Below are 110,878 nucleotides of genomic sequence, written 5' to 3'. Positions count from 1 at the left end.
TTCATATACACGCAATAGCCGTTCATCCTCGCGGATGGACGGCTTTTTCATGCCTGCATCGCATCCGCGCGCAAATTGCCCGCTAATTGCCTTCTTTCGCGCAGATGCACAATTTCAAGGCAGCACCTGCACAAATCTTGAACAATCCTTGCGCGATCGCGATGCAGAAAAACGGGCACAATCGTTAGTTGACCCGGCAAATCGTGCAATTCCGCTCTTTTCGCGCCCCCTTCCATGTCCTACCAAGAGCGCATTGGCCTTGGCACGAATCTTGATTGGATTCGCGCGCGAGGCATCTGGTCGCGGACAGCACCAAATTCGCCGTCCGAGAGCACATGCAAAAGGTCCGAATACGCGTGAAGAAGATCGAAGCCATCATCAAGCCGTTCAAGCTGGACGAGGTGAAGGAAGCCCTCCACGAAGTGGGCGTGTCGGGCATTACCGTCACCGAAGCCAAGGGGTTCGGCCGCCAGAAAGGCCACACCGAGCTTTACCGCGGCGCCGAATACGTCGTCGATTTCCTGCCCAAGGTGAAGCTTGAAGTCGTCGTTCCCGACGCTCTGGCCGACCGCGTGGTGGAAGCCATTGCCGACGCCGCCCAGACCGGGCGCATCGGCGACGGCAAGATCTTCGTCACCGCGATCGAGACCGCCGTGCGCATCCGCACCGGCGAACGGGACGACGACGCGCTCTAAGCCGCGCACCGTCCCGGTTCCGACCGGCATCCATCGCATCGCCCTTGCCCGGCTCCGGCCGCGCCACGACGATGAGATGGAGTGCCCGCGAGGAGATCGCCGGTCACACATTTCCGGTTGAAACCGGACCGGGTTCACGCTGGCAGGGGGCCGGCCGACCGGACAGCCAATACCCTCACGACTTCTCCGGGATCGGGGGAGCAACACTGGAGTACCAAGCCGATGGCAACTGCAAAGGACGTCCTGAAGAAGATCAAGGACGAGGAGATCGAGTGGGTCGATCTTCGCTTCACCGACCCCAAGGGCAAGTGGCAGCACCTGACCATGGTTTCGAGCGTCCTGGGTGAGGACGAGCTCGAAGACGGCCTGATGTTCGACGGTTCGTCGATCGAAGGCTGGAAGGCCATCAACGAGTCGGACATGATCCTCAAGCCCGACCTCGATGCCGTTTACACCGATCCGTTCTCGGCCACGCCGATGATGATCCTGTTCTGCGACATCGTTGAGCCTTCGACCGGCGAGCTTTACGCCCGTGACCCGCGTTCGACCGCCAAGCGCGCCGAATCGTTCGTCAAGTCGGCCGGTTTCGGCGACACCGTGTTCGTCGGCCCCGAGGCCGAGTTCTTCATGTTCGATGACGTGAAGTTCTACGACGGCTACGACGGCAACGGCTTCAAGATCGACGACATCGAGCTGCCGACCAACACCGCCAAGGAATACGAAGTCGGCAACCTGGGCCACCGCCCGCGTGCCAAGGGCGGCTACTTCCCGGTCGCGCCGGTCGATTCGGCTGTCGATATCCGCGCCGAAATGGTCTCGACCATGATCGAGATGGGTCTGCCCTGCGACAAGCACCACCACGAAGTGGCGGCTGCCCAGCACGAGCTCGGCCTGACCTTCGGCAAGCTCGTCACCACCGCTGACCGCATGCAGATCTACAAGTACGTCGTGCAGATGGTCGCGCAGGCCTATGGCAAGACGGCAACGTTCATGCCCAAGCCGATCATGAAGGACAACGGCTCGGGTATGCACACGCATATCTCGATCTGGAACGAGGGCGAGAACACCTTCGCAGGCAACGGCTATGCCGGTCTGTCGGAGACCTGCCTGTACTTCATCGGCGGTGTCATCAAGCACGCCAAGGCCCTGAACGCCTTCACCAACCCGACCACCAACAGCTACAAGCGCCTGGTTCCGGGTTACGAAGCACCGGTTCTGCTCGCCTACTCGGCGCGCAACCGTTCGGCCTCGTGCCGCATCCCCTACGGTGCGGGCACCAAGGCAAAGCGCGTGGAATTCCGCTTCCCCGACGCGATGGCCAACCCCTACCTGTGCTATGCCTCGCTGCTGATGGCCGGCCTCGACGGCATCAAGAACAAGATCCACCCCGGCGAAGCCATGGACAAGAACCTCTACGACCTGCCCCCGGCAGAACTCGCCGAAGTTCCGACCGTGTGCGGCTCACTGCGTGAAGCTCTCGAATCGCTTCAGGCCGACCACGCGTTCCTTCTCGAAGGCGGCGTGTTCACCGAGGACCAGATCGAAGCCTACCTCGAACTCAAGTGGCCCGAAGTGCTGCGCTGGGAAACCACGCCGTCGGCTGTCGAGTTCGACATGTACTACAGCGCCTGATCGCGCTTTTCCGCGCTCTTTCGAGCCCGGAAAGAAGAGATCACCGAGGGGGGCGTCCGGAGCGATCCGGGCGCCCTTTCCTTTTGTTTGCAAACACTCGGCACGAACGTCGAATCGGGATCTTCCGGCAAGCCTTGGTTCATCGCGGCAAGGCCATCGAACCTCTCGCCACAGCCGAAGAGCACCCGACGGGGAGGAACCTGACAGGACGCTTCCGCGTTTGCTCTGGCCAGAGGAGATGCCCGATGCGACCGACCGTTCCCGTCCCGGCCCTGCGGCCCGTGCTCATCGCACTCTCGGTCGGCGCCGCCACGACTTCGCTGGCCTTAAGCACCGTGGCTCCAGCCCAGTCGGGCACGCAAATTCAGGCTGCTCCCCACGATCAGAACGATGCGCCTGACGGAGCCCGCAATCCTGTCACCGCCGCGACAGCATCGGGGAAGCATCACCAGGAAGGCAGCCCCCGACAAGGCGGACAGACGGCTCCGGCAACGCGATCGCCCGGCTCCGGCATGACCGGTCCTGCACACCAGACCGCCCAGCCCGCTTCCTCGAAAGATCGTGATACCGGCACGGGATCGACTAACGCCGGGCGCGCCGGAAAGCCTGCCCCGGATCGCGACGATCAGGCACCGCCGCAAACCGCGCCGCAGCCTGCCACGCCTTCCGCAGTCGCAACCGTGCCGCATCCCGAGCCACACGGCAGCGCGCGCCATGAAGCGGCCCACGCCGAGCGCCGCGCCGCAGCCCGTCGCGCGCTGCGCCATGACCTCAAGCAGAGCCGCTTTCGCGACACCCATGGCAGTGCCTTTCAGGTGCCTACCAACGCCCGCGTCCGGGTCGTCACCAATCGCAAGGCGTTCGACTGGGGCGCGCTGGACCAGCGACAGACGTTGCAGGGATGCCCCCCGGCCCTGACCAAGGGGCCGAATTGCGCGCCTCCGGCCCCTTCAATTCTGCCCGCCTCGCTCGCCACCCCCGCACCGCCGAGCGCCTGGAGCCAGCCGGGCTGGTACTTGCGCGATTATGACCGCAACCAGACCTATACGTACTCGGGGGCTACCTGCTGCGCATGGGCACCGGAAACACCGTCGCCAGCTATGTGCCACTGCTGGGTGGGGCGCTCGCCGTCGGCGCGATCTGGCCTGCCGCTGTGCAAAGCGCTGCCTTGCCCGACTATTACAGCACCTATTTCGGTCTGGGAGCAGCGGACACCTATCGCTATTACGACGATACGCTTTACCGCGTTAACCCACAGGGCAATGCGATAACCGCAGTCGCCGCGCTGCTTACGGGAAATACCATTGCGGTCGGCAAGGTAATGCCTCCGGGCTACGACATCTACAACGTGCCCTATGGCTATCGCGACCAGTACGTCGATGGGCCGGACGCGCTCTACCGCTACAGCGACGGATATATCTACCAGCTCGACCCGAAAACCCGGATGGTGCGCGCCGCCATCGAAATGCTCGACTGACGGCCAGAGCAAGGACAGACCCCATGCGCATGACACTCCGCACCACCGCCTTTGTCTTGCTGCTGGCAGCAGGGCTCTCTGCCTGTTCCGGCAAGACGCCCAGAGCCGATGCCTCGACCAGTGCGGCAGAAGATCTGGCCGCCGTCGTCCCCGGCGACACCTCGCTTCCCGATGCGCTCGACAATGCCGCAGGCCTCCAGACGGTGGCCGAAGCGCTCAAGACCACCGGGCTTGGCGACATATTTGCAGGTAAGGCCAGCTATACCCTGCTCGCTCCCAGCGACGATGCCTTTGCGGCGGCGGGCGATGCCACCAAGGCGATCACCGGCTCGACCGACCAGTCCGCGCTCGCCGCGCTGCTCAAGGCGCACATCCTGCCCGGCTACGTGACCCGCCACGATATCGCCGCAGCGATCGAGGCCAGCGGCAGCAAGGCGGCTGCGACCATGACCGACATGGCAGGAACGACGCTCACCTTCACGAAAACCGGCGACGTGATCACCGTCACCGCGCCGGACGGCAGCACCGCCACCCTGTCCGGCGATGCCGTGGCGGGCAAGGAGAGCCTCGCCCTGCCTGTCGATGCCGTCCTGAAGAAGCTGTGATCCCGGTCCGGGCAGCACAGCAAGGTTTACAAGACGGTAACTGTCCTACAACCGGGACACCTGCGCAGGATTTCCTCGGCCACCCCTTTTGAGCCGGAGTCCTGCCCATGTCCGCCACTTTCGCGCCAGCCGTTGCCATTGGGGACGAATTCAAATCGCTGACCGCTTCCGTTCGCCCTGTCGGTGCGACCGGAATCGCGCTCGTCCGCAAATGGGAGGGCTGCGCACGCAAACGCAGCGACGGCAGGATCGAGGCGTATCCCGATCCCGGCACGGGCGGGGCGCCATGGACGATCGGCTGGGGCGCGACCGGGCGAGGCATCGTGCGCGGAACGGTATGGACGCAGGCGCAATGCGATGCGCGTCTGGAAAGCGATCTTCAGCGCTTCGCCAGGGACGTAAGCCGCGCGATCGGTTCAGCGCCCACCACCGCCAACCAGTTCGATGCCCTCGTCTCCTTCCATTACAACACGGGGCAGATCGCCAGCGCCACGCTCACCCGCAAGCACCGCGCAGGCGACCATGCAGGCGCACGGGCCGAATTCCTGCGCTGGATCAATGCAGGCGGCCGGGCGATGGAGGGATTGCGCCGTCGCCGCGCGGAAGAGGCGGCGCTTTACGCCCGGCCCGATAACACCTGAAGAAACAGCGCCTGAAAAATGCCGGGCGGCCTCGATCAGATGCCGACGCGCGGCATTCCGTCCTTGGCGCCATGCGAGACAGGCTCATCGCTGTCCTTACGCGGCGCCACCGCCCCCGCAATCAACCGGTCGTGCTCTTCGCAGCCGATCCGTTCCCAGCCGTTGCGACCAAGGCGCTCCATCGGGCGATAGCGGATCTTGTACTGCATCCGCCCCGAACCCTCGACCCAATAGCCGAGGTAGACGTAATCCAGTCCCATCTCGTGCGCGCGCTGGATATGGTCGAGGATGATGAAGTTGCCGAGGCTGCCGCGTGCCGGATGATCGGGCTCATAGAAGCTGTAGATCATCGAAAGCCCGTCGCACTGGCGATCGGTCAGGCAGGCGCCGATGAGGCGACCGGGGGAGATGCCGTCCGTGGACGGCTCACGATATTCGACGACATATGTCGTGACCGGCGTGTGCTCCACCATGTCGGCAAAGTCGACCTCGTCCATGTTCGCCATGCCGCCATCGGGATGGCGCGAGGCGAGATAGCGCTGGAGCAGTTCAAACTGCTCGCTGGTGGACCAGGGACGGCAGACAGTGACGATCAGGTCATCATGGCGCTTCATCGTGCGCTTCTGCGAAGCAGACGGCGCAAATTCACCCGTCACCACGCGCACGGAAACGCAGGCGTTACAGTCAAGGCACGAAGGGCGATAGGCGACGGTCTGGCTGCGACGAAAACCGATCCGGCCCAGCGCATCGTTGAGCGAATCCGCCTGCGGCCCCTTCAGTTCCGTGAACACCTTGCGCTCGCTCCGGCCCGGCAGATAGGGGCACGGCGCGGGGCTCGTCACGAAGAAGCGGGGAAATCGAACCGGAGCCGTCACGAGGCCTGCTGTCCTTTATTCGGGCTTTTGCCCTGCCAATGGGGTCTACGCCCTGCGCCTGAAAGCCAAATATGCCACACTGGCTCCGGCTTGAAAGAGCCTTAACCACAAATTCGGAGCCATCGGGTCCGAATTTGCCCCAGGATGGCACTCTGGCGTGCTCCCCTGTCCCGGTTCGGGGCGTTCGACCGGCCGCAAGGCACCGACAAACGTTAACAAACCGCCTGCGATACCTGCAAATCCGGCTACGTCAGAGCGAAACACTCACCCTTTGCAATGCACCAGGACGCAAAGTAGTTTCCGGTAAAGATCGTGCGGGCGCGCTCCGGTCTGCTCACGGCCGGTCTCAAGCCGGCTCAGAGCCTATGCGGACCGGGCGCGCGCCCGCCTCTCCCTACTCGGTTTCGACCAGCTTCACTTCGTAGCCTTCGCGGCGAAGGCTGCCGATCAGGGCGTGAAGCTGCGCGCTGTCCCGCGCCTCGCACTCGATCTCGGTGACGAGACCCTTGGCGGGCAGGTGCGTGAAGATGCGCTGGTGGAAGACTTCGATGATGTTGACGTTGTGCTCGTGGAAGACCTTGGCCACCTTGAACAGCGCGCCTGCGCGATCCTGAAGGCCGATCTTCAACCGTGCGAGACGGCCCGAGCGGGCCAGATCGCGCAGCAGCACGTTCGCCAGCAGGCGCGTGTCGATATTGCCGCCCGACAGCACGATGCCCACCTTGCGACCGGCGAACAGTTCCGGGTTGTCACGCACGGCAGCGAGGCCGACCGCGCCCGCGCCCTCGACCAGCGTCTTCTCGATCTGCAGCAGCAGCGCCAGCGAGCTTTCGATGCTGGCCTCGCTGACGAGCAGGAAATCGTCGAGCGATTCCTTGAGCACCTTCGAGGTGAAATGCCCCGGCTCCGCCACCGCGATGCCTTCCGCCAGCGTATCCCCGCCGACCGGCAGACGCGTGCCCTTGAGCAGGTTGAACATCGAGGGATAGAGCTGTGCCTCGACACCGATCAGGCGGATATCGGGGCGAATCTCCCGTGCAATCGTGCCCATGCCGGTGGCAAGGCCGCCACCGCCCACCGGCAGCACCAGCGTGTCGATCTCGGGCACATCCTCGAGCATTTCGAGCGCGACCGTGCCCTGCCCTGCGGCGACATGCGGATCGTCGAAGGGGTGCAGGAAAGTGAGGCCCAGTTCGGTTTCCAGCTTGCGGGCATGGGCATAGGCCTCGTCGAAAGTCTCGCCTTCGAGCACGACCTTGCCGCCCACGCTCTCGGTCTGCATCACCTTCACCATCGGCGTGGTGCGTGGCATGACGATCGTGACCGGCACGCCCAGTCGCGTGCCGTGATACGACAACCCTTGCGCGTGGTTACCTGCGGACGCGGCGATCACACCGCGCGCTTTGCGCGAATCCTCCAGCAACATCAGCGCGTTGAGCGCGCCGCGCTCCTTGTAGGCGGCGGTGAACTGCAGGTTCTCGAACTTGAGCCAGATGTCGGCGCCGGTAATCGCGCTCAGCGTCTTGCTGTGCATCGTCGGCGTGCGAACGACCTTGCCGCTAATTCGCCGAGCCGCTCCGCGAACGTCCTCTGCGGTCAGCAGCGCCCTTTCGGGGGCCGTAGCGATCTGTAGCTCTGGCTGTTCCATAGTGCAGGCGCGCCTACCGGAAAGCGGAACGGATGAAAAGCGAAGAGGGGGCGATGATGAAAGAAAAATGCGCAACTCAAGCGCGTGCGGAACATTTCCGAATCCGCCGCGAAGCTGATTTGCAATCGCGGCCAAAGCAGTAGAAGACGGATCGCATGAGCGAACGACGCAAGGTTTCCTTCCTTGGCCTGGGCGTGATGGGCAGTGCGATCGCGCGCCACATCGCCGAGGCCGGCCACGAACTGACGATCTACAACCGCTCGCCCGGCCGCATCGCCGCGTGGCAGGCGGCGAACCCGCAATTCGCGGTGCGCGTCGCAACAGACCCCGCCGATGCCGCGCGCGGCGCCGACGTCGTCATCACCTGCGTCGGCAATGACGACGATCTGGCCGAAGTGGTGCTTGGCCCCCACGGCGTGTTCCGGGCGATGGCGCCGGGCAGCGTGTTCATCGACCATACCACCGTCTCGGCCCGGATCGCCCGGCAGATCTCGGTCGAAGCGCGCGACCTGCACCTGCACTGCATCGATGCGCCGATGACCGGATCGCAGATCGGCGCCGAGCGCGGCACGCTCACGCTGATGTGCGGCGGCCGCAAGGATGCGGTGGAGCGCGCAAGGCCGGTGATGGAGGCCTATTCGGCCCGCATCGTCCATGTCGGCAAGGCAGGCGCGGGGCAGACCGCCAAGATGGCCTGCCAGATCTGCATCGCCGGAAACGTCGCGGCGCTGGCCGAAGCGGTACGCTTCGCGCAGGCCTCGCACCTCGACATGGAGAAGGTCTACGAAGCGATCTCGGGCGGCGCGGCGCAGTCCTGGCAGATGGACAACCGCTGGCACTCGATGAACGAGGACCGCTTCGACTTCGGCTTCGCCATCGACTGGATGCGCAAGGATCTGGGCCTCTCTATGGAAGAGGGGCGCAGCCTTGGCGTATCGATGCCGGTGGCCGCCCTGATCGATCAGTTCTATGCCGACATCCAGGCGATGGGCGGCGGGCGTCTGGATACCAGCGCCATCATCAAGCGATTGCCACGGAAAGGCTCCAAGTGACATCCAAGAGCGGCGCGCTGCGCGCCCTGTTCCTCGCCACCGCGCTCTGCGGTGTGCTGCCGACGACCGCGTTCGCCAAGAAGAAGGCGCCGGAGGTTCCCGCCACCGGAACGCTGATCGACAACGTGCAGGGCCTGACGCCCGACGGCCACGGCGGCATCGCCCGCTTCGAGGCTTTCCTGATCGGCGACGATGGCCGCGTGGTGCAGACCTTCCAGCACGGAGACAAGCTGCCCGATCGTGTGCGCTACAAGCTCGACGGCAAGCACCGCATCGTGGTGCCGGGCATGATCGACGCCGATGCCGACGTGATCGCCACCGGCATCGCGAAGATGACGCTCGACCTGACGCAGGCGCGCTCGCTGGAGGATGCCCTCTCGCGCGTGCAAGCGTGGGCCGCGGCGCACCCCGACCTGCCGTGGATACTCGGCCGCGGGTGGGACCAGAACGCCTGGGGCCTTGGCCATATGCCGAGCGCCAAGGACCTCGATGCCGTAACCGGCGGACGGCCTGCATGGCTGCTCAGCGCCGACGGACAGACCGGATGGGCGAACTCCGCCGCGCTCCGCGAAGGCGGCGTCTCTGCCGCCAGCACGGACCCTGTGGGTGGCCGGATCGAGCGGATCGCGGGCGGCAAGCAGCCGTCCGGCGTGCTCATGGCGACCGCCATGGCCCCAGTCGAAGCCAAAGTGCCGCGCCCGCGTCCGGAGGATATCGACTCCGCGCTGGGCCGCGCGCAACTGCTGTTCCTGGCACAGGGCGTGACCACGGTCTCGGCGATGGGCACTTCGATCGAGGACTGGCAGGCGATGCGCCGCGCCGCCGATGCCGGACGCCTGCGCCTGCGCGTGGTCGCCTATGCCGACAACGTGGCCGACATGGCGCTGATCGGCGGCCCCGGCCCTTCGCCGTGGCTCTATGACGACCGGCTCAAGATGAACGGCGTGGAACTGACGCTCGACGGTGGCCTCGGTTCGCACGGGGCGTGGCTGCTCAAGCCCTATGCCGACGATGCTGCGACCAGTGGGTTGCCGCAGATGAACGAGACGCAACTCGGCAACCTGATGAGCCGCGCGGCGATCGACAACTTCCAGGTCGCCGTGCGGGCCAATGGCGATGCCGCCGTGCGCACGGTACTCGATTCGATTCAGGAACTGTCGGATACCTACAAGGGCGACCGGCGCTGGCGGATCGAAGGGGCCGATGCCATCGATCCCCTCGACGTGACGCGGCTCGGCAAGGCCGGGGTCACCGTCGCCATGCAGCCGGGCGACATGGCGGACGAGCGCACCGTGGCCGAGGCCGCACTTGGCGCTCCGCGTCTGAACGAGGCTTTCGCGTGGAAGTCGGTGGCGACCGGCGGGGCGACGCTGGCGTTCGGCTCGGGCACGCCTGCGCGCATTCCGGCCCCCTTCGTCGGCATGGCCGTCGCCACCAGCCGCGCCGATGCCAGCGGTCAGCCGTTCGGCGGATGGCAGCCGCAGGAAGTGCTTGGCCGCGAGGCGGCGCTGACGGCCTATACCTCCGGTGGTGCCCATGCGCTGCTCGCCGATGACCGGCTGGGCCGGATCGCGCCGGGCTATCGCGCGGACTTCCTGTTCGTCGATCAGGACCCGACCGCCGCCACCCCGCAGCAGTTGCGCATCGCCAGGGTCGAGGAAACCTGGATCGGCGGTCAGATGGCGTGGAGCGCGGCGCAGGACAAGGCCGCACAGGACAAGGTCATGCCCGAGGACGCCAAGACCGTCATCGGTGAAGGCGACAAGGACAAACCCCGCTGATACGAAAAAGGGCCGGAAAATCCGGCCCTTTTTTATGTCGAATGGAAATGCCCGGTATCAGGCGGCGGGTGCCTCGGCCTCCGCAGCGGCAGCAGCCTCTTCCGCTGCCTTGGCCTTTGCCGCGCTGCGATCGGTGAACCACATCACGATCAGCGTGCCCTCGAACAGCATCAGCAGCGGCACCGCGAGCAGCAGCTGCGAGACGACATCGGGCGGCGTGGCCACCGCAGCGATGATAAAGATGCCGACGATGGCGTAGCGCCGCGCGCCCTTCAGCTGATCGCGGGTGATGATCCCCGCGCGGTTAAGCAGCATCAGCAGCACCGGCATCAGGAAGCTGATCCCGAAGGCGAGGATGAACTGCATCACCAGCGCCAGATAGTCACCCGTGCCCGGAAGCGCTTCGAGCTTGAGGCCACCGGTCTGCCCCTGGAAACCCAGGAAGAAGTGGAAGGCCGTGGGCATCACTACATAATAGGCCAGCGCGCCGCCCATCGTGAACAGCACCGGCGTTGCGATCAGGAACGGCAGGAAGGCCCGCTTTTCCTTGGCATAGAGCCCCGGCGCCACGAACGCCCAGATCTGGTTGGCGATCACCGGGAAGCTGACGAAGACCGCCGCGAACAGCGCCACCTTCACTTCGACGAAGAACGCCTCGTAGAGCTTGGTGTAGATCAGCTTGTCCTGCCCGGCCTCGACCAGCGGACGCACGAGGAAGCCGATCAGCTTGCCCGAGAAATAGAAGCACACCGCGAAGGCCACGGCGAAGGCCATGAACGCCCGCAGCAGACGCGTGCGCAGTTCGACCAGATGTTCGAGCAGCGGCGCCTGCGAATCGTCGATATCGGAGATGCGAAAGGCCACGTCAGCGATGCTCCTGCGAGGTATCGAGCGGGAGCTGCGGTTCGGGGGACGGCTTTGCCTCGGCGGCCTGCGTCGCTGGCGCTGCGGGCGCCGGATTTGCAGGCGTTGCGGTTTCCGGCGCCGTCGGTGCCGGAGCGGCAGCCGGGAGCGAAGGCGCCGGATCGGGCTCCGCGATCGGCGGCTGCATCGCCTCTGCGCTTTCGGCGCCGGTGCCGGTCAGCTGCGGGGCGGCCTTCATGATCGCCTCGTTCTGCTCACGCCACTTGCGCTCCATGTCCTCCAACTCCGCCTCGCGCACCATGGCATCGATGCCGGCGCGGAAGTGGTTGGAGACCTTGCGCATCTTGCCGATCCACCGGCCCGCGACGCGCAGCGCCACGGGCAGATCCTTGGGGCCGATCACCACGACCGCCACGATGACGATCAACAGTAATTCGGAGCCGCCGATGTCGAACATCGCCTGTTATCCGTTCGGTCTTGCGGTCAGTTCTGCTCGGTCTTGTTTTCGGTGGTGCCGACGTGAGGGGCAACTGGCGGCGCCACAGGCGCGACAGGCGGAACTTCCGTCGAGGTGATCTGCGCAGGCGGAGCCACCGGCGCGGGCGGCGGCGTTACCGTGCCCTTCTTCGATTCTTCCTCGTTCACGCCTTCCTTGAAGCTCTTGATGCCCTTCCCGAACTCACCCATGATTTCCGAGACGCGGCCGCGACCGAACAGCACGAGCACGATCACCAGAACGATCAGCCAGTGCCAGATCGACAAGCTACCCATAACCCTAACTCCAGTAATCGAATGCCCGATTCCGGGCCCACCTCGATTCATCTAGGCACTTTCCGGCCCCGATACCAGCCCGACTATTGCGCGGAAGGGCTCAGAGGCCCTCTTCGTCCCCAGTCGCGTGATCGTCCTGATCCTCATCGGCACCTTCACCGCCGCCACCAAGCGCCCGCTCGATCATGTCGTCGTCCACCGGATCGAGCAGGCCCGAGGCGCGCAGCTCGTCCACACCCGGAAGATCGCGCAGCGAGGCAAGGCCGAAGTGATCGAGAAATTCGGGCGTCGTTGCATAGATCACCGGACGCCCCGGCACTTCGCGCCGCCCTGCCGCACGGACCCAGCCCGCCTCCATCAGCACGTCGAGCGTGCCCTTGGCGGTCTGCACGCCGCGGATCTGCTCGATCTGCGCGCGGCTGACCGGCTCGTGATAGGCGACGATCGCGAGCACCTCGGTCGCTGCCCGGCTCAACCGGCGCGGCTCTTCCTTCTCGCGCCGCAGCAGGTGCGCGAGATCGGGCGCAGTCTCGAAATGCCAGCGCCTGCCGCGCTCGACCAGATGCACGCCGCGCGTCGCGTAATGGCGCTGCAGTTCGACCAGCGCCGGTCGCACCGCCGCGCCGCCAAGATGCGTGGAAATCTGCTCCACGCTCATCGGCGCTTCCGCCGCGAACAAGGTCGCCTCGACCGCCCGGATAAGCGCGTCGAGCGCCGGATCGCCCGCGCTCATGCCCGGCTCTCGCGCATGTTCTGGCTCTCTCTCGGCATCGCTTTCAACCGCAGCGGGCCGAACACCTGCTCCTGCACGATCTCGGCCCTTCCGGTGCGCGCCAGTTCCAGCGCGGCGACGAAGCTGGAGGCCAGTGCCGAGCGGCGCAACTGCGGGTTCGCCCAGGCGTCGTGCGCGGGCGGCAGGAAATCGCGCAGTTCCATCCAGTCGACCGCGACGCCCAGCATCGAGGATACCCGCTCGATCGCGGTGTCGAGGCTCATCACCATGCGTTCGCGCACCATGTGGACCACCGGCTGCGAGCGGACTTTGACATCACCGTAGGCCCGCACCAGATCGTACCATGAGGCCTGCCACAGCGCCTTGCGCTCCACCCGCAGCCCTTCGGGCGCGCCGCGCAGGAACACGTCGCGCCCCAGCCGGTCACGCCCCATCAGCCGCGCCGCCGCCTCCCGCATGGCGGCGAGGCGTTGCAGGCGCATTTGCAGGCGCAGCGCCAGTTCTTCGGGGCTGGGATCTTCCTGCTCCTCCCTGGGGAGCAGCATCGCGGACTTGAGGTAGGCGAGCCATGCCGCCATCACCAGATAGTCCGCCGCCAGTTCCAGCCGCAGCGCCTCCGCCTCCTCGACATAGGTCAGATAGGCATCGACCAGTTCGAGGATCGAGATCGTGCGCAGGTCCACCTTCTGGCGCCGCGCGAGATCGAGCAGCAGGTCGAGCGGACCTTCCCAGCCGTCGATCTCCAGATACAGCGCATCGCGCCGCTCGGCAGCTGCGCGCGCCTCGGCATGGTGTTCCTCGATCCCCCGTAGCGCCCCCTGCTCCATCGCGATCAGGCGGGTGCGGGAACGAGCGCAAGCAGTGCATCGCGCCGGGCAATGAGATCGGCATGCGCCGCACGGTCCGCTTCGGTGAACACGCGCGGCGTGACCGAAGCCATCGCCGCCGCCAGCCGTTCGCCAGCGCGGGGGGCAATATCGGGCAGAGCGCGCGCGATACCGGTCATGTCGTCCATCTTCGCCCAGCAGTTGAGCGCGATGTCGCAACCTGCCGCGACGGCCTGCGCGGCGAGGTCCGGCACGCTGCCCGACAGCGCCTGCATGTCGAGATCGTCGCTCATCAGCAGGCCGTCGAAGCCGATCCGCCCCCGGATGATCTCGACAATCACCCTGGGCGAGAGCGTGGCGGGCAGCGCATCGTCCCACGCGGTGTAGCGCACATGCGCGGTCATGCCGACGGGAGCGACGAAAGGCCCTGTGCTCAGCGTGCGGAACGGCTCGATGTCGCGTTCGAGTTCCTCGGCACTGGCGGTGACGGTGGGCAGTTCCTTGTGGCTGTCCGCCATCGCCCGCCCGTGGCCGGGGATATGCTTGACGCAGCCGACCACGCCCGCCAGCGCCAGCCCTTCGAGGATCGCGCGGCCCAGCGCGGTGACGCGCATCGGATCGTGGCCGAGCGACCGGTCGCCGACGATATCGTGCGCGCCGGGCTGGCGCAGGTCGAGCGGCGGATGGCAATCGAGCGTCACACCCACTTCGGCAAGATCCAGCCCCAGCGCCTCGGCATTGAGGCGCGCGGCCTCGATGGCACTGGCAGGCGCGATCTCGTAAAGCCGGTCGAACGCCTCGCCTGCCGGATAGGCTGGCCAGACCGGCGGCTTCATCCTTGCGACACGGCCACCTTCCTGATCGATCGAGATCAGCAGCCGGTCGCGGCCATGGATCGCGCGCAGCTCGTCGGTCAGCGCGCGAACCTGCTCGCGGCTCTCGATGTTGCGCCCGAACAGGATGTAGCCCGCCGGATCGGCATCGGCGAAGAAGGCGCGCTCATCAGCGCTCAGCGTCAGGCCGGAGAGGCCGAAAATTGCAGGAACCATGGCCGATCCGTCGCACGAACAGGGGGCCTCCCGCAAGATCGCGGGAGATGGATACCCTATGCCCTTGGGCTTTCCCGGCGCTTTTTCAGTTCTTGACCTGGCAGGGAATGTCCGCCTGCTGGAGCCCTTCGCACAGCGTGCGCGCGGCAGCGGCATTCTCCGTCACCGCCTGCAGGCGATAGACGGTGCCGATATCCGCCGTGCCCTGCACCACACGGTGCTGGAAAGCCGAAAGACCGTCGTAGCGCTTCTTGAGCACTGCCCAGCCCGCTTCCGCCGCCGCCGTATTGGCATAGGCGCCGACCTGCACGCCGACACCGGTCAGTGCAGGCGTCGCCGAGGCTGTCGGCGAAGGCGAAGCTGCCGCACCGGGCTTGGCGCCGACGCTGTCGAAGCCGGGCTGTGCGGGTGCGGCAGCATTGCCGCCATCGCCGTTCATCGCATCGATGCGCGCGGGGCGGCTCTGCCCTTCGGCGACCGCGAAGCTCGAATCGCCGGTGCCGTCGACCACCTGACCGCCCGGATCGTCGGGACGGACCTTGTAGGGCATCTTGGGCGCCTCGATCACGCCGCCGACCGCCACCAGTTCCTGATCGCCATGGCCGCGCGTCGCCCAGATCACCGCGCCGATGATGGCGATCACCGCCACCAGACCGAGACCGATCAGCACCAGTCCCTGCGCGCTCAGGCCGCCGCGCTCGTCATCCTCGTCCTCGTCGTCACCTTCGAGCCAGGGCAGACGCACTTCGGGCTCGCCCATGTCAAGGCGGCGCGCTTCCGAAGGCGCCTCCGAAAACCGGGGGTTCAGCCGTTCGGGCTCGTCGAAGGGTTCCGAAGCAAAGCCCTGCGCGCCGGACGGCGGCGCCTCGTGGAAGAACCCGTCTCCCGCGTTGCTGCCCGTCTCGTTGCGGCCCGCCTCGTCACGGCCATTGCCCTGCGCGCCGAACGCCTGATCCCCGAACGGATTCACCATTGCCCTTACATTTCCTCCACGGCCTCGACGCCGAGCAGGGCCAGACCGTTGCGGATCAGCTGCCCCATCTGTGCAGCCAGGAATAGCCGCGCTGCCGTCAGCTTACCATCCTGCACGTTAACGAAGCGCTTTTCGATCCGGTCGTTTCCGAGGTTCCAGTAGCCATGGAACGCGGCGGCCAGATCGCCGAGGAAGAAAGCGATCCGGTGCGCCTCGCGCGCCACGGCTGCCGCCTCGACGATGCGGGGGAACTGCGCGGCCAGCTTGACCAGCTCCAGCTCTTCGGCCCCCAGCAGTTCCAGATCGTCCGCAGACGGCGTGAAGTTGCCTTCGGCCAGACCCTTGCGCAGCGTCGAGTGGACGCGGGCATTGGCGTACTGCACGTAGAACACCGGGTTGTCCTTCGAGGCTTCGACCACCTTGGCGAAGTCGAAGTCCATCTGCGCCTCGGGCTTGCGGGTGAGCATGGTGAAGCGCACCACGTCCTTGCCCACTTCGTTCACCACGTCGGCCAGCGTGACGAAGTTGCCCGAACGCTTGGACATCTTCACCGGCTCGCCATCGCGCAGCAGTTGGACCATCTGGACCAGCTTCACCTCGAACGGGGTCTCCTCGCCGTTCTCGCCGGTCATCGCCGCAACGGCGGCCTTGATGCGCTTGACGGTGCCCGCGTGGTCCGCGCCCCAGATGTCGACGAGGGCGTCGGCGCTCTGCGCCTTCTGGAAGTGATAGGCGAGATCGGCGCCGAAGTAGGTCCAGGTGCCGTCCGACTTCTTGATCGGGCGATCCTGATCGTCCCCGAATGCGGTCGACTTGAACAGCGGCAGCTCCACCGCTTCCCAGTCGTCCAGCGTCTTGCCCTTGGGCGCTTCGAGCACGCCGTCGTAGACCAGACCCTTGGCGCGCAGCCACGCTTCGGCCTCGTCCGGCTTGCCCGAGGCCTGCAGTTCGGCCTCCGACGAGAACAGATCGTGGTGGATGCCGAGCAGGGCGAGGTCCTGCTTGATCATCACCAGCATCGCCGCGACCGCCTTTTCGCGGAACAGCACCAGCCACTCCGATTCGGGCGCCTTGGCGTACTTGTCGCCGAACTCGGCGGCGAGCTGTTCGCCCACCGGGATCAGGTATTCGCCCGGATAGAGCCCCTCGGGGATCGCGCCGACCTCTTCGCCAAGCGCCTCGCGATAACGGACATGCGCCGAGCGGGCGAGCACCTGCACCTGTGCGCCCGCATCGTTGACGTAGTATTCCTTGACCACCTTGTGGCCTGCGAACTCCAGCAGGCTGGCCAGCGCATCGCCGACCACCGCGCCGCGGCAGTGGCCCATGTGCATCGGGCCGGTGGGGTTGGCCGAGACGTATTCGACGTTCACCACCTTGCCGCCGCCCATCGTCGAGCGGCCGTAATCCGCACCCAGCGTGCCGATCGCGCGCAGTTCGGCGATCCAGGCGGCGGGCGAGAGGCGCAGGTTGATGAAGCCCGGCCCGGCGATCTCGGCCGAGGTGACATCCTCCAGCTTGGCGAGTTCGGCCACCAGCGCCTCGGCCACGTCGCGCGGCTTCATGCCCGCAGGCTTGGCCAGCACCATCGCGGCATTGGTGGACAGGTCGCCATGCGAGGGATCGCGCGGCGGCTCGACCGTGATCGCCCCTCGCTTGAGGCCGCCCGGCAGCGAACCGGCCGCTTCCAGCGCATCGAGCGCGGCGTTCAGGTGGCCTGCAAAGGCGGCGTACAAAGTTTCGGTCTTGCTCATGACGCGCGCGGATAGCGGGAAATCACGCTTTATGCGACCCGAAATGCAGGCAGCCGCTTCACCCAAGGTGACACTCTGGTTGACACAGTTGACACGGTCCAGAGGCAAAGTGTCACCTTGCCCCCGAGTGTCACCTTGCGGGGCCCGTGCATAGCGCTGCGCACGCCGCAGAGCCCCGAGGCGTTGCCCCTCGTCCCACGCCTCGGCAAATACCTCTCCCAGCCGCTCTCGCAGCCGATAGGCCGACTGGCGGCTCATCCCCACCAGCGCCGCACTCGCCGCGACCGAGTATCCGAAGGCCAGCGCGCGCAGGAACACGAGCGCCTTCTCCTTCGTCCAGCGGTATTCGCTGTTGGGCACGGGTTGCAGGCAGGAAAGGGCGAGCGGGGCGAGGAGAGCTGTCCATGCCCCCGAAAATACCGGAAGGTGCAGAGTGTAGGAAAACGGTTTGGAAGGCAGCTGTTCTGTGAACAGGCAGGCTATGTCAGCTTTTCGTTCTGCTCTTCCCCCCTGCCCTCTTCCCCCTGTCCAAGCCCGCGCTTTTCCGGTATCGGCGCGGCCATGCAGACACCTTCTTCTCCTGTTGCGAATCCGAAGACCTACCGGGTCAAGAGCTTCGGCTGCCAGATGAACGTCTATGACGGCGAGCGCATGGCCGAACTGCTGGCCGAGCAGGGCATCGCCCCTGCGCCGGAGGGCGAGGATGCCGATCTGGTGGTGCTCAACACCTGCCATATCCGCGAAAAGGCAGCGGAAAAGGTCTATTCAGACATCGGCCGCCTGAAGCGCGACGATGGCACCTCGCCGCTGATCGCGGTCGCGGGCTGCGTCGCGCAGGCCGAGGGCGAGGAGATCATGACCCGTGCGCCCGCCGTGAAGATGGTGGTCGGTCCGCAGGCCTATCACCGCCTGCCGCAGATGGTCGCCGAGGCCGTCGCCGGTCGCCGCGCCACCGATACCGACATGCCTGCCGAGACCAAGTTCGACGCGCTGCCGCGTCGCCGCAGGTCCGGTCCATCGGCGTTCCTGACGGTGCAGGAAGGCTGCGACAAGTTCTGCACCTATTGCGTGGTGCCCTATACCCGCGGCGCGGAAATCTCGCGCCCCTATGCGGCGCTGATCGACGAGGCCAAGCGGCTGGTCGAGGCCGGCGCGCGCGAGATCACGCTGCTGGGCCAGAACGTCAATGCGTGGAGCGGCGAAGACGCGAAGGGTCGCGCAGTAGGCCTCGATGGCCTTGCCCGCGAACTGGCGGCGATCCCGGAGCTGGCGCGTATCCGCTACACCACCAGCCACCCCAACGACATGACGCAGGGGCTGATCGACGCGCATAGCGAGATCGCCAAGCTGATGCCGTTCCTCCACCTGCCGGTGCAGGCGGGCAACGACCGCGTGCTCAAGGCCATGAACCGCAGCCACACGGTGGAAAGCTATCTGAAAATCCTCGACCGGGTGCGCGCCGTGCGCCCGGACATCGCGCTGTCGGGCGATTTCATCGTCGGCTTCCCCGGCGAGACCGAGGCCGAGTTCGCGGACACGCTCAAGCTGGTGGACGCGGTCGGCTATTCGCAGTGCTACAGCTTCAAGTATTCCCCGCGCGCCGGAACCCCTGCGGCGACGATGGGCGATCAGGTTCCCGCCGCCGTGATGGACGAGCGGCTCCAGCGGCTTCAGGCCGCGCTCAACCGCGATCAGGCCGCCTTCAACGCCGCGACCGTGGGCAAGACCTGCACCGTGCTGGTCGAGCGGCGCGGCAAGCTTCCCGGCCAGTGGCTGGGCAAGTCGCCGTGGTTGCAGTCTGTCCACTTCATCGGCGAGGCCGCGATCGGCGATCTGGTGACGGTGGAGATCGCCAGCGCCGGGCCGAACAGCCTGGCCGGTGTGCTCAAGGTTCCGGCGGACGCCTCCGCCGCATGACCGTGAAGACACCGCTGGTTCTCGTCCCCGGCCTTGCCTGCGATGCGACGCTGTGGGCCGCCCAGCGCGCAGGGCTTGCCGATGTGGCGGATGTCTCCATCGCCGATACGCTGAACGACGATTCGATCACACTGATGGCCGCGCGCCTGCTGGCCTCGGCGCCCGAGCGCTTCGCCATCGCCGGGCTGTCGATGGGCGGCTACGTGACGATGGAAGTGTGGCGGCAAGCGCCCGAACGCGTCAGCCACCTCGCGCTGATCGACACCAGCGCCCGCGCCGATACCGAGGGGGACACGCGCCTGCGCGAAGCGGCGATCGCCAGCGCCCGTACCAACGGCTATGCCGAGATGCTGCGAAACGGCCTGCGCCATTTCGTCGCGCGCGACTGCCCCGAGCCGATCTTCCAGAGCGTGTTGCAGATGGCCCAGCGCGTCGGCCTTGGCACGTACATGGCCCAGCAACAGGCGATCATGGATCGTATCGATTCGCGCGAGACGCTGACGACCGTCACGGTTCCCGCGCTGGTGGTGGTCGGCGACGAGGACCGCGTGACCCCGCCCGAACGCGCCCGCGAAATGGCAGGCGCGATCCCCGGCTGCGCCTATGTCGAGATTGCCGACTGCGGCCACATGGCGACGATGGAACGCCCCGAGGCGGTCAACGCCGCCCTGCGCGAATGGCTGGCGCGATAGGCAACGCGCTGCGGCCTTCACGCGGTCGAGCTTCAGGCCTTATCTAGCCCGGCCTTCTTTTCGTCATCCCCGCGAAGGCGGGGATCCAGTCACGCGCGTTTTTCGTGTATCGAACCGGCGTACTGGATTCCCGCCTTCGCGGGAATGACGAAGCTGGAGAATACGCCCTCAGTTCGCGCCCTCTGTCGCTCCGTCAACCGGCGCCGGAAGCGGCTGGAGTTCGGCCTGCGGGATCAGCACCTTGCCAAGGGTGTCGCTCGGCTCGGCAGGGGCGACGGTGGGATTGTCGGCATAGGCCTTGCCGTCGAACGGCACGCGCATCACGCCCGCATCGGCCCCGCCGCCCGACACGCTGACGGCCAGATCGCGCCAGCCGTTGGTCTTGCTGTCGAGCACGCCTACCGGCATCTGCACGACCGAAAGATCGCCGACCATGCGCCAGCTGTCGCCATCCGGTGTCAGCACGATCAGGTCGCAGCCCCCGCTGCCGCACAGCATCGAGCCGCCCGCATAGAGCAGCACTTCGTCCTTGCCGTCGCCATTGAGGTCCACCGTGGCCTTGGCATAGCGCAGCGAATCGATCTCGGAGCGCAGATCGCCTGCAAAATGCGCCTTCAGCCAGTCCTCGGGCGACTGGCGCGTCACCACGGCTTCGGTCGGCGCCGCGCTTTGCGTGGGCGCGGGCTGCGGCGCGCTCTTGTCCTTGCACGAGGCGAGAGCCAGCGCCGAGACGGCGGCGAGCGAGCAGGCGATGATGCGAAGCGTGTTCATGGCGCAAGGGATAGCGCCGCCGCCGCCTTGCCGCAACGGCGCGCGGTGCCCGTTTCGCCAGACCACTGAGCCCGTTCGTCGCATGCGAAAAAGGCCCCGGCGCGAACCGGGGCCTCCTTGCGTACGGGGGAACGTACTTGGGTGTCTGTATAAGGGCAGCTTACCAGAAGAAGCCGTTGTAGGCCTGGAGCACCACGCCGGTGCGGGTGTTCACCAGCACCACATCGTTGCCGTAGCGAATCCAGCGGGCACCGGCGCGCGGCGCGGGCAGGCGATAGCGGGCATAGTCGTTCACCCAGTAGCGCTGGCCGTAATAGGCAGGCGCGAAGCGGTGGCCAACGCCGACGCGAACATAGCGGTAGCCGCGCGGGCCTGCATAGGCCGGGCGATGATAGACGTCGCGGTGAGCCTGACGATAGTCGCGCCAGTCCTCGCGGCGCTCCTGACGGTCACGACGCAGTTCGCGGCGGTCCTGGCGGATCTCGCGATTGTCGTGACGGACTTCCGCACGCGACTGCGCCGAAGCGATCGTAGGGGCTGCCAGCGCGGGCAGCGCGACACTTGCAGCGGCAACGGCCATCAGGATCTTCTTCATGGTTGCTCTCCTTCTCTATTCCGGAGCCCCCTTGTTCGGGGACCACGCATTCATGTTTGCCCCCGCCAAGCTGAATTCGCATCGAACCGGCAGTGCAGCATGTGGCAAGAAATGTCGCAGCAGCGCTACAGTTGCGTAACAGGACGCCGAAACGACCGATTATCCCCCATGAAACGATTTTCTCCGCTATCGGCGCCCTTGCGCGGCGCGATGTGCGGAGCCATCTTCAAGACAGGACGAATGGCGTTTTCCATCTGTCCTTTGCGAGAGAACCCCGAAAGGAGCGCATGGCCCGAAAAGCAGCCCGTGCCGTAGACCCGGCGCAACTCCGTCCCGAAACCCACCGTCGTGCCCGAGCCGAACTGGATTTCGACGAACCCGTGCTGCTGGGGGCCTTGTTCGGCCAGTTCGACGCCAACCTCGTGCAGGTGGAAAACCGCCTCGGCGTCTACATTTCCGCGCGCGGCAACAAGATCATGATCGAAGGCCCCGACGATTCGGTGGCCCGCGCGCGTGAGACGCTGACCGGCATGTACCGCCGTCTCGAACAGGGGCAGGACCTCGATTCGGGCGCCATCGAATCGCTGATCGCGATGAGCACCGAGCCCACGCTGGAAGGCATCATCACCGGCGATGCCGGGGCCGGCGTGCCGCCGATCATGATCCGCACGCGCAAGAAGACGATCGTGCCGCGCTCGGCGACGCAGATCGACTATATGCGCCAGCTGACCAAGGCCGACGTGATCTTCGCGCTCGGCCCAGCAGGCACCGGCAAGACTTACGTTGCCGTCGCGCAGGCGGTCAGCCAGCTGATGACCGGTTCGGTCCAGCGCCTGATCCTCTCGCGCCCGGCGGTGGAAGCGGGTGAGAAGCTCGGCTTCCTGCCCGGCGACATGAAGGACAAGGTCGATCCCTACCTGCGCCCGCTCTACGATGCGCTGTACGACTGCATGCCGCCCGAGCAGGTGGAGCGTCGTCTGGCGAATGGCGAGATCGAGATCGCGCCGATCGCCTTCATGCGCGGCCGCACGCTGGCCGATGCCTTCGTCATTCTCGACGAGGCGCAGAACACCACGCGCGAGCAGATGAAGATGTTCCTCACCCGCTTCGGCCAGAACAGCCGCATGGTGGTGTGCGGAGACCCGCGTCAGGTCGACATCCCCGGCGGCGATCGCATGTCGGGCCTCGCCGATGCGGTGAACCGGCTGGAAGGCATCGAAGGCGTCGCCGTCACCCGCTTCACGGCAGCGGACGTGGTGCGCCACCCGATCGTCGGCCGCATCGTCGAGGCCTACGAAGGCCCGCTCGACGCCGCCGAAGCCGCCAAGGTGCATTGAGGGCAGGCTGCGCCTGTGCCTCTGGATCCCCGCCTTCGCGGGGATGACGAGAGATAGGTAAATCCGTTTCATCCTCGTCATCCCCGCGAAGGCGGGGATCCAGCTATTTTCTCTTTCCTTTCCGCTGCTGGTGGGCAGCGGACGAATTAAAACCCCGCCATCCCGCTTCCCTCGCTCCGCCCCACAGGCTAGGACGGACGTGATGAATCTCGAAATCGACATCGAAGAACCCTGGCCCGGCGATACCGACTGGCCGGACCTTGCCGAACGCGCCGCCGAGGCGCTGGCCCAAGTCGCCCCCGAACTCGACAACGTGCGGCTGATGGTCAGCCTGCTGTTCACCAGCGATGCCGAAGTGCAGGTGCTCAACCGCGAGTGGCGCGGCAAGGACAAGCCGACCAACGTCCTCTCGTTCCCGATGATGGAGCGCGACGACCTGCTCGATCTCGCCCCCGACGGCGCCCCCGACATGCTGGGCGACATCGCGCTGGCCTTCGAGACCTGCGCGCGCGAGGCGGCGGACAAGGGCATCGCGGTTGCCGATCACGCCAGCCACCTGATCGTCCACGGATTGCTGCACCTTGCCGGGCTCGACCACGAGATTTCCGAGGAGGATGCCATCGCGATGGAGGCCCTCGAAACAAAGGCGCTTGCCCTGCTCGACCTTCCCGACCCATATGGGGATCGCACCTAAAGGCTGGCGTTTTTCGCAATTGCCTGCAATGCATCGAAACTGACACTTCTACAGGGGATTTCCATCACCATGGCCGACAATGGCCGCACCACCGAGACCGGCTCGGGAGAACCGGACAGTAGCGGCACGCTCTGGCGTGTCTTCCGCAGGCTTTTCCAGTCCGATGCCGACCAGTCGCTGCGCGCCCGCCTCGAAGAGGTGATCGACGATCACGAGGGCGACGAGACTCCGGAAGTCGCAGGATCGGGCGATCTTTCGCCGATCGAGCGGCAGATGCTGCGCAACCTCCTGCACTTTTCCGAACACGATGCCGACGATGTGGCGATCCCGCGCGGCGAGATCATCGCCCTGCCCGCCTCGGCCAGTTGGGACGAAGTGATCGAGGCCTTTGCCGAGCACGGCCACAGCCGCATGCCGGTCTATGGCGAGACGCTCGACGAGATTCGCGGCATGATCCACATCAAGGACGTGTTCCCCATCCTCGCCCGCAAGGCGCCGCCGCCCGCCGACTGGACCGTGCTGATGCGCCAGCCGCTGTTCGTGCCGCAGGCGCGCGGCGCGCTCGACGTGCTGGCCGACATGCGCGCGCGCCGCACCCACCTGGCCGTGGTGATCGACGAATATTCGGGCACCGACGGCATCGTCACCTTCGAGGATCTGGTCGAGGAAATCGTCGGCGATATCGAGGACGAGCACGACGATGCCCCCGAAGACCTGCTGGTGCCGCTGGAAAACGGCATGTGGGAGGCCGATGCCCGCGTCGAACTCGAAGAAGTGGCGCAAAGAATAGACACCCGGCTCGCCGAAGTTGAGGAAGCAGTTGACACTTTGGGCGGACTGGCCTTTGTCCTCGCGGAGAAAGTCCCGGAGGTCGGCACGATCCTGGAGCATGACAGCGGTTGGCGTATCGAGGTGATCGACGGCAACGAGCGCCACGTCTCCCGGCTCAGGCTTCATCCGCCCGAGGACGATTTGGCGAGAGACCCCCAAACCTGAAACGTGCGCCCTTCACCGGGTGCCCAGCGGAAGAAAAGAACAGACCTTGCCCGTTCGTCGCCTCCCCCCCCTTCGCGCTCTTGAAGCATTCGTCCGTGTGGTCCGTCTGGGATCGGCCAAGGCGGCTGCCAACGAACTCGCGCTCAGCCCCTCCGCGCTTTCGCGCCGGGTCGCGGCGCTGGAGGACTTCACCGGCAAGCGGCTGTTCACACGCCAGCATCAGGCGATGAAGCTGACGGACGAAGGCATGGCGTTCTACAATGTCGTCGGCCCCAAGCTGGAAGAGCTGGCCGAAGCGGTGGAATCGCAGATCGATCGCGGTCAGGTGCTGCGCCTGCATCTGGGCGTGCCCGCGCTGTTCGGCGGCCAGCGCCTGTTCCCGCGCCTGCCCGAACTGCGCAAGCTGCACCCGCGCCTGCACATCGACATCGACACCGGATCGAACCTCGAAGGCCGCGTCGGCGATACGCTGGATGCCGCCGTGATCCTCTCGAAGGAGCCGGACCCAGCCTTCTACAAGGTGCAACTCGATCACAACAAGGTCTACGCCATCGTCTCGCGCGAGCTGGCCGAGGCGATCGGCCCGGTTCCCGATCGCGAGAAGCTGTCGAAGCAGACCTTCCTCATCCACAACGACCTGCCCGAAAGCCTCGATGCGTGGAAGACCGCCATCGGCATGAACAAGCTGGAGGCCGCCTCGGTCGACCGCTTCAATTCGGGTCAGCTGGTTCTGGAAGCGGCGGCGCAGGGCCTTGGCATCGCCATCATGCACGACGACCACTTCCGCCGCGCGCATGACGACCGGCTTGCCCGCCTCTACGATATCGAGGTCGACAGCCCCTATCGCTACTGGTTCATCTGCCGCCCCAAGGCGCTGGAAACCCGCCCCGTGCGCATCTTTCACGAGTGGCTGCTGAGCGCGGGCCTCTAAGAGCCCGTTTGAGAATGCGCCTGACGGCGCATCGCGGCACCGGCCCCCTTTTTGCTTTTTGGCGCCCCCACCCTGCCACCCGCAGGATACTACCGTTGGGTGGCAGGGTGGGGGCGTGGGCCGGTGCCGCCTCTGAAATCGCTCTTTCGCGATTTCTCAAATGGCCTCTAAGGCCACGATTTCAGGACTACAGTTCGGCGGCGGCATCCTGCATCGCAAGCACCTCCAGCGCCGAGGCCAGACCGCGCGCGGCGAGTTCGTCCAGCGCCGACGCGGTGTCTCGTCCCATCTGACGCGCGAGCGCCTTCACGGCGCGCGCATCTTCGGCAAAGGCCTGCTCGTCCAGCCATGCCGCATGCAGTTCCTGGCGCCGCACAAAGGCGCCGTTCCAGTCGATACCCATAACGCGATACTCCCGTTCCTGCACGACGGGAGAGAATCGCCCGCCGCCTCTGGAAAGGCGTTCTGGACGCGTCAGCGCAAAGCCGCGCCTAACGGGCGAGAGCGCGGATCGACGAGGGATGCAATCGTTTAAAATTTACCTTTGCCGTACCCGAACGAAAGTGGTGCGACCCGACTCGGCTCGTGCGGCAGGATCTCTTCTCATCCCCGACCGAACAGGCGCCGCAGGATTCCGGCGGGCTGGTCCATCGGCTGGATCGGGCCATAGGTATTGAGGCGCTGGTGCGCATCGCGGTGCGAACGAGGAAGCACCGACTCGTGCGGGCGGCTGCTGCGGAAAACGTAGGCAGACATAAGCAAGACTCCCTGTTGTCCATTCGTCTTTGGTAAAACTCCCATGGCCGCGAAAAGTGCCCGAGTTTCGGCATGGGCATAACAGCCCGCGCAAAATGCGGCATCCGGGCAACACCGGATCGCACCCGAAGCAGCGGGTAAAGGTGCCGGAAAAGAGCACCGAAAAAGAGGGCGGCAAATTCGGGGCATGACCGCCTGCACCGCCTTCCCATCGCCCCGGCGCATCTGGCATAGGCTGCCTCCGTGACCGAGCACGAGAACGACGACAACTGGCCAGACGCCACCTCCTGGTACGCCGAAGATGACGGCAGCGACCACGGCTGGGCGCCGGTGGCCGACTACGAAGACTTCGCCCCTGCCCCCATCCTCGAAGCCGGGCCGCCGCCCTCGCCCGAGGATGTCTCGCGCGCGCTGCACGAGACCTTCGGCTTCTCGGGCTTTCGCGGCGTGCAGGATCAGGTGGTTGGCCGCGTGCTCGAAGGCCGCTCGACACTGGCGGTGATGCCGACCGGCGCGGGCAAGTCGCTGACCTACCAGTTGCCCGCCGTGCTGCTGAACGGCACGTGCGTCGTCGTCTCGCCGCTGATCGCGCTGATGCACGACCAGTTGCGCTCGGCCCGTGCCAACGGCATCCGCGCCGCCGCGCTCACCAGCGCCGATACCGACCGCGATGCCACCATGCGCGCCTTTCGCGCGGGCGAACTGGACCTGCTCTACGTCGCCCCCGAACGCGCCAGCCAGCCGCATTTCCGCGAACTGCTGTCGCGCGCGCGCGTGGCGCTCTTCGCCATCGACGAGGCGCACTGCGTCTCCGAATGGGGCCACGATTTCCGGCCCGACTACCGCCTGCTCAAACCGCTGCTGGATGCCTTTCCGGACGTGCCGCGCCTCGCGCTGACCGCGACGGCGGACCGTCACACCCGCGCCGATATCCTGACGCAGCTGGGCATCGCCGAGGACGGGCTGATCGTCGCCGGGTTCGACCGACCGAACATCCGCTATGCGATCCGCCCGCGCGAGACCGTGCAGCGCCAGCTGAAGGCCGTGCTCGACGAGAACCCCGGCCCCGGCATCGTCTATGCCTCCACCCGCGCCCGTGTGGAGCAACTGGCCGAGGGGCTTGCCCGCGACACCGGCCGCCGGGTGCTGCCCTATCACGCGGGGCTTTCCCCCGAAGTGCGCGCCCGCAACCAGGCCGCCTTCGTGGCCTCGGAAGACATGGTGATGGTGGCGACCGTCGCTTTCGGCATGGGTATCGACAAGCCCGACGTGCGCTTCGTGGCGCATGCCGGCATCCCCAAGTCGATCGAGGGCTATTATCAGGAGACCGGTCGTGCCGGGCGCGACGGCGATCCCTCGGTGGCGATCATGCTGTGGGGCGCGGACGACTTTGCCCGCGCCCGCCAGCGCCTGTCCGAGATCGAGCCGCATCGCCTAGCCAGCGAGCGCCAGCGCCTCGATGCCCTCGCCGGACTGGTCGAGACCGCCGCCTGCCGCCGCGCCGTGCTGCTGCGCCACTTCGGCGAGGAACCGCCCGCCACCTGCGGCAACTGCGACAACTGCCTGACGCCCCCATCGGTCAACGATGTCACCGAACTCGCGCGCAAGCTGCTCTCGGCGGTCTATCGCACGGGGCAGAGCTTTGGCCTCGGCCATCTGGAGAAAGTCCTCGGCGGCGTCAGCGACGACCGCGTGCTCCAGCGCGGGCATGACCAGCTCTCGGTCTTCGGCATCCTGACCGAAGACGAGCGCCCGCTGCTCAAGCCGCTCGCTCGCGCTTTGCAGGCGCGCGGCAGTCTGGTGCCGACCGAGCACGGCGGCCTCGCGCTGGGTGGCGATTCACGCGATATCCTGAAAGGCGAGGCGAGCGTGATGATCGTCGTGCCGCCGCGCAGCGAACGCCGCAAGCGCGGCAGTCGCGGCGGCAACGATGGCCCCGATCCGTTCGGCGATCCGCTGTTCGAGGCGCTGCGCGAACTGCGCCGCTCGCTTGCCGCCGAAGCGGGCGTGCCGCCCTATCACATCTTCTCCAACGCCACCTTGCGCGAGATGACCGAGACGCGCCCTGCCAGCCGCAGCGATCTGGCTGCGATCGGCGGCGTCGGCGCCTACAAGCTCGATGCCTATGGCGAGGCGTTCCTGCAGGCTATTCGCGAGAACTGAGGGGCCGCGAGAACTGGCGAAGGCGGTCCGGCGCCGTCAGGCGGACAGCTTGCGCCCCTCGATCGACCGCCAGCCACAGAACCAGCCCGCCCCCATCAACGCCGCCAGCAGGTGCGCCACCGTCGTCACCGGCGGGAAGGTGACGGCGTAATAGACAAGGCCCAGCGCGCCGGCGCTCAACAATGCCAGACGCAAAGGCCTGCCACGGCCACCTGTACCGGCAAAGGCATGGCCATATAGGGCCGACCATACCAGCGAGACGCCCGCGGCATTCATCACCAGCCAGAGCGACACCTGCAACACGGCGATAACAACGGCAAGCGGCACCCAGCCCCCGCGTTGATCGACCGGCGATGCTTCCGGCACCGTGTGAAGGCCGACACCCGCCGCCACCAGCGCATAGTTGATGACGCAATGCTTCACGCTGCCGTCGTAAGTGGCGCCGAGCAGCAGCGCCGTCGTTACATTCGCCACTCCGGCCCCCACCACACCCGATATCATTCTGCCGACGGACGACACTTCATGCAACGCCGCTGTGCAAAGGCCTTGAACTTGTGCGGCCCCTCCCCAAATACCCCCATGGGTATTTTAAAAACCCGGTGAAACGACGAGTTCTCATCATGCATCATGACCGCACCCGCACCATCAACCGGCTGAAACGCATCGAGGGACAGGTGCGCGGGCTTCAGCAGATGCTGGTCGACCAGCGCTACTGCATCGACGTGCTGCACCAGTTGCAGGCGGTGAAGGCGGCGCTGGGCAAGGCCGAGAGCGAAATTCTGGGCGAACATGCCGCGCACTGCGTGGCCGAGGCGATCGCTTCGGGCGATCCGGCGGCGCAGACCGCCAAGTTCGCGGAACTCGTCGACCTGTTCGAGAAGGTGAAACGATGACCACTGCTGCCACTTCCCCCGCCTCAGCCGCGCCTTCGGGCAAGCCCGTCGCCCGGCTCTATCGCATGGTGTTCGACAAGCACGTCTGCCCCTGGGGTCTGCGGGCGAAGTACCTGCTCGAAAAACAGGGCTATGCGGTCGAGGACCACTGGCTGCGCAACCGCGACGAGGTGGACGCCTTCAAGCGCGAGCACGACGTGAAAACCACGCCGCAGACCTTCATCAACGGCGAGCGGATCGGCGGTCATGACGACCTGCGCCGGTTCCTGGGCAAACCGGTGCGCGATCCCAAGGCGACCAGCTACCGCCCGGTCCTCGCCATCTTCGCGATGGCCGCGCTGATGGCGCTGGCGACCAGTTGGGCGACTTCGGGTGCGCTGCTGACGATGCGCGCGGGCGAATGGTTCATCGCCTATTCCATGGCGATCCTCGCCACGCAGAAGCTGCAGGATATCGAGAGCTTCTCGACGATGTTCCTGGGCTATGATCTGCTCGCGCGACGCTGGGTGCCCTATGCGAAGATCTATCCCTTTGCCGAGGCGCTGGCGGCGGTGCTGATGATCTCGGGCGCGCTGACCTTCGTGGCCGCGCCCATCGCGCTGGTGATCGGCGGCATCGGCGCCGTTTCGGTGTTCTACGCCGTCTACATCCAGAAGCGCGAGCTGAAGTGCGCCTGCGTCGGCGGCAGTTCGAACGTGCCGCTGGGCTTCGTTTCGCTCACCGAGAACGTGATGATGGTGGCGATGGCCCTCTGGATGCTGCTGAAGTGATGGATGCTGCTGAAGTGAGGGAATACGTCGCCCCGAAAAAGGCAAAGGCGGCGTTCAGCACTGTAACGCCGCCCTCCCTTTCGTCATCCCCGCCTGCGCGGGAATGACGAAGAATAGAATCTGTATCGTAACTGCCTGATCAGAGCGGGTTATCCAGCTTGATCACCGCCTCGTCGCTGGCGCGCTGGGTAGTGTGGAGCTGGCGCGGCGCCTTGAAGCTGTCGAGCACCGGCTTGTCGCGACCGTAGAGGTCGTCGAACTGCGTCAGCGTGCCGTCGATGTTGCGGGCATAGGTGAAGTAGACAAGGTACACCGGGAAGGTGCGCGTCATGTTCACCTTGGTGTACTTGCCCGAGCGCGAGATCTCCGCCGCCTTTTCCGGGTCCATCTGGGCCCCGAGGATCGCCATCGTCATACCCAGCTCCACCGCGCGCTCGGTACGCACGCAGCCGTGGCTGAACGCGCGGACCTTGGCGTTGAAGTAGGACTTGGCGGGCGTGTCGTGGAGATAGATCGCGTGCGGGTTGGGCATGTCGATCTTCATCATGCCCAGCGCGTTGTTCGGGCCGGGCTGCTGCACCACCCACGCCGGACCGGTGCCGTTCTGGACCAGCTTGTAGCCGTTGTTCTTCGCCCAGTTCGGATTGGCGGCAACCTTGGCGGCGAGCCCTTCACCCTTCGAGATCGACTGCGGCACTGTCCACGTCGGGTTGAACACCACGTCCGTCACCGTCTCGGCCAGCTGCGGCGTCGCGGTGCGTCCCGGCTTGCCCACCACCGTCTTGTAGGTGCGGATGATGTTGTTCTTCACCGTCAGGCGCAGCTGGAACTCGGGGATGTTGGTGATGAGGTAAACGTCACCCAGATCGCGCTTGAGCCAGCGCCAGCGATCCATGTTCGCCTGAATCAGCGCGCGCTTGGCGACCTGCGCCTTGGGCGTGGCGGCCAGCGCGTCCTTGAGGATCTGGTAGTCGGGGATCGTCGGCGCCAGTTCGCTCACCACCCCGGCGATGTCATGGCTGGACAGCGCCTGCGCCATCACCTGTTCGGTCGGCGTGGTGTCCTGATCAGGATCGACCGCGAACCACTGCACGCGATCGGTCATCGGCGTGCGCCCGTCGCGCAGATCCTCGATCAGCCAGCCGAAGGTGCGGCTCGCCTGCTGGTCGAGCGCGTCGCCCGCCCCGCCCATGATCGCGGTGTTGAGCGCATCGGGCTGGTAATCCGCCGGGATCAGGCCTTCCGAACCGATCCCGCGGATCAGCTTGAGCAGCGCCTTGGCGTCCGCCACCGTCCACGACATCACCGGCTCGACCACGGGCACGATCTGACCATTGGCGCTTTCCGGGGTGCCCGGTGCCGGAAGCGGCTGGACCACGGGCTTCGAGGTCTCGATCGGAGCAGGCGTCGCCACCGCAGCCGGAGCGGCCTTCGCGCTGCCCGACTTCGCCTTGGGCGTGGCGGTCGCGGTCGGCTCGGGCGATGACATCTGCTGGGGCAGGAGGTCCGCCGGCTGGCGCTGAGTCGCGGCCTCGGCCACCAGCGGCTGTGCCACGAGACCGGTCACGGTCAGCGCGGGAATCACCTTGCGGGCCAGAACAGACCCCGCCATCAGCGAACCGCACCGCACTGCCCGAACAAAATTTGCCATTATCGAAGAAACCTGCCCAAATGTTATGGGGTCAAAATGCCCCGGACGGCGGTGCGTTCCCGCCCCCGCCAGATACGCTCCGCCAAGAGCCTTGGCGCACGGTAAAAAGACGCCGTTGCGGCCGACTTAGCCCCGTTTGCCCGTGATCTTCAAGCATTCGTCCTGACCTTGCGATGAATCGCTTGCAGCGGGCTCGGGAATCGCTTGCAGCCGCCGCCTCTCCCCGACAATGCGCAACGGCGATGACTGCCTCTGCCCCCCGCCTCCATGCCCCGCAGCCGCACACTCTGGCGGCGGTTCTGGCCGTGATCGCCGGTATCGCGACGTTCAGCGGCATGGACGCCGCGATCAAGAGCGCCTCGCTGGCGGTGGGTGTCTACAGCGCGCTTCTGGGCCGTAACATACTGGGAACATTGCTGACCCTGCCACTGTGGCTGGCCGCCGGACGCCCCATGCCCACGCTGGCCGTGCTGCTGCGCGTCCACGCCTTCCGCGCCCTTCTCACATCCGCGATGGCCGCGCTGTTCTTCTACGGCCTCGTCCGGCTGCCGATGGCCGAGGGCATGGCGATTTCATTTATCTCACCTATCCTTGCACTTTATTTTGCCGCTGCGATGCTGGGAGAGCGCATCCGCCCCCGTGCGATCTGGGCCTCGCTGCTCGGAATCCTCGGCGTGGTCGTGATCGCCTCGGGCCGTCTCGGCACCGGTCATGCCGATGTCGAGAGCCTGAAAGGCGTGATCGCAATACTTCTGTCTGCAACTTTTTACGCCGCCAATCTGGCGGTCCAGCGCAAGCAGGCGCTGGTGGCGGGGCCGGTGGAAGTCGCGCTGTTCCAGAACCTTGGCGTAACCCTGATTTTCCTTGTTTTCTCGCCATTTCTCTGGACCATGCCGCAGCCCGGAACATGGGCCGATATCCTCGCCGCAGCGGCTCTGGCAACCGCCGCGCTGATGCTTTTGTCATGGGGCTATGCCCGTGCCGAAGCGCAGGTTCTGGTGCCCATCGAATATACCGCTTTCCTCTGGGCCGCGCTGCTCGGCTGGCTGATGTTCGATGAGCGGGTGGACAGCCTCACGATCGCGGGAACCGTGCTGATCGTGCTGGGCTGCTGGGTGGGCACACGGGGCAAGCCGTCCCACGATGGGGTCGCGCCCGCTTCTGCACCCGACGCGCCCCCCTTGACCTGAGGCGCCGGAGCGCGCATCGGCGGGGCGACGAATCCGCCTGTCGCAGTGCAGCACGGAACCGGGGTTTCCGGTCTGTCGCGGCAGGCATAATCAAGAAGGGAAAAAAGCCCACCATGACCCAGGTCGGACAGGATACGCTCGGCACCCGCAGCACCATGACAGTCGGCGGCAAGCAGATCGCCTACTACTCCTTCAAGAAGGCTGCCGAAAAGATCGGCGACGTCTCGCGGCTTCCCTTCTCGATGAAGGTGCTGCTTGAGAACCTGCTCCGCTTCGAGGATGGCGGCTTCACCGTCGCAGTCGAGCACATTCAGGCCGTCGCCGACTGGCAGAAGAACCCCACCACCGGTGACGAGATCCAGTATCGCCCGGCCCGCGTTCTTCTGCAGGACTTCACCGGCGTTCCCTGCGTGGTCGACCTTGCCGCGATGCGCGACGGCATCAAGGCGCTCGGCGGCGACACCAGCAAGATCAACCCGCAGGTTCCCGTGAACCTGGTGATCGACCACTCGGTCATGGTCGACGAATTCGGACACCCCAAGGCGTTCGAAGAGAACATGGAGATCGAGTACCAGCGCAACATGGAGCGCTACGACTTCCTCAAGTGGGGCTCCAAGTCGCTCTCGAACTTCTACGCCGTTCCGCCGGGCACCGGCATCTGCCACCAGGTGAACCTGGAAAACATCGCCCAGACCGTGTGGACCGACAAGGACCAGAACGGTGAACTGGTCGCCTATCCCGACACCTGCGTCGGCACCGACAGCCACACCACCATGGTCAATGGCCTCGGCGTGCTGGGCTGGGGCGTCGGTGGCATCGAGGCGGAAGCCGCGATGCTCGGCCAGCCGGTCTCGATGCTGATCCCCGAAGTCGTCGGCTTCAAGTTCGTGGGCGAGCTGAAGGAAGGCGTCACCGCCACCGATCTCGTGCTCACCTGCACCGCCATGCTGCGCAAGCACGGCGTGGTCGGCCGCTTCGTCGAATACTTCGGTCCGGGCCTCGCCTCGCTGACCCTCGCCGACCGTGCGACGCTCGCCAACATGGCCCCGGAATACGGCGCCACCTGCGGCTTCTTCGGCATCGACGACAAGACCCTGGACTACCTGCGCCTCACCGGCCGCGAGGAAGACCAGATCGCGCTCGTCGAAGCCTATGCCAAGGAGCAGGGCTTCTGGATGGAGCCGGGCGCAGCCGACCCGATCTTCACCTCGACGCTGGAACTCGACCTGTCGACCGTCGTCCCCACCCTCGCAGGCCCCAAGCGCCCGCAGGACAAGGTGATCCTCACCGACGTCGACGACGTATTCAACAAGGACATGGCCGAGACCTACAAGCAGGCGCCCAAGACCGTGCAGGTCGAAGGCAAGGACTTCTCGATCACCGACGGTGACGTGATGATCGCGGCCATCACCAGCTGCACCAACACCTCGAACCCCTCGGTTCTGGTGGCAGCAGGCCTCGTCGCCAAGAAGGCCGACGAGCTGGGCCTCAAGCCCAAGCCCTGGGTCAAGACCTCGCTCGCACCGGGTTCGCAGGTCGTCACCGACTACCTGAACAAGGCCGGTCTGCAGTCGCACCTCGACAACATCGGCTTCAACCTCGTCGGTTACGGCTGCACCACCTGCATCGGCAACTCGGGTCCGCTCGCAGAGCCGATCAGCAAGGCGATCAACGAGAACGGTCTCGTCGCCTCGGCGGTCATCTCGGGCAACCGCAACTTCGAAGGCCGCGTCTCGCCGGACGTGCGCGCCAACTTCCTGGCCTCGCCGCCGCTGGTCGTCGCCTACGCGCTGAAGGGCACTGTGGTGGAAGACTTCACCACCACCCCGATCGGCGTGAGCAAGGACGGCGTGGACGTGTTCCTCAAGGACATCTGGCCGACCAACCTCGAAGTCAACGAGACGATGAACGCCTGCGTCGACCGCGCCATGTTCCAGGCCCGTTACGCCGACGTCTACAAGGGTGACGAGCACTGGCAGGCGATCAACGTCACCGGTTCGGAAACCTACTCGTGGAAGGCCGCGTCGACCTACGTCGCCAACCCGCCTTACTTCGAGGGCATGGAGATGACCCCGGCACCGGTTTCGGACATCATCGGCGCCAAGCCGCTGCTGATCCTGGCCGACTCGGTCACCACCGACCACATCTCGCCGGCCGGTTCGATCAAGGCCGACAGCCCGGCGGGCAAGTGGCTGATGGAGCGTCAGGTCGCCAAGGCGGACTTCAACTCCTACGGTTCGCGCCGTGGCCACCACGACGTCATGGTGCGCGGCACCTTCGCCAACATCCGCATCAAGAACGAGATGGTTCCCGGCACCGAGGGCGGCTTCTCGTCGTACAACGGCGAGACCATGGCCGTGTACGATGCCGCGATGAAGCACGCTGCCGACGGCACGCCGCTGGTCGTCGTGGCCGGCAAGGAATACGGCACCGGCTCGTCGCGTGACTGGGCCGCCAAGGGCACCAACCTGCTGGGCGTTCGCGTCGTCATCGTCGAGAGCTTCGAGCGCATCCACCGCTCAAACCTGGTCGGCATGGGCGTGCTCCCGCTCCAGTTCAAGGACGGCGACACCCGCCAGTCGCTTGGCCTGACCGGCGACGACGCGTTCACGATCAAGGGCGTTGCCAGCCTCAAGCCGCGCCAGGACGTGGAAGTCGAAGTCACCCGCAAGGACGGCTCGACCTTCACCTTCACCGCGCTGTGCCGCATCGATACCGCCAACGAAGTCGAGTACTTCATGAACGGCGGCATCCTGCAGTACGTGCTGCGCAAGCTGGCGGCCTGATCCGCTTCGAGCGCTAAGGCCTGAAACAGAAAAAGCCCCGTCCGGCACACGCCGGGCGGGGCTTTTTTGTGGGGAAGAGCAGGCTGGCGTCCCCTCCTTTTTCTCCCAAATACCCGCTCAGCCTGAGCCTGACGAAGGCCGCGCGCGACAGCCCCCTCCTTCGTCATCCCCGCGCAGGCGGGGATCCAGAGTGGACCACGGTCGGCCCGGTCGTAGCGGCTTATTACATGTAGTGCGCAACTGGATCCCGCCTACGCGGGGATGACGACACCCGGAAACACACACCCGCGACAAACGCGGCCCAGCCGCTATAGTGCGGCCCGATGCCCAAGCTGCCGTTCCTCTCCGCCCTGCTCCAGTCCGACAAGTCCGGGCCGCTCCACCGGCTGGCGCGCACGATGACCGACGATACCGCCCAGTTCGCCGATCCCGAGCGACTGGCCGAGGTCGGGCGCACGGTCATGGCGCGGCTGGAGAGCACGCCCGGCGTCGAGCGTGTCATATGTGCAGGCGCGGACCTGTTCACCCTGCCCGGCTTTGCCGACCCGGCGCTATGCCGCAAGCTGGTGCGCGCGATCGACAAGGAGGCGACGCCCTCCACCTTGTTCAAGGGGCCGAACCCTGACGGCTTCCGCACCAGCTTCACGCACTACTTCTCGATGCGCGACAAGCAGACGGCGGGGATCGAGGCGCGCATTTCCGAGCTGATGGGGATCGACGATGCCCATTCGGAGATGATCCAGGGCCAGCGCTATCAGGTGGGGCAGCAGTACAAGCCGCATCACGACTATTTCCATCAGGGGCAGGCCTACTGGCAGCAGGAGGCCCCGCGCGGCGGGCAGCGCAGCTGGACCGCGATGTTGTTCCTGAACACGCCCGAGGAAGGCGGCGAGACCGAATTCACGAAGCTGGGCGTCGCGATCCCGCCGGTGCCCGGCACGCTGGTGATCTGGAACAACATGGGACGCGACGGGAAGCCGAACGATCGCACCATCCACGCCGGAACCCCGGTGCTTCGCGGTGTGAAGCATGTCCTGACCAAATGGTATCGGCTCGACCGCTGGCGCGAGATCAACGCCGACAAGTATCGGTAAGCGCCCTCGCCTCACCGCGCGGCGAGGCGCGCAGCACGTTGGCACAAACAAAAGGCGGGGCCATGCGGTCCCGCCTTTTCGTGTATCAGGCCTGCTGCTTGCGCTTTGCGAACCGCCCGCGTGCGACCACCGCAGCGGCGGCCGCGCCGAACAGGATCAGCATCGGCGGCGCAGGCACGTCGTGCGGATCGTGCGGGTGATGCCCGTCATGCCCGCCCGACGACGAGCTCGACGAAGACGAGCTGGAACTGGACGAGGAAGACGACGACGAGCTGGACGAACTCGACGAGGAGCTGGAGCTGCTCGACGACGTGGTGCTCGAACTGAAATCGCCCGAGGTCGTCGAGACATTCCCCGAAGTCGTGGTCGAGCTGGTGATGTTGCCCGACGTGCTCGTGATGTTTCCCGAGGTGCTGGTGATGTTCCCCGAGGTCGTGCTCGTCACATTGCCCGACGTCGTCGACGTGGTGCTGCTGATGTTGCCCGAAGTCGTCGAGGTCGTGCTGGAAATATTGCCCGAGGTCGTGCTCGACACGTTGCCCGAGGTGCTCGACGTGCTGGTGACGTTCCCCGAAGTCGAGGACGTGCTGGTCACGTTGCCGGAGGTCGTGGTCGTCGTGGTCGTCGTCGTGGTGCCTTCTCCACCGCTCGAACTGGAGCTGGAACTGGAACCCGAGGTCGAGCTGGAGCCGGACGTCGATCCGGTGGTGGTCGAACTGATGATGACGTTACCGCCACCGCCGCCGCTGCTGCCACCGAAGAAACCGCCGAAGAAACCGCCTCCGAAGCCGCCGAAACCGCCACCGTTACCCACCACCACCGGCGCAGCGGTGCCGCCACCCGCGCTCACCGGGTTGGCAGGCGGGATATAGGGCGGGGGCAGCGGGATCATCGCCATCTGCGGTGCCGGCGGCTTGACGATCTCGCGCTCACGCTTGAGCGGCGGGCGCTTGGGGATCTGGCGCTGGGCGATACGCGGACGCGGCTTCTCGACCGCCGCCACCTTGGCCTGCTTGTGCTTGCTGTACTGCAGTTCCCCCGCGGACTGCGTTTCAGCGACATGCACTGCACCACCGCCGATGATCGCGCATCCGGCGGCACATGCAGACAGTTTGGCCAGAGCCATGCGTACCGACATGATCTTGCTTTCTTCTTCCCATGGCAAAGGCCTTCACGGACCCTTGCGCGAAACCCCTGCACGACGCCGCCAAGACGCCATGCCCTGCTTCTCTATGCCAGAGACAACGCAGGAAGGCGTTAACCGGGCAACGCTGTTTCGCCTAAATTTGCCCGATAGCGGGACGAATATTGGTTAACGAGCGATTTCGCCAGTGCCTTGTGCTGATTTGGGACGGAATTGCGTTCAGTTGCGTGCTCCAGTGAACGAAGTCGGCGGGTTTTCACCCACCCAGCCGGCACCGGACGTGATTCGCGAGGCGCGTAATTCGGGGGTTAGTCCTCGCCCTCGAACAATCCACCTTGTGGCCCCGCCATGCCGGGGGGGATCGGCGGCGTCATGCCCAGGTGGGTCCAGCCGCGATCGTTGAGGCAGCGCCCGCGCGCGGTGCGCGCCACCATGCCGAGCTGGATCAGGTAGGGCTCGATCACTTCCTCGATGGTGTCGCGCGGCTCGGAGAGGCCCGCCGCCAGCGTCTCGACACCCACCGGGCCGCCCTTGTAGATCTCCGCGATCATCCGAAGATAGCGGTGGTCCTGCGAATCGAGGCCGATCGAATCGATCTCCAGACGGGTCAGCGCATCATCGGCGATGGCGCGGGTAACGAGGTCGGAACCTGCCACATGCGCAAAGTCGCGCACCCGGCGCAGCAGGCGCCCGGCCACGCGCGGCGTACCGCGCGCGCGGCGTGCGATTTCGGTGGCGCCGCCCCGGTCGATGCCGATGCCGAGCAACCCTGCCCCGCGCGCGACAACCTTCTCCAGTTCCTCGACAGTATAGAACTGCAGGCGCACCGGAATGCCGAAACGGTCGCGCAGCGGTGTCTGCAACAGACCCTGCCGCGTCGTCGCGCCGACCAGCGTGAACGGCGGCAGATCGATCCGCACCGAGCGTGCCGACGGCCCCTCGCCGATGATGAGATCGAGCGCACGGTCTTCCATCGCCGGATAGAGCACTTCCTCGACCACCGGATTGAGGCGGTGGATCTCGTCGATGAACAGGACGTCGCCCTGCTCCAGATTGGTCAGCAGCGCAGCAAGGTCGCCCGCCTTGGCGATCACCGGGCCGGACGTTGCGCGAAAGCCCACGCCCAGTTCGCGCGCGATGATCTGCGCCAGCGTGGTCTTGCCAAGCCCCGGCGGGCCGAAGAACAGCGTGTGGTCCATCGCCTCGCGCCGCGACTTGGCGCTCTCGATAAAGACGCGCAGGTTGTCCTTGGCCGCGATCTGCCCGACGAACTCCTCGAGCGACTTGGGCCGCAGCGCCGCATCGGCATCCTCGGTCTGGCGATTGGGGAAAGGATGGGGTTATCGGTCATGGTCTGCCCAACTGCGCCGCGCGTTCGTCCATCGCGTGATGGAGAATGCGAACGATCAGTACAATGTCATCGCCGAAGCGATAGAATATCCGGTGCCGCCGATGAACAAGGCAGCGTATCTCTTCGCCCAGTTCAGGCCTTGGCGCCCCGGATTGCGGATGGCGTGCCAGCAAGTCGAATGCCTCCAGAAACCCGCGGGCATAAGCATCCGCCACATCGTCCCCGAACTGCCGGGCGCTGTATGCATCGACAGCAGCGAGATCGGAGCGTGCAGCGGTCGATAAACGAACCTCAACCACGCGTGCTTCGTCGCTCGGCGATGATCTGCTCGATCACGTCGCGAGGATTCTCCTCGATAACGCCGGAGGCCAGCCCTTGCGCGATCATGCCGCGCAGCCATTCCGTCTCGTCCTGGGCCGCGTCCTGATCGCGGCGCACCAGATCGCGGACGTAATCGCTGGCGTTGGCATAGCGCCCTTCGGCAACGCGGGTCTCGATCCACTGGCGCAAGGCGGGCGGCATGGTGACGTTGAGCTGGGACATGGCAGGAGTATAGGAATTCATAGCGACCTGTCCATAAATCCTAGAATCACGGCTCTCATCCCGCCGCCCGCTTCAGCGCCACGCGCACGAGGTCGTTCAGCCCGGCGTGCTCGCCCAGTTCCTCCACCGCCTTGCCGACGGCCATCGCCGCGACGTTGGGCTTGAAGCCGAGGTTCTGGAGCGCGGAGACGGCATCGGCGCTGGCCGAGCCCGCAGGCGCGGCGATGGCTGCCCCCGGCGCGCCCGGTGCCGTGGGCATGCCGCCCGCCTTGTCCTTCAATTCGTTGACGATGCGGCTGGCCAGCTTGGGGCCGACGCCATTGGCGCGCGCCACCATTGCCGCATCGCCGCCCGCGCAGGCGCGCTGCAATTCCTCGGTATTGAGCGCCGAAAGGATCGCCAGCGCCACCTTGGAGCCCACGCCCTGCACCGCCGTCAGCAGCCGGAACCAGTTGCGCTCGGCCGCCGAAGCGAAGCCGATCAGGCGCTGGTCGGTCTCCGAAACCTGCATTTCGGTATGGATCACCACCTTGTCGCCGCGAATGCCCAGATGGTCGAGCGTGCGGGCGGAACAATGGACGAGATAGCCCACACCGTGGACATCGATCACCGCCCAGTCGGGGCCGGTGTCGTCAAGGAGGCCGGTCAGCTTCGCGATCATGGTTTGTTCTATGGCAGGAAGCGTTTTGCGGGGCCAGCGGAAAAGAGCACCGTGCCGGGAGTTGCCATCCCGGCGCCTTGCGATCTGTCAAGGCTGCAGCGCTGGTTTAGCGGTGGCTGCCGAGCATATTGGCGTGGGTGATCGCCACGGCGAGCGCGTCGGAAGCGTCCTCGCCCGCCAGCTTCACGCCGGGAGCAGGACTTTCAGCATCGCCTGGATCTGCTTCTTGTCGGCGCCGCCGGTGCCGACCAGCGCCTTCTTGATGACCTTGGTGGAGTACTCGGCCACCGGCAGTCCGGCGCGCGCGATCGAGAGCATCGCCACGCCGCGCGCCTGCCCCAGCTTGAGCGTCGACTGCGGGTTCACGTTGACGAAGACCTCCTCCACCGCGCCCGCATCGGGACGATGGTGGAGGATCACGTCGGTCAGCGCGGCGTCGAGTTCGACCAGCCGGTCGGCCATGCAGGCCTTGGCATCGGTGCGGATCTGCCCGTTGGCAACATGGCTGAGGCGGCTGCCGCTCTTGGCGACAATGCCCCAGCCCGTGCAGGTCAGACCCGGATCAAGACCGATGATGATCATAAGATCAGATAACAGGAATTTGCCTCAGGCCGGAGCGAGAAGGGGGGCTTTCGAGAACCGGCGCGCAGCGTACCTTAGGGTACGTGAGCACCGGAAGCGCAGAAAGCCGCCTTTCGCAGCCCGTCCTGTGGCAAATTACCCCAAGGTTTCCATGACTTCGTCGGAGATGGCGTAGTTCCCCCAGACGGTCTGGACGTCATCGTCGTCTTCCAGCGTGTCGACCAGCTTCATCAGCGTTCCGACGGTATCGGCGTCGACATCGACGGTGATGTTCGGCTTCCATGCCAGCTTCACGCCCTCGGCTTCGCCGAGCGTCTTTTCCAGTTCGCGCGCGACTTCGTGGAGCGCATCGACCGAGACCCAGATCTGGTGGCTGCCGGGATTCTCGTCACCGTCGCCCATGTCGCTCTGCACGTCCTCGGCACCGGCCTCGATCGCGGCTTCGAGAACCTTGTCCTCGTCACCCACGCTGCCGGGGTACTCGATCAGGCCGAGACGCTCAAACCCGTGCGCAACCGCGCCCGAGGCGCCGAGGTTGCCGCCGTTCTTGGCAAAGGCGGTGCGCACGTTGGTGGCGGTGCGGTTGCGGTTGTCGGTCAGCGCCTCGACGATGATGGCGATACCGGCCGGGCCGTAGCCCTCGTAGCGCACTTCCTCGTAGTTCTCGGCATCGCCCTTCGAAGCCTTGTCGATCGCGCGCTGGATGTTGTCCTTGGGCATCGACTGCGCCTTGGCGGCGTTGACGGCGGCGCGCAGGCGCGGGTTCATGTCCGGATCGGGCATGCCCATCTTGGCGGCCACGGTGATTTCGCGGCTGAGCTTGGAGAACTGCGCCGAGCGCTTCTTGTCCTGCGCACCCTTGCGGTGCATGATGTTCTTGAATTTGGAATGGCCTGCCATTGGTCTGCCCATCATTCTGGCCCGGCCAGGAAAGACGGCGGGCGCTGTGTCCATGTAAAGTTGAGGGCGCCCTTACAACAGCCGAGCCCCGCAGGGCAACCTTCGCGCGAAACCGCTGGAGAACTGAGCCGCCGGAGCTTGTTTGAGAAATCGCGTTTGAGAAATCGCGAAAGAGCGATTTCAGAGGCGGCACCGTCAGGCGCTTCTCAGACAACCCCCTCTACAACAGGCGCTGCCACCAGCCGACGTCGTGCCACGCGCCCAGCTTCCAGCCGACTTCGCGATAGATGCCCAGCGGCGCGAATCCCATGCCCTCATGCAGGGCGATGCTGGCGGCATTGGGCAAGGCGATCCCGGCGAAGGCAGCGTGGCGCCCTTGCGCGGCCAGCATGGGCAGCAGCGCGCCGTAGAGCGCCCGCCCTACCCCCTGCCGCGCTGCCGCGGGATCGACATAGATTCCGACATCGCACGAAGAGGCATAGGCCGCCCGGTCGCGGTGCGGCGAGCCATAGGCATAGCCGAGCACCTGCCCGGCCCGCTCGGCGACCAGCCAGACGTGCGACGTGCCGTAGCGCGCGATTCGCCGCGCCATTTCCTCTGTGTCCGGCGCTTCCAGTTCGAAGCTGACGCAGGTGTCGGTGACGAAGGGCGCATAGATCGCCGCGCAGGCGGCAGCATCCTGCGGGATGGCGTTGCGGATCATCGGCGCGACAGGAGCGGACATAGTGCGAAATTCCCTTCCACCTGCGAAAAGACAACGAATTGGCAAGGCTGGCAAGGCTACGCCGCTTGCATGACCGAGACCGAGGCTGAACCCTGCCGCCCTTTCCTCTTCCCCTTGCGCGAACTCGCCGCGTTCCTGCGCCGTCCGCGCCTGCTGGCGCCCGAAGGGCTGCGCTCTGCTGCAGGCTGGCGCGCGTTCGTGCCGCTGCTGGCGCTGCATCTGATCGTGTTGCTGCTGGTGCTGCTGCCGCTGTCCATCGTGGCGCAGAAGGGCCTGGGGCTCGATGCACCCGATGCCTTCGACAAGATCTCCGCCGGCTGGCTGCTGCCGATCACCCTGCTGATCGCGCCGGTGATCGAGGAGATGCTGTTTCGCGGCTGGCAGACCGGGCGGCCCCGCGCGCTATGGCTGCTGCTGTGCGCCATCCTCGGCGGCGCAGCGCTTTACGGTTCGACGCACGGACTTGCTCCGCTGGCGGCGGCGGGCGTGCTGTTGCTGAGCGTGGTGGCCGGGCTTGTCGGCTGGCTGGTCCTGCGGCGCAAGTCGGCGCCGGTCGCAGGCTTCGCGGCGGCGTTTCCGGCGATCTACTGGATCGTCGCGCTGCTATTCGCAGGCGCGCACCTGATGAACTATGCAGCCCCGAAACCGCTGACTGCCGTGCTGGTGCTGCCGCAACTGTGGGCCGGGATCATGCTGGGCTTCACTCGCCAGCGACTGGGGCTTCCCGCCTCGATGCTCCAGCATATTCTCGCCAACGGATCGGTGATCCTGGTGGCGCAGATCATCGGCTGATGAATCAAAAAGGGCGGCCATGCAGGGCCGCCCTTCCTTCCCGTTCGTCCCGAAGACCTTACTCGATGCCGAGTGCGGCCTTGTAGGTGTCGAGAATCATTTCCATCTCGCGACGGTCGTCGGGCTTGAGCTTACGGATGCGCACGATCTGGCGCATGATCTTGACGTCGTAACCCACGGCCTTGGCCTCGTTGTAGACGTCGCGGATATCGTCCGAGATACCCTTCTTCTCTTCTTCAAGGCGCTCGACGCGCTCGATCAGCAGGCGCAGACGATCGTCGGTGTTTTCGGCCATCGGGTTTGGTGCTCCGGTCAAGGTTCTGTGAGAATCAGTTGGCCGGGCTGATAGCGCCCCTCGCGGATTCGGGCAAAGCCGTATCGGCGCCTTGATGGGGAAAACGGGGATGGGGGAAAACGGGAACGGTGTGGACGGAGCGCAACCCGATCGGCCGCGCTCCGCCGTCTTCTTACACCAGTTCAGCCAGTGCCGAGGCCTCGAAGCCCTTGAGCGTATCGGTCTGGCCGTCGCGCACCTTCGCCACCCACTGCGCGTCCGAGATCAGCGCGCGTCCCACCGCGATAAGGTCGAACTCGTCGCGCTCCATGCGCTCGACCAACTGATCGAGACCGGTCGCCTGCGAGCCTTCGCCGCCGAAGGCTGCCATGAAATCGCCCGAAAGGCCGACCGAGCCAACGCTGATCGTCGTCGCGCCGGTCAGCTTCTTGGCCCAGCCTGCGAAGTTCAGGCCCTGCTCGCCGTCGATCTCGGGGAACTCGGGCAGCCAGAAGCGGCGCTGCGAGCAGTGCAGCACATTCGCGCCCGCCTCGACCAGCGGCGTCAGCCAGGCTTCCATCTCGGCAGGCGTATTGGCGAGGCGCGCGGCATAGTCCTGCTGCTTCCACTGGCTGAGACGGATTATCAGCGGGAAGTCCGGACCGACGGCGGCGCGCACCGCCGCGATCACTTCAGCGGCAAAGCGCGAACGCTCGCCTATGGTCGCACCGCCATAGCGGTCCTCGCGCTGGTTGGTGCCGGCCCAGAAGAACTGGTCGATCAGATAGCCGTGCGCGCCATGCAGTTCGACCACGTCGAAGCCCACCTTTTTGGCATCCGCTGCGGCAGAGGCAAAGGCGGCGACGGCATCGGCAATGTCTTCCTCGCTCATCGCCACGCCGCGCGGCTGGTCGGGCGCGTTGAGGCCCGAGGGGCTTTCGACCGGGTTCTCGGGCTCCCAGCCGCTCATGCCCTTGGTGGCGCCGGTGTGCCAGATCTGCGGCCCCATGCGACCGCCTGCGCCGTGCACCGCCTCGATCACCTGCTTCCAGCCCGCCAGCGCGGCCTCGCCATGGATGAAGGGGATGCCTGGCTCGTTGCGCGACGAAGGCCGGTCGATCACCGTGCCTTCGGACAGGATCAGGCCGACACCGCCCTCGGCACGGCGGCGATAGTATTCTGCCTGCGCAGGCCCGACGATACCGTCTGCGGCCTGCGCGCGGGTCATCGGCGCCATGACGATGCGATTGGGCAGCTCCAGCGCGCCGAGCGAGAACGGGCGGAACAGGACGTCGGGGGAAGTCTGGGTCATGAGAGAGGCTTGGCTCCGTTGCCGGGAAAGCCTGTTAGGTATATCATGGATACCTGGGTTCAAGAACGCACCTTGAATAACCCAGGTATACCCAAGGAAACCGCACCCGTGTCCGTCGCTCTCAAACCCGATTGCATGCACTTTACCGTGGACTGCCCCAGCCGCCTGCTGTTCGACCAGATCAGCGACAAGTGGTCGATGATGGTGCTGACCGTACTCGACAGGGGACCGATGCGCTTCAACGCGATCCGTCGCCAGATCGAGGGGCTGACGCAGAAATCGCTGACGCTGTGCCTGCGCCGGATGGAGCGCAACGGGCTGCTCCATCGTCGGGTGATCGCCGGCTCGCCGGTCGCGGTGGAATACGAGATCACCGCGCTCGGCCGCTCGTTGCAGGGGCCGTTCAAGGCGCTCTATCGCTGGACCATGGAGAACATGGCCGAGGTAGACCAGGCCCGCGCCGCCTTCGACGAACGGGCGCTGGTGGAGGTGTGAAGGGAGCCGGGCCGTTGCGAGGCGATGGAAGCGTTAGCGGCTATGGGTGGGAAGCTGCCATAGCCCTCTCCCCTTCAGGGGAGAGGGTTGGGAGAGGGGAGCGCGCGGCATAAACCCCTCTCAACTACGGTTAGGCAGCCAGCTGCCAAACCTTCGTATCTCTCCCCTGAAGGGGAGAGAGAACATGTCCGCTAGGGGGCGAAACCCGCACGTCGTTATCTGCACGACCTTATGGCAAGATCCAGACTTCCCCACCCTCGTTTCGTCATCCCCGCGAAGGCGGGGATCCAGTCTGCGTATCCAAGTCCACGTTCGACGGGATCGAGAGATCGCAGCTGGATTCCCGCCTTCGCGGGAATGACGAAGTTTTAGTACGGCAGGCGCAGCCTTCGACTACCCCTGCCCTCCCCCTCACCCGTTCTTCTTCAGGCTCTCTTCCATCCGGGCGAGCTGCTCGGGCGTGGCGGGGTCTGGTGCTTCGTCTTCCACTCGTCCGCGCTCATGCCGTGGATCACTTCGCGCGCGGCGGCCTTGTCGCCTGCATAGCCGCCTTCGCGAATCCAGTCGGCCAGGCAATTGCGGCAGAACCCGGCGAGACCCATCAGGTCGATGTTCTGCGCATCGTGCCGGTGGCGCAGATGGCGCACCAGATGGCGGAAGGCGGCAGCGGCGGTCGCATCGTCGAGGGTATCGAGGGATCGGTCTGGTTTTCGGTCATATGGGGCGGTTCGTCCTTGGTTTGTCGGGCAGGCTTTGCCATATCGCGCGGGGACTACGCAAAGAGGAAAGAACCACCGTGGCCATTCAGACCTATCGCCGCTCGCCGCACCACCGGGGGATCACGCGCCAGCGCAAGGTAAAAATTCTCGCCACGCTCGGCCCTGCAAGCCGGGACAAGGCGACCATCGAGAAGCTGCTGCGCGCCGGTGCCGACGCCTTCCGCGTCAACATGAGCCATGGCGACCACGAGACCCACCGCGAGACGATCGCCAATATCCGCGCGGTCGAGAAGGACGTGGGCCGCCCGGTCGCCGTGCTGTGCGACCTGCAGGGCCCCAAGCTGCGCGTTGGCACGTTCAAGGACGGCAAGGCGTTCATCCGCCACTCCGCACACTTCACGCTCGACAACAATCCCGAGCCGGGCGACGATAACCGCGTCTGCCTGCCGCACCCTGAGCTGTTCGGCATCCTCCAGAAGGGCCAGCGCCTGCTGATCGACGACGGCAAGCTGCGCCTCGTCGTCATCCGCGCGGAACCGGACTCGATCCTGTGCAGCGCCGAAGTCGGCGGGCCGATCTCCGACCGCAAGGGCGTGAACATCCCCGACGCCATCGTGCCGGTGCCCGCGCTGACCGAGAAAGACCGCCGCGACCTTGCCTTCGCGGTGGAGCAGAAGGCCGACTGGATCGGCCTCTCCTTCGTGCAGCGCCCCGAGGACGTCGCCGAGGCGCGCAGCCTGATGGGCAGCCATGGCGCGCTGATGGCCAAGATCGAAAAGCCCGCCGCGGTCGGCAATCTCGATGCGATCATCGAGCTGTCGGACGGCATCATGGTGGCGCGCGGCGATCTGGGTGTCGAACTGCTGCCCGAGGAAGTGCCGCCGATCCAGAAGCACATCGTCGCCCGCACCCGCGCCAGCGGCAAGCCGGTGGTGGTGGCAACGCAGATGCTGGAATCGATGATCACCAGCCCCTCGCCCACCCGCGCCGAAGTCTCCGACGTCGCCAACGCGGTCTATGACGGTGCCGACGTGGTGATGCTCTCCGCAGAGACGGCAGCGGGCCAGTGGCCGGTCGAGGCGGTCACGATCATGGACCGCATCGCCGCCAAGGCAGAGGCCGACGAGACCTATCGCCAGCGCATTCACCTCACGCAAACGCCGCCCGACGCCACCACGGCAGACGCGCTGGCCGAAGCCTGCGCCAGCATCGCCGATGCCCTGCCGATCGAGGGCATCGTGGTGTTCACCGGCTCGGGCATCTCGGCCCGCCGCGTTGCGCGCGAGCGTCCCTCGGTGCCGATGCTGGTGCTCACCCCGTCGATGGACACCGCGCGCCGCGTCGCACTGCTGTGGGGCACGCATGCCGTCGCCACGCGCGATATCGGCAGCTTCGAGGAGATGATCGCCAAGGGCAAGCGCATGGCGCTGCGCCACGGCTTCGGCGCGGCGGGTACCAAGCTGGTGACGCTGGCCGGCGTGCCCTTCGGCGTGCCGGGGTCGACCAACCTGCTGCATGTGGTGACGCTGACCGGCAACGAGCTGGATACGGCGGAGTAATCCGGAAAAGCGGGAGCACTCAGGGCCGGGCGCTCCCGCTTTCCCTCACCCCATCGGCGTATCGTCGGCCTGTCGCCAGGGGCGCAGCGGGCTGTGCGGGAACAGCGCCGCCACGCCCAGCGCGATGCCGCCGCCCAGCATCGTCGCGATCAGGCGGTGGACGGCGTTGATCTCGGGCGTCGCGAGGCCGCCCAGCGAGACCAGCAGCACCGCGCTGGCGGTGATCGCGGTGGAGAGCCCCGCATAATGCGCCTTCTGCAGCGAGAATGCGCACCACGAGGCGATGGCCATGCCCGTCACCAGCACCCAGGTATCGTTGCGGCAGGCGATCGACAGCACCGAGGCGAGACCTGCACCCACGAACGTCCCGCCGAGCCGCTCCAGCCCGCGCGTGCGGGTCTCGTGCAGGCGGGGCTTGAGCACCAGCAGCGCGGTCATCGGCGCCCAGTAGCCGTTGACGAGGCCCAGCGCATCGCCTGCCAGCAGGCTCGCCACCACGCAGAGCGCGGCGCGCAGCATGTGCGCGCGGATCAGGCGCGGATCGGCGTCATGCTCGCCGGGGCCACCGGCATAGGCATGGGCCGCGCGCGGGAACAGCCACGCCAGCGCCATCACCATCGCCGCCTGGATGCCGCCGCCCACCAGCACCATCTCGGTACGGAACAGCGCATTGTGCAACGGCCCATGGAAGTGTCCGGCGATCAGGAAGACGATGGCGACCTGCAACGCCACCCACCACTGCTGGGTATCGCGCAGCGCCAGCCAGGCAACGATCACCGCCAGCAGCGCGGTCAGCGGAACATAGACCGGCGCGATGCCACCCAGCAGCGTGCCTGCGAAACTCGCTGCCATCATTCCCACGAGCGCGGCCAGCATCGCCGCCCAGCGTCGCCCGAACAGATCGTGCGCCGAACCGAAGCCGACGGAAAAGGCGGAACCCGCCGCCATCGCCCCGCCCACCGGATGGCCCAGCGCCACGCCGCCCAGAAAGATCAGCGGCAGCGCAGGCAGCGCCAGCAGCCCCTCGCGCCAGTGCATCGGCGCGAAATAGCGCTCTCCCAGCGCCGTCAGACGCGTGCGGAGACGGGATGCGAAGCCTCTGCCGCTCATCGCGAAGTCTGACAGTTGCCGCTCATCGCGGCCGGGCGGGATTGCCGACGACGGTCGTGCCCGGCGCCACGTCGCGCGTCACCACCGCGCCCGCGCCGACAACGGCATCGTCGCCGATGGTCACGCCGGGCAGCACGATGGCGCCCGCGCCGATCCACACGTTGCGCCCGATCACGACCGGACGCCCCCATTCGAGGCCGCTGGCGCGCTCCTCCGGGTCGCGCGGATGGTCGGCGGTGAGGATCTGCACGCCGCTGCCGATCTGCGTGCCCTCACCGATGGTGACGGCCACCACGTCAAGGATCACGCAGTTGAAGTTCAGGAACACGCCCGCGCCCAGCGCGATATTGAAGCCGTAATCGCAGTGGAACGGCGGGCGGATCGTCGCACCCTCGCCCACGCCGGCGAAGCGCTCGTGCAGCATCGCCGTGCGCTCGTCCGCATCGACGAGCCGGTTGTAGCGCATCATCCATTCGGCGGCGGCGCGCTGGTCGGCGACGATTTCCGGGCAGGAGGCGCGATAGGGCTCGCCCGCCAGCATCTTCTGCTTTTCGCTGCGCTCCGCCATCAGGCGCCCTCCGTCAGGTGCTATCCGCGCGCGCCGAACAGCGCGCTGCCCACGCGCACATGCGTCGCGCCCAGCATCACCGCGACCTCGAAATCGCTGCTCATGCCCATCGACAGCTGCGAGATGCCGTTGTCGGCCGCGATCTTGGCGAGCAGCGCGAAGAACGGCGCCGCCTCGATATCGGCGGGCGGCACGCACATCAGGCCCGACACCGGCACGTCTGCGGTACGCGCGGCAGCCAGCAGCGCGGGCACATCGGCAATCGCGCAGCCGCCCTTCTGCTCTTCGGCGCCGATGTTCACCTGCACGAAGCACGGCACCCGGCGCCCGGCCTTGTCCATCGCCTTGCCCAGCGCATCGACCAGCGAGGGCCGGTCGAGCGAATGGATACAATCGAACAGCGCGACCGCATCCTCGGCCTTGTTCGACTGGAGCTGGCCGACGAGGTGCAGCGCGATCCCCTCATGCGCCTCACGCAGCGCGGGCCATTTCGCCTGCGCTTCCTGCACGCGGTTCTCGCCGAACACGCGCTGGCCTTGTGCGATCAGCGGCGCGATCGCCTCGGCGGGGTGGGTCTTGGAAATCGCGATCAGCTCGACCGCGTCTTCCGGGCGACCGGCAATGCGGGCAGCCTGCGCGATGCGGGCGCGGATGTCTTCCAGAGCGGTGAGCGGGCGAGTGGCGGGCGTCGTCATGTCTTCTCGATCCATGGGCAGGTGCTATAGCGCCTGCGTGCCGAACCGCCACCCGCCTCTTGCCGCAAAGCCCTTCAAATGCCCCGCGATGTGGCTCATCAGCGACGCTCGCAACGATGCGCGGCTGGAGCGTGTGCTCGCCCGCCTGCCGCGCGGATCGGGCTTCGTGTTCCGCCATTACCACCTTTCACCCGCAGAACGGCTAGCGCGCTGGCGGGAACTGCAGCGCACGGCGCGGCGCTTCGGGCACTGCGCGGTATTCGCCGGAACCATGGCCGAAGCGCGCCGCTATCGCGCCGATGGCGCCTATGGTCCGCCCAAACGACTGGCGCGTGGAGATGCAGGCCTGCGCCTTATCACTGCGCATTCTCTGCGCGAGCTGGCCCAGGCCCGACGAGCGTGCGCCGATGCGGTGCTGCTCTCGCCGGTCTTCGCGACGAACTCCCACCCCGGCGCGCCCTCGCTCGGCCCTGTACGCTTTCGCCTGCTGGCCGCGCGCGCCGGACTGCCCGTAATCGCGCTGGGCGGCATGACAAAGCATCGCGCCGCTACGCTGGCCCCTCACGCATGGGCAGCCATCGACGGGCACTTATAATCAAGGCGCTGAGATGCTGACGCATCACGCCTTGGCAATGCTCAAGCGCCGCACGGGCTAAACCAAATCCCCCACCCACAGCGATGTTCACGGTCCATTCTTGACGCCGAGTCCCCCCGGCGGGCATAATCGGGGCAGATTTCGGAAGGTATTTTTGTAATGGCGACACGACCCATGGGCAGCGGCCGAAGGGCGACCAAGCCGGACTGGCGTGCCGTCCTGCGCCGGTCGCTGCGGCGCGCCACCGAGCTGAGCGGCGCGATCGCGCTGTTCGCGGTGATGGTCTACCTCGCGCTGGCGCTGGTGAGCTATCACCAGACCGACCCCTCCGCCTCCACCGCTGCCGCCAGCGGCACGGTGCAGAACTGGATGGGAACGCCCGGCGCCTGGATCGCCGAGCGCGCGCTGTTCTTCTTCGGGCCGGTTTCCGCGCTGTTCCTTCCGCTGCTCTACGTCTTTGCCCGCAAGCTGTGGCTGCTGGTCGAGGAAGACGATCAGGAAATCGAGCATAGCAACCAGCGCTGGTGGCGCCCGGTGCTGGTGCTCGCCATCGGCATCGCGCTGATCTGCACGGTGCTCTCGCTGCTGTTCACCCAGCCCGGCAGCACCCTGCCCGCCTCGTGGGGCGGCCTTGCGGGCCTGCTCGGCGCGCACGGGATCGACGCGCTGGCAGGCCTTGCCCCCGATGGCGTGGCGGGCTGGATCAAGCTGGTGCTCGCGCTCGCCTGCGCCTCGATCGGCGTGGCGCTGGTCGGCCGGGTCTTCGCGTTCGACTGGGCGCGCCTGCTGACGCTGCCCGGCAAGATCGGCCGCGTCACCGACGCGCTGCCCTCCGCTTCCGACCTGCCCTTCGCGCGCGGCGCCAAGGAAAGCGCCACCGACGACGAGGACGCCGCCCCGCGCGCCAAGGTCAAGGTCCGTCCCGAAGCGAATGCCGCCGCCGCGCCGGACAAGCCGCGCCGCGCGCCCGAGATCAGCGATCCCAAGGCCTCGCCCGCACCCGCGCAACTGGCGCTCGGCGCGCGCCAGAAGGACATGTTCGACAAGTACGAGCTGCCCAGCCTGGAACTGCTCGCCGATCCGCCGCCCAACTCGCAGCCCAAGATCGACAAGTCGAGCCTGGAGAGCAACGCGCGCCTGCTCGAAACCGTGCTGGACGACTTCAACGTGAAGGGCGAGATCACCGCCGTGCGCACCGGCCCGGTCGTCACCATGTACGAGCTGGAGCCCGCGCCCGGCATCAAGGCCAGCCGCGTGATCGGTCTCGCCGACGATATCGCCCGCAATATGAGCGCGATCTCGGCCCGCGTCTCCTCGATACCGGGGCGCACGGTGATGGGCATCGAACTGCCCAACGCCAATCGCCAGATGGTCTCGTTCAAGGAGATGGTCGCCTCCGAAGCCTTCGCCGCGCACAAGGGGCTGCTGCCGATCATCCTGGGCAAGGATATCGCGGGCGAGCCGATCGTGGCCGACCTTGCGACGATGCCCCACCTGCTCGTCGCCGGTACGACCGGTTCGGGCAAGTCGGTGGGCCTCAACGCGATCCTGCTCTCGCTGCTCTATCGCCTGACGCCCGCGCAGTGCCGCCTGATCCTCGTCGATCCCAAGGTGCTGGAACTCAAGAGCTACGACGACATTCCGCACCTGCTCTCCCCCGTCGTCACCGAGCCGCCCAAGGCGGTGCGCGCGCTGAAATGGGCAGTCGAGGAAATGGAGCGCCGCTATCGCCAGATGAGCGAGATCTCGGTGCGCAACCTCTCGGGCTTCAACGACAAGGTGCGCAAGGCCGCCGCCAAGGGCGAACCGCTGGGCCGCCGCGTCCAGACCGGCTTCGATCAGGAGACCGGCGAGCCGCTCTACGAAGAGAACCAGTTCGATTACGAAGTGCTGCCGCAGATCGTCCTGATCGTCGACGAGCTGGCCGACCTCATGGTCACGGTCGGCAAGGAAATCGAAGTGCTGATCCAGCGGCTTGCGCAAAAGAGCCGCGCGGCGGGCATCCACCTGATCATGGCGACGCAGCGCCCGTCGGTGGACGTCATCACCGGCGTCATCAAGGCCAACCTGCCGACGCGCATCTCGTTCGCCGTCACCAGCCGCATCGACAGCCGCACGATCCTGGGCGAACAGGGCGCCGAGCAGCTGCTGGGCAAGGGCGACATGCTCTACAAGCCCAGCTCCGACCCGGTGAAGCGCGTTCACGGCCCGTTCGTGTCGGACGAGGAGGTCGAACACGTCGCCGACTACTGGCGCACGCAGGGCAAGCCCGACTACATCGATGCCGTCACCGAAGAGCCCGAGGAAGGCAGCTTCGGCTTCGACGACCTCGACGCCACCGCCTCCGACCAGCCCGAGGAACGCAAGTACCGGCAGGTGTGCCATCTGGTGTTCGAGAACCAGAAAGTCTCGGTCTCGTGGCTCCAGCGCCAGATGGGCGTGGGCTACAACACCGCCGCCAAGTGGGTGGAGCGCATGGAGAACGACGGCTTCGTCGGCCCCGCCAACCACGTCGGGCGCCGCGATATCTATCGCGACGAGAACGGCAACCCCCTCTAGAGCCGAGCGACATTCAGCCCTGACGGCCTGCAAATGGCGCTTTTCCGAGCTTCCGGTGCTCACGTACAGAAAGTACGCTGCGCTCCGGGTCTCGAAAAATCACCCTTTTCGGCTCGTCATCATCTGAATGTCGATCAACCCTGACGGCCTGCAAACTTCTCCTTCCGCCTAGCGGTGGCGAGAGGGAGGGGCTTGCGGGCATCCCGGTGCCGCCGCATGAAGCCGGGCATGACCGAGACCGATGCCCTGACCGCCGAACGCGCCCGGCTGCGCCTGACCTGCCGCCACCTCGCCGGGGCCGGCCCTGTCCATCCTGCCGAGCATTTCGAGGCCATCGCGGGCTGGCTGCGCGAACACGGTCCGCATCATACCGACGCCGGTTTCGTACCCGGACTGGAACCCGACAACTACGGGACCGGCGCGCTGGTCGAGGACTTCGAGGCCGAGGTCGCCGCACTGTTCGGCCTGCCTGCCGCGCGGTTCATGCCTTCGGGCTGCATGGCCCAGCCGATCGCACTGCGCATCTGGAGCGACCGCGCGGGCAACAGCGTCACGGCCTTTCACCCCACCTCGCACCTCGAACTGCACGAGGAAGGCGGCTATCGCGAACTCCACGGCCTGCACGCCCACCTGCTGGGCGAAGCGCACCGCCCGACGACGCCTGCCGATCTGCTCTCGCTGATCGAACCCGGCGGCGCGGCGCACGCCACCGGCATCGCCAGCCTGCTGATCGAACTACCCGCGCGCGAGATCGGCGGCCAGCTGCCGACATGGGACGACCTGACGGCGCTCAGCCGGTTGTGCCGCGCGCGCGGCATCCGCCTCCACCTCGACGGCGCGCGGGTGTGGCAGGCCGCGCCCGCCTATGGCCGCAGCCTTGCCGAGATCGCCGCGCTGTTCGATTCGGTCTACGTCTCGTTCTACAAGGACGTCGGCGCGCTGGCGGGCGCCATGCTGCTTGGCCCGAAGGACTTCATCGACGAGGCGGCGGTGTGGCAGCGCCGACAGGGCGGCACGCTGCATTCGGCCATGGCGAACATCGTCTCGGCCCGGATGCGGCTTTCCGCCTGCCTCGAACGCATGCCGCGCCTGATCGAGCGTGCCCGCAAGGTTGCCGCGCTGTTCGCCGTCCACCCCCGCGCCCATGTGCTGCCCGACCCGCCGCACACGAGCATGTTCCACCTGCATCTGGACGGCGAGCGCGAGGGCCTGCTCGCCGCCCGCGACCGGGTGGCGCGCGAGACCGGCATCTGGCTGTTCCCGAACCTCAAACCCGTGCCCGGCGAACCGGCGCGATCCTCGGTCGAACTGTCGATGGGGCCTGCCAGTCTCGAACTGGACGATGACGAACTCGCCGGCGCCATCGCCCTGCTGTTTCGCGCCTGACCCCCTTCGCCATGGCGACGGTGGGCGCACCATGACAAAACGCCCCCCTACCCGCGCATGGGTTGGCCCGCGCGGCGTTCCCGCCTAGGGTACGCACAAAGGTCGCGCAGGCGGTGTCGCGACCCCCGGTTCCCTCGAAAGGCCCCGGCTCCCCCGAAAGGCGATGCGTGCACGATAGCGGACAAACCTTCCTTCTGGCCGAAGGCACGATGCTGCTGGGCACGGCCCTGCTGTTCGTCCTGCTGTTCCGCAAGCTGGGTCTGGGTGCGACGCTGGGCTATCTGCTCGCAGGCGCGATTCTGGGGCCTTATGCGCTGGGCCTCGTCGGCGATGCGCAAGGCAAGATGGGCATTGCCGAGCTGGGGATCACCCTGCTGCTGTTCATCGTCGGGCTGGAACTCGCACCCCGCCGCCTGTGGCAGATGCGGCACGAGATCTTCGGGCTTGGCCTGTTGCAGGTGGTGCTCTGCGGCCTTGCGATCACCGGCATCCTGCATTTCGTGGTCCACTTCAGCCTCGACGCCTCGCTCGCGCTGGGCCTGCCGCTGGCGCTGTCCTCGACCGCGCAGGTCCTGCCGATGCTCCAGAGCGCGGGCCGCCTGCACACCCCGATGGGCGAGCGCGCCTTTGCCGTGCTGCTGTTCCAGGACCTCTCGATCATCCCGATGATCACCTTCATCGCCGCGCTGAACCGCAACCCGGACCTGCCCGCAGGCCCTCCGGGCTGGCAGCTGGCGCTGACGACGGTCGCCGCGATCGTCGGCCTGATCGTTGCCGGGCGCTTCGTGATCCGCCCGCTGTTCCGCCTGATCGGCAATCTGGGCGAGCGCGAGATGTTCGTGTTCGCCGCGCTGTTCACCGTGATCGCCGCCGCCGCACTGATGCAGTACCTCGGCCTCTCGACCGCGCTGGGCGCCTTCATCGCCGGGGTGATGCTGGCCGACAGCCCCTATCGCCACGAACTGGAAGCCGATGTCGAGCCGTTCCGCTCGATCCTGCTGGGCCTGTTCTTCATGTCGGTGGGCATGATGCTGGACCTGTCCGCCATTGCCGAGCGACCGGTCTTCGTGATCGCCATGGCCGTGGCGCTGATTGCAGCGAAGGGCGGCATCATCACCGGTCTTGGCATGCTGTTCCGCATGCCCTGGCGGCAGGCGCTGGCCTTCGGCCTGCTGCTGAGCCAGGGCGGCGAGTTCGGTTTCGTGCTGTTCGCACAGGCGCAGGACGCGCGCCTTATCGCGCCAGAGGCCTCCAGCCTGTTCAGCGCCATCGTCACCCTCTCGATGGTGACGACGCCGTTCCTGATGATGGCCACGCGCCGCATCCGCGAGGCGCCGCAGGGCAAGGCCGAGACGCGGGAAGGCCCGAACGCCGACGGCGCCAGCGCGCTGGTCGTCGGCTATGGCCGCTTCGGGCAGACCGTTGGCCAGATCCTCAATGCCGCCGATATCGAGGTGACGCTGATCGACACCGACATCGAGATGATCGACATTGCCGGAAACTTTGGCGCCAAGGTCTATTTCGGCGATGGCCGCCGGATCGACCTGCTGCGGCAGGCAGGCGCGGCGGATGCCCAGTTGATCGCCTTCTGCATGGACGGCGACCAGCTGGACGAGGAATTCCTGCGCTCGGTCAACACCGCCTTCCCGCAAGCCGCGATCCACGTGCGCGCGTTCGACCGCCGCACCGTGCTGCGCCTGCACGAGGCACCCGTGACCTTCATGGTGCGCGAAGTCGTCGAATCCGCCGTGGTGCTCGCCCGCGAGGCGCTGGGAGAACTGGGGCTGTCGATGCAGGAGATCGAGCGCGCCGAGGCGATGTACCGCACCAACGACGAGGAACGCTTCGCCGCCCAGTTCGAGGCCGGTACCTTGCGCGTCGCGCAGGACCGGATCATCACCTCGCCTCAGCCAAGATAAGGGATCAGTCCGATGCGGGCGCGAAAGGCGCGGCGACCTCGGGCGGGATGCGGTGGAGCCTGCCGCTGGCGATCTCGATCAGCGCCCATGTCGTGCGCGCCGAGATGATCACCTTGCCCGCCGCGTTGCGGAAGGCGACGCAGCGGTCGAACCGCGCGCCCTGCGGCCCCTCGGGAATCCACGTCTCCCCGGTCACGCTCTCGCCCTCGCGGATATTGCCGCGATAGTCGATCTCGTGCCGGGTGACGACCCAGGCCCACACCGCCTGATGCTCGGGCGGTGCCACCGCTTCCCAGTGCGCGGTGGCCATCGCTTCCATCCACTGCACCCACACCGCGTTGTTGACGTGGCCCATCACATCGATGTGCTCCGCCTGTGCGGTGAAAGTCAGTGTGAAGCGATCGGCCACCATGCCCTGCTCAGCCTTCGATGCCCAGCTGCCACAGGATAAAGGCGAATTCCTCCGCCGTTTCCTTCAGGCTCTCGAAGCGACCGGACTTGCCGCCGTGGCCGGCGCCCATGTTGGTCTTGAGGATCAGCTCGTTGCCGTCAGTCTTCAGCTCACGCAGCTTCGCAACCCACTTGGCGGGCTCCCAGTAGGTCACGCGCGGGTCGTTGAGGCCTGCCGTCACCATCAGCGGCGGATAGCTCTGCGCTTTCACCTGATCATAGGGGGAGTAGCTCAGAATCAGGTCGAAGGCGGCCTCGTCCTCGATCGGGTTGCCCCATTCGGGCCACTCGCCCGGCGTCAGGGGCAGGCTTTCATCAAGCATCGTGTTGAGCACGTCGACGAACGGCACATGCGCGACGACCGCGCCCCACAGCTCGGGATCGGAATTGATCACCGCGCCCATCAGCTCGCCCCCCGCAGAACCGCCCGAGATGCTGATCTGGCCCGGCGCGGTGAAGCCCCGGTCGACCAGCCCCTTGGCCACGTCCACGAAGTCGTTGAAGGTGTTGGTCCGGCGCTCCAGCTTACCCGCCTTGTACCAAGCGCGGCCCATGTCGTCGCCGCCGCGGATATGCGCGATGGCATAGGCGAAGCCGCGATCGACGAGGCTGAGCCGCGTGGTCGAGAAGCCCGGATCGATGCTGATGCCGTAGGCGCCGTAGCCATAGAGGTGCAGCGGGCCGCCCCCGTTTTTGGCACCGTTCCCCTGCTCCGCACGGTCCTTGCGATACATGATCGAGACCGGAATCGCGGTGCCGTCGCGCGCGGTGATCTCCAGCCGCTCGGTGGCGTAGAGATCGGCGTCGTAGCCCGAGGGGATTTCCTGGACCTTGAGCGTCTCGAACGTGCCCGTCGCCACCTCGTAATCGAGGACGGAGCTGGGCATCACCATCGATTCGTAGGACAGCCGCAGCTTCTCGACATGCCATTCGGGATTGCTGCCAAGGCCTGCGGAATAGCTGGCATCGGCGAAGGCGATCGGCTCGATCCGGGCGGGATCGTCGTAGTACCGCACCTCGATCCGGTCGAGCCCGCGCTCGCGCCCCTCGATCACGTAGAAGTCGCGGAACACGTCGACGCCGGTGAGGTAGAAGTGGTCCGTCCCCTCGATCACCACCGTCCAGTTCGACGGATCGGCGAGCGGCGCGGTCGCCAGCGCGAAGTTCTCGTGCGTGTGGTTGGTGTGGATGAACAGCGTGTCGGTATGGACGTCGACATCGTATTCCACGCCCTTGACGCGTTCGCGCACAAGGATCTGCTCGCCCAGCGGATCGGCGGCGCGGACCAGACGCACTTCGCTGGTCTCGTGATCGCTCGTCCCGATCAGCAGCCATTCCTCGTTGGCCGACAGCGAGGCACCGACGCGGAAGCCTTCGTCATCCTCGTGGAACAGCTCGACATCCTTGTCGAGTGGCTCGCCCAGCCAGTGCAGGCGGGCGTTGTCGGTGCGCCACTGCTCGTTGGCGAGCGAATAGACGATGCCCTTGTCGCCTGCGACCCAGACCAGCCCCGAGAGCGTACCCGGAATCTCGTCCGCCAGAAGCTCGCCGGTTTCCAGGTTCTTGATCCGCGCGGTGAAGCGCTCGGAGCCGTTGTCGTCCACCGAATAGGCCAGCAGGCGCCCGTCGTTGCTGGTGGCGATGGCGCCGAGGCGGAAGTATTCCAGCCCCTCGGCCAGCGCCACTTCGTCGAGGATAAGCTCGTTCGCAGAGGCATCGTCGCCCGCCGAGACGGCACGGCGCCACCACTTCTTGTATTCAGCACCTTCCTCGAACTCGATCCAGTAGAGCCAGTCGCCATCCTTCTGCGGCACCGAGGTGTCGGCTTCCTTGATGCGCCCGCGCATTTCGGTGAACAGCGCATCGATCCGGCCCTGATGCGGCGCCATGCGGCTTTCGAACCAGCCGTTCTCCGCCTCCAGATGCGCCAGCACCTCGGCGTCCTTCACCTCGGGGTAGCCGGGATCGCGCAGCCAGGCGTAATCGTCGGCCACGGTGCGTCCGTGATGGGTGAAGGAGTGCGGTTTTTTCACCGCCGATGGAGGACCGGACAGGGTCTGGGTGGAATTGACCATCACCACCATCTATGTTGGCCGCATCACACCCGCAAGTCGGATACCAAAACCCATGCTGATGAATACCCACGAAGCCCGTCTCGATGCCCTGCGCAAGGAGCTGAAATCGCGCGGCCTCGACGGCTTCGTGATCCCGATTTCCGACGAGCACATGAGCGAATACGTCGGCGGCTATGCCCAGCGCCTTGCCTGGCTGACCGGCTTCGGCGGCTCGGCCGGAACCGCCGTGGTGCTGACCGACGCCGCGCTCTCCCCCGCCGCCGCGATGTTCGTGGACGGACGCTACACCCTGCAGGTGCGCGATCAGGTGGACGGGCGCTTCTATGCCTATGAAAGCGTACCGCAGACCAGCGCCGCCGAGTGGCTCAAGCAGCATGCCCCGCAAGGCGCGGTGATCGGCTACGACGCCTGGCTGCACGGATCGAAGTGGGTCGAGGCTGCCGATGCCGCGATTGCCGCAAAGGGCGGCAAGCTGATCGCTGTGGAGACCAACCCGATCGACACGGTGTGGGAAGACCAGCCGCTGCCCTCGCCCGCGCTCGCCTTCGTCCAGCCCGATGCGCTGGCGGGCGTATCGAGCGAGGCCAAGCGCGCCGCCGTCTCCGAATGGCTGGCCGAGCAGGGCCTCGACGCGACGGTCGTCACCGCACTCGATTCGATCGCCTGGCTGCTCAACATTCGCGGCGCCGACGTGGACCGTACCCCGGTGGCGCTGTCCTATGTGATCGCGCGCAAGGACGGCACGGCAGAGCTGTTCATCGCCGAAGAGAAGGTCACGCCCGAACTGCGCCAGCATCTGGGCAATGCGGTGAAGATCGCCAGCCGCGACCACTTCGTGGCCGGGCTCGATGCGCTGGCGGGCCTGCGCGTCGGCCTCGACCCGCAGAGCGCCGTCGCCGCGATCTTCGAGCGTCTGCACCAGTCGGGCGCGATCGTCGTCGAGGCGAACGATCCGTGCGTGCTGCCCAAGGCGATCAAGAACGCGGTCGAGCAGCAGGGCCACCGCGATGCGCAACATCGCGACGGCGCCGCCGTCTCGCGCTTCCTGCACTGGCTGAGCGTCGAGGCGCCCAAGGGCACGGTCACCGAAATGAGCGCGTCGGACCGCCTCCACGCCTTGCGCGAAGCCTGCGGTGACCTGCGTGACCTCTCGTTCGACACGATCTCGGGCGCGGGGCCGAACGCCGCGATCCCGCACTACCGGGTGAGCGACGAAAGCAGCCTGACGCTGGCACCGGGCAGCATCTATCTGGTCGATTCGGGAGGCCAGTACCCCGACGGCACCACCGATATCACCCGCACCGTCTGGGTCGACACGCCCACGGGCGCCGAGCCCACGGCCGAAATGAAGGACCGCTTCACCCGCGTCCTCAAGGGCCATATCGCCATCGCCACGGCGGTATTCCCCAAGGGCACGACCGGCGGCCAGCTTGACGTGCTGGCGCGCCATGCGCTGTGGTCGGCGGGGATCGACTATGCCCACGGCACCGGCCACGGCGTCGGCAGCTTCCTCGCGGTCCACGAAGGCCCGCAGCGTATCGCCAAGCCTGCCGGTGGACAGGCGGGCACGATGCAGGACTTGCGCCCCGGCATGATCATCTCGAACGAGCCGGGCTATTACAAGAGCGGCGAGTTCGGCATCCGCATCGAGAACCTCGTGCTCGTCGAACAGCGCGACATCGCCGGAATGGAAGGCGAATACTACGGCTTCGAGACACTGACCTTCGTGCCGATCGAGCGCCGTCTGGTCGATACCGCCCTGCTGACGCCTGCCGAAATCGCGTGGTGGAACGATTACCACGCACAGGTCCACGCGATCATCGCGCCGCAGCTCGAAGGCGAGGCGCTCGCCTGGCTCGACGCACAGTGCGCCGCGCTCTGAGGGGCTGACACCGATGGGCAACCGGGGCTTCCAAGACGATCATCCGTCCGCCGAAGCCCCGGCTGCGCCCCTGCTCTCCGAATTTCCCGTCCATCTCGACAGCAAGGGCGGCGCGGCCATGCTCGCGGCGCTTCACCGGCAGCGCGGGATGGTACGAGGACTATGCGACCAGCACCGCGAAGGACGGCGCAGGCGGGCGCCTCGTCTCGGTCCACGCCTTTGCCGAGGACTGGGCGATGTGGGAAATGCACCCCGACGGCGACGAACTGGTCGTCTGCCTCTCCGGCGCGTTCACCTTGTGGCAGGCGTCCCCCGAAGGCGGCCAGCGGCGGATCGAGCTGGAACCCGGCCAATACGCGATCAATCCCGCAGGCGTGTGGCACACCGCCAATACGCGTGGCCCGGCAGAGGCACTGTTCGTGACCTCGGGCCAGGGCACGCAGCATCGCCGGCGACACTGACGTCCAACTTCGCGGGACTTTGCTGCAAAATGAACGACCGTTCCCTCGTGTGACAAATCGCGACAATAAAGCGCTCTGCCGGGATACCTGCGCGACAGTCCCTCTTTAGACGGGACATCAGAAAGTCGCGCGGCGGTATTTCCCCCCACCCCCTCACCGGCCGCGCGGCTTTCCCGAAAACTTTAACGTTGGATTGGGACACGCGATGACTGGAATGCTCAAGTTCTCGCTCGGCCTCTCGGTCGCAGCACTTTCCCTTGGCGGTTTCGCCTATGCGCAGGCGCCCGATGGCCCGCCCCCCGGCGGCCCCGGCAGCGAACGACACGGCCCGATGATGGCCCCAATGATGGCAGACGAGACCCGCGCCGAAGCGCAGGCCCGCGCCGAGAAGCTGTTCGACCACCTCGACGTCAACCACGACGGCAAGCTCGACAAGGCCGATCGCGAACTGATGCGCCAGCAGATGCGCGAAAAGATGTTCGACCGCCTCGACACCAATCACGACGGCTCGATCTCCAAGGCCGAGTTCATGGCCGATCATGGCCCGCATGGCGACCATGGGCCGAAGGGCGGTCACGGCCCCGATGGCGGTGCGCAGGGCGACATGCCGCCTCCGCCTCCCGGTGGCCCCGATGGCGATGACGGCACGCCGCCGCCTCCCCCGCCGCCCGGCGCGCAGGACGGCCAGCCCGGCCCGGATCATCGCGACTGGCATGGGCGCAAGGGGCCGCCGCATGGTCATGGCCCGATGGGCATGGGTATGGAGCGCAAGGCCGATACCAATGGCGATGGTGCCGTCAGCAAGGCGGAATTCGTCACGGCCGCGCTCAAGCGCTTTGACATGCTCGACGCGAACCACGATGGCACTGTAACCAAGGCGGAACGTCAGGCGGCGTTCCAGAAAATGAGGATGGAGCGCAAGGACCGCCGCGACGGCGACCGGCCCGAAGCCCCCCAGCAGGCGCCCGGCCAGTAACCGGCAGGCGCGGAACAGGAGTGTGATGAACGATACCGCGCTGCCCCGACTGCTGCTTGTCGACGACGAGGCTGCCCTTCGCGAACCTCTGGCCGAGTACCTCTCGCGCCAGGGGTTCACGCTCGACCAGTGCTCGAACGCCGCAGAGGCCCGCTCGCGCCTGCGCGATACGTCCTACGAACTGGTGCTGCTCGACATCATGATGCCGGGCGAGGACGGCCTGTCCTTGTGCCGCCATCTGGTCGAGGCCAAGGACACCCCGTGATCTTCCTCACCGCGCGTGCCGAGGCGACCGACCGGATCGTCGGGCTGGAAATCGGCGCCGACGATTACGTGGTCAAGCCGTTCGAGCCACGCGAACTGGTCGCCCGCATCCGTTCGGTGCTGCGCCGCGCCTCGCGCGTGCCCGCGCCTGCGGTCGAGAACGAGGACCTGATGTTCGAGAACTGGCGCCTCGATCCGTTGAAGCGCCGCCTGACCGATCCCGACGGTGCCACCGTGGCGATCTCCTCGGTCGAGTTCCGGCTGCTGATGGCCTTCCTCGAACACCCGCGTCAGGTGCTCAACCGCGACCGCCTGCTCGACATGGTGCAGGGCCGCGAGGCGCACCTGTTCGACCGCGCGGTGGACAACCAGGTCAGCCGCCTGCGTCGCAAGATCGAGGTCGACAGCCGCAATCCGCAGATGATCCAGACCGTGTGGGGCGGCGGCTACATGCTCGCCGCAGATGTGCGCAAGGTGCCGCAGGCGCCCGAATGAAACGTGCCGCAGGCCCCGGAATGGACTGCGCCGCAGGCGCCCGCATGAACGGTGCCCGCATGAACACCGCCGGAGTGACGATCGCCCAATGACCGCCAGCACGACCCGCCGTTTCAGCCTGCCCCGCCCCCACAGCCTGATGGGGCAGATGCTGCTGGCCGTCGCCGCCGCGCTGCTGCTGGTGCAGGGCCTCGGCGCCGCGCTGGTCTATCGCGCCCAGCGCGACGGCTACGAGGCGGGCATGCTCAACGGGGCGACGTTCAACCTGCTCAACGAGACGCGCGGACCGGGGTCCTTCGGACACCACCGCAATCGCGACGGCGGTGATGGTGGTGACGGCGGCCCCGGTGGACCGCGCGGCCCGTTCAGCGGGCCACCGCCGCGCGGCTTCCGTCTGGAATACAGCACCAATTCCCCGCAGAAGCAGGGCGAAGCGCGCGACGCCCATGCCGAGGGCATCCTTCGCCAGATCCTCAAGAACCAGAACTTCCCGGCGAGCGAAATCGTCGTCCTGCACCGCACCGTGGCGGGCGATCCCTTCGCCGCGCAGAGCACGCGCCACCGGGCGGAGCGGCTGAATCTCTCCGCCGACATGGTGAAGAACATGCTCGCCGATCATCTGCTGGTTGTCGGCGTGAAACCGACCGGCAACGGCAGCTGGCTGGTCTCGCGAGTGCGCAGCCCTCAGGCCGCCAACATGCTGCTGGTGCCGATCATCTTGCAGACGCTGGTGATCTACATCGTGCTGGTCGGCGCGGTCGCGCTGATCCTGCGCCGCATCACCCGGCCGCTGGCGGCCCTCACGAAGCGGGTCGAGGCCTTCGCCGTCGCGCCCGAGGTCCAGCATCAGCTGGCGCCGACCGGCCCGGAAGACATGCGCCGCCTGATCGAGGCGCATAACGCCATGGAATCGCGCATTTCGGCCATGCTGGACGAAAAGGACGTGATGCTCGGCGCCATCGGCCATGACCTCAAGACACCGCTGACCGCGCTGCGCGTCCGCATCGAATCGGTCGAGGACGAGACCGAACGCGCCCGCATGGCGATGACCATCGAGGATATCGTCCACACGCTTGACGACATTCTCTCGCTCGCCCGCGTCGGTCGCCCCAGCGATCCGATCGAGCGCACCGAAGTCTCCTCGCTGGTGATCTCGGTGGTCGAGGAATACGAGGACATGGGCGAGCCGGTCGATCTGCTCGACACGCGCCGGATCGCCGCGCAAGTACGTCCGACATGGCTGCGCCGCGCGCTGCGCAACCTTATCAGCAATGCCCTGCGCTACGGCCAGACCGCGCGCGTCTCGCTGGAGCACGAACAGGGCCGCGCGGTGATCCTGATCGACGATGACGGCCCCGGCATTCCCGAGACGGACATCGGCTCGATGATGAACGCCTTCACGCGCGGCGACCCCTCGCGCAATTCGGCCACCGGCGGCGCGGGACTGGGCCTTGCCCTCGCCCGCGCCATTGCCGACCAGCACGGCGGCGCGCTCAGGCTGTCGAACCGCCGCGACGCGCAAGGCGCCATCGTCGGCCTGACGGCGCGGCTGGAAATCCCCTCGGATTAAAGACGCGGGCGGGAATAGAGCGGTTACGATCCGGCTATGCCGGTTCGACCGCTCTATCTTTTTGGGTTTGCCGCATTTTCCGAGCCATCAGGTGTTTCCACCTGATTAGAAAATGCTCTGCCCCCCCCCGCGCTCACGTCAGCGCATCAATCCGCCGATCAGGTTGCGTGCGAAGCGGCCAAGCCCCGGAAAGCCCACCGCGCGGCCCAGCGTATCGCCGATCGCGCCCGCCGCCGCGCTGGCGGCCGAGGCCTGGGGGCTGGCGCGGCTGGTCTTGCCCTGGATCGTCTGCGCCAGGATCGAGCCCGCGCTGGCCGCTGCAGCACCAGCCGCCGCCTTGGCGACCTTGCCGCCGATGCCGTCCCACAGACCGGGGCTGATGCGTTCGCGCTTGCCGACTTCCTCGCGCCCCTTGTCGGCCACTTCCGCGCCCGTCGCCGCGGCATCCGCCGCCTTGGCCGCCAGAACTTCCTCGGCGCTCTCGCGATTGACGCGGGTGTCGTACTTGCCCGCGAACGGGCTGACCGACTGGATCACCGCGCGCTCCTTGTCGCTCACCGGCCCCAGCCGCGAGCGCGGCGGCGCCACCAGCGTGCGCTGGACCACCGAAGGCGCGCCCTCGCCATCGAGCGTCGAGACCAGCGCCTCGCCCACTTTCAGCTCGGTGATCGCGGTCTCGACATCGAGTTGCGGGTTGATGCGGAAGGTCTCCGCCGCCGCCTTGATCGCCCGCTTGTCGCGCGGGTGAAGGCGCGCAGCGCGTGCTGGACGCGATTGCCGAGCTGGCCCGCCACATCCTCGGGCACGTCGATCGGGTTCTGCGTGACGAAATAGACGCCCACGCCCTTGGAGCGGATCAGGCGCACCACCTGCTCCACCTTGTCCTCCAGCGCCTTGGGCGCCTCGTCGAACAGCAGGTGGGCCTCGTCGAAGAAGAACACCAGCTTGGGCTTTTCGGGATCGCCCACTTCGGGCAGCGCCTCGAACAGTTCGGACAGCAGCCACAGCAGGAACGTGGCGTAGAGGCCGGGGCTACGCATCAGCTTGTCGGCGGCGAGGATATTGACGATGCCGCGCCCCTGCTCGTCGCAGCGGATGAAGTCGTTGATCTCCAGCGCGGGCTCGCCGAAGAACTGCGCCGCGCCCTGGCTTTCAAGCGAGAGCAGCTGGCGCTGGATCGTGCCGACGCTGGCCTTGGTGATGTTGCCGTACTTGGCGGAAAGTTCGGCGGCGTGCTCGGCGGAATAGGCCAGCATCGCCTGCAGGTCTTCCAGATCGAGCAGCAGCAGGCCCTGTTCGTCGGCAAAGCGGAAGACGATGTTGAGCACGCCCTCCTGCGTCTCGTTGAGGTTCATCAGGCGCGAGAGCAGCAGCGGCCCCATCTCCGAGATGGTGGTGCGCACCGGATGCCCCTGTTCGCCGTAGATGTCCCAGAACACTGCCGGATTGTCGCTGTAGGCATAGTCGGTAAGGCCGATCTCCTTGGCGCGCGCCTCCAGCGTGTCGGCATGCTTGAACTGCGGACTGCCCGCCATCGCAATGCCCGAAAGATCGCCCTTCACGTCGGCCAGGAACACCGGCACGCCTGCTGCGGAGAACTGCTCCGCGATGGTCTGGAGCGTGACGGTCTTGCCGGTGCCCGTGGCGCCGGCGACCATGCCGTGCCGGTTCGCGCGCGTAAGGTCGAGCACCTGCCGCTCGCCATTGCCGCCCAGTCCGATAAATATCTCGCTCATTGGCCTTGTCCCGTCTGCTTCATGCCCTAGCAGCGGGAGGATAGGGTGCCGTTGCGGCTGCGGCGAGCGGTATTTTGCAACCATGACAAGACAGCGCTAAGGCGCGCGCCTGCTACCGAGAACCCCGCGACCATGCCCGATCCCTTCCTCCTGCTCGACGATGCCCGCCCCGATGCGAACCGCACAGCGCGCCTCTATCGCGCGCCGGTGGACGTGGTGATCGCGCAGGAGGGGGCAGAGGTGCTGCCCGCCATCGCCCGGCTGGAAGCGCTCTCGGCGCAGGGCCTGCATGTGGCGGGGATGCTGTCCTACGAGGCCGGGCTGATGCTGGAGCCGCGCACCGTGCCGCTGCTCGAACAGCGCGCGGGCATGGCCCAGCCGCTGCTGTGGTTCGGCGCCTTCGAGACCTGCGAGACCATTGCCCCCCCGGACGTTCCCGCATGGCTCGCCGCGCACGCGGGCACGGGTCGGCCGTCCATCGGACCGCTGGAGCCGCAGATTTCCACCGGCGACTATGCCCGCGCCTTCGCCGCCATTCAGGAGGCGATCCACGCGGGCGACATCTATCAGGCGAACCTCACCTTCCCGCTGGCGGGCCCGTGGAATGGCGATCCGATCGCGCTCTATGCGGGGCTTCGCGCCAATGCCGAGGCGGGATACGGCGCGCTGCTGCACGATGGCAGCGACTACTGGCTCAGCTTCTCGCCCGAACTGTTCTTCGCGCTGTCCGGCGAGACCATCACCGTGCGGCCGATGAAGGGCACCCGTCCGCGCGGTCGCGACGAGGCCGAGGATGCAGCGCTCGCCGCCGAACTCAGCGCCAGCGCCAAGGATCGCTCGGAAAACCTGATGATCCTCGACCTTCTGCGCAACGACCTTTCGCGCGTGGCGCAGGCGGGCAGCGTCATCGCCGAGGCGCCCTTCGCCATCGAGAGCTACCCCACCGTCCACCAGATGGTCTCCACCGTGAACGCCACGATGCAAACTGGCCTTGGCGCCTTCGACGCCCTGCGCGCGCTGTTTCCCTGCGGATCGATCACCGGCGCGCCGAAAATCCGGGCGATGGAACTGATCGCGCAAACCGAATGCTTCGCGCGCGGCGCTTACTGCGGGACCATCGGTTTCGTAGAACCCTCTGGCGATGCAGCCTTCAATGTGGCAATCCGCACCCTCAGCCTGACCGGCAACCCGACAAGCGGGGGCCGGGCGGTGCTGGGAGTGGGCTCGGCGGTGGTCGCCGATTCGCAAGCGCTTCCCGAATGGCGGGAGTGTCTGGTCAAAGGGGGTTTCGTGCGAAAGTCGGCAGGGCCGGAGGCGCCCGCGCGCCTCGATCTGATCGAGACGATGCGGTTCACGCCTGATGAGGGCATCGCGCTGCTCGAAGGGCATATCGCCCGTATCGGTGCCAGCGCGCTGGCGCTGGGCTTCGCGTTCGATCGCCACGCCGTGCGCAATGCCATCCAGGCGCTGTGCTTCGAGGCGGACGCACCCTCGCGGCTGCGTCTGGTACTGGGCCGCACCGGGGCCTATGCGCTGGAACTGTCGGACTTACCCGAAACCTTGCCCGAACCGCTTATCTGCGGCGTGCTGCCGCTGCCGGTCGATACGGGCGACTGGCGCCTCGCCCACAAGACCAGCGACCGCGGCTTCTACACAGCAGGCCTTGCCGTGGCGCGCGAGGCCGGGGCGCACGAGGCGCTGTTCCTGCGCGACGACGGCCTGCTGACCGAAGGCACCTTCACCACTATCTTCGTCGAGCGCGACGGCGTTCTGCTGACCCCGCCCGCCACGCTGGGCCTGCTGCCAGGCGTGCTGCGCGCCTCGCTGCTGGCCTCGGGCCGCGCGGTGGAGGCAGAGCTGCGCCTCGACGACCTGACCGACGGCTTCTTCGTGGGCAACGCGCTGCGTGGCCTGCTCCCGGCAAGGCTTCTGGCATGATCCACGTCTCCCGCTCGCTTTCGCGCATCTCGCCCTCGCAGACCACGGCGATGACCGACCGCGCCTTTGCTCTGCGCGAACAGGGTGTCGATATCATCTCGCTCTCGGTGGGCGAGCCGGACTTCGCGACGCCTGCGCATGTGCTCGATGCCGCCAAGGCCGCGCTCGATACCGGGCAGACCAAGTACACCGCCGTGGGCGGCAGCGCGCAGGCGAAGAAGGCCGCCGCGCTGCATTTCCGGCGCGACCTCGGCATCGATGTGCCGACCTCGCAGATCACCGTCAGCGCCGGGGGCAAGCAGGCGATCTTCCATGCCCTGCTCGCCACGATCAGCGAGGGCGACGAAGTGATCGTCCCCTCGCCCTGGTGGGTCAGCTATCCCGAGATCGTGCGCTTTGCAGGGGGCAAGGTGGTCCCGCTCACCACCCACGCGAAGGACAACTTCCGCTTCACGCCCGCCGATCTCGAAGCGCAGATCGGCCCGAACACGCTGTGGCTGCTGCTCAACAGCCCCGGCAACCCGACCGGCGCCTATTACCCGGCGGACCTGCTGCTGGGCATCGGCGAGGTGCTGCGCCGACACCCGCGCGTGATGGTGATGAGCGACGATATCTACGCCCCGCTCGGCTATACCGGAGAAGCGCACGCGACGCTGGCGAACCTGTGCCCGGACCTTGCCGACCGCGTGCTGACGATCTCGGGCGTCTCGAAAAGCCACGCGATGACCGGCTTTCGCATCGGTGTTGCCGCCGGGCCGGAATGGCTGATCGCGGCGATGGAGAAGCTCCAGTCGCATTCCTCGGGCAACCCCTGCTCGATCAGCCAGGCCGCCGCCGTCGCCGCCTTCGAAGGCCCGCAGGACTTCCTGATCGGCTGGCGCGAGCGGTTCCGGGCGCGCCGCGATGCCGTGGTCGCCGCGATCAACGCGATCCCCGGCCTCTTCACCCCGACGCCGGACGGCGCGTTCTACTGCATGGTCGATGCCGCGCCGCTGATGGCGCGCTTCGGCGATGACACCGCGCTGGCGCTGCACCTGCTCGATCACGGCGTCGCCATCGTTCCCGCCTCTGCCTTTGGTGGACGCGACGGCTTCCGCATCAGTTTCGCGGCCGACGAGGCCGTGCTCGCCGAGGCGCTGCGACGGATCGCAGGCGCGCTTGCCGAGCCCCCCGCATAACGGACATCCTAGTATATGAAATTCGACATCCTCTTCGAAGACGGCGAAGCCCTCGTCATTGACAAGCCCGCCGGGCTGCCGCTCGACCGCCCTCGTGCCGGTGGCCCCGCGCTGGAAGACTACCTCGAACAGCTGACGCTCGGCTTCCAGCGCCTGCCCCAGCCGGTCCACCGGCTCGACCGCGACACCTCGGGCTGCCTGCTGCTGGCGCGCAATCCCAAGGCGCTGAAGCGCTTCTCCGCCGCCTTCGAGGAGCGGCAGGTTGAAAAGCGCTATCTCGGCATTGTCGATGGCGTGCCCGAGGAGGAGGAAGGCACCATCGCGCTGTCGCTCTCCAAGGTCAGCACCGAGAAGGACGGCTGGCGCATGATCCTGGCGCGCAAGGGCAAGCCCGCGATCACCCACTGGCGCCGCCTGGCCAGCCGCAACGGCGTGAGCCTGATCGAGTTCCGCCCGGAAACCGGCCGCACCCATCAGATCCGCGTCCATGCTGCCTCGGGCCTTGGCATGCCGCTGCTGGGCGATCCGGTCTACGGCTCGAAGAAGGGCGCGCCGCGCACGCTGCTCCACGCTGCGGGACTGACGATCGCACGCGGCGAAAAGCCGCCGATCGTCGCGGTCAGCCCGCTGCCCGCCGATTTCCTCGCGCTCGGCTTCAGCGAGGACTGAGGCACGCCGTGTCTACCAATGGCGCGTCCGCCGATGCCGTGGTCGAACGCGCGCAGGCTCTCGCGAGCGAGAGCTTCATCGCCTCGACCGGGCCTGGCGGCCAGAACGTCAACAAGGTGGCGACGGCAGTGCAACTGCGCGTCGACATCTATGCCCTGCGGCTGACCCAGCCGGTGTTCCAGCGCGTGAAGGAACTGGCGGGCAGTCGCATGACCTCGCGCGGCGAACTGGTGCTGACGGCGCGCCGCTTCCGCACGCAGGAAGCCAACCGCGCAGACGCCCGCGAACGGCTCGCCGAACTGCTGATCGAGGCACACAAGCTGCCCGAAAAGCGCGCGAAATCGCGGCTCAACCGGGTCGGCAAGACCGAGCGGCTCAAGGGCAAGAAACTGCGCAGTTCGGTCAAGGCCGGGCGCGGCCGAGTGCAGATGGATTAGAGCGGTCGATCCGGATGCGCCGGATCAACCGCTCTAAGTTTCTGGTTTGCCGCATTTTCCGAGACATCAGGTGATCCCACCTGATTAGAAAATGCTCTAATGGATCGGCGCGGCTGCGGGCATAGCCTCAGCTTGCGCGGAAGGCATATCCTGTGCCGCCGCAGTCGCTTCTTCCACCGGTGGCGGCTTTCGCGAATCGAGCATCGCGGCGGCATCGTCGAGCGCGCGGGCCTCGCCCATCGTCACCCCGCCCGGCCCCGGCGCATTGTCGGGCTTACTGCACCCGGCCAGCACCAGCACGCCTGCCAGCGCGACATATCCTGCTTTCACGCCTCGATGATCCTCGTTTCGGGATGGTGCCGGTCAAGATGACGGCGGATCATCTTGAGGTTACGGGTATTCGAGCGGAACAGGAAGTCGAACACGTCCCCCGCGAAGGGAATCGCGCCGATCGCAGTGTCGATGCCGACATTGCCGACCATGCGCGCCAGCTTCCAGCGCGACATGCCAAGGCTGCGCGCTTCCCAGACCAGATAGAGCCCGAGCAGCGCCGAGATCACGTCTCCCGCCACCGGTACGACGCCCACCACGGCATCGAGCCCGACGGCGCGGCGCAAGCCCGGAATGCGGATGCTGTTTTCGAGCAGGAACTCCATCGCCTCGATCCGCCGCCGGACGGAGGCCGGATCGCGCCCGGTCGGAAAATCGAACCGCATCCGACGCGCCGAACCGGAACCGGAAACCATGAACGTATCGCTCCCAACGCGAGCAGGCCCGAATGGCGCGGCTCGTCCTTTCGATTATTTGGGAAGCCAGGCCAGCGGCAACAAGGGGTGCCAGCCCCAGGCATTGGGGGCAAAGCCGTTGACGCTGCCGCGCACCAGCGACCAGCGGATCGGCGCCCCGAACGGGATATAGAGGTTGGCGCCGGTCAGTTCGCCTTCGGCCTGCGTCAGGAACGCCACGCGCTGGGCAGGATCGGTCGCCGCATCGGCCTGCTCCACCAGGGCGTCCGCCGCAGGGGCGCACAGACCTTGCGAGGCCTTGCACGAAAGCCGGTCGAGAAACCACTGCGCCTGCGGATAGCGCGCCACGGTATCGACCAGCACGAGGTCCGCGCCCTTCTCCTCCTGCGCCCGCTCCAGCGTGACACCGATAGTGGCAAGGTCGGCAGCGAGGCCGTCGAACAGCATGTCCGAGCCCTGCCCCGGAACGAGCCAGAGCGAGAGATGCGGGCCGTTGGCGGGCGGCGCGGAAGTCGGCGGTGTGGCTGGCGAAGATCCCGCTGGCGATTTGGGCGCGGCATGCGCCTTCGAGACCGGTGCCGAGACCGGCGGTGCCGCGGATTGCGCCGCCATCCACTGATGCACGCGCTGGCTGGCTATCGCGCGGCGCTCGTCGATGGTCTGCTGCTGCCAGCGCTCACCGACCGTGCCGGGATCGCCATCGAGGCCGGGCGCCACTACGCGACTGGTCGGCTGCCAGCCGCCGAACCCGAACACGCCCATCAGCTTGCCCCGGTCGATCGCCATGGCCAGCGCCTCACGGTTCTGCGGCGTCGCCAGAAAGCCCTTGTCGTCCATCACCTGCAAGCCGAGCAGCCCGATGACCGGATCGATCTGGATCGTGCCGCGCAGGATACCGACCGAGCGTGTCAGCGGGAAATCGGCCAGCCTGCCGCCCTGCACCAGATCGACCGCGCCTGCATTGAACCGTTCGACCGCCTCTGCCGCCGGCATCGCCACCAGATCGACCTTGCGGGCGCGGCTGGCCCAATCGTCCACTTCGGGCTGGCCCAGGCTGGAAGGGGCCAGCGGCGCCAGCACCGCCAGCCGCCCCTTGCGCACCGCCGTCATCGGGCCGCTGCCGCGATCCTCGTGAAACAGGCCAAGTTCGGGCTGGGCGAGCAGTTGCAGAAGATAGGGCGAGGGCGCGAGAGGCGGATCTCGATCACCCGGCTGGCCATGGCGCGCACCTCGTCGATCACCGCGAGATCGCGCCCCAGAGGCTTGTCGCGCTGCGAGCGAAGCGCTGCCTGCAACGCCGCGCGGCCCGAACGCGCCGTGATCGGATCACCGTTGCTCCAGTCGCCATCGCGCAGGCGGAAAATGTAGCTGAGCCCATCGTCGGTGACGATCCAGCGATCCGCCAGCGCGGGAACGACACGGCCCTGTTCGTCGAACGAGACCAGCCCTTCCGCTGTCGCTGCCAGCAGCAGGCGACGGGCGGGCGGCAGATCGTCGCCCTTCAGGAAAGGGTCTTCGCTCTGTCCGATGACAGCAACGCCCAGCGCCGAGCCATCGCTCTTGTGGCAGGCGCCCAGCATCAGCGTAGAAGCGGCGATCAGGCCAAGAAGGAGGAAGCGGGGCACGGACAGGGAAAGGGGCATGGCCATCAAGGGGTAGCCCATTTGCCGTGCGGTGCAATCGCGTGCCGCAAAAATCGTGATGCGGCCCGAAAAGACGCTAAAAGGCCAGCCCTCAGATTTTGCGCAGATTGGTGCTCTCGGGATTGTACTGCGCTTCGTAGTGCTGGACGAACCGCATTGTGCCCGGCTCTTCCGAAACGGAGGTGGTGGGCGCGCGGGCCAGCTTGGGATCGATCTCGGCCTCGAAGGCAATGCCGAAGCGGCTTTCCTGCACCCAGGCGACGGCACCCGATACCCAGCCGATATTGCGCAGCTTCACTTCGATCAGCGTTCCACGCAGCACATCGACCGCACCTTCGCCCATCATCCCGCCAGGCGAGAGATTGCGCACCCGTACACGGTGCTCGCCATCGCGCCCCTTCAGGCGAAGGTCCGCCATCAGGAACAGGCTGTCTCGCGCGATCTGTCTGTTATCGCCTTGCTGCATCGGGTCGTCCGCTGTCTTCGATCCTGCTTCCAATGGAAACCGCCGAGACGACCTCCACTATCGCATACGTGCATCTGCAAGAGCAGACACACGCATGTCCACTCCAAACTCTTTACGCCGGACCGACTAACGGAAACTTAATTCCGCTACCGGTCCAGCGCCAAGATCGGTTGCACCATACCACAGGATAAGGCCGCAGGTCAGTCGTCGCGTGAAACCTTCTCGCGACGTTCGTGCGCTTCCTGTGCCTCGACCGTCATGGTCGCGATCGGGCGGGCCTGAAGGCGGCCAATGCCGATCGGCTCCCCGGTCACTTCGCAATATCCGTATTCGCCTTCCTCGATCCGGCGGATGGCCGAATCGATCTTGGCGATCAGCTTGCGCTGACGGTCGCGGGTGCGCAGTTCGATACCCCAGTCGGTTTCGCTGGACGCGCGATCGTTGAGGTCGGGCTCCCGCAAGGGACCGTCCTGCAACTGCTGGAGCGTTCCGGCGGAAGCATCAAGGATGGAGCGCTTCCATGCCTGAAGCAGTCGCCGGAAATAATCCAGCTGTGCATCGGACATGTAAGGTTCGTCGTCGGCAGGAACATATCCTCCGCCGATATTCCGCTTCGCGGTGGCGAGGATGTCAATGTCGTCAGTCAGGGCCGTTGCCATTACTAGAGAATCTCCGCACAATTCCCCGTGGACCACCGGCGCCCTGCAGCCCCGGATTTTTCCAGTGGCTCCCCAGCAATCCGCAGTTCCGGGGCCTATAAGTCGCTGCTTTGCCCTGCACAAGCGCCTTAACGAAATGATCCACAAAAATGCCGGGTTTTCTGTCCGAATTGCATCCGTTCTGGATGCCTTGACAGTAAAACCGTTCAACCGACCTCGGGCACCACGCCGGACGCACAGCGTATCCGAGCCTTTGCCCAAATTCGCGTTAACCATTTATTGATCGGACCTGCGGCACCTTCCGGGGCGACAGATGCAAGGAAGGGTGCGGAGCCGACGCCACAGGTCGCAACGCACGAACAGGGGACGTTGCCACCATGGAATTCGCGATCATTAACCAGACTGACGCTTCACCGCTTGGCGCTCTCGCGGCTCAGGCCGAAAACCGCTTCATCGCCGACAGCCTCGCCGCAGCCGCCCTTGGCGATGCCGACGCCTGCTTCGATCTGGGCGTGACCTTCTCCACCGGCTCGCATGGGATGGCCTGCGATCTGGTCGAGGCGCACAAGTGGTTCAACCTCGCCGCGCTCTCGGGCCATGAGGACGCCGCCGGTTGCCGCGCCGAAGTTGCCGACGAGATGACCGCGCGCGAAATCGCCGAAGCCCAGCGCCGCGCCCGCGAATGGCTGCGCGCAACGTCGACACGCAAAGCCGCCTGAAATCTCAGTCGCGCCGGAACGGCGTATGCTCGCCAAGGCGTAGCTGGTCGCTGGCGACGCCTGCCCGCTCCTGCTCCAGATAGTCCGCGATCGCGCTGCGCAAGCCTGGATGGGCGATGTAATGCGCCGAGACCGTGCGGACAGGCTCGTAGCCGCGCGCCAGCTTGTGGCCCCCTTGCGCGCCGGCCTCGACGCGCGAGAGGCCGCGCGCGATGGCCGCGTCGATCGCCTGATAATAGCACAGCTCGAAGTGCAGGAACGGCTTGTCGATGCTGGCGCCCCAGTAGCGACCATAGAGCGCATCGGCGCCGATGAAGTTCAGCGCGCCCGCCACCGGCTCCCCGTCGATCCGGGCGAGCACCAGCAGGATGCGATCCGCCATCGTCTCGCCCAGCAGCGAGAATGCCGCGCGGGTCAGGTAGGGATGGCCCCACTTGCGCGCGCCGGTATCCTGATAGAATTCCCAGAACGCATCCCAGTGCTCCTCGCGCAGGTCCGCGCCGGAAAGGTGCTCGATTGTCACGCCTTCCTGCGCCTTCTCGCGCTCCTTGCGGATATCCTTGCGCTTGCGGGACGACAGCGCCCCCAGGAACCCGTCGAAGTCGGTGTAGCCCCGATTCTCCCAGTGGAACTGGATATCCTCGCGCAGCAGCCAGCCCGCCTGCTCGAACACCGGCACCTGATCGGGCTCGATGAAGGTCGCGTGCGCGGAGGAAAGCCCGTTCTGGTCGCACAGTGATTCGGCGGCGCGCAGCATCGGCAGCAGCAGGTCGTCGCGGCGAGACAGCACGCGCGGACCGGTGGCGGGCGTGAACGGCACCGCGATCTGGAGCTTGGGGTAATAGTGCCCGCCCGCGCGCTCCCAGGCATCGGCCCAGGCATGGTCGAACACGTATTCGCCCTGGCTGTGCTCCTTGAGATAGGCGGGCATGGCCGCGATGAGCGCGCCATCGGGCTCGGCAATCGTCAGCGGCACCGGAATCCAGCCGCTGCGCCCACCGACACTGCGCGAGGTCTCCATAGCGCTGAGGAAATCGTGCGAGACGAAGGGATTGCCGCCATCGGTCAGCGCGTCCCACTCCCCGGCAGGCAGCGCCGCGACCGAATCGTGGATCCGGGCGATGACGTCCGTCCCGCTCACGCCGTCACGCCGACCTCCTGCCGGCGGACGACCTCGCCCTCGAAAATATCAGTATCGGCATGGTCGAGCGCGCGATCGCGATGGTCCGGCGTGCGCACCGTCCAGGTGGCAAGCATCATGCCCCGGCGGCGCTGCGCGGCGGCAAAGCGGCTGGGCAGGTCGCGGATATCGTAGGCGAGGAAATCGGGGCGGGCATGCCACAGCGACAGACGGCGGCGGATCTTGCCCGCCAGCGCACGGTCATCGCCTTCCGAGACGATCAGCCCGCGCACGGTGTGCGACGAATGACGGCGGAACCATGCGCAAACGCGCGGATCGAAGCTCATCACCGCGTGCTCGCCGACATAGCCTTCCAGCACCCGACGCACGGCAAGGCAGATCGCCGCGACGCGCTGCTGCGGCCCCACCTTGACCTCGATCAGCACCGGGACACGGCCTGCCACTTCGGCCAGCACATCGCGCAAGGTCGGGATCGTCTCGGACGTCCCTGCCAGCGTCAGCGCGCCAAGCTGCTGCGCGGTACGGCGCGAGGCGCGACCGGAATCTCCGGTCAGACGCTCCAGCGTATCGTCATGAAATACCACCGCGCGCCCGTCGCTGGAGCGCTGGACATCGAGTTCGATGCCTACGCCCGCCGAGACGGCACGCGCGAAGGCGGCGCGGGAGTTCTCGGGAACCCCCGCGTCGTGCAGGCCGCGATGCGCGAAGTCCTGCGCCCCGATCCAGTCCACCCGCGAAGGCGGCGGGACCGGCGCAAGCCAGCGATCAAGCAGGGCGAACGGCAATGACGGCATCCACTTCGACAGCGGCGCCCAGCGGCAGCACCGGCACGCCCACGGCGCTGCGGGCGTGCTTGCCGGCATCGCCGAACACCGCGACCATCAGCTCCGAGGCGCCGTTGGCGACCTGCGGCTGCTGCGTGAAATCGCCGGCCGAGTTGATGAACACACCCAGCTTGACGACGCGCTCAACGCGATCGAGCGAGCCCAGAGCGGCCTTGAGCTGGGCCAGCAGCATCACACCGCAGGCCTGCGCGGCCTCGACACCCTGCTCCAGCGAGACATCCTCGCCCAGACGGCCGGTGACGAGCTTGCCCTCGACGAAGGGCAGCTGGCCCGAGACATGGGCAAGGCCGTTCGATTCGACCACCGCGACATAGGCGGCGACCGGCGCGGCGGCGACGGGAAGGGTCAGGCCGAGTTCGGCAAGGCGGGCGTCGATGTCACTCATGAGTCTGCAAAGTCCTTCTGGTCGTCGTTCAGCTTCGCGAGAAGCCAGGGTAACGCCTCAGCCCAGTCATCGATCCGGGCGTGGGCATGGCCTGCCTTGAAAGCGCAGGCGATGTGGGGGGCGAGCACCGGTTCGGCGCACAAGTGCAGCCGGGTGACATGGGGCGTCACTTCGGCGACCGAGCCATGATGCTGCGAAAGATCGTCGATGAAGATCGCGCGCTCGGGCTGGTATTCGTCGAGGATCGCCTTGAGCGCCGGGCCTTTCGGCCCCTGATTCGTGTAGATCGGCAGATCGAGCCCGAAGGCCGCCAACTGCGCCTTGCGCGAATTGCGGCGGAAATCGAGCAGGTTGGTCAGCACCACCACGTCGGCATGGCGCTGAAGCTCCGTGATCCCCTCGATCGCGCCCTTCACGGCGGTCTGGCGGGCCATCTCGGTATCGAAGAAGGCATTGAGCAGGCGCCAGACGTCTGCCGCCGGAACCGTGCCGCCGCCGTCGATCCACGTCATCGAATCGGTGAAGTCATTGTGCTTCATCCGGAACTCGACGCCCTGCGATTCGGCCAGCCAGTCGCGGAAATGCGCGACCATGTGCAGCAGCACCTCGTCGCAATCGGTGATGATCAGCGGACGGCTCATGCCCCCAATCTCCCGCGCGCGGCGGCCAGTTGCGCAGGCGGCACGCCCAGCGCCTCTGCCGCTGCCACCAGATCGGCTTCGTAGGCGCAGAGGAAATCGAGCACGGCCTCCAGCGTCGCCGGTTCGCCCAGCGATTCGCGCAGCGAATCAGGCGTCAGCCCGGTCATGCTCAGGAACCGCCCGGCCCGGTCGGCATCGCCCAGCACCCAGCCGAGCGCGTTGAGCGCCAGCGCCTGAGCGTCGGGGGCGGGTTGTGGCGGCTCTCGAAGAATTGTCAGCCTCGTTTCTCTGGCATAGAGCTGTGCGTACAACTCTAGATGGTGTCCGGGCGTCGAATGGCAAAGCGAATCCTCGTTGTCGAGGACAACGATCTCAACCGCAGGCTGTTTTGCGACGTTCTTCGCGCACAAGGCTTCGCCGTGGAGCCGGTGGCGGACGGGCTGGAGGCGCTGGACGCCGCCCGCCGCTTCGTACCCAACCTCGTCATCATGGACATCCAGCTGCCCAACGTCTCCGGGCTGGACCTGATCGAGGCAGCCAAGAAGGACCCGGTGCTGCGCACGATCCCCGTGCTCGCCGTCACCGCCTATGCGGGCAAGGGCGACGAGGAGCGCATCCGCGAGGCGGGCGCCGAGGGGTATCTGGCCAAGCCGATCTCGATCGGACCGTTCATGCAGGCCATCCGGGCGCTCCTGTGATGCACTCTATCCCATTCCCCCTTTTCCCTCTCAGCCCACCGGCGCTTGACTTTGCGACGCCACGCCGCTTTTGCGCCGCAATTCGCGGCCAGAGAGCCGACTAGACCCTTTCGGAGTTTTTGAGACCATGGACCGCGCAGAGACCTCAGAGCGCATTGCCGCGCTGATCGAGCCCTTCAACAAGAAGGGCGTCACCGTGACCGACGCGACCCGCTTCACCGACGATCTCGAATTCGACAGCCTGACCGTGATGGACTTCGTCGCCGCGATCGAGGACGAGTTCGACATCATCATCTCGATGAACCAGCAGGCCGAGATCGAGAACTACGGCCAGCTCGTCGACGCCGTGGTCAAGCTGCAGGGTTGAAGCTCTTTTTGGGAAATGCGCGGTTGCGCATTTCCAACGCGGCACCGGCCCTCGCCCCCACCCGACCTCCCGCAGGGTACTATCGTCGGGAGGTCGGGTGGGGGCGAGGGCCGGTGCCGCAAAATCCACCCTTGGTGGATTTTCAATACCCAGGAAAATACCGATGACCGAGACCACCGAGACCACTGAATCCAAGGACCTGTTCAGCAAGTTCGATCCGCTGATCCAGATGCGGACCGACCTGCTCTCCACCGGCGTCACCGATCCGTTCGGCCTCGTCATGGAGCGCGTCGTCTCCCCCACCGTCGCCATGTGCAACGGACGCGAGACGATCCTGCTGGGCACCTACAACTACATGGGCATGACGTTCGATGCGGACGTGATCGCCGCCGGCAAGGCCGCGCTCGACGATTTCGGCGCGGGCACCACCGGCAGCCGCGTGCTCAACGGCACTTATGCGGGCCACAAGGCGGTCGAGCAGGCGCTTTGCGAGTTCTACGCCATGGATCATGCCATGGTGTTCTCCACCGGCTACCAGGCGAACCTGGGCATCATCTCGACCATCGCGGGCAAGGGCGACTACATCGTCCTCGACATCGACAGCCACGCCTCGATCTGGGACGGCTGCAAGCTGGGCGATGCCGAGATCGTACCGTTCAAGCACAACGACATCGACGCCATGGAAAAGCGCCTCAAGCGCATTCCCGAAGGCGCGGGCAAGCTGGTGATCCTCGAAGGCGTCTATTCGATGCTGGGCGATATCGCCCCGCTCAAGGAGATGATCGCGGTCGCCAAGAAGTACGGCGCGATGGTGCTGGTGGACGAGGCCCACTCGATGGGCTTCATCGGCCCCAACGGGCGCGGCGTGGCCGAGGATCAGGGCTGCCTCGATGACGTCGATTTCGTGATCGGCACGTTCTCGAAGTCGGTCGGTACGGTCGGCGGCTTCTGCGTCTCGAACCACCCCAAGTTCGAGATCATGCGTCTGGTCTGCCGTCCTTACGTGTTCACCGCCAGCCTGCCGCCCAGCGTCGTCGCCACCGCCGCGACCTCGGTGCGCAAGCTGATGAACGCGGGCGACAAGCGCGCGCACCTGTGGGCGAACTCGAAGGTGCTGCACAAGGGCCTGACCGACGCGGGCTTCCAGCTCGGCACTACCGAGCCGCAGAGCGCGATCATCGCCGTCGTCATGCCCGATCTGGAGCGCGGCGCGATGATGTGGGAAGCGCTGCTGCACGAAGGTCTCTACGTGAACCTCGCGCGTCCCCCGGCGACCCCTGCGAACATGACGCTGCTGCGCTGCTCGCTGTGCGCCGAGCACTCGGCCGAGCAGGTGCAGACGATCATCGGCATGTTCACCCGCGCAGGCAAGGCCGTCGGCATCATCTGATCCGGCCTTCACGATGACGCAAAAACGCCGCCGCCTCCCCACCGGGACGCGGCGGCGTTTTCGTATGCCGTGCTGTCTGTCTGGAAAATGCCCGGATAGGCATTTTCGGTTCGGCACCGGCCCTCTCCCCCACCCTGCCACCCAACGGTAGTATCCTGCGGGTGGCAGGGTGGGGGAGAGGGCCGGTGCCGCAAAATTCGCGGCGCGCGAATTTTCAGCTCACATGCGCGTCCACCAGCGCGAGAAAGGCCTTCATCCAGCCGTCGAGGAAGCCTGCCGAGCCCTCGCCCACCGCGCCGCTGTCGTCGAGCAGGGTGTCGCTCCACTGCACGAAGGCCTCGGGCTGGTTCAGCGTGGGCATGTCGAGATAGGCCAGCACATTGCGCAAGTGCTGCTGCGCCAGCGCCGTCGCCACCTTCCCCGGCGAAGTGCCGATCACGCCTGCGACCTTGCCGCCCCACACGCTCTTTCCATAAGGACGCGACCCCTGATCAAGCGCGTTCTTAAGCACGCCGGGGATCGAGCGATTGTATTCCGGCGTCACGAAGATCACCGCATCGGCGCTCGCCACCGCCTGCTTGAACGCGGTCACTTCCGCTGCCGGGGCGCCATCGGCATCCTGATCGTAGAGCGGCAGCGTGCCGATATCGGGGAACACGAAATGATGCCCCGCCGCCGCGGGCAACTTCGTCAGCGCCTCGCCCAGCTGGCGGTTGAACGATCCGGCGCGCAGGCTGCCGACGATGATGGCGATACGATAGGCCATGCAGATCTCCCTGGAGGTTGCGAACGCCTCGAACGTTTCACAAAACAGCGCGGCGCGGTAGACCTGCCGCGCTTCACTTTCGCACGAAAGGCGTGACAGCTTGCGGACAATCGGCCTGATCGGCGGCATGAGCTGGGAAAGCTCGGCCGAATACTACCGCATCCTCAACGAAGGGATTCGCGACCGGCGCGGGCCGACGGCTTCTGCCAAGTGCCTGATGTGGTCGTTCGATTTCTCCGAGATCGAGGCCTTGCAGCACGCGGGCGACTGGGCCGCGCTGACCGAACGCATGATCGATGCGGCGCGGCGGCTGGAGAGCGGCGGCGCGGACGTGCTGCTGATCTGCACCAACACGATGCACCGCATGGCACCTGCGGTGGAAGCCGCCGTCGGCATCCCCCTGCTCCACATCGCCGATCCCACGGCAGAGCGGATCAAGGCGGCGGTCCTCAGGAAGGTCGGCCTGCTCGGCACTGCCTTCACGATGGAGCAGGGCTTCTACAAGGGCCGCCTGACCGAGCGCCACGGGCTCGACGTGCTGATCCCCGAGGCAACGGACCGCGAGACGGTCCACCGGGTGATCTACGAGGAACTGGTGGCGGGCAAGGTCCGCCCCGAATCGCGCGAGGCCTATCGCGCGGTGATCGCCCGGCTGGTCGCGGCAGGGGCCGAGGCGGTGATCCTGGGCTGCACCGAGATCATGCTGCTGGTCGAGCCGCAGGACAGCGCCGTGCCGATGTTCGACACGACCGCGCTGCACGCAGCAGCGGCGGTCGATTTCGCATTGGGGTAATTCTTCAGGCGGCGGGCATGTCCAGCGTGGCATGCGCGCACTTGGCATCGGCCTGCTTCGAGCCGCCGCCGAGCAGCGAGACCGCCAGGAAACCGACCAGCACTGCGGCGACGAACGCCACCGTCACCTTGCCCAGATGCTTGTCGATCACCGCCTTGATCGGCGCGCCGAACAGACGGAACAGCACGCCCACGATCATGAAGCTGATCGAGCGCGAAACAATGCTGGCGCCCAGGAACACCCACAGGTTCATGCCGATGAACCCGGCGGTGATGGTGATCAGCTTAAAGGGGATCGGCGTCGCGCCCTTCACGATGATGATCTCGGCGCCGTAGGTCCGCAGATAGCAGGCGGCGGTCGGGAAGCTCTGCTCCAGATGGAGCAGGTGCAGCAGCGCATGGCCGAACGCGGCATAGGCGAAGTGGCCGATGGCATAGCCCAGCAGCCCGCCCGTGACCGAGGCCAGCGTGGCGATCGCGGCATAGCGGATCGCCTTCTTCGGCTCGGCCAGACACATCAGGCCCAGCAGCGGATGCGGCGGCACCGGGAAGAAGCTCGCCTCCATGAACGCGAACAGCGCCAGCCACCACCCCGCGTGGCGGTGCGCCGCCTTGGCCATGGTCCAGTCGTAAAGGCGACGAAGCATTCGACGTATCATCCCGCAAGAAATCCCGGCGCCGTGCCTAGAGGGGAATGATCCGGCTAACAAGGGATCGCACCAAGCGAACCGTTTTGGTTATTTCAACTTGACATCAGACATTCATATTGGTACATAACAGAAACATTGCCGCTCACTCTGCCCGAATCGGGTCGCGGCCTCTTCCGAAACTCGCTCCCTTCGTTTCGTCCCCTTTTTCGCAATGCAGGATACCCCATGGAAAAGCCGAACCCGGCTTCGCCCGGTGGCGCCGCGCGTCGCCGCAAGACGAAGACCCCTGCCCCCAAGGTCGAGACCTCCACCGACGATGCTGCGGCGGCAGACAACGCCAAGCCTAACGCGCACTGGCGCGGCGTGTTTCTGGCCGCGCTGGCCGAAACCTCGAACGTCACGGCGGCGGCTGCTGCGGCGGCAGTCCCCCCCAGCCGCCCCTACAAGGTCCGCCGCGAGGAGCCCGAATTCGCCCGCCTGTGGTATGCCGCGTTGCTCGAAGGCTACGAGAACCTCGAAATGGAAGTGCTCCAGCGCCTGCGCTTCGGTGAGGGCAAGGACGATGCCGTGCGCTTCGACAACGCCGCCGCGCTGCGCCTGCTCGGCCTGCACCGCGAGACCGTAGCGCGCGAACGCGCCCTGCGCGAGGACGAGGATGTCGCCGCCGTGCGCGCCTCGATCGATGCCAAGCTGGAGCATCTGCGCCTGCAGGTGGAGGCCCGTCGCCTTGCCGCCGCGAACCCGGACGGAGATCCCGCAGATGGCTGAGGCAGACCCGCTCGACTGGATGGCCGGGGCCGAGGCGACCGAGATCGACGCGCTTGTCGCCTCGTTCTCGCGCGCCGAACAGCGCGCCTGGCGCTGGCACTGGAAGCTGTGGGCACGCCCCGCGCAACTGGCCCCGGCGGGCGACTGGCGGCTGTGGCTGATCATGGCCGGGCGCGGCTTCGGCAAGACCCGCAGCGGCGCCGAATGGGTCCGCCAGATCGCCGAGAGCGATCCTGCGGCGCGCATCGCCCTTGTCGGCGCGAGCCTTGGCGAAGTGCGCGCGGTGATGGTGGAAGGCGAGAGCGGGCTGCTGTCGGTCGGCCCGCGCGAACAGCGCCCGCTCTACGAATCCTCGCTGCGGCGGCTGACATGGCCGAGCGGCGCGCAAGCCATGCTCTATTCCGCCGCCGAGCCCGAATCGCTGCGCGGCCCCCAGCACAGCCACGCCTGGTGCGACGAGATCGCCAAGTGGGACAATGCCGCCGCCCGCGCCACCTCGGCCTGGGACAACCTGATGATGGGCCTGCGCCTTGGCGAACGCCCGCAGGTTCTGGCGACGACCACGCCGCGTGCCGTGCCGCTGCTGACCCGCCTGCTGGCGAGCGAGGACGGTGCCGAAGTCATCGTCACGCGCGGCACCACCTGGGACAACCGTGCCAATCTGCCGACGCGCTTTCTGGACGCGATGCGCCGCCTGTTCGGCACCAGCCAGCTCGGGCGGCAGGAACTGGAAGGCGAGATGCTGGCCGAGGCCGAAGGCGCGCTGTGGAGCCGCGCGCTGCTCGAACAGTGCCGTGAAGGCGCAGGCCCGGAATGCGTCCGGGTGATCGTCGGCGTCGATCCCCCTGCCTCGGCGGGGGGCGATGCCTGCGGGATCGTGGTGGTCGGCCTCGATGCCAGCGGCAGCGCGCATGTGCTGGCCGATGCCTCGGTGGAGAAGGCCAGCCCGGAACGCTGGGCGCGCGCCGCCGCCGGTGCGGCGCAGGCCTGGCAGGCCGATCGCGTCGTCGCAGAAGCCAACCAGGGCGGCGCGATGGTCGCCTCGGTCCTGCGCGCCGCCGATATTTCGCTGCCCCTGAAGCTGGTCCACGCCAGCCGCGGCAAAGTGGCCCGCGCCGAACCCGTCGCCGCGCTCTACGAGGCGGGCCGCGTGTTCCACGCCGGATACTTCCCCGCGCTGGAAGACGAAATGTGCGGGCTGATGGCCGGTGGCACCTATGAAGGCCCCACCCGCTCCCCCGACCGCGCCGACGCGCTGGTCTGGGCGCTCAGCGACCTGATGCTCGGCACTGCCGCCACCCCGCGCGTCCGTATGACCTGATCCTGCCCGCTTTGTCCCTTTTCCCCTTTTCACGAGGCACCGCCAGACATGAGCATCGACCTGATCGCCCGCGGCCTTGCCGCCCGCACCACCAGCAGCGCGGAAGCGGCGCGGACAAACGCCGTGACCGCCCTGGCCTCGGCAACCGCTGCGGCCGGTTCCGCCGTGACCGCAACCAATGCCGCCTCGGCCCTGACGGGTGCCGTCGCACAGATCTCCGCCACGGTCGGCTCGCTCATCCGCGCGAATCTGCTGTCGCTGGAGGCCGGAATCGCCGCACCCAAGGTGATGACGTTTTCGTCCACTGCCGGGCGCTGGCGCCTGACCGCATCGGGGTTCGCCATCTGCGCGGCCAACGAGGAACGCCTGTGCTATAACAGCTCGGGCCAGTTCCTCGGCGCGATGCTGCAACCTGCGGACACCTATCGCTCGGCACCGTGGCACGACACGGCTGCGCCGCATGCGGCCACCGATCCGGCTTATCTCGTCAAGTCGCAGGCCAGCGATACGATCGCTTATGCGGGCAGCCATACCGAGGCCGATATCTTCGGCACGACCGGCAAGGGCGCTGTATGGACGCAGGGCACTGTCAACAGCGGGCAGCTGTCCGCTCCAAATGCCGTCACCGGAACGGCAGCGTCGGTCGCCGACATCATCCGCACGCATGCCATCGTCGCCATCGCGCCCGGATCAGTAGGCGCAAATACAATAGCATTCGGCAGCAGAACGGCGGCCAGTGCTTTTGACGCAGCCACGTACTCGCACGACGCCGCAGGCGCGATCACCGGCTTCACCGAGGCATGGGGTACGCGGCGCTGCGGCTATTACGACCTCGGGATGCTCAATGGCAAACGCTGGACGTACCTTTGGGTTGATACCTATGTGAATGCCGCTGGGTCGCTGTATTATCCGGTGTTCTTGATGACCGGAACACTCGACACCGGCAGGAAAGTCCACATCTGCGAGATGATGGTGCAGCGCAATCCGACCTCGGCCCCCGCTGCCGTGCCGGTCTGCGCCGCCAACAAGACGTTTGCAGCGGACACCATCAACACCGGGATTATGCAGCAGGTCGGTTACATCATGCCGCATATCGCGGCGGCGCGTTCGCAGGCACCGGGCGGCCAGATCACCGCGCCCGCCATCACCATCGGCCTGCCCTACCTGCCGATCGAGAAGGATATCCGCGTCGTCCAGAGCACCGAGACGGCTGATCGCTCCGGCATCCTGCACAACGGCAACGAAGCGCTCTATTTCACCCCGTTCAAGACCCCGACGCTTCATGCACTGGTGCTTGGTCCGTCTCGCTTTCCGCATCCCATCGGCACGTACGGCACCGGCAAACTGGCGGTCAGCCAGCAAGTCCGTTCAGTGTTCCAGAAGCGGAAGGAATTTCTCCCGATCACCCAGCGCCTGACCAGCGTTCTGACCGGCAGCTACGACATGGATGGGATCATTGTCGCATCCCTCACCGATACGTCTCCCGGCCTCTGGCAACAGGTGGGCATCGGGGTGGCGGCATACCGGTCCATAGCTGTGCAGGCGAGCAACGACATCGCCATGACCAGATGCCTGTTTGCAGGCGCTCATCTGGGTAACAGCCGTTCGCGCAAATATCTCCAGAACGATCAGACGGACGAGAGGTGCGTGTGGGCCGGGCAACCTATCGTCACGGTATCCGCAGGCGGCCCGAGCAATGCCGGATCCTCCGTCAGCTTCGCGGGCTCTTTCGGAACGCGAATGGCACGCTTTTTGGCGCCCTTTGCAACTGTATCCTCGCAGGGGAACACCACCGGCAGCAAGATCAACCTCAACGTCAACGACGTGGGGTACGATCTCATCTGGTCGGATGGCATCAATGTTGGCTCTGGACTGTTCCTGAATGGCACGGGCCACCGCCGCTTCGGTGGCCGCTTCACCTGCTATCCCGCTCTCAACCTGTGGCAGAGCCGCAAGGAGTTCGAGGTAAATCGCTATGACGGCAACGGGTGGGTCGCCTTTTCGGCATCGGGCCTCACGGTCGACCAATTGCCGCACGGCCGGCCAGCAACGATGGTTGGCACCTACGATTTCACCGCAGGAACGCTCGACGCCAGCAAGATCAACGCCGACAAGCACCACATCGTGCGATACTGGGAACGCGGCGATACCTCGCTGTACGACAAGGCCGGATACCAGTGGCACGCGGCGCAGCAGGAGCATATCAACCAAGACGGATCGTGCTGGACCTCCTATCCGCTTCAGAACGAGGTCTACGTCGTGGAGGGCGATGGCATCGCCGTTCGCCTGTACTACGACTATGGCTACTGGCCCTCATCCGGCGCTGGATACGTCTCCACGCCTAATGCGCCTGCCGCTTCCAACACCGGAACACACGCCGACAACTTCCAGCCCAATGCGGGCGCGGTGTCGATGTATGGCTGGCGCGAGGAAGGCGTGTTCCTGTGCAACGAAGGTCAGGGACCGTTCCTGCAGGGGAGTTCCAGCGGCGCCGCTAATGGGGCGGACTTCGGCGATTGGGAAACCAGCAAGTCCCTGTTCGTTCTGGCCACGAATAACCCCCTGCGGTTGGAATACCCGAAATATGCCGGAGCGCAGCTCGCACTCCGGAACAGCCTGATCGTCCAGGGTGCGCAGTCCTTCCGCGACATCAATGGTAGCGGTGGATCATGCTTCGTCACCGCCCAGGGGGCCAATGCCGTGGCCGTGTTCGACAACGCCTGGATCGCCACCACTTCGGCAACCGGGCAGAACATCGCCAGCGGCGCCACGGCAACCGGCACGATCAACCGCCTTCCGGCATCGACCGTCAAGGGCGGGACGTTCACGCACGCAACAGACCCCCAGGCCCGTAATCTGGTGGCCCCTGCGTTCTGGGATCCTATCTCGGAATTGCCTTTGCTGAGCGATCCATGGCGCTTTCAGGTTTCTGCACACGCCGGACAGCTTGTCGGTGTGGATTTCAATGCCGTCATCGACACTGCACGAAACCGGCATCGCCCGTGGCTGGCGCTGATCGAGAGCGATCTGCTGACACCGTACTTTCGCCCCGCCGACTTCATCGCAACGGCGACAGTCGGCGGATCGACGGTGCCTGCCGCAACAGCCGTCGGCACGGTGATCGCGACGGGCATCAAGGCGACCGGCTTCGACGTGCTGCAGGGCGGCCACCGGCGCGGTTACTTCGCGCTCGATGCGGCGGGCAACCTGAGCGTCGCCAAGGCCCTGACCGGCCTGAACGATGTGTTCCTCCTGCGCACCGCACTGAACGAGACGATCCTCATCGATGTGACGGCCTGACCGGTACGACGGCCCGAACCGATCGCTCTCCTCCCACTGCTTCCGAAAGGAGTCCCATGCCTTTCCTTGACTCCATCCTCGCCGCCTTCAAGGGCGCGACAGAACGTCCTCCGCTGTCGCGTGCGCCCAGCATTCCTTGGTATGCCTGCGCCGAAGCGCCGGGGCGCCCGGCCTTCGACTATCGCACCGCGATCCATCACGCCTATCTCCATAACCCGGTCGCCCAGCGCGCGGTGCGCCTGGTGGCCGAAGGGCTTGGCGGCGCGCCGTTGCGGCAGGGCGATCCCGCGCTGACCGCACTCGTCACCGCCACCAGCGCGGGACAGGCGCTGCTCGAAACGCTGGCGGCGCACCTGCTGCTGCACGGCAATGCCTATGTGCAGGTGATGAAGGACGCGCGCGGGCGCCCGGTCGAGCTGTTCGCGCTGCGGCCCGAGCGGATCGCCATCGTCCCCGACGAGGACGGCTGGCCCAGCGCCTTCGCCTATACCGTGGGCGGGCAGCAGATCGCGATCCCGGCGCTGGACGAGGACGCCGCGCCCAACGTGATCCACATCCGCCACTTCCACCCGGCGGACGATCACTATGGCGCGGGATGCCTTGCCGCCGCCGATCAGGCAATCGCCACGCACAACGCTGCCGCAGAATGGAACCGCCAGCTGCTGGAGAACGCCGCGCGGCCCTCGGGCGCGCTGGTCTACCGCAACGAGGACGGCAACAGCCTGACCCCCGACCAGTTCGACCGGCTCAAGGCCGAACTGACCCACGCCTTCGCCGGTGCCGGGAATGCCGGGCGGCCGATGCTGCTGGAAGGCGGCCTCACCTGGCAGGCGATGGCGATGACGCCCGCAGACATGGACTTCGCGACGCTGAAGGCCGCCGCCGCGCGCGACATCGCGCTGGCTTTCGGCGTGCCGCCGATGCTGCTCGGCCTGCCCGGAGATTCGACCTATGCGAACTACCGCGAGGCCAACCGCGCGCTCTGGCGCCTGACGTTGCTGCCGATGGCCGCCAAGATCTTCGCCGCCCTTGGCGAGGGGCTGGCCCCGTGGTTCCCCGAAGCCGCGCTCGCCGTCGATCTCGACCGGGTGCCCGCGCTGGCGGAGGACCGCGAGAAGCTGTGGTCGCAGGTCAGCGATGCCGACTTCCTCGACCCATCCGAAAAGCGCGCGCTGCTGGGCCTGCCCGAACGCATCGAGCCAGATCGCATCGAGCCGCTTGAGACCCGCAGCAAGGAGAACATTTCATGAACAATGGTGAGATGCTGGCCGGGCTTCTGGCGCAGGCCCGTGCCTCCGGGTCCGACCTCGTGACCCTGCGCGCCATCGTCGAGGAAGCGAGCGAACTGGGTTCGCAGCGCATGCTTTCCCGCCTCGGCCTCGATGACGAGACCGCCATCGGCGATCTCTCCGAACTGCGCGAGTTGCTGCAGGCCTGGCGCGATGCGAAGGCCAGCGCGACGCAGGCGGTGGTCGGCTGGGCCGTGCGTGCGGTGCTGGCGCTGCTGCTGCTCGGCCTCGCCTATCGCTTCGGCGTGGCGGAGATCATCCGATGACCGCCGCTGCCTCCGGCCCCTTGCGCTTTGCGGGTTACGCCGCGCTGTTCGACCGCCGCGATGCCGGGCGCGACACCATTCGTCCCGGCGCTTTCGCCCGCACCATCGCCGAACACGAAGGACAGGCCCCGGTGCCGCTGTTCTGGCAGCACCGCCCGGACCTGCGCATCGGCTGGGTCGAGCGGCTGGCCGAAGACGCGCGCGGCCTGCGTGTGGTCGCCATGATCGACAACCCGGAAGGCGCGGCGGGCCTTGCGCTGCGGCGCGGGACAGTGAGCGGCCTGTCGTTCGGCTACCGCGCCCGCTCCAGCCGCCACAATGCCGAAGGGCGCGAACTGCTCGATCTGGAGCTGTTCGAGGTGAGCCTCGTCACCCACCCGATGCAGCACGGCGCACGGGTGCATCTGGTCTCCTGACCTCGCCGGTTGCTTCCACTGCCAACGCACAATCGATGCCCAACGCCGCCCAGTCGCGGCCAACCCGAAAGGTGAATGCCCCATGGAAATCACGCCCCCGGTCGAGGCCCTCGACTCCTCGTTCGACCTCGTCGCCCGCCAGGACGCCACCGATGCCGCAGTCACGGCGCTGCGCACCGATGTCGAGGACGTGAAGGCCCGGCTCGACCGCGTCAGCCGCGCCGCCGCCCGCCCGATGATCGAAGGCGCCGCCTCGGCCCCGCCCAGCCTCGAAGTCAAAGGCTTCGTCGAGGGCTATCTGCGCCGTGGCCGCGAGACCGAACTGAAGTCGATCTCCGGCGCTATCGCTGCCGATGGCGGCTATGCCGTGCCGCGCGAGATCGACGCGCTGATCGCCAGCCGCCTCAAGAACATCAGCCCGATCCGCTCCATCGCGCAAGTCGTGCAGACCGGCACGGCGGGCTATCGCAAGCTTATCACCACCGGCGGCACCGCATCCGGCTGGGTCAGCGAAGTCGCCACCCGCGCCGAGACCGCCACGCCCAGCTTCGCCGAAATCGCCCCGCCGACCGGTGAACTCTACGCCAATCCGGCGGCCAGCCAGGCGATGCTCGACGATGCCGGGTTCGATATTCAGTCGTGGCTGGCGGACGAGATCGCCATGGAGTTCGCCCGTGCCGAAGGCGGCGCCTTCATCAACGGCACCGGCATCAACCAGCCCAAGGGCTTCCTCGCCGCCGAAGCCACCAGCGAGGCAGACACAGTGCGCGCCTTCGGCAAGCTGCAATACCTCAAGTCCGGCGATGCGGCAGGCTTCGACACTTCGCCCGAACTGAAGCTGATCGACCTCGTCCACTCGCTCAAGGCCGGGCACCGGCAGGGCGCAAGCTGGGTGATGAACTCGGCAACGCTGGCGGTGGTGCGCAAGCTGAAGGCGGCGGACGGCTCGTTCCTGTGGCAGCCGGGCCTGATGGAAGGCCAGCCCAACCGCCTGCTGGGCTATCCGGTGGTCGAGGCCGAGGACATGCCCGATGTCGCGGCGGGCAGCTTCCCGGTCGCCTTCGGCAACTTCCGCGCGGGCTATCTGATCGCCGAACGCTCGGCCACCGCGATCCTGCGCGATCCCTTCACCAACAAGCCCTTCGTCCACTTCTACGCGACCAAGCGCATCGGCGGGCAGGTGCTCGATTCGGACGCGATCAAGCTGCTGCGCATCGCAGCCTGATCGGATCTGCTGATCCGCTGACGAGGTGACGCGGCGGCAGGATACCCCCTCCCTGTCCTGCCGCCGCCGGCCCGCGCCGCTGCCCCCTTAGGGTTAGCCCCCTTCCGGCGGCGCGGGCCTTTTCTTCCTGCCCATTCCCTTTCGCGCCTGATCGGAGACTTCGATGAACCGCGTCATCCTCTCGCCCGCGACGCTGCCGGGCACGGCGCTCGCCGAGCTTAAGCAATGGCTGGGCATCACCACCGCGCACGACGATGCCGTGCTGGGCGACCTGCTCGACGCCAGCCTCGATGTCTGCGAGGGCTTCACCGGCACGATGCCGCTGGAGGCCGGTTGCGAGGAACGCCTCCCCGCATGGTCCGGGCGCTGGCAGCGTCTGGCGACGCGGCCCGTGCAGGCGATCACCGCGATCGAGGCGATCGCCGCGGACGGCACCCGCACCGCGCTGTCTTCCGCCGCGTGGGAGGCAGACCTCGACACCGACGGCACCGGCTGCGTGCGCCTGCTGGCAAGCGCGAATGCGACGCAGCTGGCGGTCCGCTTCACCGCCGGGCTCACCGCCAGCTGGGACATGCTGCCCGATGGCCTGCGCCACGGCCTCATCCGCCTCGCCGCGCACCAGCACCGCGAGCGCGAGAACGGAGGCGCCGCGCCACTGCCGCCCGCCTCGGTGGCTGCGCTGTGGCGCCCCTGGAGGCGGATGCGGCTGGCATGAGCGGGTCTGCGCTTACCGCCAGAACCGATTTCGACGCGTTCGCCCGGCACCTCACCGACAAGGCCGCCGCGCTCGCCGAGGCTGCCGCGCAGACGCGGGCGCTGGAACGCGCAGGCGACGAAAGCCGCTGGCGCCGCGCCGACCTGCTCTGGCCCACCGCGCCACGCTGACCCTACCGACGAAAGGATACGCCATGGAAGTGCCCCTGCGCGCCGCCCTGCTCGACTGGCTGGCCGGCGATCCCACTCTGGCGGGCGAACTCAACGCCCTGACCGAGGAAGCGCCCGGCCGCACCAGCCTGCCGTGGATCGCCATTTCGGCCAGTTCCAGCGCTGACTGGAGCTGCAAGACCGCGAAAGGTCGCGAGGTGCGCGTCGCGCTCGAACTGCAGTGCCGGGGCGATGCCCCCGATGCCGCTGCCGATCTCGTCGCCGCGCTGGAAGAGCGGATCGAGAGCTTGCCGCGCCAGCAGGACGCCTTCTCGATCGCCTCCACCACCTTCCTGCGCGCCCGTGCCGAACAGCGTGGCGAAAGCCGCCGTGCGATCCTGCTCGAATACCGCTTCCGCCTGCTCGCCGCCTGATTTCGCCTGTTCAACTTTCCCCGCCATTTCGAGGAGACTTCCCATGACCGCCCAGAAAGGCAGCGCCTTCCTTCTCAAGATTTCCGACGGCGCCACCCCCGCCGCCTATCAGACCGTCGCAGGCCTGCGCACCACGCAGATGTCGGTGACGGGCGATGCGGTGGTCGTCACCAGCAAGGATTCGGGCGGCTGGCGCGAGCTGCTTTCGGGCGCGGGCGTGCGCGCCGTTTCGGTCAGCGCGGCGGGCATTTTCCTCGGCAGCACCGCCGAAGCCCGCGTGCGCGCCAATGCCATGGCGGGCACGCTCGACGATTACGAACTGAGCTTCGAGGACGGCGAGAAGCTGCGCGGACGCTTCCTTGTCCAGCGGCTCGACTATGCGGGCGATTTCAACGGCGAGCGCAACTACACGCTCCAGCTGGAAAGCTCGGGCGCGGTCGCCGCCGCGTGAGCCTTGAGGCCAATCTCCTGCGCGGTGAGACGGCGCTGGTGCTCGGCGGTGTGGCGCATCGCCTGCGTCCCAGCTTCACCGCGCTGGTCGCTGCCGAGGCCGAGCTTGGCCCGCTGCTGGCGCTGGTCGAGCGGGCGGGCGACGGCGATTTGCGCCTGACCGAGATGGCCGCGCTGTTCTGGCACTGCCTGACGGACCGCGCTGCCTTCAGCCGCGAAGCGTTCTGCGAAGCCGTGGCCGAAGGCGGACTGGCCGCCTGCATCGCGCCCTTGCGGGTGCTGCTCGGCCAGATCGTCAAGGGCACCGCGTGAGCCGGACCTTTACCGAGACCGCGCCCCGGCTCTGCGCGCTGGCCGCCCGCACGCTCGGCTGGCGCCCCGACGAGTTCTGGCGCGCCACGCCCGCCGAACTCGCCGACTGCCTCGGCCTGACCGCTGACGCTGCCGGAACTCCGGCCAGTACCGGGATCGACCGCGACACTCTCACCCAGATGATGGACAACGACCATGGCCGATGATGCCGACAGCCTGATTATCGACGTGCGCGCCTCCACCGACGGCTTCGCGCAGGACATCGCCGCCATGCGCAAGCAGATCGACGGCGACCTGACCGGCGGCTTCACCAGGGCGGGCTCCTCGCTGCAATCCAGCCTCGCCTCGGCGATCAAACAAGGCAGCCTCGGCTTCGACGACCTGAAGCGCGTGGCGGTGAACGCGCTGGGCGAGATCGCCGCCAGCGCCGCGCAAGGGCTGGTCGGTGGCAGCGCCGGTGTCGGCACATCGGCGGGCACCGGCAGCGCCAGCCTTGGCGGGCTCGTCACCTCGCTGCTCGGCCTGCCGGGCCGCGCGACCGGCGGCAATGTCGCGCCGGGCAGCGCCTATGTGGTGGGCGAGCGCGGGCCGGAACTGTTCGTGCCGACCTCCGCCGGACGCATCGACAGCGGGGCGTCCGGTTCGAGCGGCGGGCGTTCGGTCAGCGTCGCCATCAACATGACCGGCGCGCGCGGCGCCAGCGTGCCGCAATCGCTGCGCCGCTCCTCGCGGCAGATCGCCAGCGCCGTGCGCCGCGCGCTGAACGAGCGCTGAGGGGGGGAAACAGAAATGGCCTTCTGGCTCGCTTCCAAACGACAGGGACAGGACAGCGACTGGATCGAGCGCTTCGATCCGCGCTTCTGGACCGTTAACTTCCCCCGCCCGATGATGGCGAGCGTCGTCGCCACCGCGCCCGACGCGCTGCGGATCGAGGCGACGTTCCTGCGCCATGCCGACCTTGGCGGGCTGATCTGGGACAGCGCCGACACGCTCGACCACCCGCTACTCGGCTACAGGACAGACCGCGATTATCGCCACACCTCGCTGTCGTTGCGCTGGCGGTCTTCCGGCGTGGTGCCGCTCGATGCCGTGAACGGCCCGACGCTGACCATCGAGGGACGCAACGAAAGCGGCGCGGCGCGGACCTGGTACGTGCGGCTGTGGAACTACGCCGAAGGAGCGGGCGAGGACGCCACGATCACGCTGAACTTCTCGGCCCTCGACGGCGGCTTTTCGCTGCCCGCCGATGCCGATCCGGTCTGGGCGGGCGATATCGACCGGATGTTCATCTCCTTCGCGCCGCCGGGCTATGACGGGGCGAGCACCGCCGCGCTCGATGCGCCGCGCGAAGGCTGGATCGAACTGTCGCAGATCCGCTGCGACGGGGCGCGGGCGATGCTGGAAATCGGCGACGTGATGATCCCGCCCCACGGCCTCGCCATCGCCACCGGGTTCGACGATCAGGGCGTGCAGACGCCGTCGCGGCTGCTGCGCGCGATCCGCCAGCTCGGCTATCGCGGCTCGATCGTCCACTACGTGGGAATGAGCCATTACTTCGGGCTCGGCGCGAGCGACGACGCGTTCCTTGTCGGCGCTTCCGGGGACGTGCTGAACACCCCGACCCGCGCCTGGCATGCCGCCTTCTTCTCCGAGGCGGTGGCGATGGGCTTCAGTCCGGTGGCCTCGCTCTCCTACGAAGTGCTGGCGCAGCATTGCCCGCCCGCATGGCAACAGCGCGACCATCTCGGCAATCCGGCGCTGACCGGCTGGGAACCGCCCTCGACCCTGCTTTCCCCCGCGAACGGCGCGGCGATGGCGTGGCTGCGCGGTGTGGCCGAGGCCTTCGCGACGCTGATGGCCGAGGCGGGCGCGCCGGTGCGCTTCCAGATCGGCGAGCCGTGGTGGTGGACTTTCGCGGCCGGGCGCATCTGCCTTTACGACGATGCCGCAAAGGCTGCGTTCGGCGGCGCGCCGGTGGCGATCCCCGACATGCGCGCGCCCTTGAGCGCCGCACAGACCGCGCTGCTCGATGCGGCGGGCGCGATGCTCGCCGCTTCCACCGCCGCGCTGGTTTCCGCCGTGCGCGCCGCCGTGGCCCCTGCCCCGGTCGAAGCGCTCGCGCTGGTGTTCACGCCCACGCTGCTCGCGCCCGACATGCCCGAACTGAAGCGCGCCAACCTGCCGCTGGGCTGGGCCGCCCCGGCCTTCGACCGCCTTCAGGTCGAGGACTACGACTGGCTGACCACAGGCGCCGATGGCCACCGCCGCACCGCACACGCCGAAGTCGATGCGCGGCTCGGCTATCCGGCGACGGAGCAGGACTATCTGGCAGGCTTCGTGCTCGATCCCGCCAATGCCGACCAGTGGCGCCGGATCGATGCCGGGATCGACGAGGCATTCGCGCGCAGCCCGCACGAGATCGTGATCTGGGCGCTGCCGCAGGTCGCGCGCGACGGATACGTGCGCTTGCCTACTATCAGCGGAGACGATGACATGCAGGCCTTCGACGATGTGCTCTACCCGCTCGCGCTGGGCCGCGACGCCACGGTGATTCCGGAGTTTTCGACCAGCGTCTCGATCACCGCCTCGGGCTTCGAGCGACGCAATTCTCTGTGGTCGAACGCGCGGCTGCGCTTCGATGTCGGCCCCGGCGTGCGCTCCGATGCGGAGCTGGGCGAGCTGATCGCCTTCTTCCGCGCGCGGCGCGGCTCGGCGCGCGGTTTCCGCCTGCGCGATCCCAGCGACTACAGCTCGGCCGGGATGGTCGGCGTGCCCGGCGCGCGCGACCAGCTGCTCGGCACCGGAGACGGCCTCGCCACCGATTTCGCGCTGGTGAAGCGCTATGGCGAGGGCGATGCGCAGCAGGTGCGCCGCGTGACCCGGCCCGATGCGCCGTCCGTGCAGGTCGCGGTGGGCGGTGTCGTGCAGACGCAAGGCTGGACCCTGCTCGACGGCGGCACGATCCGCTTCGACGCCGCGCCTGCCTCCGGTCTCGACGTGCGCGCCGGGTTCCTTTTCGACGTGCCGGTGCGCTTTGCCGAGGACCAGCTCGAAGTCTCCGGCGCGGCCTTTGCCGCAGGCGAGGCGCCGAGCGTGCCCGTCGTCGAGATTCGGGAGGCCGCATGACCCGCACCTGGTTCTCCGGCGATCTCGAAACCGCCGCCACGTACCTTCGCATCCTGCGCCGCGACGGGGTGACGCTGGGCTTCACGACGCACGACCGCGACCTGTGGCTGGAGGGCGTACTCCACCGCGCCTCGCCCGGCATGGTGCCCTCCTCAATCCGCAAGTCGGCGGACCTTTCGGACGACAGCGCCGAAGTGGAAGGCGCGCTCAGCCACGATTCGATCTCGTCTCCCGACCTTGCCGCCGGGCGCTTCGACGATGCACAGGTGCGGATCGGGCTGGTCGACTGGGAGAGCGGCGAGAGCGCACTGCTCTATGCCGGGTCGCTCGGCACCGTGTCCGAAGAGGCCGGGCAGTTCTCCGCCCAGCTCGTCTCGCGCAAGGCCGAGCTGGAGCGCGATCTGGTGCCAAGGACCAGCCCGACCTGCCGCGCTGCGTTCTGCGGACCGGGCTGCAATCTCGGCGCGGTACGCTTCACCTCTGAGCGCACGCTGGCAGCCTTCGATGCCGAAGCCAACGCGGTGACACTCTTCCCCGCCCCGGATACCGGCACGCATATCGGCGGCACCTTGCGCTGGATCGATGGCGCGCAGTGCGACGAGAGCGCGATGATCGTGGCGGCTACGGCGCAGGGCGCGCTGGTGCTCGACCGACCCGTCGATCCGCCCCCCGCCATCGGCACGCGCGTGATGCTGCGGCAGGGCTGCGATCACACGCTGGAGACTTGCGCCGGTCGCTTCGGCAACGCGATAAACTTCCGCGCAGAACCTTATCTTCCGGGCAACGACCTGCTCACCCGCTATCCTTCGCCGGGCGCATCGTGAGCGGCGCGACGACAGGAGACGCACTCGCCGAAGCGGCGCTGGCGTTCGCAGGCACCCGCTTTCGCCTGCATGGGCGGACGCGCGAGACCGGGCTGGACTGCGTGGGCCTGCTCGACGCGGCACTGCGCGGGATCGGCGCCGCGCCGCACCTCCCCAACGGCTATCCGCTGCGTTCGCTGACGCAACCCGACGTCGAGACGTGGATGCATGCCTCGGGCTTCGTGCCCGCCGAAGCACCGCGCCAACCCGGCGACGTGCTGATCCTGCGCCCCGCCCCTACGCAAGTGCATGTCGCCATCGCGCTCGCACCGCAGCGCATCGTCCATGCCCATGCCGGGTTGCGCAAGGTCGTCGTCACCCCGCTGCCCGATCCGTGGCCGGTGCTGTCCCGCTGGCGGCTTCTCCCCCCTTCCCTGACCTGAGGACTTTTCCGCATGGCCACTCTCGTCTTCAGTTCCATCGGCACCGCGCTGGCCGGCCCGGTCGGCGGTGCGATCGGCGCGCTGATGGGCCGCCAGATCGACGGCGCCGTGTTCGGCTCGGGCCAGCGCAGCAGCGGGCGACTCGCCGACCTGACGCCGACCGATTCGACCTATGGACAGGTCCTGCCGCGCCATTTCGGACGGATGCGCACGGGCGGCTCGATCATCTGGGCGACCGATCTCATCGAGCATTCCACCATCGAGGGCGGCACCAAGGGCGCGACGGCGCTTGCCGTCTATACCTATTCGGCGAATTTCGCGGTCGCCCTCGCCAGCCGTCCGATCAGCGGGATCGGGCGCATCTGGGCCGACGGCAACCTGCTGCGCGGGGCCGAGGGCGACCTGAAAGTGGCAGGCACGCTGCGCATCCACACCGGCGAAGGCGATCAGGCGCCCGATCCGCTGATCCTCGCCAACGAGGGCGAAGCGATGACGCCCGCCCACCGCGATCTGGCCTATGTGGTGTTCGAGAACCTCAACCTAGCCGAATACTACAACCGCATCCCCACGCTGACCTTCGAGGTGCTGGCGAGCGGCGACTTCACGCCCGCAGACCTGATCGGCGAGCTGCTCGACAATGCCGAGGTCACAGCGCCGATTGCCGGGATCGAGGGCTTCAGCCACACCGGCACGCTGGCGGATACCCTCGCCACGATCGATCAGGTGGTGCCGCTCGCCAGCCATGTCGAAGGCGAGACACTGGTGTTCGAGCGCCGCGATCTGGCCACCACGGTCTCCCCGCTCGGCGAAGCGACGGCTTCTGCCGAGGACGATGCCTTCGGTGCCAGCTCCGGCTGGACCCGCAGCCGCGCCGCACCGCCCGCGCAGCCCAGTGCAGCCCTGCGCTATTACGACCCCGACCGCGATTACCTCCCCGGCCTCCAGCGCGCCGCCGGACGCCCCGCGCCCGGCCAGCCCGCCACCATCGAACTGCCCGCAGCGCTGTCCGCCAACACCGCCCGCGCGCTGATCGAGACCACCGCGCGCCGGATCGACTGGTCGCGCGACCGGATCGCCTGGCGCACGCGCGAACTCGATCCCGCGATTCGGCCAGGCAGCTTCGTGACAATGCCCGACATCGCCGGAATCTGGCGCGTGGGGTATGGGAGTGGCGCGATGCAGGGGTCGAACTCTCGCTCGAACGCTGTGCGCCGACCGGTGCCGACAGCGCTTCCGCGATGGCGACCTCGGCTGGCCGCGCAGGCAAAGCCACAGATGCGGCAGCCTCTGCCACGCTGCTGCAGGCGTTCGAGTTGCCCGACGATGGCGAGGGCAACGCACTTTCCAGCAGGCGCGTCATTGCCGCCGCGTCCAGTAGCACCACCGGCTGGAGCGGCGCGGCATTGTATCTCGTCGAAGACAACGGCGATCTGGCAGGCGCAGGGGCGACCGGCCGCACCCGTGCAGCCCTCGGCAAAGTGCTGACGGTTCCCGGCACGGCGCATCCGGCGCGATTTGACCGAACTTCACGACTCGAAGTGCAACTCGCCGCTATCGACATGGCGCTCGTGTCTTCATCCCCCGAAAACCTCAGTCTGGGCGCCAATCTTGCGCTTGTCGGAGACGAACTCCTCCAGTTTGCCAGTGCCGTGCCGCTGGGGCAGGGGCGCTGGCAACTGCGCGGCCTGCTGCGCGGACGCGCCGGCACCGAATCCGGCATCGCGACTCACGCGGTGGGCGAACCGTTCGTACTGCTCGATCGGCAAATGACGTCGCTATCTGCAGATAGCCGCATATCGCGCATCGCCGCATCGGGCCTGGGCGATCCCGTCCCCGTCGTCAGTAATGTCCGCCTGTCCGGGCTATCGCTGCGCCCGCCATCGCCGGTCCATCCCGCGGTCACCACGATGGCCGACGGAACAACCCGCCTTGGCTGGACCCGGCGTTCACGCGGCGGCTGGCGCTGGGCGGACGGGATCGACGTCCCCCTGAGCGAGGAAGCGGAGCGCTATGTCGTCACTGCGGGGCCCGACGATCGTCCTCTTGCCCGCTGGAGTGTCGACGTCCCTTGGCTCGATCTCACGCCGCTCGAAAAAGACGCCGTGGCCGAACAGTCGGTCCGTATCCGCCAGCAGGGTACTTTCGCGCTCTCCGAGCCGCTGGTTTTTTCCGTTCTTCCCTGACCTCACCCCATAACGAGGCCCGTCATGACCGATCCGATCGCCTTTTCCTCCACTACGCCGCGCTTTTCCCTACCCCTTTTATTCTCCGGTCAGGCGCAAAAGGAAGTCTTCGTGAACGAAAGCCTCGCGCGGACGGATGCCCTGCTGCATTGCACGGTCAAAGGCGTTGCATCTGCGCCACCCGAAGCGATGCAGGAGGGCGACTCCTGGGTTGTTGCAAGCGATGCAAGCGGGGATTTTGCGGGTCAGGACGATGCCATCGCCTGCTTCCAGCAGGGCAGCTGGGTTTTCATTTCGCCGTGCGAAGGGATGCGAATCTTCAACCTCGCCACGGCCAGTGACATGCTTTTTTTCGAAAATTGGCAAAAACCCGCCACTCCGCAGGAACCACTAGGCGGCTCCGTAGTTGATGGGGAGGCTCGAGCGGCGATCAATGCCCTGATTTCCGCCTTGCAAGCCTTGGGTGTCTTACCGTCGGTGTGAAAACCGCAACAACAGGGGTCACGAAATGCAGGTGTCCGGCTTTGGGTCGTACGAGCAGTTCTCGGCGACCTGTCTACTGCGGCATTCTTGCCACAGGGCCTTCGATTGTGCGCTTGCGTGCACTTATGGGAGGAGCTAGACACCGCAGCACTCGGTGGCTCCAATTTCTTAGTAGGGGAAACGTATGAGGAAACTCGTCCTTGGACTGGCCATGGCATCTACCGCCATCGCCACTCCCGCATTCGCACGAGATAATTCGTGGTATCTTCAGATGGACTTCGGCGCGATGATCGTCGAAGACGCAGCCGTTCACGTGAACGGTGTCAATGAAGGCGACATCAACTACCACACCGGCTTCGACGGTGGTGCAGAGCTCGGTTACGACTTCGGTCCGTTCCGTCTCGAAACCGAAGCCAGCTATCGCCAGGCTGACGTCAAGGACCTCGGCGGCAAGGGTCAGAACCTGTCGTTCATGGTCAACGGCCTCGTTGACTTCGGTCCCGACGACGGCCTTCAGGGCTATGTCGGCGGTGGTGCGGGCGTCGCTCGCGTCAAGTCGACCACGATCGGCGACTCGGACACCGGCTTCGCCTGGCAGGTCATCGCGGGCATTCGCGCCCCGATCACCGACCACATCGACGTGGGTCTGAAGTACCGCTTCCAGAACGTCAGCAACGTTGACCTCGTCGACGATGCCGGTGACGATATTCGCACCCGCTGGCGCTCGCACTCGATCATGGGCACGCTGGCCTACAACTTCGGTGGCAAGAAGGTAGAGGAAGCGGCTCCGCCGCCGCCCCCGCCGCCCCCGCCGCCCCCGCCGCCGCCCCCGCCGCCCCCGCCGCCGGCTCCGGTCTGCAACAAGGGTCCGTACATCGTGTTCTTCGACTGGGATAAGTCGGACATCACGCCGGAAGCGTCGAGCATCCTGGACAGCGCCATCAGCGCCTACGGCAACTGCGACAACGTTCCGATCATGCTGGCAGGCTACACCGACCGTTCGGGTACGCCGAAGTACAACATGGGCCTTTCGGAGCGTCGCAACGCTTCGGTCCGTGCGTACCTCACCAGCCACGGCATCCCCGACGGCTCGATCTCGAGCCAGGCATTCGGCGAAGCCAACCCGCGCGTTCCGACCGCGGATGGCGTGCGCGAGCTGCAGAACCGTCGCGTCGAGATCACTTACGGTCCGGGTTCGGGCCAGTAAGCAAACCGGCAACGGTACAGGATTGGGGGCTGGAGAAATCCGGCCCCCTTTTCTTTTGCCTGCTGCAAACGGAGGCATTTCACGTCGTTCCCCAGCTTCAGGCCAGGGTGCGGGTTTGATAAGCGCCTCACTGGCACGGGCACGAAAAAGGCCGCCTGCGATATCGCGGGCGGCCTTTTTCGTTTCATCAACAGACGCAAGGTGCGCCTGTTCAGAGGCTTGAGAATCAGGCCGCGTAAGGCGTCGCATCGGTAAGCCCTGCTTCCTCGAACCCGCCCTTGCGCAGGCGGCAACTGTCACACAGGCCACAGGCCTTGCCGTCCGGCTGCGGATCATAGCACGACCAGCTCATCCCGGTCTCCAGCCCCAGACGGGCCGCCTCGCGCGCGATATCGGCCTTGCTCATGAACTGGAGCGGCGCGCGGATATGGAAGGCCTTACCCCCGTCCCCGGCCTTCGTCGCCAGCGTGGCGACATTCTCGAAAGCCGAGATGAACTCCGGCCGACAGTCCGGATAGCCCGAATAATCGAGCGCATTGACGCCGATGAAGATATCCTGCGCCCCGATCGCCTCGGCCCAGGCCAGCGTCAGCGACAGGAACACCAGATTGCGCGCGGGCACATAGGTCACCGGGATGTCGTCGGCACTCACCCCATCCTTGGGAACGTCGATATCGTCGGTCAGTGCCGATCCACCGAACTGGCGCAAGTCCAGCGGCAGAACGACATGGCGCGCCGCGCCCAGCGTGCGGGCAATCTCGCGCGCGGCATCCAGTTCACGGCGATGGCGCTGGTTGTAGTCGATGGTCAGGGCATTGACGCGATAGCCCTGCTCCAGAGCGATGGCCGCAGAAACCATGGAATCAAGCCCGCCCGAAAGCAGGACGACCGCATCACGCGGGGTTTCGGAAGAAATATCAGTCATGATCCCGCGCTAACCCCACAACGGCGCCAACTCAACCTTGCGTCCCCGATGACGCCCCCGATCATGCCCCCTGTCACTTGGCGCAATCGCCCGTGCGGCGCCCTTCCATGGTAAAGGAGAAGGGCTGCCCCTTGGCGATGCCCTGGCTGTCGATCTGGATCAGGCTGTTGCTCTCACGCCGGATATGCGTGCGACCATAGCCTTGCCCCGGACAGGTATATTGCACTGTCACCTCCTGGGGCGTGTCCTGCACGACCGTGCGGCTGCAGGCCATCCCGGCATGGCGCATCTGGATCAGCTCGCGCCCGCTATCGAGACACAGCTGGCGAACCGGCGCGGAAGCACCGCGCTCCCGCAGTTCCCAGTTCCCCGAGGTCAGCTCGTCAAGCATGGCCCCGGCCGGAACCGCAGCAACCAATGCCGAGCCAGCCATGACGGCGCACACGCTTCCCAGCGCTGCCAGTCTACCCAAAGTCATCGTTCCAATCCGCAATTCGTCGATACTACAAAACGGCATATCGGGATTGTTCCCGCATTTTGCCATGCTGCATGGCAAATCGGGCGAAATTCAGACCGAAATCAAGGTATACGAAGATAAGCTGCGCCTAGCGATCCGGCCTGAAAGCTCAGACCTCGACTCGGATGATCTTCGAACAGAACGCGCAATCGACCGGGACTGTCCCGTCCGGATCGCGCATTTCGGCCAGCTGGTCCTCTGGGAAACGGCCAAGCACCGACTGATAATGCGCCACCGAGCAACGGCAGCCGCGCTGCAGGTGCCGCAACGGATCGACGCGCACTTCCTCTTCCTCGTGGAACAGGCGCCAGGTGAGGTCTTCCAGCGTCAGCACCGGATCGACCAGTTCCTCGGGCGTGGTGCTGCCTGCCAGGATCGAGACGTGCTCCCAGTCCGGGTGATCGTCCTTGGCGTGCAGACGCTCGCGGCCTTCCTCGCCATCGGGCAGATGCTGCACCAGCAGGCCGCCCGCACAGCAGCGCGCCCCGTTCGAGCGCACCGAGATGCGGATCAGCGTCGGAATCTGCTCCGACAGGGCGAAATACTGCTCGCACGCGTGGGCCAGCGAGCGCCCTTCCAGCGGGACAACCCCCTGATAACGCTCACCCGATGTCGCGAGGTCGAACGTGATCGCCAGATAGCCCTTGCCGAACAGCGCCTCCAGCGGCGCCTCCGGACCGAGGTCGGCCATCAGCGCGGCGTTGTGGCGCAGATAGCCGCGCACTTCACCCGCGCGATAATCGCAGACCAGCAGGTCGATCGCCCCGCCCTCGGCCTGCGCCTGAAACGTCAGTTGCGCCTCGTCGTCCTTGAGGAGCGATCCCATCAGCGCCGTCAGCACCAGCGCCTCGGCCAGTAGATGCTTGGCGACCACCGGATAGTCGTGCGCCGACAGCACCGTCTCCAGCACCGGGCCGAGACGGACCAGACGCCCCCGCGCGCTGCGCGCGGGGACGCTGAAGGACAGAACGCGATCGAAACCGGTATCGCCCGCAGGCAGGTCGTCTTCGATCACAGCTTGCCGAGTGCCCAGAGCAGGACCGACTTCTGCGCATGGATGCGGTTTTCCGCCTCATCCCAGACCACCGACTGCGGCCCGTCGATCACCTCGCCGGTCACTTCCTCCTCGCGGTGCGCGGGCAGGCAGTGCAGGAACAGCGCGGCGGGATCGGCCTTGGCCATCAGCGCCGCGTCGACCTGATAGGGCTGCATCGCGGCGATATGAACCTCGCCGCCCGCCTGCCCCATCGAGACCCAGGTATCGGTGACGACAACCTGCGCGCCAGCGACCGCCTCAGCCGCATCGTTGGTCAGCACCACCTGGCCACCGGCGGCGCGGGCGCGTTCGATGAACCCGGCGTCGGGCTCGTACCCTGCCGGGCCGCCGATGCGGATTGTGAACTTGAGCAGCCCCGCCGCCTCAATCAGCGAATTGGTGACGTTGTTGCCGTCACCCAGCCAGGCCATGACCATGCCTTCCAGCGTGACGCCGCGCTCATGCAGGGTCAGCAAGTCGGCAACGATCTGGCACGGGTGCGACAGATCGGTCAGGCCGTTGATCACCGGCACGTCGGCGTAATGCGCCAGTTCCTCGATCTTGGCATGATCGTCGGTGCGGATCATGATCGCATCGACCATGCGGCTGAGCACGCGCGCGGTATCGGCGATCGTCTCGCCGCGACCGATCTGCGTGCTGCCCGCCTCCATGATCAGCGCCGTGCCGCCAAGCTGGCGCATCGCCATGTCGAACGAGACGCGCGTGCGCGTCGAGTTCTTCTCGAAGATCATCGCCAGCGTATGCCCGGCAAGCGGCGCGTCGGCATCGACGCCGCCCTTGGGCTTGCCCAGCCGCGCAGTCTTGCGCGCGTGGGCATCGTCGAGCATCCGCCGCAGCGCCTCGCTGCCGGCATCGGCGATATTGAGGAAATGCCGCCCCATCATGCGGTCTCCGCCACTTGATAGTCCGCCGCAGCGGCAGACAGCTTCTCCATGAACTCGTCGATATGCGCGTCCTCGATCACCAGCGGCGGCAGGACGCGCACCACGTTGTCGCCCGCCGAAACGGTGAGCAGGCCATGGTGATCGCGCATGTGCGCCACGAACGCCCGCGGCTCGACCTTCATCTTCACGCCGATGAACAGGCCGCGACCATGCACCGATTCGAACAGTTCGGGATAGTTGCCGATGAACTGTTCGAGGCGCGACATAATCCGCTCGCCCTTGGCGCGCACCTCGGCGAGGAAGCCCTCTTCGGTCACGGCGTCGAGCACCGCGTCGATCGCCGCCATCGCGAACGGGTTGCCGCCATAGGTCGAGCCATGGGTGCCGAAGGTCATGCCGCGCGCCGCCTTTTCGGTGGCGAGGCAGGCGCCGACCGGGAAGCCGCCGCCGATGCCCTTGGCGATCGACATCACATCGGGGATCACGCCGTACTGCTCATAGGCGAACAGCGTACCGGCACGGCCCACGCCGCTCTGCACCTCGTCGAAGACCAGCATCAGATCCTGCTCGTCGCAGATCTGGCGCAGGCCCTTGATGAACTCTTCGGTGCCGATGCGGATGCCGCCCTCGCCCTGGATCGGCTCGACGAGGAAACCTGCCGTGTTCGGGCCGATCGCCGCGCGTGCGGCTTCGAGATCGTTGAACTCCACGTACTTGAAGCCGGGCAGCATGGGCTCGAAGCCCTTGTGCATCTTCTCCTGGTTGGACGCGGCAATGGCGCCCATCGTGCGGCCGTGGAAGGCGTTCTTGAAGGTGATCAGTTCATAGCGCGTCGTATCGCCCTGATACTGGTGATAGGCGCGCGCGGTCTTGATCGCACACTCCACCGCCTCGGCACCCGAATTGGTGAAGAACACCGTGTCGGCAAAAGTCAGCTCGGTCAGCCGCTTGGCGACGGCTTCGCCCTGCGGGCTGCCGTAGAGGTTCGAGACGTGCATCAGCGTGGCGGCCTGCTTCTGGATCGCGCCGACCAGACCGGGGTGCGAGTGGCCGAGCAGGTTCACCGCGATACCGCTGGCGAAATCAAGGAATCGGCGGCCGTCTTCGCTGATCAGATGGCAGTGCTCCCCGCGAACGGGACGCACGTCGCACCGGGGGTAAACGGGCATCAGCGGTGTGATCGACATGACGAATTCCTTGATGAAACAAATCGGTGAAATGAAACTCTTGCACTGCAAACGACAAATGGCGGCCCCGGAAGGGCCGCCATCTGCGTGCTTCTAGTCTGTTGCCTTCCCCGGTCAAACCGCCGGGGAAAGGCGGGTCAGATCAACCCTGAAGCGACGAAAGGTTGACCGCCGAGTACTTGCCTCGTCGATCGACCTCGATGTCGAACTCCACACGGTCGCCTTCGTTCAGACCCGGCAGGCCCGAACGCTCGACAGCGCTGATGTGAACGAATGCGTCCGGCTGGCCGTCATCACGGGTGATGAAGCCGAAGCCCTTCATGGAATTGAAGAACTTGACCGTGCCGCTGGCACGCTCACCGGTGAGCTGACGCTGCGGAGCGGGCTCGCGCTTCTCGACGGCGATGACTTCGCCAACGACCGAAAGCTCGGCCGCCGAAATCTTGCCGCCGCGATCGACGAGCTGGAACTGCAGCTGCTGACCTTCGGCCAGACCTTCAAGGCCTGCACGCTCGACCGCGCTGATGTGAACGAACACATCGTCGCCGCCTTCATCGCGCTGGATGAAGCCGAAGCCCTTGGCTGCGTTGAAGAACTTGACGACGCCAGTACCTTCGCCGACGACCTGGCCGGGCATGCCGCCACCGCCGCCACCACGCGGGCCGCCGCCGAAGCCGCCGCCACGCGAACCACCGCCGAAGCCGCCACCGCCGCCGCCGAAGCCGCCACCGCGCGAGCCGCCGCCGAAGCCGCCGCCACCACCGCCGTAGCCGCCACCGCCGCCGAAGCGGTCACCACCGCCCCCGAAACGGTCACCACCGCCGCCGAAGCGATCCTGTCCGGCATAGAACGGATCGAACTCGTTCTCTCCAAACTGATCTCGTTTATCGCGTCCCCTTCCGCGACGACCTTTGTCAAAACTCATGTCTACGAACGTACCTTCGCTCCGCCCCAGATTCATTCCCCCGAGCGCGTGGACGTGGCGCGTCGGGCACAGCACTGCGCCGCGCCAAAAGCGCAGCAAACAGTCCTTCAATTCGCGACCTTACACCACTCAAAGTCCGTTGGCGAACACAAATACGCAGGACATCAGCGGAATCGGCGAGATTCAGTTGCGATCATTCCATTTTGCACTTGCCTGATCTTGCCGGAAGGTCTTCTACCGCGACACAACCTGCCAATGGCACCTTTCATCGTGCCCTTGGCGCAGCACCGAAGGGTCGCCCATGTTCCGCAAAATCACCGATTCCGTCTTCGCCAGTCCGCAGATCGACGTTGATGCGGTGGCTGAGGCCAGCCGACTCGGGATCGTGCGAATCATTAACAACCGCCCCGAGGGCGAAAGCGAAGACCAGACGCCGGGCGAGAGCATCGAAGCTGCCGCCCGCGCCGCCGGGATCGATTACATCGCGATTCCGGTCGGCCATTCCGGCTTCAGCCAGGGACAGGTCGAAGCCATGGATGCCGCACTCGATGCGGAAGGGCCGGTGCTGGCCTACTGCCGCTCGGGCACCCGCTCGACCCTGCTCTGGGCACTGGCCTCGGCCCGCGCGGGCGACGCGCCGGACGTGATCGCCGCCCGCGCCGCTGAGGCCGGGTACGACGTCACCCCGATTCGCGCGCTGATCGACATGCTCGCGGCGGGCCACGGGTAATCGACCGAGCCGAAACTGGCACGCCAGAGGGGCATGCCCTGCTGAACGCCTGATCGCCGCATTCCAAAAGGCCTCCAGACAGAGCATGTCTGGAGGCCTTTTTGTGCTCGCGGCACGCTTATATCCCCTGCAAGACCCAAGAAAAAAGGGCCGAAGCTTGCGCCTCGGCCCGATAAGTCTGTGTTCGCAGGAGGAACATGGTTTGGCGGGAACCGTTGGGAGAAGAGGAGAGAGGAAACCCTTGCCCCCGCCAATTCGGTAAAAACTCAGTTGTAGGCGCGCTCGCCGTGCTCGCCGATGTCGAGACCTTCGAGCTCGACCTCTTCGCTGACGCGCAGGCCAGTGATGAGCTTGGCAATGGTGATCGCGATCACGGTGCCGATGGTCGAGATGACGATGGTGGCGACGACGGCTTCGACCTGCACCAGCAGCTGGTGGCCGATCACGAAGTCCGGCTTGCCGGGGCCACCGAACATCGGGGCGTAGACAATGCCGGTGCCGACTGCGCCGATCATGCCGCCGATGCCGTGGACACCGAAAGCATCGAGCGCGTCGTCATAGCCGAGCTTGGGCTTGAGCTTGCTGACCGCGAAGAAGCAGACGATCGAGGCGACGGCGCCCAGAATGATCGCGCCGAACGGGCCAGAGTTGCCAGCGGCGGGGTGACGGCGACGAGACCGGCGACGATACCCGAGCACAGGCCCAGAGCCGAACCCTTGTGCCCTGCCAGACGCTCGGCGAGCATCCAGAACAGACCGGCCGAAGCGGTGGCGACGAAAGTGTTGATCATGGCAAGGCTGGCAGCGCCGTTGGCGGCAAGCGCCGAGCCTGCGTTGAAGCCGAACCAGCCCACCCACAGCAGACCGGTGCCGACGCCGGTCAGCGTCAGCGAGTGCGGCGCCATCGGCTCATGCGGGTAGCCCTTGCGCTTGCCGAGCATGATCGCGGCCACCAGCGCCGAGACACCGGCGTTGATGTGGACGACCGTACCACCGGCGTAGTCAAGCGCGCCGAGACCGAAGAAGTAGCCGGTCGGTGCCCAGACCATGTGCGCGATCGGGAAGTAGACGATGGTCAGCCAGACCAGCGCGAAGACCATGACGGCCGAGAACTTCATGCGCTCGACAGTCGAACCCAGAACCAGCGCGATGGTGATCGCGGCGAAGGTCATCTGGAAGCAGGCGAAGACGTATTCAGGGATCGTGCCCGAAACCGAGTCCGGCGTGACACCCTTCATGAAGGCCTTGCCGAAGCCCGCGACGAAAGCGTTGCCGCCGTCACCGAAGGCCATCGAATAGCCGTAGATCACCCAGATCAGCATGGCGAAGCACGCCACGGCGCCGATCTGCGTCATCGTCGAGAGCATGTTCTTCGAGCGGGTCAGACCGCCGTAGAACAGGGCGAGACCAGGAACGATCATCATGAGAACGAGGAGCGTCGACGTCATCATCCAGGCGGTGTCACCGCTGTTGATGGTCGGCGTCGCGGCGGCCTGCGCCGAGGCGGGCATGGCGACAGCCAGAGACGCACCCAGTGCGCCGGCGCCGCTCAGAAGCTTGCGAAACATCGTGGAAATCCCTCCGAAAGCGCGGATCAGAGCGCGGTGTCGCCCGACTCGCCGGTGCGGATGCGCACGGCCGAGGCGAGGTCGAGGACAAAGATCTTGCCATCGCCGATGGCTTCGGTGCTGGCGACCTGCTGGATCGTCTCGACGATCTTGGGCGCCAGATCGTCCGGCGCGGCGACCTCGATCTTCACCTTGGGCAGCATGTTCGTGGAGTATTCCGCTCCGCGATAGATTTCCGTCTGCCCCTTCTGACGTCCGAAGCCCTTGACCTCGGAGACCGTCATGCCCGCTACGCCGATCGCGCCCAGGGCCTCTCGGACCTCGTCGAGCTTGAAGGGCTTGATGATGGCGATGATGAACTTCATCCCATTCCCCCATGAAGAACCGACCCCAGCGTCGGTCAAATTGAGGAATGCAAACAGCGTGCCAATTTACAATCCGGTAAGGATATGGAGGATTCGGACAAAGTTCCCGCATCCGGTCGCGCGAAAAACTCAATTCATCGCCCGATTCGCGAGCACACTGCCTATTTTTTAGGCAGAGAAAGTGTCGCATGGACGGGCAGATGGTCCGATCCTGTCGCCGATAGCGCCGTTCTGTGAACGTTCGTTGTCATCACACCCCATTCCGGCGAAACAATGATGCGATCGAGCTGGGCCATCGGGCGGCGCGACGGAAAACTGCGCCCCGGCGCCAACACCTGCCACGGCGCTGCAAATTCCCGCAGCGAACCTCCCGCCTGCGACCACTCGTTGAGATCGCCCATCATCACGGTGGGGCAACGGGCAGCGCAGCCGTCAACATGCGCCAGCACGCTGCGGATCTGATGTCGGCGGCGCAGGCCCGAAAGATCGAGATGCATGCCAATGGCGCGGAACCGGCGCCCGTCCTTTTCAAGCTCGGCACAGATCGCCCCGCGCGGCTCCAGCACCGGCAGCGGCACCGCCTGCGCCTCGATCAGGGTGATGCCCCGCCGCACGAGGATCGCGTTGCCGTGCCAGCCAAGGCTGTCAGGCTTCATCGACAGCGGCACCGGCTCATAGGCCGTGGTCGCATGGATCATGTCGAGCGGCAGCACGCTCATGCGCCGACCATAGCGCCGGTCGACCTCCTGCAGCGCCACGACATCGGCATCGATCTCGCGCAGGATCGAGAGGATGCGCTCGGGATCGCGGCGCCGGTCGATGCCGACGGCCTTGTGGATATTGTAGCTGGCGAAGGTGATCTGCATGGCAGCCCGGCGGGGTGGAGAGGACGGGACGGAGATGCCCCTGCCAGAGCAAACCGCGAGCGTCGCTCCGGTTCCCTCTGTCGCTCTCTCTACCCCCGCTTTCGCGCCGTTAAGTCGGCCTCAGCGCTCCTTGGTGGCGCTGAAGGCGAGATCGGGATTACGTTCCTGCTGGTAGCTGACGTCCCAGGCCGAGCGGGCCATGAACACCGGATCGCCATCGCGATCGCGCGCGAGGTTCATCTTGTTGAACTCCGCGAAGTCCTTGAGCGCCTTGTCGTCACCCTTGAGCCAGCGCGCGGTATCGAAGGGGGAGGCTTCGAGCACCGCCTCGACCTTGTACTCCGCCTCAAGCCGCGAGATCAGCACGTCGAGCTGGAGCTGGCCGACGACACCGACCACCCACTGCGAGCCGATCTCCGGGTAGA

The 110,878-nt window shown here is 66.6% G+C and carries 113 protein-coding genes and 5 pseudogenes (1 of these 118 only partly in view); 62 read left to right on the top strand and 56 right to left on the bottom strand.

Annotated features, from left to right (window positions below; all coding sequences use genetic code 11):
- The first annotated feature begins 356 nt into the window (after window positions 1-356).
- The 5 genes from CI805_RS04495 (at window position 357) to CI805_RS04475 (ending at window position 5,050) form a co-directional block, all read left to right on the top strand.
- On the top strand, window positions 357-695 hold the full coding sequence (locus tag CI805_RS04495) for a P-II family nitrogen regulator (RefSeq protein WP_260926643.1): 339 nt from the start codon (window positions 357-359) through the stop codon (window positions 693-695).
- A gap of 222 nt (window positions 696-917) precedes the next feature.
- A complete protein-coding gene (gene glnA, locus CI805_RS04490) occupies window positions 918-2,327 on the top strand; it encodes a type I glutamate--ammonia ligase (protein ID WP_260926642.1) in 1,410 nt (469 codons plus the stop codon).
- 1,072 nt (window positions 2,328-3,399) lie between these two features.
- Window positions 3,400-3,804 carry a hypothetical protein gene (locus CI805_RS04485; protein ID WP_260926638.1) on the top strand — a complete coding sequence of 135 codons (405 nt, stop codon included), beginning with the start codon at window positions 3,400-3,402 and terminating at the stop codon, window positions 3,802-3,804.
- Window positions 3,805-3,827: 23 nt separating this feature from the next.
- Window positions 3,828-4,409: a fasciclin domain-containing protein gene (locus CI805_RS04480; RefSeq protein ID WP_260926637.1), complete on the top strand. Its 582-nt coding sequence runs from the start codon at window positions 3,828-3,830 to the stop codon at window positions 4,407-4,409.
- Between the two features lie 107 nt (window positions 4,410-4,516).
- Window positions 4,517-5,050, top strand: coding sequence for a lysozyme (locus tag CI805_RS04475; protein ID WP_260926636.1), 534 nt, complete (start codon window positions 4,517-4,519; stop codon window positions 5,048-5,050).
- Window positions 5,051-5,085: 35 nt separating this feature from the next.
- Here CI805_RS04475 and CI805_RS04470 read toward each other — a convergent pair whose 3' ends face one another.
- Together CI805_RS04470 and CI805_RS04465 are read right to left on the bottom strand one after the other, a co-directional pair.
- Window positions 5,086-5,925 carry an arginyltransferase gene (locus tag CI805_RS04470; RefSeq protein WP_260926635.1) on the bottom strand — a complete coding sequence of 280 codons (840 nt, stop codon included), beginning with the start codon at window positions 5,923-5,925 and terminating at the stop codon, window positions 5,086-5,088.
- Between the two features lie 394 nt (window positions 5,926-6,319).
- Window positions 6,320-7,573, bottom strand: coding sequence for a threonine ammonia-lyase (locus tag CI805_RS04465; RefSeq protein WP_260926634.1), 1,254 nt, complete (start codon window positions 7,571-7,573; stop codon window positions 6,320-6,322).
- A 155-nt stretch (window positions 7,574-7,728) separates the two neighbouring features.
- Here CI805_RS04465 and CI805_RS04460 point away from each other — a divergent pair, with 155 nt between their 5' ends.
- Both CI805_RS04460 and CI805_RS04455 read left to right on the top strand, forming a co-directional pair.
- Window positions 7,729-8,625: an NAD(P)-dependent oxidoreductase gene (locus CI805_RS04460; RefSeq protein ID WP_260926632.1), complete on the top strand. Its 897-nt coding sequence runs from the start codon at window positions 7,729-7,731 to the stop codon at window positions 8,623-8,625.
- Window positions 8,622-10,406 carry an amidohydrolase gene (locus tag CI805_RS04455; RefSeq protein ID WP_260926629.1) on the top strand — a complete coding sequence of 595 codons (1,785 nt, stop codon included), beginning with the start codon at window positions 8,622-8,624 and terminating at the stop codon, window positions 10,404-10,406. The genes CI805_RS04460 and CI805_RS04455 overlap by 4 nt, the downstream gene beginning before the upstream one ends.
- 57 nt (window positions 10,407-10,463) lie before the next feature.
- On the opposite strand, the gene tatC is transcribed toward CI805_RS04455, so the two are convergent.
- The 8 genes from tatC to argS all read right to left on the bottom strand — a co-directional run bounded on the left by tatC (window position 10,464) and on the right by argS (window position 17,377).
- Complete coding sequence (gene tatC / locus CI805_RS04450) at window positions 10,464-11,270, bottom strand: twin-arginine translocase subunit TatC (protein ID WP_260926628.1); 807 nt, start codon at window positions 11,268-11,270, stop codon at window positions 10,464-10,466.
- 1 nt (window position 11,271) lies between these two features.
- Entirely contained in the window at window positions 11,272-11,727 is a 456-nt protein-coding gene (gene tatB, locus CI805_RS04445; RefSeq protein WP_260926626.1) for a Sec-independent protein translocase protein TatB, read from the bottom strand.
- A gap of 26 nt (window positions 11,728-11,753) precedes the next feature.
- A complete protein-coding gene (locus tag CI805_RS04440) occupies window positions 11,754-12,041 on the bottom strand; it encodes a twin-arginine translocase TatA/TatE family subunit (protein ID WP_260926624.1) in 288 nt (95 codons plus the stop codon).
- Between the two features lie 100 nt (window positions 12,042-12,141).
- Entirely contained in the window at window positions 12,142-12,774 is a 633-nt protein-coding gene (gene scpB / locus CI805_RS04435; RefSeq protein WP_260926622.1) for an SMC-Scp complex subunit ScpB, read from the bottom strand.
- Window positions 12,771-13,601: a segregation and condensation protein A gene (locus tag CI805_RS04430; RefSeq protein WP_260926621.1), complete on the bottom strand. Its 831-nt coding sequence runs from the start codon at window positions 13,599-13,601 to the stop codon at window positions 12,771-12,773. The genes scpB and CI805_RS04430 overlap by 4 nt, the downstream gene beginning before the upstream one ends.
- Before the next feature lie 5 nt (window positions 13,602-13,606).
- Window positions 13,607-14,650: a beta-N-acetylhexosaminidase gene (gene nagZ, locus CI805_RS04425; protein WP_260926619.1), complete on the bottom strand. Its 1,044-nt coding sequence runs from the start codon at window positions 14,648-14,650 to the stop codon at window positions 13,607-13,609.
- Between the two features lie 85 nt (window positions 14,651-14,735).
- Window positions 14,736-15,623 carry an SPOR domain-containing protein gene (locus CI805_RS04420; RefSeq protein ID WP_260926618.1) on the bottom strand — a complete coding sequence of 296 codons (888 nt, stop codon included), beginning with the start codon at window positions 15,621-15,623 and terminating at the stop codon, window positions 14,736-14,738.
- 5 nt (window positions 15,624-15,628) lie between these two features.
- Complete coding sequence (gene argS, locus CI805_RS04415) at window positions 15,629-17,377, bottom strand: arginine--tRNA ligase (RefSeq protein ID WP_260927812.1); 1,749 nt, start codon at window positions 17,375-17,377, stop codon at window positions 15,629-15,631.
- Between the two features lie 561 nt (window positions 17,378-17,938).
- Between argS and miaB the strand changes: the two genes are divergently transcribed.
- Both miaB and CI805_RS04405 read left to right on the top strand, forming a co-directional pair.
- Window positions 17,939-19,294: a tRNA (N6-isopentenyl adenosine(37)-C2)-methylthiotransferase MiaB gene (miaB, locus tag CI805_RS04410; RefSeq protein WP_260926617.1), complete on the top strand. Its 1,356-nt coding sequence runs from the start codon at window positions 17,939-17,941 to the stop codon at window positions 19,292-19,294.
- Window positions 19,291-19,986, top strand: a complete 696-nt coding sequence (locus CI805_RS04405) for an alpha/beta fold hydrolase (RefSeq protein WP_260926615.1) — start codon at window positions 19,291-19,293, stop codon at window positions 19,984-19,986. The genes miaB and CI805_RS04405 overlap by 4 nt, the downstream gene beginning before the upstream one ends.
- Window positions 19,987-20,154: 168 nt before the next feature.
- On the opposite strand, the gene CI805_RS04400 is transcribed toward CI805_RS04405, so the two are convergent.
- On the bottom strand, window positions 20,155-20,757 hold the full coding sequence (locus CI805_RS04400) for a hypothetical protein (protein ID WP_260926613.1): 603 nt from the start codon (window positions 20,755-20,757) through the stop codon (window positions 20,155-20,157).
- 160 nt (window positions 20,758-20,917) lie between these two features.
- The gene (locus CI805_RS04395) at window positions 20,918-21,352 is read right to left on the bottom strand and encodes an RcnB family protein (protein ID WP_260926612.1); all 435 of its coding nucleotides are present in this window, start codon (window positions 21,350-21,352) and stop codon (window positions 20,918-20,920) included.
- Window positions 21,353-21,639: 287 nt separating this feature from the next.
- Here CI805_RS04395 and CI805_RS04390 point away from each other — a divergent pair, with 287 nt between their 5' ends.
- From CI805_RS04390 to CI805_RS04375, 4 genes are all read left to right on the top strand, one after another.
- On the top strand, window positions 21,640-22,689 hold the full coding sequence (locus tag CI805_RS04390) for a PhoH family protein (RefSeq protein ID WP_260926610.1): 1,050 nt from the start codon (window positions 21,640-21,642) through the stop codon (window positions 22,687-22,689).
- A gap of 202 nt (window positions 22,690-22,891) precedes the next feature.
- Window positions 22,892-23,383, top strand: a complete 492-nt coding sequence (gene ybeY, locus CI805_RS04385; RefSeq protein ID WP_260927811.1) for an rRNA maturation RNase YbeY — start codon at window positions 22,892-22,894, stop codon at window positions 23,381-23,383.
- Window positions 23,384-23,452: 69 nt separating this feature from the next.
- Entirely contained in the window at window positions 23,453-24,379 is a 927-nt protein-coding gene (locus tag CI805_RS04380; RefSeq protein WP_260926608.1) for a hemolysin family protein, read from the top strand.
- Window positions 24,380-24,425: 46 nt separating this feature from the next.
- Complete coding sequence (locus CI805_RS04375) at window positions 24,426-25,310, top strand: LysR substrate-binding domain-containing protein (RefSeq protein WP_260926606.1); 885 nt, start codon at window positions 24,426-24,428, stop codon at window positions 25,308-25,310.
- A gap of 187 nt (window positions 25,311-25,497) precedes the next feature.
- Here CI805_RS04375 and CI805_RS04370 read toward each other — a convergent pair whose 3' ends face one another.
- Together CI805_RS04370 and CI805_RS04365 are read right to left on the bottom strand one after the other, a co-directional pair.
- Window positions 25,498-25,713 carry a hypothetical protein gene (locus tag CI805_RS04370; protein ID WP_260926603.1) on the bottom strand — a complete coding sequence of 72 codons (216 nt, stop codon included), beginning with the start codon at window positions 25,711-25,713 and terminating at the stop codon, window positions 25,498-25,500.
- 200 nt (window positions 25,714-25,913) lie between these two features.
- Window positions 25,914-26,066: a hypothetical protein gene (locus tag CI805_RS04365; RefSeq protein ID WP_260926600.1), complete on the bottom strand. Its 153-nt coding sequence runs from the start codon at window positions 26,064-26,066 to the stop codon at window positions 25,914-25,916.
- Window positions 26,067-26,429: 363 nt separating this feature from the next.
- Between CI805_RS04365 and recQ the strand changes: the two genes are divergently transcribed.
- Window positions 26,430-28,229: a DNA helicase RecQ gene (gene recQ / locus CI805_RS04360; RefSeq protein ID WP_260927802.1), complete on the top strand. Its 1,800-nt coding sequence runs from the start codon at window positions 26,430-26,432 to the stop codon at window positions 28,227-28,229.
- 36 nt (window positions 28,230-28,265) lie between these two features.
- On the opposite strand, the gene CI805_RS04355 is transcribed toward recQ, so the two are convergent.
- Window positions 28,266-28,703, bottom strand: coding sequence for a hypothetical protein (locus CI805_RS04355; RefSeq protein WP_260926598.1), 438 nt, complete (start codon window positions 28,701-28,703; stop codon window positions 28,266-28,268).
- A gap of 146 nt (window positions 28,704-28,849) precedes the next feature.
- Between CI805_RS04355 and CI805_RS04350 the strand changes: the two genes are divergently transcribed.
- Together CI805_RS04350 and CI805_RS04345 are read left to right on the top strand one after the other, a co-directional pair.
- Window positions 28,850-29,122, top strand: a complete 273-nt coding sequence (locus CI805_RS04350) for a metal-sensitive transcriptional regulator (protein WP_260926596.1) — start codon at window positions 28,850-28,852, stop codon at window positions 29,120-29,122.
- On the top strand, window positions 29,119-29,892 hold the full coding sequence (locus CI805_RS04345) for a MauE/DoxX family redox-associated membrane protein (protein ID WP_260926594.1): 774 nt from the start codon (window positions 29,119-29,121) through the stop codon (window positions 29,890-29,892). The genes CI805_RS04350 and CI805_RS04345 overlap by 4 nt, the downstream gene beginning before the upstream one ends.
- A gap of 139 nt (window positions 29,893-30,031) precedes the next feature.
- Here the strand turns inward: CI805_RS04345 and CI805_RS04340 are convergent, their stop codons facing one another.
- Window positions 30,032-31,504, bottom strand: a complete 1,473-nt coding sequence (locus CI805_RS04340) for a L,D-transpeptidase family protein (protein WP_260926592.1) — start codon at window positions 31,502-31,504, stop codon at window positions 30,032-30,034.
- Window positions 31,505-31,785: 281 nt separating this feature from the next.
- Between CI805_RS04340 and CI805_RS04335 the strand changes: the two genes are divergently transcribed.
- The 3 genes from CI805_RS04335 to CI805_RS04325 all read left to right on the top strand — a co-directional run bounded on the left by CI805_RS04335 (window position 31,786) and on the right by CI805_RS04325 (window position 36,613).
- Window positions 31,786-32,733: a DMT family transporter gene (locus CI805_RS04335; RefSeq protein WP_260926589.1), complete on the top strand. Its 948-nt coding sequence runs from the start codon at window positions 31,786-31,788 to the stop codon at window positions 32,731-32,733.
- Between the two features lie 113 nt (window positions 32,734-32,846).
- Window positions 32,847-35,519 carry an aconitate hydratase AcnA gene (gene acnA, locus CI805_RS04330; protein ID WP_260926586.1) on the top strand — a complete coding sequence of 891 codons (2,673 nt, stop codon included), beginning with the start codon at window positions 32,847-32,849 and terminating at the stop codon, window positions 35,517-35,519.
- A gap of 323 nt (window positions 35,520-35,842) precedes the next feature.
- On the top strand, window positions 35,843-36,613 hold the full coding sequence (locus CI805_RS04325) for a prolyl hydroxylase family protein (protein ID WP_260926583.1): 771 nt from the start codon (window positions 35,843-35,845) through the stop codon (window positions 36,611-36,613).
- Between the two features lie 85 nt (window positions 36,614-36,698).
- On the opposite strand, the gene CI805_RS04320 is transcribed toward CI805_RS04325, so the two are convergent.
- The 8 genes and pseudogenes from CI805_RS04320 to CI805_RS04285 form a co-directional block, all read right to left on the bottom strand.
- A complete protein-coding gene (locus CI805_RS04320; protein ID WP_260926581.1) occupies window positions 36,699-37,739 on the bottom strand; it encodes a PEP-CTERM sorting domain-containing protein in 1,041 nt (346 codons plus the stop codon).
- Window positions 37,740-38,065: 326 nt separating this feature from the next.
- A complete protein-coding gene (gene ruvB, locus CI805_RS04315) occupies window positions 38,066-39,052 on the bottom strand; it encodes a Holliday junction branch migration DNA helicase RuvB (protein ID WP_260927800.1) in 987 nt (328 codons plus the stop codon).
- Between the two features lie 52 nt (window positions 39,053-39,104).
- Window positions 39,105-39,407, bottom strand: a complete 303-nt coding sequence (locus tag CI805_RS21055) for a type II toxin-antitoxin system RelE/ParE family toxin (protein ID WP_409934932.1) — start codon at window positions 39,405-39,407, stop codon at window positions 39,105-39,107.
- Complete coding sequence (locus CI805_RS04305) at window positions 39,400-39,672, bottom strand: type II toxin-antitoxin system ParD family antitoxin (RefSeq protein WP_260926579.1); 273 nt, start codon at window positions 39,670-39,672, stop codon at window positions 39,400-39,402. The genes CI805_RS21055 and CI805_RS04305 overlap by 8 nt, the downstream gene beginning before the upstream one ends.
- Window positions 39,673-39,706: 34 nt before the next feature.
- Window positions 39,707-40,312 carry a Holliday junction branch migration protein RuvA gene (ruvA, locus tag CI805_RS04300; RefSeq protein WP_260926578.1) on the bottom strand — a complete coding sequence of 202 codons (606 nt, stop codon included), beginning with the start codon at window positions 40,310-40,312 and terminating at the stop codon, window positions 39,707-39,709.
- 106 nt (window positions 40,313-40,418) lie between these two features.
- A pseudogene (gene ruvC / locus CI805_RS04295) lies at window positions 40,419-40,894 on the bottom strand (crossover junction endodeoxyribonuclease RuvC).
- A gap of 135 nt (window positions 40,895-41,029) precedes the next feature.
- On the bottom strand, window positions 41,030-41,794 hold the full coding sequence (locus CI805_RS04290) for a YebC/PmpR family DNA-binding transcriptional regulator (protein WP_260926577.1): 765 nt from the start codon (window positions 41,792-41,794) through the stop codon (window positions 41,030-41,032).
- A 220-nt stretch (window positions 41,795-42,014) separates the two neighbouring features.
- Window positions 42,015-42,518, bottom strand: a complete 504-nt coding sequence (locus tag CI805_RS04285) for an arsinothricin resistance N-acetyltransferase ArsN1 family B (RefSeq protein ID WP_260926576.1) — start codon at window positions 42,516-42,518, stop codon at window positions 42,015-42,017.
- Between the two features lie 69 nt (window positions 42,519-42,587).
- Here CI805_RS04285 and CI805_RS04280 point away from each other — a divergent pair, with 69 nt between their 5' ends.
- Window positions 42,588-43,310: a CPBP family intramembrane glutamic endopeptidase gene (locus CI805_RS04280; protein WP_260926575.1), complete on the top strand. Its 723-nt coding sequence runs from the start codon at window positions 42,588-42,590 to the stop codon at window positions 43,308-43,310.
- Window positions 43,311-43,368: 58 nt separating this feature from the next.
- On the opposite strand, the gene CI805_RS04275 is transcribed toward CI805_RS04280, so the two are convergent.
- Complete coding sequence (locus CI805_RS04275; RefSeq protein ID WP_260926574.1) at window positions 43,369-43,605, bottom strand: DUF2312 domain-containing protein; 237 nt, start codon at window positions 43,603-43,605, stop codon at window positions 43,369-43,371.
- 172 nt (window positions 43,606-43,777) lie between these two features.
- Window positions 43,778-44,896, bottom strand: a complete 1,119-nt coding sequence (locus CI805_RS04270; RefSeq protein ID WP_260926573.1) for an NADH:flavin oxidoreductase — start codon at window positions 44,894-44,896, stop codon at window positions 43,778-43,780.
- 108 nt (window positions 44,897-45,004) lie between these two features.
- On the opposite strand from CI805_RS04270, the gene CI805_RS04265 reads away from it, so the two are divergent.
- Window positions 45,005-45,391, top strand: a complete 387-nt coding sequence (locus CI805_RS04265) for a helix-turn-helix domain-containing protein (protein WP_313958524.1) — start codon at window positions 45,005-45,007, stop codon at window positions 45,389-45,391.
- A 411-nt stretch (window positions 45,392-45,802) separates the two neighbouring features.
- Here the strand turns inward: CI805_RS04265 and CI805_RS04260 are convergent.
- Window positions 45,803-46,041, bottom strand: a pseudogene (locus CI805_RS04260) (DUF1244 domain-containing protein).
- A gap of 146 nt (window positions 46,042-46,187) precedes the next feature.
- On the opposite strand from CI805_RS04260, the gene pyk reads away from it, so the two are divergent.
- Window positions 46,188-47,669, top strand: a complete 1,482-nt coding sequence (gene pyk, locus CI805_RS04255; RefSeq protein WP_260926571.1) for a pyruvate kinase — start codon at window positions 46,188-46,190, stop codon at window positions 47,667-47,669.
- A 45-nt stretch (window positions 47,670-47,714) separates the two neighbouring features.
- On the opposite strand, the gene CI805_RS04250 is transcribed toward pyk, so the two are convergent.
- The 3 genes from CI805_RS04250 to CI805_RS04240 are packed head-to-tail and all read right to left on the bottom strand — an operon-like array spanning window position 47,715 to window position 50,042.
- The gene (locus CI805_RS04250) at window positions 47,715-48,779 is read right to left on the bottom strand and encodes an FUSC family protein (RefSeq protein WP_260926569.1); all 1,065 of its coding nucleotides are present in this window, start codon (window positions 48,777-48,779) and stop codon (window positions 47,715-47,717) included.
- A gap of 22 nt (window positions 48,780-48,801) precedes the next feature.
- A complete protein-coding gene (locus CI805_RS04245) occupies window positions 48,802-49,347 on the bottom strand; it encodes a sugar O-acetyltransferase (protein WP_260926567.1) in 546 nt (181 codons plus the stop codon).
- A gap of 20 nt (window positions 49,348-49,367) precedes the next feature.
- A complete protein-coding gene (locus tag CI805_RS04240) occupies window positions 49,368-50,042 on the bottom strand; it encodes a YggS family pyridoxal phosphate-dependent enzyme (protein ID WP_260926566.1) in 675 nt (224 codons plus the stop codon).
- Window positions 50,043-50,130: 88 nt separating this feature from the next.
- Here CI805_RS04240 and CI805_RS04235 point away from each other — a divergent pair, with 88 nt between their 5' ends.
- The 4 genes from CI805_RS04235 to CI805_RS04220 all read left to right on the top strand — a co-directional run bounded on the left by CI805_RS04235 (window position 50,131) and on the right by CI805_RS04220 (window position 56,501).
- Window positions 50,131-50,637 (top strand): thiamine phosphate synthase, encoded by a 507-nt coding sequence (locus CI805_RS04235; RefSeq protein ID WP_260926565.1) that lies wholly within the window; start codon window positions 50,131-50,133, stop codon window positions 50,635-50,637.
- Between the two features lie 159 nt (window positions 50,638-50,796).
- On the top strand, window positions 50,797-53,196 hold the full coding sequence (locus CI805_RS04230) for a DNA translocase FtsK (RefSeq protein WP_260926564.1): 2,400 nt from the start codon (window positions 50,797-50,799) through the stop codon (window positions 53,194-53,196).
- Window positions 53,197-53,424: 228 nt separating this feature from the next.
- Entirely contained in the window at window positions 53,425-54,582 is a 1,158-nt protein-coding gene (locus CI805_RS04225; RefSeq protein WP_260926562.1) for a threonine aldolase family protein, read from the top strand.
- Window positions 54,583-54,791: 209 nt separating this feature from the next.
- Window positions 54,792-56,501, top strand: coding sequence for a cation:proton antiporter (locus tag CI805_RS04220; protein WP_260927796.1), 1,710 nt, complete (start codon window positions 54,792-54,794; stop codon window positions 56,499-56,501).
- Window positions 56,502-56,505: 4 nt separating this feature from the next.
- Here the strand turns inward: CI805_RS04220 and CI805_RS04215 are convergent, their stop codons facing one another.
- Together CI805_RS04215 and CI805_RS04210 are read right to left on the bottom strand one after the other, a co-directional pair.
- Window positions 56,506-56,913: an acyl-CoA thioesterase gene (locus tag CI805_RS04215; protein ID WP_409934931.1), complete on the bottom strand. Its 408-nt coding sequence runs from the start codon at window positions 56,911-56,913 to the stop codon at window positions 56,506-56,508.
- 7 nt (window positions 56,914-56,920) lie between these two features.
- Window positions 56,921-59,026, bottom strand: a complete 2,106-nt coding sequence (locus tag CI805_RS04210; RefSeq protein ID WP_409934930.1) for a S9 family peptidase — start codon at window positions 59,024-59,026, stop codon at window positions 56,921-56,923.
- Window positions 59,027-59,078: 52 nt separating this feature from the next.
- Here CI805_RS04210 and CI805_RS04205 point away from each other — a divergent pair, with 52 nt between their 5' ends.
- The 5 genes and pseudogenes from CI805_RS04205 (at window position 59,079) to CI805_RS04185 (ending at window position 64,674) form a co-directional block, all read left to right on the top strand.
- A complete protein-coding gene (locus CI805_RS04205; RefSeq protein WP_260926560.1) occupies window positions 59,079-60,908 on the top strand; it encodes an aminopeptidase P family protein in 1,830 nt (609 codons plus the stop codon).
- A gap of 236 nt (window positions 60,909-61,144) precedes the next feature.
- Window positions 61,145-61,369 (top strand): cupin domain-containing protein, encoded by a 225-nt coding sequence (locus tag CI805_RS04200; RefSeq protein WP_260926558.1) that lies wholly within the window; start codon window positions 61,145-61,147, stop codon window positions 61,367-61,369.
- A gap of 205 nt (window positions 61,370-61,574) precedes the next feature.
- Window positions 61,575-62,345 (top strand): EF-hand domain-containing protein, encoded by a 771-nt coding sequence (locus CI805_RS04195; RefSeq protein WP_260926556.1) that lies wholly within the window; start codon window positions 61,575-61,577, stop codon window positions 62,343-62,345.
- Window positions 62,346-62,370: 25 nt separating this feature from the next.
- Window positions 62,371-63,104: pseudogene (locus tag CI805_RS04190) on the top strand (response regulator).
- Window positions 63,105-63,192: 88 nt separating this feature from the next.
- Window positions 63,193-64,674 carry an ATP-binding protein gene (locus tag CI805_RS04185; protein WP_260926554.1) on the top strand — a complete coding sequence of 494 codons (1,482 nt, stop codon included), beginning with the start codon at window positions 63,193-63,195 and terminating at the stop codon, window positions 64,672-64,674.
- Between the two features lie 138 nt (window positions 64,675-64,812).
- Here CI805_RS04185 and CI805_RS04180 read toward each other — a convergent pair.
- Window positions 64,813-66,410, bottom strand: a pseudogene (locus tag CI805_RS04180) (helicase HerA-like domain-containing protein).
- Between the two features lie 132 nt (window positions 66,411-66,542).
- On the opposite strand from CI805_RS04180, the gene pabB reads away from it, so the two are divergent.
- From pabB to arfB, 4 genes are read left to right on the top strand one after another with little or no spacing between them, the layout of a single operon-like run.
- Entirely contained in the window at window positions 66,543-68,348 is a 1,806-nt protein-coding gene (gene pabB, locus CI805_RS04175; RefSeq protein ID WP_260926552.1) for an aminodeoxychorismate synthase component I, read from the top strand.
- A complete protein-coding gene (locus tag CI805_RS04170) occupies window positions 68,348-69,526 on the top strand; it encodes a pyridoxal phosphate-dependent aminotransferase (RefSeq protein WP_260927773.1) in 1,179 nt (392 codons plus the stop codon). Before pabB ends, CI805_RS04170 begins: the two co-directional genes overlap by 1 nt.
- Before the next feature lie 15 nt (window positions 69,527-69,541).
- Window positions 69,542-70,195, top strand: coding sequence for an RluA family pseudouridine synthase (locus CI805_RS04165; RefSeq protein WP_260926550.1), 654 nt, complete (start codon window positions 69,542-69,544; stop codon window positions 70,193-70,195).
- Window positions 70,196-70,203: 8 nt separating this feature from the next.
- Complete coding sequence (arfB, locus tag CI805_RS04160) at window positions 70,204-70,632, top strand: alternative ribosome rescue aminoacyl-tRNA hydrolase ArfB (protein WP_260926548.1); 429 nt, start codon at window positions 70,204-70,206, stop codon at window positions 70,630-70,632.
- Window positions 70,633-70,728: 96 nt separating this feature from the next.
- Here arfB and CI805_RS04155 read toward each other — a convergent pair whose 3' ends face one another.
- The 6 genes from CI805_RS04155 to dksA all read right to left on the bottom strand — a co-directional run bounded on the left by CI805_RS04155 (window position 70,729) and on the right by dksA (window position 74,146).
- On the bottom strand, window positions 70,729-70,962 hold the full coding sequence (locus tag CI805_RS04155; RefSeq protein WP_260926545.1) for a hypothetical protein: 234 nt from the start codon (window positions 70,960-70,962) through the stop codon (window positions 70,729-70,731).
- Window positions 70,959-71,378: a DUF4112 domain-containing protein gene (locus CI805_RS04150; protein ID WP_260926539.1), complete on the bottom strand. Its 420-nt coding sequence runs from the start codon at window positions 71,376-71,378 to the stop codon at window positions 70,959-70,961. The genes CI805_RS04155 and CI805_RS04150 overlap by 4 nt, the downstream gene beginning before the upstream one ends.
- Before the next feature lie 54 nt (window positions 71,379-71,432).
- A complete protein-coding gene (locus CI805_RS04145; RefSeq protein WP_260926536.1) occupies window positions 71,433-72,488 on the bottom strand; it encodes a hypothetical protein in 1,056 nt (351 codons plus the stop codon).
- The gene (locus CI805_RS04140) at window positions 72,485-73,021 is read right to left on the bottom strand and encodes an ABC transporter substrate-binding protein (protein WP_260926534.1); all 537 of its coding nucleotides are present in this window, start codon (window positions 73,019-73,021) and stop codon (window positions 72,485-72,487) included. The genes CI805_RS04145 and CI805_RS04140 overlap by 4 nt, the downstream gene beginning before the upstream one ends.
- Window positions 73,022-73,112: 91 nt before the next feature.
- The gene (locus CI805_RS04135; protein ID WP_260926532.1) at window positions 73,113-73,487 is read right to left on the bottom strand and encodes a PilZ domain-containing protein; all 375 of its coding nucleotides are present in this window, start codon (window positions 73,485-73,487) and stop codon (window positions 73,113-73,115) included.
- A 200-nt stretch (window positions 73,488-73,687) separates the two neighbouring features.
- Window positions 73,688-74,146 carry an RNA polymerase-binding protein DksA gene (dksA, locus tag CI805_RS04130; RefSeq protein WP_260926530.1) on the bottom strand — a complete coding sequence of 153 codons (459 nt, stop codon included), beginning with the start codon at window positions 74,144-74,146 and terminating at the stop codon, window positions 73,688-73,690.
- A gap of 377 nt (window positions 74,147-74,523) precedes the next feature.
- Here dksA and CI805_RS04125 point away from each other — a divergent pair, with 377 nt between their 5' ends.
- Complete coding sequence (locus CI805_RS04125; protein WP_260926528.1) at window positions 74,524-74,865, top strand: hypothetical protein; 342 nt, start codon at window positions 74,524-74,526, stop codon at window positions 74,863-74,865.
- A gap of 4 nt (window positions 74,866-74,869) precedes the next feature.
- Here CI805_RS04125 and CI805_RS04120 read toward each other — a convergent pair whose 3' ends face one another.
- Genes CI805_RS04120 through CI805_RS04100 form a run of 5 tightly spaced genes read right to left on the bottom strand, consistent with a single transcriptional unit; the run spans window position 74,870 to window position 78,188 of the window.
- Window positions 74,870-76,006, bottom strand: coding sequence for a GNAT family N-acetyltransferase (locus tag CI805_RS04120; protein WP_260926526.1), 1,137 nt, complete (start codon window positions 76,004-76,006; stop codon window positions 74,870-74,872).
- Window positions 76,003-76,800 carry a glycerophosphodiester phosphodiesterase family protein gene (locus CI805_RS04115; RefSeq protein WP_260926524.1) on the bottom strand — a complete coding sequence of 266 codons (798 nt, stop codon included), beginning with the start codon at window positions 76,798-76,800 and terminating at the stop codon, window positions 76,003-76,005. Before CI805_RS04115 ends, CI805_RS04120 begins: the two co-directional genes overlap by 4 nt.
- Window positions 76,772-77,236, bottom strand: a complete 465-nt coding sequence (locus CI805_RS04110) for a RidA family protein (RefSeq protein WP_260926517.1) — start codon at window positions 77,234-77,236, stop codon at window positions 76,772-76,774. The genes CI805_RS04115 and CI805_RS04110 overlap by 29 nt, the downstream gene beginning before the upstream one ends.
- Window positions 77,233-77,877, bottom strand: coding sequence for an HAD family hydrolase (locus CI805_RS04105; RefSeq protein WP_260926515.1), 645 nt, complete (start codon window positions 77,875-77,877; stop codon window positions 77,233-77,235). The genes CI805_RS04110 and CI805_RS04105 overlap by 4 nt, the downstream gene beginning before the upstream one ends.
- Window positions 77,874-78,188, bottom strand: a complete 315-nt coding sequence (locus CI805_RS04100) for a DUF3572 domain-containing protein (protein ID WP_260926512.1) — start codon at window positions 78,186-78,188, stop codon at window positions 77,874-77,876. Before CI805_RS04100 ends, CI805_RS04105 begins: the two co-directional genes overlap by 4 nt.
- A gap of 24 nt (window positions 78,189-78,212) precedes the next feature.
- Between CI805_RS04100 and CI805_RS04095 the strand changes: the two genes are divergently transcribed.
- The 3 genes from CI805_RS04095 to spt all read left to right on the top strand — a co-directional run bounded on the left by CI805_RS04095 (window position 78,213) and on the right by spt (window position 80,332).
- Entirely contained in the window at window positions 78,213-78,575 is a 363-nt protein-coding gene (locus CI805_RS04095; protein ID WP_260926509.1) for a response regulator, read from the top strand.
- Window positions 78,576-78,702: 127 nt separating this feature from the next.
- On the top strand, window positions 78,703-78,942 hold the full coding sequence (locus tag CI805_RS04090) for an acyl carrier protein (RefSeq protein ID WP_260926507.1): 240 nt from the start codon (window positions 78,703-78,705) through the stop codon (window positions 78,940-78,942).
- Window positions 78,943-79,105: 163 nt separating this feature from the next.
- Window positions 79,106-80,332 (top strand): serine palmitoyltransferase, encoded by a 1,227-nt coding sequence (gene spt, locus CI805_RS04085; RefSeq protein ID WP_260926505.1) that lies wholly within the window; start codon window positions 79,106-79,108, stop codon window positions 80,330-80,332.
- Window positions 80,333-80,546: 214 nt separating this feature from the next.
- On the opposite strand, the gene CI805_RS04080 is transcribed toward spt, so the two are convergent.
- Window positions 80,547-81,098, bottom strand: a complete 552-nt coding sequence (locus CI805_RS04080; protein WP_260926503.1) for an NADPH-dependent FMN reductase — start codon at window positions 81,096-81,098, stop codon at window positions 80,547-80,549.
- Window positions 81,099-81,198: 100 nt separating this feature from the next.
- Between CI805_RS04080 and CI805_RS04075 the strand changes: the two genes are divergently transcribed.
- Window positions 81,199-81,891, top strand: coding sequence for an aspartate/glutamate racemase family protein (locus CI805_RS04075; RefSeq protein WP_260926502.1), 693 nt, complete (start codon window positions 81,199-81,201; stop codon window positions 81,889-81,891).
- 4 nt (window positions 81,892-81,895) lie between these two features.
- Here CI805_RS04075 and CI805_RS04070 read toward each other — a convergent pair whose 3' ends face one another.
- Window positions 81,896-82,537: a YqaA family protein gene (locus tag CI805_RS04070; protein ID WP_260926500.1), complete on the bottom strand. Its 642-nt coding sequence runs from the start codon at window positions 82,535-82,537 to the stop codon at window positions 81,896-81,898.
- 228 nt (window positions 82,538-82,765) lie between these two features.
- Between CI805_RS04070 and CI805_RS04065 the strand changes: the two genes are divergently transcribed.
- From CI805_RS04065 to CI805_RS03965, 21 genes are all read left to right on the top strand, one after another.
- Entirely contained in the window at window positions 82,766-83,308 is a 543-nt protein-coding gene (locus CI805_RS04065) for a hypothetical protein (RefSeq protein ID WP_260926498.1), read from the top strand.
- Entirely contained in the window at window positions 83,301-84,629 is a 1,329-nt protein-coding gene (locus CI805_RS04060; protein WP_260926496.1) for a DNA-packaging protein, read from the top strand. The genes CI805_RS04065 and CI805_RS04060 overlap by 8 nt, the downstream gene beginning before the upstream one ends.
- Before the next feature lie 48 nt (window positions 84,630-84,677).
- Window positions 84,678-87,929, top strand: a complete 3,252-nt coding sequence (locus CI805_RS04055; RefSeq protein ID WP_260926494.1) for a hypothetical protein — start codon at window positions 84,678-84,680, stop codon at window positions 87,927-87,929.
- A 56-nt stretch (window positions 87,930-87,985) separates the two neighbouring features.
- Complete coding sequence (locus CI805_RS04050) at window positions 87,986-89,179, top strand: phage portal protein (protein WP_260926493.1); 1,194 nt, start codon at window positions 87,986-87,988, stop codon at window positions 89,177-89,179.
- Window positions 89,176-89,484 (top strand): DUF6127 family protein, encoded by a 309-nt coding sequence (locus CI805_RS04045; RefSeq protein WP_260926491.1) that lies wholly within the window; start codon window positions 89,176-89,178, stop codon window positions 89,482-89,484. The genes CI805_RS04050 and CI805_RS04045 overlap by 4 nt, the downstream gene beginning before the upstream one ends.
- The gene (locus CI805_RS04040) at window positions 89,481-89,900 is read left to right on the top strand and encodes an HK97 family phage prohead protease (RefSeq protein ID WP_260926489.1); all 420 of its coding nucleotides are present in this window, start codon (window positions 89,481-89,483) and stop codon (window positions 89,898-89,900) included. The genes CI805_RS04045 and CI805_RS04040 overlap by 4 nt, the downstream gene beginning before the upstream one ends.
- A gap of 82 nt (window positions 89,901-89,982) precedes the next feature.
- Window positions 89,983-91,125 carry a phage major capsid protein gene (locus CI805_RS04035; protein ID WP_260926487.1) on the top strand — a complete coding sequence of 381 codons (1,143 nt, stop codon included), beginning with the start codon at window positions 89,983-89,985 and terminating at the stop codon, window positions 91,123-91,125.
- Between the two features lie 163 nt (window positions 91,126-91,288).
- The gene (locus tag CI805_RS04030; RefSeq protein ID WP_260926485.1) at window positions 91,289-91,840 is read left to right on the top strand and encodes a hypothetical protein; all 552 of its coding nucleotides are present in this window, start codon (window positions 91,289-91,291) and stop codon (window positions 91,838-91,840) included.
- The gene (locus CI805_RS04025; protein WP_260926468.1) at window positions 91,837-92,010 is read left to right on the top strand and encodes a hypothetical protein; all 174 of its coding nucleotides are present in this window, start codon (window positions 91,837-91,839) and stop codon (window positions 92,008-92,010) included. Before CI805_RS04030 ends, CI805_RS04025 begins: the two co-directional genes overlap by 4 nt.
- 23 nt (window positions 92,011-92,033) lie before the next feature.
- Complete coding sequence (locus tag CI805_RS04020; RefSeq protein ID WP_260926467.1) at window positions 92,034-92,423, top strand: DUF3168 domain-containing protein; 390 nt, start codon at window positions 92,034-92,036, stop codon at window positions 92,421-92,423.
- A 43-nt stretch (window positions 92,424-92,466) separates the two neighbouring features.
- Window positions 92,467-92,874: a phage major tail protein, TP901-1 family gene (locus CI805_RS04015; protein WP_260926466.1), complete on the top strand. Its 408-nt coding sequence runs from the start codon at window positions 92,467-92,469 to the stop codon at window positions 92,872-92,874.
- Window positions 92,871-93,185: a gene transfer agent family protein gene (locus CI805_RS04010; protein WP_260926465.1), complete on the top strand. Its 315-nt coding sequence runs from the start codon at window positions 92,871-92,873 to the stop codon at window positions 93,183-93,185. Before CI805_RS04015 ends, CI805_RS04010 begins: the two co-directional genes overlap by 4 nt.
- The gene (locus CI805_RS04005) at window positions 93,182-93,391 is read left to right on the top strand and encodes a phage tail assembly chaperone (protein WP_260926464.1); all 210 of its coding nucleotides are present in this window, start codon (window positions 93,182-93,184) and stop codon (window positions 93,389-93,391) included. The genes CI805_RS04010 and CI805_RS04005 overlap by 4 nt, the downstream gene beginning before the upstream one ends.
- Window positions 93,381-93,959 carry a tail tape measure protein gene (locus tag CI805_RS04000; RefSeq protein ID WP_260926463.1) on the top strand — a complete coding sequence of 193 codons (579 nt, stop codon included), beginning with the start codon at window positions 93,381-93,383 and terminating at the stop codon, window positions 93,957-93,959. The genes CI805_RS04005 and CI805_RS04000 overlap by 11 nt, the downstream gene beginning before the upstream one ends.
- A 15-nt stretch (window positions 93,960-93,974) precedes the next feature.
- Window positions 93,975-96,311, top strand: coding sequence for a DUF2460 domain-containing protein (locus CI805_RS03995; protein ID WP_260926461.1), 2,337 nt, complete (start codon window positions 93,975-93,977; stop codon window positions 96,309-96,311).
- A complete protein-coding gene (locus CI805_RS03990; RefSeq protein ID WP_260926459.1) occupies window positions 96,308-97,135 on the top strand; it encodes a DUF2163 domain-containing protein in 828 nt (275 codons plus the stop codon). Before CI805_RS03995 ends, CI805_RS03990 begins: the two co-directional genes overlap by 4 nt.
- Window positions 97,132-97,557 carry a C40 family peptidase gene (locus CI805_RS03985; protein ID WP_260926457.1) on the top strand — a complete coding sequence of 142 codons (426 nt, stop codon included), beginning with the start codon at window positions 97,132-97,134 and terminating at the stop codon, window positions 97,555-97,557. Before CI805_RS03990 ends, CI805_RS03985 begins: the two co-directional genes overlap by 4 nt.
- Window positions 97,558-97,569: 12 nt before the next feature.
- Window positions 97,570-99,042: a phage tail protein gene (locus tag CI805_RS03980; RefSeq protein ID WP_260926455.1), complete on the top strand. Its 1,473-nt coding sequence runs from the start codon at window positions 97,570-97,572 to the stop codon at window positions 99,040-99,042.
- Window positions 98,961-99,740: a hypothetical protein gene (locus CI805_RS03975; RefSeq protein WP_260926453.1), complete on the top strand. Its 780-nt coding sequence runs from the start codon at window positions 98,961-98,963 to the stop codon at window positions 99,738-99,740. The genes CI805_RS03980 and CI805_RS03975 overlap by 82 nt, the downstream gene beginning before the upstream one ends.
- Window positions 99,741-99,764: 24 nt before the next feature.
- Window positions 99,765-100,223 (top strand): DUF2793 domain-containing protein, encoded by a 459-nt coding sequence (locus tag CI805_RS03970; protein ID WP_260926451.1) that lies wholly within the window; start codon window positions 99,765-99,767, stop codon window positions 100,221-100,223.
- Window positions 100,224-100,407: 184 nt separating this feature from the next.
- Window positions 100,408-101,430 (top strand): OmpA family protein, encoded by a 1,023-nt coding sequence (locus CI805_RS03965; protein WP_260926449.1) that lies wholly within the window; start codon window positions 100,408-100,410, stop codon window positions 101,428-101,430.
- 226 nt (window positions 101,431-101,656) lie between these two features.
- On the opposite strand, the gene queC is transcribed toward CI805_RS03965, so the two are convergent.
- The 6 genes from queC to CI805_RS20830 form a co-directional block, all read right to left on the bottom strand.
- Window positions 101,657-102,355 carry a 7-cyano-7-deazaguanine synthase QueC gene (gene queC, locus CI805_RS03960; protein WP_260926447.1) on the bottom strand — a complete coding sequence of 233 codons (699 nt, stop codon included), beginning with the start codon at window positions 102,353-102,355 and terminating at the stop codon, window positions 101,657-101,659.
- A 73-nt stretch (window positions 102,356-102,428) separates the two neighbouring features.
- Window positions 102,429-102,833, bottom strand: a complete 405-nt coding sequence (locus CI805_RS03955; RefSeq protein ID WP_260926445.1) for a DUF3617 domain-containing protein — start codon at window positions 102,831-102,833, stop codon at window positions 102,429-102,431.
- 148 nt (window positions 102,834-102,981) lie between these two features.
- The gene (locus tag CI805_RS03950) at window positions 102,982-103,887 is read right to left on the bottom strand and encodes an Hsp33 family molecular chaperone HslO (RefSeq protein WP_260926444.1); all 906 of its coding nucleotides are present in this window, start codon (window positions 103,885-103,887) and stop codon (window positions 102,982-102,984) included.
- Window positions 103,884-104,810 carry an ornithine carbamoyltransferase gene (gene argF, locus CI805_RS03945; protein WP_260927772.1) on the bottom strand — a complete coding sequence of 309 codons (927 nt, stop codon included), beginning with the start codon at window positions 104,808-104,810 and terminating at the stop codon, window positions 103,884-103,886. Before argF ends, CI805_RS03950 begins: the two co-directional genes overlap by 4 nt.
- The gene (locus CI805_RS03940; protein WP_260926442.1) at window positions 104,810-106,000 is read right to left on the bottom strand and encodes an aspartate aminotransferase family protein; all 1,191 of its coding nucleotides are present in this window, start codon (window positions 105,998-106,000) and stop codon (window positions 104,810-104,812) included. Before CI805_RS03940 ends, argF begins: the two co-directional genes overlap by 1 nt.
- Before the next feature lie 142 nt (window positions 106,001-106,142).
- Window positions 106,143-106,925: a cold-shock protein gene (locus CI805_RS20830; RefSeq protein WP_313958522.1), complete on the bottom strand. Its 783-nt coding sequence runs from the start codon at window positions 106,923-106,925 to the stop codon at window positions 106,143-106,145.
- Between the two features lie 301 nt (window positions 106,926-107,226).
- Between CI805_RS20830 and CI805_RS03925 the strand changes: the two genes are divergently transcribed.
- Window positions 107,227-107,655 carry a TIGR01244 family sulfur transferase gene (locus CI805_RS03925; RefSeq protein ID WP_260926441.1) on the top strand — a complete coding sequence of 143 codons (429 nt, stop codon included), beginning with the start codon at window positions 107,227-107,229 and terminating at the stop codon, window positions 107,653-107,655.
- A gap of 266 nt (window positions 107,656-107,921) precedes the next feature.
- Here the strand turns inward: CI805_RS03925 and CI805_RS03920 are convergent.
- The 4 genes and pseudogenes from CI805_RS03920 to CI805_RS03905 form a co-directional block, all read right to left on the bottom strand.
- Window positions 107,922-109,222 (bottom strand): annotated as a pseudogene (locus tag CI805_RS03920) (ammonium transporter).
- A 26-nt stretch (window positions 109,223-109,248) separates the two neighbouring features.
- A complete protein-coding gene (locus CI805_RS03915; protein ID WP_054442177.1) occupies window positions 109,249-109,587 on the bottom strand; it encodes a P-II family nitrogen regulator in 339 nt (112 codons plus the stop codon).
- Window positions 109,588-109,748: 161 nt separating this feature from the next.
- The gene (locus CI805_RS03910) at window positions 109,749-110,453 is read right to left on the bottom strand and encodes an endonuclease/exonuclease/phosphatase family protein (RefSeq protein WP_260926440.1); all 705 of its coding nucleotides are present in this window, start codon (window positions 110,451-110,453) and stop codon (window positions 109,749-109,751) included.
- Between the two features lie 120 nt (window positions 110,454-110,573).
- Window positions 110,574-110,878, bottom strand: the 3' end of a protein-coding gene (locus CI805_RS03905; RefSeq protein ID WP_260926439.1) for a peptide chain release factor 3. 1,234 nt of this gene lie beyond the right edge of the window; the window shows 305 of its 1,539 coding nt (coding positions 1,235-1,539); its start codon lies beyond the right edge, outside the window; the stop codon is at window positions 110,574-110,576.

Source organism: Novosphingobium sp. 9, from assembly GCF_025340265.1.
Lineage (GTDB): Bacteria > Pseudomonadota > Alphaproteobacteria > Sphingomonadales > Sphingomonadaceae > Novosphingobium.
This window is presented reverse-complemented; position numbering and strand designations above follow the sequence as displayed.

What these genes read in the sequence shown, in the direction of transcription:
- CI805_RS04185 (WP_260926554.1), top strand. Translation starts at nt 63,193, where the DNA reads ATGACCGCCAGCACGACCCGCCGTTTCAGCCTGCCCCGCCCCCACAGC.
- CI805_RS04065 (WP_260926498.1), top strand. Translation starts at nt 82,766, where the DNA reads ATGGAAAAGCCGAACCCGGCTTCGCCCGGTGGCGCCGCGCGTCGCCGC.
- CI805_RS04215 (WP_409934931.1), bottom strand. Translation starts at nt 56,913, where the DNA reads ATGGTGGCCGATCGCTTCACACTGACTTTCACCGCACAGGCGGAGCAC.
- CI805_RS04020 (WP_260926467.1), top strand. Translation starts at nt 92,034, where the DNA reads ATGGAAGTGCCCCTGCGCGCCGCCCTGCTCGACTGGCTGGCCGGCGAT.
- CI805_RS04350 (WP_260926596.1), top strand. Translation starts at nt 28,850, where the DNA reads ATGCATCATGACCGCACCCGCACCATCAACCGGCTGAAACGCATCGAG.
- CI805_RS04060 (WP_260926496.1), top strand. Translation starts at nt 83,301, where the DNA reads ATGGCTGAGGCAGACCCGCTCGACTGGATGGCCGGGGCCGAGGCGACC.
- CI805_RS04240 (WP_260926566.1), bottom strand. Translation starts at nt 50,042, where the DNA reads ATGACGACGCCCGCCACTCGCCCGCTCACCGCTCTGGAAGACATCCGC.
- CI805_RS04440 (WP_260926624.1), bottom strand. Translation starts at nt 12,041, where the DNA reads ATGGGTAGCTTGTCGATCTGGCACTGGCTGATCGTTCTGGTGATCGTG.
- CI805_RS04145 (WP_260926536.1), bottom strand. Translation starts at nt 72,488, where the DNA reads ATGACGGCGGTGCGCAAGGGGCGGCTGGCGGTGCTGGCGCCGCTGGCC.
- spt (WP_260926505.1), top strand. Translation starts at nt 79,106, where the DNA reads ATGACCGAGACCACCGAGACCACTGAATCCAAGGACCTGTTCAGCAAG.
- CI805_RS04125 (WP_260926528.1), top strand. Translation starts at nt 74,524, where the DNA reads ATGGAATTCGCGATCATTAACCAGACTGACGCTTCACCGCTTGGCGCT.
- CI805_RS04110 (WP_260926517.1), bottom strand. Translation starts at nt 77,236, where the DNA reads ATGAGTGACATCGACGCCCGCCTTGCCGAACTCGGCCTGACCCTTCCC.
- ruvA (WP_260926578.1), bottom strand. Translation starts at nt 40,312, where the DNA reads ATGATCGCGAAGCTGACCGGCCTCCTTGACGACACCGGCCCCGACTGG.
- CI805_RS04165 (WP_260926550.1), top strand. Translation starts at nt 69,542, where the DNA reads ATGAAATTCGACATCCTCTTCGAAGACGGCGAAGCCCTCGTCATTGAC.
- CI805_RS04285 (WP_260926576.1), bottom strand. Translation starts at nt 42,518, where the DNA reads ATGTCCGCTCCTGTCGCGCCGATGATCCGCAACGCCATCCCGCAGGAT.
- CI805_RS04280 (WP_260926575.1), top strand. Translation starts at nt 42,588, where the DNA reads ATGACCGAGACCGAGGCTGAACCCTGCCGCCCTTTCCTCTTCCCCTTG.
- CI805_RS04045 (WP_260926491.1), top strand. Translation starts at nt 89,176, where the DNA reads ATGAACAATGGTGAGATGCTGGCCGGGCTTCTGGCGCAGGCCCGTGCC.
- CI805_RS04235 (WP_260926565.1), top strand. Translation starts at nt 50,131, where the DNA reads ATGTGGCTCATCAGCGACGCTCGCAACGATGCGCGGCTGGAGCGTGTG.
- CI805_RS04365 (WP_260926600.1), bottom strand. Translation starts at nt 26,066, where the DNA reads ATGTCTGCCTACGTTTTCCGCAGCAGCCGCCCGCACGAGTCGGTGCTT.
- CI805_RS04345 (WP_260926594.1), top strand. Translation starts at nt 29,119, where the DNA reads ATGACCACTGCTGCCACTTCCCCCGCCTCAGCCGCGCCTTCGGGCAAG.
- CI805_RS04405 (WP_260926615.1), top strand. Translation starts at nt 19,291, where the DNA reads ATGACCGTGAAGACACCGCTGGTTCTCGTCCCCGGCCTTGCCTGCGAT.
- CI805_RS04195 (WP_260926556.1), top strand. Translation starts at nt 61,575, where the DNA reads ATGACTGGAATGCTCAAGTTCTCGCTCGGCCTCTCGGTCGCAGCACTT.
- CI805_RS04055 (WP_260926494.1), top strand. Translation starts at nt 84,678, where the DNA reads ATGAGCATCGACCTGATCGCCCGCGGCCTTGCCGCCCGCACCACCAGC.
- CI805_RS03990 (WP_260926459.1), top strand. Translation starts at nt 96,308, where the DNA reads ATGACCCGCACCTGGTTCTCCGGCGATCTCGAAACCGCCGCCACGTAC.
- CI805_RS04430 (WP_260926621.1), bottom strand. Translation starts at nt 13,601, where the DNA reads ATGGAGCAGGGGGCGCTACGGGGGATCGAGGAACACCATGCCGAGGCG.
- nagZ (WP_260926619.1), bottom strand. Translation starts at nt 14,650, where the DNA reads ATGGTTCCTGCAATTTTCGGCCTCTCCGGCCTGACGCTGAGCGCTGAT.
- CI805_RS04140 (WP_260926534.1), bottom strand. Translation starts at nt 73,021, where the DNA reads ATGCCCCTTTCCCTGTCCGTGCCCCGCTTCCTCCTTCTTGGCCTGATC.
- CI805_RS04090 (WP_260926507.1), top strand. Translation starts at nt 78,703, where the DNA reads ATGGACCGCGCAGAGACCTCAGAGCGCATTGCCGCGCTGATCGAGCCC.
- CI805_RS04150 (WP_260926539.1), bottom strand. Translation starts at nt 71,378, where the DNA reads ATGGTTTCCGGTTCCGGTTCGGCGCGTCGGATGCGGTTCGATTTTCCG.
- glnA (WP_260926642.1), top strand. Translation starts at nt 918, where the DNA reads ATGGCAACTGCAAAGGACGTCCTGAAGAAGATCAAGGACGAGGAGATC.
- acnA (WP_260926586.1), top strand. Translation starts at nt 32,847, where the DNA reads ATGACCCAGGTCGGACAGGATACGCTCGGCACCCGCAGCACCATGACA.
- CI805_RS04035 (WP_260926487.1), top strand. Translation starts at nt 89,983, where the DNA reads ATGGAAATCACGCCCCCGGTCGAGGCCCTCGACTCCTCGTTCGACCTC.
- CI805_RS04095 (WP_260926509.1), top strand. Translation starts at nt 78,213, where the DNA reads ATGGCAAAGCGAATCCTCGTTGTCGAGGACAACGATCTCAACCGCAGG.
- argF (WP_260927772.1), bottom strand. Translation starts at nt 104,810, where the DNA reads ATGGGGCGGCATTTCCTCAATATCGCCGATGCCGGCAGCGAGGCGCTG.
- CI805_RS04000 (WP_260926463.1), top strand. Translation starts at nt 93,381, where the DNA reads ATGGCCGATGATGCCGACAGCCTGATTATCGACGTGCGCGCCTCCACC.
- CI805_RS04475 (WP_260926636.1), top strand. Translation starts at nt 4,517, where the DNA reads ATGTCCGCCACTTTCGCGCCAGCCGTTGCCATTGGGGACGAATTCAAA.
- queC (WP_260926447.1), bottom strand. Translation starts at nt 102,355, where the DNA reads ATGACTGATATTTCTTCCGAAACCCCGCGTGATGCGGTCGTCCTGCTT.
- CI805_RS04465 (WP_260926634.1), bottom strand. Translation starts at nt 7,573, where the DNA reads ATGGAACAGCCAGAGCTACAGATCGCTACGGCCCCCGAAAGGGCGCTG.
- CI805_RS04025 (WP_260926468.1), top strand. Translation starts at nt 91,837, where the DNA reads ATGAGCGGGTCTGCGCTTACCGCCAGAACCGATTTCGACGCGTTCGCC.
- CI805_RS04335 (WP_260926589.1), top strand. Translation starts at nt 31,786, where the DNA reads ATGACTGCCTCTGCCCCCCGCCTCCATGCCCCGCAGCCGCACACTCTG.
- CI805_RS04340 (WP_260926592.1), bottom strand. Translation starts at nt 31,504, where the DNA reads ATGGCGGGGTCTGTTCTGGCCCGCAAGGTGATTCCCGCGCTGACCGTG.
- CI805_RS03940 (WP_260926442.1), bottom strand. Translation starts at nt 106,000, where the DNA reads ATGTCGATCACACCGCTGATGCCCGTTTACCCCCGGTGCGACGTGCGT.
- CI805_RS04105 (WP_260926515.1), bottom strand. Translation starts at nt 77,877, where the DNA reads ATGAGCCGTCCGCTGATCATCACCGATTGCGACGAGGTGCTGCTGCAC.
- CI805_RS04325 (WP_260926583.1), top strand. Translation starts at nt 35,843, where the DNA reads ATGCCCAAGCTGCCGTTCCTCTCCGCCCTGCTCCAGTCCGACAAGTCC.
- CI805_RS04370 (WP_260926603.1), bottom strand. Translation starts at nt 25,713, where the DNA reads ATGGGTATCGACTGGAACGGCGCCTTTGTGCGGCGCCAGGAACTGCAT.
- CI805_RS04485 (WP_260926638.1), top strand. Translation starts at nt 3,400, where the DNA reads ATGGGCACCGGAAACACCGTCGCCAGCTATGTGCCACTGCTGGGTGGG.
- CI805_RS03995 (WP_260926461.1), top strand. Translation starts at nt 93,975, where the DNA reads ATGGCCTTCTGGCTCGCTTCCAAACGACAGGGACAGGACAGCGACTGG.
- CI805_RS04395 (WP_260926612.1), bottom strand. Translation starts at nt 21,352, where the DNA reads ATGAAGAAGATCCTGATGGCCGTTGCCGCTGCAAGTGTCGCGCTGCCC.
- CI805_RS04200 (WP_260926558.1), top strand. Translation starts at nt 61,145, where the DNA reads ATGTGGGAAATGCACCCCGACGGCGACGAACTGGTCGTCTGCCTCTCC.
- CI805_RS04050 (WP_260926493.1), top strand. Translation starts at nt 87,986, where the DNA reads ATGCCTTTCCTTGACTCCATCCTCGCCGCCTTCAAGGGCGCGACAGAA.
- tatB (WP_260926626.1), bottom strand. Translation starts at nt 11,727, where the DNA reads ATGTTCGACATCGGCGGCTCCGAATTACTGTTGATCGTCATCGTGGCG.
- CI805_RS04030 (WP_260926485.1), top strand. Translation starts at nt 91,289, where the DNA reads ATGAACCGCGTCATCCTCTCGCCCGCGACGCTGCCGGGCACGGCGCTC.
- CI805_RS04480 (WP_260926637.1), top strand. Translation starts at nt 3,828, where the DNA reads ATGCGCATGACACTCCGCACCACCGCCTTTGTCTTGCTGCTGGCAGCA.
- CI805_RS03970 (WP_260926451.1), top strand. Translation starts at nt 99,765, where the DNA reads ATGACCGATCCGATCGCCTTTTCCTCCACTACGCCGCGCTTTTCCCTA.
- CI805_RS03910 (WP_260926440.1), bottom strand. Translation starts at nt 110,453, where the DNA reads ATGCAGATCACCTTCGCCAGCTACAATATCCACAAGGCCGTCGGCATC.
- CI805_RS04245 (WP_260926567.1), bottom strand. Translation starts at nt 49,347, where the DNA reads ATGGCGGAGCGCAGCGAAAAGCAGAAGATGCTGGCGGGCGAGCCCTAT.
- CI805_RS03955 (WP_260926445.1), bottom strand. Translation starts at nt 102,833, where the DNA reads ATGACTTTGGGTAGACTGGCAGCGCTGGGAAGCGTGTGCGCCGTCATG.
- pabB (WP_260926552.1), top strand. Translation starts at nt 66,543, where the DNA reads ATGCCCGATCCCTTCCTCCTGCTCGACGATGCCCGCCCCGATGCGAAC.
- CI805_RS04390 (WP_260926610.1), top strand. Translation starts at nt 21,640, where the DNA reads ATGGCCCGAAAAGCAGCCCGTGCCGTAGACCCGGCGCAACTCCGTCCC.
- CI805_RS04420 (WP_260926618.1), bottom strand. Translation starts at nt 15,623, where the DNA reads ATGGTGAATCCGTTCGGGGATCAGGCGTTCGGCGCGCAGGGCAATGGC.
- scpB (WP_260926622.1), bottom strand. Translation starts at nt 12,774, where the DNA reads ATGAGCGCGGGCGATCCGGCGCTCGACGCGCTTATCCGGGCGGTCGAG.
- CI805_RS04225 (WP_260926562.1), top strand. Translation starts at nt 53,425, where the DNA reads ATGACCGAGACCGATGCCCTGACCGCCGAACGCGCCCGGCTGCGCCTG.
- ybeY (WP_260927811.1), top strand. Translation starts at nt 22,892, where the DNA reads ATGAATCTCGAAATCGACATCGAAGAACCCTGGCCCGGCGATACCGAC.
- CI805_RS04320 (WP_260926581.1), bottom strand. Translation starts at nt 37,739, where the DNA reads ATGGCTCTGGCCAAACTGTCTGCATGTGCCGCCGGATGCGCGATCATC.
- CI805_RS04270 (WP_260926573.1), bottom strand. Translation starts at nt 44,896, where the DNA reads ATGACCCAGACTTCCCCCGACGTCCTGTTCCGCCCGTTCTCGCTCGGC.
- dksA (WP_260926530.1), bottom strand. Translation starts at nt 74,146, where the DNA reads ATGGCAACGGCCCTGACTGACGACATTGACATCCTCGCCACCGCGAAG.
- CI805_RS04380 (WP_260926608.1), top strand. Translation starts at nt 23,453, where the DNA reads ATGGCCGACAATGGCCGCACCACCGAGACCGGCTCGGGAGAACCGGAC.
- CI805_RS04210 (WP_409934930.1), bottom strand. Translation starts at nt 59,026, where the DNA reads ATGGTCAATTCCACCCAGACCCTGTCCGGTCCTCCATCGGCGGTGAAA.
- CI805_RS04460 (WP_260926632.1), top strand. Translation starts at nt 7,729, where the DNA reads ATGAGCGAACGACGCAAGGTTTCCTTCCTTGGCCTGGGCGTGATGGGC.
- CI805_RS04205 (WP_260926560.1), top strand. Translation starts at nt 59,079, where the DNA reads ATGCTGATGAATACCCACGAAGCCCGTCTCGATGCCCTGCGCAAGGAG.
- CI805_RS03925 (WP_260926441.1), top strand. Translation starts at nt 107,227, where the DNA reads ATGTTCCGCAAAATCACCGATTCCGTCTTCGCCAGTCCGCAGATCGAC.
- CI805_RS04290 (WP_260926577.1), bottom strand. Translation starts at nt 41,794, where the DNA reads ATGGCAGGCCATTCCAAATTCAAGAACATCATGCACCGCAAGGGTGCG.
- CI805_RS04275 (WP_260926574.1), bottom strand. Translation starts at nt 43,605, where the DNA reads ATGGCCGAAAACACCGACGATCGTCTGCGCCTGCTGATCGAGCGCGTC.
- CI805_RS03980 (WP_260926455.1), top strand. Translation starts at nt 97,570, where the DNA reads ATGGCCACTCTCGTCTTCAGTTCCATCGGCACCGCGCTGGCCGGCCCG.
- CI805_RS04070 (WP_260926500.1), bottom strand. Translation starts at nt 82,537, where the DNA reads ATGCTTCGTCGCCTTTACGACTGGACCATGGCCAAGGCGGCGCACCGC.
- miaB (WP_260926617.1), top strand. Translation starts at nt 17,939, where the DNA reads ATGCAGACACCTTCTTCTCCTGTTGCGAATCCGAAGACCTACCGGGTC.
- CI805_RS03965 (WP_260926449.1), top strand. Translation starts at nt 100,408, where the DNA reads ATGAGGAAACTCGTCCTTGGACTGGCCATGGCATCTACCGCCATCGCC.
- CI805_RS04400 (WP_260926613.1), bottom strand. Translation starts at nt 20,757, where the DNA reads ATGAACACGCTTCGCATCATCGCCTGCTCGCTCGCCGCCGTCTCGGCG.
- argS (WP_260927812.1), bottom strand. Translation starts at nt 17,377, where the DNA reads ATGAGCAAGACCGAAACTTTGTACGCCGCCTTTGCAGGCCACCTGAAC.
- CI805_RS04040 (WP_260926489.1), top strand. Translation starts at nt 89,481, where the DNA reads ATGACCGCCGCTGCCTCCGGCCCCTTGCGCTTTGCGGGTTACGCCGCG.
- CI805_RS20830 (WP_313958522.1), bottom strand. Translation starts at nt 106,925, where the DNA reads ATGAGTTTTGACAAAGGTCGTCGCGGAAGGGGACGCGATAAACGAGAT.
- CI805_RS04135 (WP_260926532.1), bottom strand. Translation starts at nt 73,487, where the DNA reads ATGCAGCAAGGCGATAACAGACAGATCGCGCGAGACAGCCTGTTCCTG.
- CI805_RS04015 (WP_260926466.1), top strand. Translation starts at nt 92,467, where the DNA reads ATGACCGCCCAGAAAGGCAGCGCCTTCCTTCTCAAGATTTCCGACGGC.
- CI805_RS04250 (WP_260926569.1), bottom strand. Translation starts at nt 48,779, where the DNA reads ATGAGCGGCAGAGGCTTCGCATCCCGTCTCCGCACGCGTCTGACGGCG.
- CI805_RS03915 (WP_054442177.1), bottom strand. Translation starts at nt 109,587, where the DNA reads ATGAAGTTCATCATCGCCATCATCAAGCCCTTCAAGCTCGACGAGGTC.
- CI805_RS04220 (WP_260927796.1), top strand. Translation starts at nt 54,792, where the DNA reads ATGCTGCTGGGCACGGCCCTGCTGTTCGTCCTGCTGTTCCGCAAGCTG.
- CI805_RS04115 (WP_260926524.1), bottom strand. Translation starts at nt 76,800, where the DNA reads ATGCCGTCATTGCCGTTCGCCCTGCTTGATCGCTGGCTTGCGCCGGTC.
- CI805_RS04305 (WP_260926579.1), bottom strand. Translation starts at nt 39,672, where the DNA reads ATGAATTCCTATACTCCTGCCATGTCCCAGCTCAACGTCACCATGCCG.
- CI805_RS04230 (WP_260926564.1), top strand. Translation starts at nt 50,797, where the DNA reads ATGGCGACACGACCCATGGGCAGCGGCCGAAGGGCGACCAAGCCGGAC.
- CI805_RS04080 (WP_260926503.1), bottom strand. Translation starts at nt 81,098, where the DNA reads ATGGCCTATCGTATCGCCATCATCGTCGGCAGCCTGCGCGCCGGATCG.